Origin of the sequence: Phenylobacterium ferrooxidans, assembly GCF_042714595.1 — a bacterium.
GTDB classification, from domain to species: Bacteria; Pseudomonadota; Alphaproteobacteria; order Caulobacterales; family Caulobacteraceae; genus Phenylobacterium; species Phenylobacterium ferrooxidans.
Map to the genome: position 1 here is coordinate 1 of NZ_JAOTJD010000012.1, position 97,609 is coordinate 97,609.

At 68.9% G+C, this 97,609-nt stretch carries 105 protein-coding genes and 2 pseudogenes; 51 read left to right on the forward strand and 56 right to left on the reverse strand.

The window, feature by feature from the left end:
* Together OCL97_RS07935 and OCL97_RS07940 are read left to right on the forward strand one after the other, a co-directional pair.
* A pseudogene (locus OCL97_RS07935) lies at positions 1–499 on the forward strand (DNA polymerase III subunit gamma/tau); the annotation flags it as partial.
* Between the two features lie 27 nt (positions 500–526).
* Complete coding sequence (locus OCL97_RS07940) at positions 527–853, forward strand: YbaB/EbfC family nucleoid-associated protein (protein WP_377369140.1); 327 nt, start codon at positions 527–529, stop codon at positions 851–853.
* On the opposite strand, the gene OCL97_RS07945 is transcribed toward OCL97_RS07940, so the two are convergent.
* Positions 850–1,368, reverse strand: coding sequence for a GNAT family N-acetyltransferase (locus OCL97_RS07945; RefSeq protein ID WP_377369142.1), 519 nt, complete (start codon positions 1,366–1,368; stop codon positions 850–852). The genes OCL97_RS07940 and OCL97_RS07945 overlap by 4 nt on opposite strands.
* Positions 1,369–1,446: 78 nt before the next feature.
* On the opposite strand from OCL97_RS07945, the gene recR reads away from it, so the two are divergent.
* A complete protein-coding gene (gene recR / locus OCL97_RS07950; RefSeq protein ID WP_310538638.1) occupies positions 1,447–2,049 on the forward strand; it encodes a recombination mediator RecR in 603 nt (200 codons plus the stop codon).
* On the opposite strand, the gene OCL97_RS07955 is transcribed toward recR, so the two are convergent.
* Positions 2,046–2,924 (reverse strand): LysR substrate-binding domain-containing protein, encoded by an 879-nt coding sequence (locus tag OCL97_RS07955; RefSeq protein ID WP_377369145.1) that lies wholly within the window; start codon positions 2,922–2,924, stop codon positions 2,046–2,048. The genes recR and OCL97_RS07955 overlap by 4 nt on opposite strands.
* A 91-nt stretch (positions 2,925–3,015) precedes the next feature.
* Here OCL97_RS07955 and OCL97_RS07960 point away from each other — a divergent pair, with 91 nt between their 5' ends.
* A complete protein-coding gene (locus OCL97_RS07960) occupies positions 3,016–3,318 on the forward strand; it encodes a DUF6506 family protein (RefSeq protein ID WP_305702972.1) in 303 nt (100 codons plus the stop codon).
* Here OCL97_RS07960 and OCL97_RS07965 read toward each other — a convergent pair.
* Complete coding sequence (locus tag OCL97_RS07965) at positions 3,308–3,838, reverse strand: GNAT family N-acetyltransferase (protein WP_377369147.1); 531 nt, start codon at positions 3,836–3,838, stop codon at positions 3,308–3,310. The two genes, OCL97_RS07960 and OCL97_RS07965, sit on opposite strands and share 11 nt — an antisense overlap.
* A 59-nt stretch (positions 3,839–3,897) precedes the next feature.
* On the opposite strand from OCL97_RS07965, the gene mtnN reads away from it, so the two are divergent.
* From mtnN to OCL97_RS07985, 4 genes are all read left to right on the forward strand, one after another.
* Positions 3,898–4,632, forward strand: a complete 735-nt coding sequence (gene mtnN / locus OCL97_RS07970) for a 5'-methylthioadenosine/S-adenosylhomocysteine nucleosidase (RefSeq protein WP_377369148.1) — start codon at positions 3,898–3,900, stop codon at positions 4,630–4,632.
* Between the two features lie 10 nt (positions 4,633–4,642).
* The gene (locus OCL97_RS07975) at positions 4,643–5,908 is read left to right on the forward strand and encodes a DNA recombination protein RmuC (protein WP_305702969.1); all 1,266 of its coding nucleotides are present in this window, start codon (positions 4,643–4,645) and stop codon (positions 5,906–5,908) included.
* A 14-nt stretch (positions 5,909–5,922) separates the two neighbouring features.
* Positions 5,923–6,432 (forward strand): peptide deformylase, encoded by a 510-nt coding sequence (gene def / locus OCL97_RS07980; protein ID WP_304779617.1) that lies wholly within the window; start codon positions 5,923–5,925, stop codon positions 6,430–6,432.
* 253 nt (positions 6,433–6,685) lie between these two features.
* On the forward strand, positions 6,686–7,573 hold the full coding sequence (locus tag OCL97_RS07985) for a hypothetical protein (RefSeq protein WP_377369150.1): 888 nt from the start codon (positions 6,686–6,688) through the stop codon (positions 7,571–7,573).
* Between the two features lie 43 nt (positions 7,574–7,616).
* Here the strand turns inward: OCL97_RS07985 and OCL97_RS07990 are convergent, their stop codons facing one another.
* A complete protein-coding gene (locus OCL97_RS07990; RefSeq protein ID WP_377369152.1) occupies positions 7,617–7,949 on the reverse strand; it encodes a cell surface protein in 333 nt (110 codons plus the stop codon).
* A gap of 87 nt (positions 7,950–8,036) precedes the next feature.
* Between OCL97_RS07990 and fmt the strand changes: the two genes are divergently transcribed.
* The gene (gene fmt, locus OCL97_RS07995) at positions 8,037–8,963 is read left to right on the forward strand and encodes a methionyl-tRNA formyltransferase (RefSeq protein ID WP_377369154.1); all 927 of its coding nucleotides are present in this window, start codon (positions 8,037–8,039) and stop codon (positions 8,961–8,963) included.
* A complete protein-coding gene (gene truA / locus OCL97_RS08000; protein WP_377369156.1) occupies positions 8,963–9,700 on the forward strand; it encodes a tRNA pseudouridine(38-40) synthase TruA in 738 nt (245 codons plus the stop codon). The genes fmt and truA overlap by 1 nt, the downstream gene beginning before the upstream one ends.
* Here the strand turns inward: truA and dapE are convergent.
* The gene (dapE, locus tag OCL97_RS08005) at positions 9,697–10,857 is read right to left on the reverse strand and encodes a succinyl-diaminopimelate desuccinylase (RefSeq protein WP_377369158.1); all 1,161 of its coding nucleotides are present in this window, start codon (positions 10,855–10,857) and stop codon (positions 9,697–9,699) included. The two genes, truA and dapE, sit on opposite strands and share 4 nt — an antisense overlap.
* 48 nt (positions 10,858–10,905) lie before the next feature.
* On the opposite strand from dapE, the gene OCL97_RS08010 reads away from it, so the two are divergent.
* A complete protein-coding gene (locus tag OCL97_RS08010; RefSeq protein WP_377369160.1) occupies positions 10,906–11,367 on the forward strand; it encodes a cupin domain-containing protein in 462 nt (153 codons plus the stop codon).
* On the opposite strand, the gene dapD is transcribed toward OCL97_RS08010, so the two are convergent.
* The 10 genes from dapD to rpmH form a co-directional block, all read right to left on the reverse strand.
* Entirely contained in the window at positions 11,364–12,194 is an 831-nt protein-coding gene (dapD, locus tag OCL97_RS08015; protein WP_377369162.1) for a 2,3,4,5-tetrahydropyridine-2,6-dicarboxylate N-succinyltransferase, read from the reverse strand. The two genes, OCL97_RS08010 and dapD, sit on opposite strands and share 4 nt — an antisense overlap.
* A complete protein-coding gene (locus OCL97_RS08020) occupies positions 12,194–12,856 on the reverse strand; it encodes a pyrimidine 5'-nucleotidase (protein ID WP_377369164.1) in 663 nt (220 codons plus the stop codon). The genes dapD and OCL97_RS08020 overlap by 1 nt, the downstream gene beginning before the upstream one ends.
* Positions 12,853–13,767, reverse strand: a complete 915-nt coding sequence (gene argB / locus OCL97_RS08025) for an acetylglutamate kinase (protein WP_377369166.1) — start codon at positions 13,765–13,767, stop codon at positions 12,853–12,855. The genes OCL97_RS08020 and argB overlap by 4 nt, the downstream gene beginning before the upstream one ends.
* A gap of 62 nt (positions 13,768–13,829) precedes the next feature.
* Positions 13,830–14,768 carry a ribose-phosphate diphosphokinase gene (locus tag OCL97_RS08030; RefSeq protein ID WP_377369168.1) on the reverse strand — a complete coding sequence of 313 codons (939 nt, stop codon included), beginning with the start codon at positions 14,766–14,768 and terminating at the stop codon, positions 13,830–13,832.
* Between the two features lie 43 nt (positions 14,769–14,811).
* Positions 14,812–15,570, reverse strand: a complete 759-nt coding sequence (locus OCL97_RS08035) for a Crp/Fnr family transcriptional regulator (protein ID WP_377369170.1) — start codon at positions 15,568–15,570, stop codon at positions 14,812–14,814.
* Between the two features lie 86 nt (positions 15,571–15,656).
* Complete coding sequence (locus OCL97_RS08040) at positions 15,657–16,799, reverse strand: acyl-CoA dehydrogenase family protein (protein ID WP_377369172.1); 1,143 nt, start codon at positions 16,797–16,799, stop codon at positions 15,657–15,659.
* 62 nt (positions 16,800–16,861) lie between these two features.
* A complete protein-coding gene (gene yihA / locus OCL97_RS08045) occupies positions 16,862–17,539 on the reverse strand; it encodes a ribosome biogenesis GTP-binding protein YihA/YsxC (RefSeq protein WP_305339223.1) in 678 nt (225 codons plus the stop codon).
* Positions 17,536–19,332: a membrane protein insertase YidC gene (gene yidC, locus OCL97_RS08050; RefSeq protein WP_377369174.1), complete on the reverse strand. Its 1,797-nt coding sequence runs from the start codon at positions 19,330–19,332 to the stop codon at positions 17,536–17,538. Before yidC ends, yihA begins: the two co-directional genes overlap by 4 nt.
* Before the next feature lie 11 nt (positions 19,333–19,343).
* A complete protein-coding gene (gene rnpA / locus OCL97_RS08055; RefSeq protein ID WP_304701228.1) occupies positions 19,344–19,736 on the reverse strand; it encodes a ribonuclease P protein component in 393 nt (130 codons plus the stop codon).
* A gap of 23 nt (positions 19,737–19,759) precedes the next feature.
* Complete coding sequence (rpmH, locus tag OCL97_RS08060; RefSeq protein ID WP_215343146.1) at positions 19,760–19,894, reverse strand: 50S ribosomal protein L34; 135 nt, start codon at positions 19,892–19,894, stop codon at positions 19,760–19,762.
* A 96-nt stretch (positions 19,895–19,990) separates the two neighbouring features.
* Here rpmH and OCL97_RS08065 point away from each other — a divergent pair, with 96 nt between their 5' ends.
* Positions 19,991–20,668, forward strand: a complete 678-nt coding sequence (locus tag OCL97_RS08065) for a hypothetical protein (RefSeq protein ID WP_377369177.1) — start codon at positions 19,991–19,993, stop codon at positions 20,666–20,668.
* 27 nt (positions 20,669–20,695) lie between these two features.
* On the opposite strand, the gene map is transcribed toward OCL97_RS08065, so the two are convergent.
* Positions 20,696–21,442 carry a type I methionyl aminopeptidase gene (map, locus tag OCL97_RS08070; RefSeq protein ID WP_377369179.1) on the reverse strand — a complete coding sequence of 249 codons (747 nt, stop codon included), beginning with the start codon at positions 21,440–21,442 and terminating at the stop codon, positions 20,696–20,698.
* A gap of 117 nt (positions 21,443–21,559) precedes the next feature.
* Between map and OCL97_RS08075 the strand changes: the two genes are divergently transcribed.
* On the forward strand, positions 21,560–22,792 hold the full coding sequence (locus tag OCL97_RS08075) for a hypothetical protein (protein WP_377369181.1): 1,233 nt from the start codon (positions 21,560–21,562) through the stop codon (positions 22,790–22,792).
* Here the strand turns inward: OCL97_RS08075 and OCL97_RS08080 are convergent.
* From OCL97_RS08080 to OCL97_RS08110, 7 genes are all read right to left on the reverse strand, one after another.
* A complete protein-coding gene (locus tag OCL97_RS08080) occupies positions 22,789–23,772 on the reverse strand; it encodes an NADPH:quinone oxidoreductase family protein (RefSeq protein WP_377369183.1) in 984 nt (327 codons plus the stop codon). The genes OCL97_RS08075 and OCL97_RS08080 overlap by 4 nt on opposite strands.
* On the reverse strand, positions 23,772–24,818 hold the full coding sequence (locus tag OCL97_RS08085) for an alpha/beta hydrolase (protein ID WP_377369185.1): 1,047 nt from the start codon (positions 24,816–24,818) through the stop codon (positions 23,772–23,774). Before OCL97_RS08085 ends, OCL97_RS08080 begins: the two co-directional genes overlap by 1 nt.
* A 4-nt stretch (positions 24,819–24,822) precedes the next feature.
* Positions 24,823–25,446, reverse strand: a complete 624-nt coding sequence (locus tag OCL97_RS08090) for a TetR/AcrR family transcriptional regulator (RefSeq protein WP_304701237.1) — start codon at positions 25,444–25,446, stop codon at positions 24,823–24,825.
* A 79-nt stretch (positions 25,447–25,525) separates the two neighbouring features.
* Positions 25,526–25,939: a hypothetical protein gene (locus OCL97_RS08095; RefSeq protein ID WP_377369187.1), complete on the reverse strand. Its 414-nt coding sequence runs from the start codon at positions 25,937–25,939 to the stop codon at positions 25,526–25,528.
* A gap of 26 nt (positions 25,940–25,965) precedes the next feature.
* Positions 25,966–26,334: a hypothetical protein gene (locus OCL97_RS08100; RefSeq protein WP_377369189.1), complete on the reverse strand. Its 369-nt coding sequence runs from the start codon at positions 26,332–26,334 to the stop codon at positions 25,966–25,968.
* A 98-nt stretch (positions 26,335–26,432) separates the two neighbouring features.
* Positions 26,433–27,344, reverse strand: a complete 912-nt coding sequence (locus tag OCL97_RS08105) for an SDR family oxidoreductase (RefSeq protein WP_377369191.1) — start codon at positions 27,342–27,344, stop codon at positions 26,433–26,435.
* A 119-nt stretch (positions 27,345–27,463) separates the two neighbouring features.
* Complete coding sequence (locus OCL97_RS08110) at positions 27,464–29,416, reverse strand: methyl-accepting chemotaxis protein (protein ID WP_304701242.1); 1,953 nt, start codon at positions 29,414–29,416, stop codon at positions 27,464–27,466.
* 238 nt (positions 29,417–29,654) lie between these two features.
* Between OCL97_RS08110 and OCL97_RS08115 the strand changes: the two genes are divergently transcribed.
* Entirely contained in the window at positions 29,655–29,963 is a 309-nt protein-coding gene (locus tag OCL97_RS08115; RefSeq protein ID WP_304701244.1) for an energy transducer TonB family protein, read from the forward strand.
* 90 nt (positions 29,964–30,053) lie between these two features.
* Here the strand turns inward: OCL97_RS08115 and OCL97_RS08120 are convergent, their stop codons facing one another.
* Positions 30,054–30,857, reverse strand: a complete 804-nt coding sequence (locus OCL97_RS08120; protein WP_377369194.1) for a DUF72 domain-containing protein — start codon at positions 30,855–30,857, stop codon at positions 30,054–30,056.
* Positions 30,858–30,869: 12 nt separating this feature from the next.
* Positions 30,870–32,525, reverse strand: coding sequence for a M28 family metallopeptidase (locus OCL97_RS08125; protein ID WP_377369196.1), 1,656 nt, complete (start codon positions 32,523–32,525; stop codon positions 30,870–30,872).
* 291 nt (positions 32,526–32,816) lie between these two features.
* Between OCL97_RS08125 and OCL97_RS08130 the strand changes: the two genes are divergently transcribed.
* From OCL97_RS08130 to OCL97_RS08140, 3 genes are read left to right on the forward strand one after another with little or no spacing between them, the layout of a single operon-like run.
* Positions 32,817–34,247, forward strand: coding sequence for a TolC family protein (locus OCL97_RS08130; protein ID WP_377369198.1), 1,431 nt, complete (start codon positions 32,817–32,819; stop codon positions 34,245–34,247).
* A 2-nt stretch (positions 34,248–34,249) separates the two neighbouring features.
* The gene (locus OCL97_RS08135; protein ID WP_377369200.1) at positions 34,250–35,365 is read left to right on the forward strand and encodes an efflux RND transporter periplasmic adaptor subunit; all 1,116 of its coding nucleotides are present in this window, start codon (positions 34,250–34,252) and stop codon (positions 35,363–35,365) included.
* Entirely contained in the window at positions 35,362–38,502 is a 3,141-nt protein-coding gene (locus OCL97_RS08140; protein ID WP_304779866.1) for an efflux RND transporter permease subunit, read from the forward strand. Before OCL97_RS08135 ends, OCL97_RS08140 begins: the two co-directional genes overlap by 4 nt.
* 2 nt (positions 38,503–38,504) lie before the next feature.
* Here OCL97_RS08140 and OCL97_RS08145 read toward each other — a convergent pair whose 3' ends face one another.
* The 3 genes from OCL97_RS08145 to OCL97_RS08155 all read right to left on the reverse strand — a co-directional run bounded on the left by OCL97_RS08145 (position 38,505) and on the right by OCL97_RS08155 (position 42,046).
* Positions 38,505–40,517, reverse strand: a complete 2,013-nt coding sequence (locus tag OCL97_RS08145; protein ID WP_304701255.1) for an ATP-binding protein — start codon at positions 40,515–40,517, stop codon at positions 38,505–38,507.
* Between the two features lie 135 nt (positions 40,518–40,652).
* Positions 40,653–41,630 carry a threonine ammonia-lyase gene (locus tag OCL97_RS08150; RefSeq protein ID WP_377369203.1) on the reverse strand — a complete coding sequence of 326 codons (978 nt, stop codon included), beginning with the start codon at positions 41,628–41,630 and terminating at the stop codon, positions 40,653–40,655.
* Positions 41,627–42,046, reverse strand: coding sequence for a VOC family protein (locus tag OCL97_RS08155; protein ID WP_377369205.1), 420 nt, complete (start codon positions 42,044–42,046; stop codon positions 41,627–41,629). Before OCL97_RS08155 ends, OCL97_RS08150 begins: the two co-directional genes overlap by 4 nt.
* Positions 42,047–42,263: 217 nt before the next feature.
* Between OCL97_RS08155 and OCL97_RS08160 the strand changes: the two genes are divergently transcribed.
* Positions 42,264–43,550, forward strand: a complete 1,287-nt coding sequence (locus tag OCL97_RS08160) for an adenylosuccinate synthase (protein ID WP_377369207.1) — start codon at positions 42,264–42,266, stop codon at positions 43,548–43,550.
* 115 nt (positions 43,551–43,665) lie between these two features.
* Positions 43,666–44,499 (forward strand): response regulator, encoded by an 834-nt coding sequence (locus OCL97_RS08165; RefSeq protein WP_304701263.1) that lies wholly within the window; start codon positions 43,666–43,668, stop codon positions 44,497–44,499.
* 59 nt (positions 44,500–44,558) lie between these two features.
* Here OCL97_RS08165 and rpoH read toward each other — a convergent pair whose 3' ends face one another.
* Both rpoH and OCL97_RS08175 read right to left on the reverse strand, forming a co-directional pair.
* A complete protein-coding gene (rpoH, locus tag OCL97_RS08170) occupies positions 44,559–45,455 on the reverse strand; it encodes an RNA polymerase sigma factor RpoH (protein ID WP_377369303.1) in 897 nt (298 codons plus the stop codon).
* 195 nt (positions 45,456–45,650) lie between these two features.
* The gene (locus OCL97_RS08175; RefSeq protein ID WP_377369209.1) at positions 45,651–46,643 is read right to left on the reverse strand and encodes an RluA family pseudouridine synthase; all 993 of its coding nucleotides are present in this window, start codon (positions 46,641–46,643) and stop codon (positions 45,651–45,653) included.
* A 366-nt stretch (positions 46,644–47,009) separates the two neighbouring features.
* On the opposite strand from OCL97_RS08175, the gene OCL97_RS08180 reads away from it, so the two are divergent.
* A complete protein-coding gene (locus OCL97_RS08180; RefSeq protein ID WP_377369211.1) occupies positions 47,010–47,378 on the forward strand; it encodes a hypothetical protein in 369 nt (122 codons plus the stop codon).
* Between the two features lie 169 nt (positions 47,379–47,547).
* A complete protein-coding gene (locus OCL97_RS08185; RefSeq protein ID WP_377369213.1) occupies positions 47,548–48,234 on the forward strand; it encodes an ADYC domain-containing protein in 687 nt (228 codons plus the stop codon).
* Here OCL97_RS08185 and OCL97_RS08190 read toward each other — a convergent pair.
* Positions 48,231–48,548 (reverse strand): ferritin family protein, encoded by a 318-nt coding sequence (locus tag OCL97_RS08190; RefSeq protein ID WP_304776917.1) that lies wholly within the window; start codon positions 48,546–48,548, stop codon positions 48,231–48,233. The two genes, OCL97_RS08185 and OCL97_RS08190, sit on opposite strands and share 4 nt — an antisense overlap.
* A 69-nt stretch (positions 48,549–48,617) precedes the next feature.
* Between OCL97_RS08190 and OCL97_RS08195 the strand changes: the two genes are divergently transcribed.
* On the forward strand, positions 48,618–50,300 hold the full coding sequence (locus OCL97_RS08195; RefSeq protein WP_377369215.1) for an alkaline phosphatase D family protein: 1,683 nt from the start codon (positions 48,618–48,620) through the stop codon (positions 50,298–50,300).
* Here OCL97_RS08195 and OCL97_RS08200 read toward each other — a convergent pair.
* Positions 50,297–50,923, reverse strand: coding sequence for a LysE family translocator (locus OCL97_RS08200; protein ID WP_377369217.1), 627 nt, complete (start codon positions 50,921–50,923; stop codon positions 50,297–50,299). The genes OCL97_RS08195 and OCL97_RS08200 overlap by 4 nt on opposite strands.
* Positions 50,920–51,321, reverse strand: coding sequence for a phosphoribosyl-AMP cyclohydrolase (gene hisI / locus OCL97_RS08205; RefSeq protein ID WP_340646529.1), 402 nt, complete (start codon positions 51,319–51,321; stop codon positions 50,920–50,922). Before hisI ends, OCL97_RS08200 begins: the two co-directional genes overlap by 4 nt.
* 45 nt (positions 51,322–51,366) lie before the next feature.
* Here hisI and OCL97_RS08210 point away from each other — a divergent pair, with 45 nt between their 5' ends.
* The gene (locus tag OCL97_RS08210; protein WP_377369220.1) at positions 51,367–52,233 is read left to right on the forward strand and encodes a DUF817 domain-containing protein; all 867 of its coding nucleotides are present in this window, start codon (positions 51,367–51,369) and stop codon (positions 52,231–52,233) included.
* Here OCL97_RS08210 and folE read toward each other — a convergent pair.
* Positions 52,230–52,859, reverse strand: coding sequence for a GTP cyclohydrolase I FolE (gene folE / locus OCL97_RS08215; protein WP_293494753.1), 630 nt, complete (start codon positions 52,857–52,859; stop codon positions 52,230–52,232). The two genes, OCL97_RS08210 and folE, sit on opposite strands and share 4 nt — an antisense overlap.
* Before the next feature lie 177 nt (positions 52,860–53,036).
* Here folE and cysS point away from each other — a divergent pair, with 177 nt between their 5' ends.
* Genes cysS through OCL97_RS08245 form a run of 6 tightly spaced genes read left to right on the forward strand, consistent with a single transcriptional unit; the run spans position 53,037 to position 58,680 of the window.
* A complete protein-coding gene (gene cysS / locus OCL97_RS08220) occupies positions 53,037–54,437 on the forward strand; it encodes a cysteine--tRNA ligase (RefSeq protein ID WP_377369222.1) in 1,401 nt (466 codons plus the stop codon).
* Positions 54,437–54,988, forward strand: coding sequence for an SRPBCC family protein (locus OCL97_RS08225; protein ID WP_377369224.1), 552 nt, complete (start codon positions 54,437–54,439; stop codon positions 54,986–54,988). The genes cysS and OCL97_RS08225 overlap by 1 nt, the downstream gene beginning before the upstream one ends.
* Positions 54,985–55,434 (forward strand): iron-sulfur cluster assembly scaffold protein, encoded by a 450-nt coding sequence (locus OCL97_RS08230; protein WP_377369226.1) that lies wholly within the window; start codon positions 54,985–54,987, stop codon positions 55,432–55,434. Before OCL97_RS08225 ends, OCL97_RS08230 begins: the two co-directional genes overlap by 4 nt.
* A 59-nt stretch (positions 55,435–55,493) precedes the next feature.
* Positions 55,494–55,763, forward strand: a complete 270-nt coding sequence (gene yidD, locus OCL97_RS08235) for a membrane protein insertion efficiency factor YidD (protein WP_304776925.1) — start codon at positions 55,494–55,496, stop codon at positions 55,761–55,763.
* Positions 55,760–57,745, forward strand: coding sequence for a threonine--tRNA ligase (thrS, locus tag OCL97_RS08240; RefSeq protein ID WP_377369228.1), 1,986 nt, complete (start codon positions 55,760–55,762; stop codon positions 57,743–57,745). The genes yidD and thrS overlap by 4 nt, the downstream gene beginning before the upstream one ends.
* A complete protein-coding gene (locus OCL97_RS08245) occupies positions 57,742–58,680 on the forward strand; it encodes a glycosyltransferase family 2 protein (protein WP_377369230.1) in 939 nt (312 codons plus the stop codon). The genes thrS and OCL97_RS08245 overlap by 4 nt, the downstream gene beginning before the upstream one ends.
* Before the next feature lie 6 nt (positions 58,681–58,686).
* On the opposite strand, the gene OCL97_RS08250 is transcribed toward OCL97_RS08245, so the two are convergent.
* The gene (locus OCL97_RS08250) at positions 58,687–59,586 is read right to left on the reverse strand and encodes a hydroxymethylglutaryl-CoA lyase (protein ID WP_377369232.1); all 900 of its coding nucleotides are present in this window, start codon (positions 59,584–59,586) and stop codon (positions 58,687–58,689) included.
* Positions 59,583–61,262, reverse strand: coding sequence for an ArnT family glycosyltransferase (locus OCL97_RS08255; protein WP_304776929.1), 1,680 nt, complete (start codon positions 61,260–61,262; stop codon positions 59,583–59,585). Before OCL97_RS08255 ends, OCL97_RS08250 begins: the two co-directional genes overlap by 4 nt.
* A 56-nt stretch (positions 61,263–61,318) precedes the next feature.
* On the opposite strand from OCL97_RS08255, the gene OCL97_RS08260 reads away from it, so the two are divergent.
* From OCL97_RS08260 to OCL97_RS08270, 3 genes are all read left to right on the forward strand, one after another.
* On the forward strand, positions 61,319–62,056 hold the full coding sequence (locus OCL97_RS08260) for a glycosyltransferase family 2 protein (RefSeq protein ID WP_377369235.1): 738 nt from the start codon (positions 61,319–61,321) through the stop codon (positions 62,054–62,056).
* A gap of 91 nt (positions 62,057–62,147) precedes the next feature.
* Complete coding sequence (locus tag OCL97_RS08265; RefSeq protein WP_304776931.1) at positions 62,148–62,576, forward strand: hypothetical protein; 429 nt, start codon at positions 62,148–62,150, stop codon at positions 62,574–62,576.
* 138 nt (positions 62,577–62,714) lie between these two features.
* Positions 62,715–63,023, forward strand: a complete 309-nt coding sequence (locus OCL97_RS08270) for a helix-turn-helix domain-containing protein (protein ID WP_377369237.1) — start codon at positions 62,715–62,717, stop codon at positions 63,021–63,023.
* Here OCL97_RS08270 and OCL97_RS08275 read toward each other — a convergent pair.
* Positions 63,020–63,352 carry a hypothetical protein gene (locus tag OCL97_RS08275; RefSeq protein ID WP_377369239.1) on the reverse strand — a complete coding sequence of 111 codons (333 nt, stop codon included), beginning with the start codon at positions 63,350–63,352 and terminating at the stop codon, positions 63,020–63,022. The two genes, OCL97_RS08270 and OCL97_RS08275, sit on opposite strands and share 4 nt — an antisense overlap.
* A 43-nt stretch (positions 63,353–63,395) precedes the next feature.
* Complete coding sequence (phaR, locus tag OCL97_RS08280; protein ID WP_304776934.1) at positions 63,396–64,013, reverse strand: polyhydroxyalkanoate synthesis repressor PhaR; 618 nt, start codon at positions 64,011–64,013, stop codon at positions 63,396–63,398.
* 176 nt (positions 64,014–64,189) lie between these two features.
* On the opposite strand from phaR, the gene OCL97_RS08285 reads away from it, so the two are divergent.
* The 3 genes from OCL97_RS08285 to OCL97_RS08295 all read left to right on the forward strand — a co-directional run bounded on the left by OCL97_RS08285 (position 64,190) and on the right by OCL97_RS08295 (position 67,022).
* Positions 64,190–65,365 (forward strand): acetyl-CoA C-acetyltransferase, encoded by a 1,176-nt coding sequence (locus OCL97_RS08285; RefSeq protein ID WP_304776935.1) that lies wholly within the window; start codon positions 64,190–64,192, stop codon positions 65,363–65,365.
* Positions 65,366–65,430: 65 nt separating this feature from the next.
* On the forward strand, positions 65,431–66,156 hold the full coding sequence (phbB, locus tag OCL97_RS08290; RefSeq protein WP_304776936.1) for a beta-ketoacyl-ACP reductase: 726 nt from the start codon (positions 65,431–65,433) through the stop codon (positions 66,154–66,156).
* 101 nt (positions 66,157–66,257) lie between these two features.
* Entirely contained in the window at positions 66,258–67,022 is a 765-nt protein-coding gene (locus tag OCL97_RS08295) for a DUF4908 domain-containing protein (RefSeq protein WP_377369242.1), read from the forward strand.
* Positions 67,023–67,157: 135 nt separating this feature from the next.
* Here the strand turns inward: OCL97_RS08295 and gloB are convergent, their stop codons facing one another.
* Positions 67,158–67,904: a hydroxyacylglutathione hydrolase gene (gloB, locus tag OCL97_RS08300; RefSeq protein WP_377369244.1), complete on the reverse strand. Its 747-nt coding sequence runs from the start codon at positions 67,902–67,904 to the stop codon at positions 67,158–67,160.
* An 82-nt stretch (positions 67,905–67,986) separates the two neighbouring features.
* Here gloB and OCL97_RS08305 point away from each other — a divergent pair, with 82 nt between their 5' ends.
* Together OCL97_RS08305 and OCL97_RS08310 are read left to right on the forward strand one after the other, a co-directional pair.
* On the forward strand, positions 67,987–68,742 hold the full coding sequence (locus OCL97_RS08305; protein WP_377369246.1) for a class I SAM-dependent methyltransferase: 756 nt from the start codon (positions 67,987–67,989) through the stop codon (positions 68,740–68,742).
* Between the two features lie 145 nt (positions 68,743–68,887).
* Positions 68,888–69,232 carry a P-II family nitrogen regulator gene (locus tag OCL97_RS08310; protein WP_304776940.1) on the forward strand — a complete coding sequence of 115 codons (345 nt, stop codon included), beginning with the start codon at positions 68,888–68,890 and terminating at the stop codon, positions 69,230–69,232.
* A 9-nt stretch (positions 69,233–69,241) separates the two neighbouring features.
* Here OCL97_RS08310 and OCL97_RS08315 read toward each other — a convergent pair.
* The 3 genes and pseudogenes from OCL97_RS08315 to relB all read right to left on the reverse strand — a co-directional run.
* A pseudogene (locus OCL97_RS08315) lies at positions 69,242–69,346 on the reverse strand (hypothetical protein); the annotation flags it as partial.
* A gap of 174 nt (positions 69,347–69,520) precedes the next feature.
* The gene (locus tag OCL97_RS08320) at positions 69,521–69,808 is read right to left on the reverse strand and encodes a type II toxin-antitoxin system RelE/ParE family toxin (protein WP_377369249.1); all 288 of its coding nucleotides are present in this window, start codon (positions 69,806–69,808) and stop codon (positions 69,521–69,523) included.
* A complete protein-coding gene (gene relB, locus OCL97_RS08325; protein ID WP_377369251.1) occupies positions 69,789–70,094 on the reverse strand; it encodes a type II toxin-antitoxin system RelB family antitoxin in 306 nt (101 codons plus the stop codon). Before relB ends, OCL97_RS08320 begins: the two co-directional genes overlap by 20 nt.
* A 568-nt stretch (positions 70,095–70,662) precedes the next feature.
* On the opposite strand from relB, the gene OCL97_RS08330 reads away from it, so the two are divergent.
* Positions 70,663–71,310, forward strand: a complete 648-nt coding sequence (locus OCL97_RS08330; RefSeq protein WP_377369253.1) for a DUF4230 domain-containing protein — start codon at positions 70,663–70,665, stop codon at positions 71,308–71,310.
* An 80-nt stretch (positions 71,311–71,390) separates the two neighbouring features.
* Here the strand turns inward: OCL97_RS08330 and OCL97_RS08335 are convergent, their stop codons facing one another.
* Both OCL97_RS08335 and OCL97_RS08340 read right to left on the reverse strand, forming a co-directional pair.
* A complete protein-coding gene (locus OCL97_RS08335; protein WP_377369255.1) occupies positions 71,391–71,687 on the reverse strand; it encodes a hypothetical protein in 297 nt (98 codons plus the stop codon).
* Complete coding sequence (locus OCL97_RS08340) at positions 71,684–72,646, reverse strand: MerR family transcriptional regulator (protein WP_377369257.1); 963 nt, start codon at positions 72,644–72,646, stop codon at positions 71,684–71,686. Before OCL97_RS08340 ends, OCL97_RS08335 begins: the two co-directional genes overlap by 4 nt.
* A gap of 128 nt (positions 72,647–72,774) precedes the next feature.
* Between OCL97_RS08340 and OCL97_RS08345 the strand changes: the two genes are divergently transcribed.
* On the forward strand, positions 72,775–73,173 hold the full coding sequence (locus OCL97_RS08345) for a thiol-disulfide oxidoreductase DCC family protein (protein WP_377369259.1): 399 nt from the start codon (positions 72,775–72,777) through the stop codon (positions 73,171–73,173).
* 49 nt (positions 73,174–73,222) lie between these two features.
* Here OCL97_RS08345 and OCL97_RS08350 read toward each other — a convergent pair whose 3' ends face one another.
* The 4 genes from OCL97_RS08350 to OCL97_RS08365 are packed head-to-tail and all read right to left on the reverse strand — an operon-like array spanning position 73,223 to position 76,149.
* Positions 73,223–74,581 (reverse strand): sensor histidine kinase, encoded by a 1,359-nt coding sequence (locus tag OCL97_RS08350; RefSeq protein ID WP_377369261.1) that lies wholly within the window; start codon positions 74,579–74,581, stop codon positions 73,223–73,225.
* Complete coding sequence (locus OCL97_RS08355; protein WP_377369263.1) at positions 74,574–75,269, reverse strand: response regulator transcription factor; 696 nt, start codon at positions 75,267–75,269, stop codon at positions 74,574–74,576. Before OCL97_RS08355 ends, OCL97_RS08350 begins: the two co-directional genes overlap by 8 nt.
* A complete protein-coding gene (locus tag OCL97_RS08360) occupies positions 75,250–75,867 on the reverse strand; it encodes a cytochrome b/b6 domain-containing protein (protein WP_377369265.1) in 618 nt (205 codons plus the stop codon). Before OCL97_RS08360 ends, OCL97_RS08355 begins: the two co-directional genes overlap by 20 nt.
* Before the next feature lie 3 nt (positions 75,868–75,870).
* On the reverse strand, positions 75,871–76,149 hold the full coding sequence (locus OCL97_RS08365; RefSeq protein WP_377369267.1) for a PepSY domain-containing protein: 279 nt from the start codon (positions 76,147–76,149) through the stop codon (positions 75,871–75,873).
* A gap of 200 nt (positions 76,150–76,349) precedes the next feature.
* Between OCL97_RS08365 and OCL97_RS08370 the strand changes: the two genes are divergently transcribed.
* Both OCL97_RS08370 and OCL97_RS08375 read left to right on the forward strand, forming a co-directional pair.
* Positions 76,350–76,925 (forward strand): cytochrome b/b6 domain-containing protein, encoded by a 576-nt coding sequence (locus tag OCL97_RS08370; RefSeq protein ID WP_377369269.1) that lies wholly within the window; start codon positions 76,350–76,352, stop codon positions 76,923–76,925.
* A 160-nt stretch (positions 76,926–77,085) separates the two neighbouring features.
* Entirely contained in the window at positions 77,086–77,751 is a 666-nt protein-coding gene (locus OCL97_RS08375) for an extensin-like domain-containing protein (protein WP_377369305.1), read from the forward strand.
* Positions 77,752–77,777: 26 nt separating this feature from the next.
* On the opposite strand, the gene OCL97_RS08380 is transcribed toward OCL97_RS08375, so the two are convergent.
* Positions 77,778–78,422 (reverse strand): HWE histidine kinase domain-containing protein, encoded by a 645-nt coding sequence (locus OCL97_RS08380; protein ID WP_377369271.1) that lies wholly within the window; start codon positions 78,420–78,422, stop codon positions 77,778–77,780.
* A gap of 53 nt (positions 78,423–78,475) precedes the next feature.
* On the opposite strand from OCL97_RS08380, the gene OCL97_RS08385 reads away from it, so the two are divergent.
* A complete protein-coding gene (locus OCL97_RS08385) occupies positions 78,476–78,841 on the forward strand; it encodes a hypothetical protein (RefSeq protein ID WP_377369273.1) in 366 nt (121 codons plus the stop codon).
* Here the strand turns inward: OCL97_RS08385 and OCL97_RS08390 are convergent.
* Positions 78,809–79,285: a winged helix-turn-helix transcriptional regulator gene (locus tag OCL97_RS08390; protein ID WP_377369275.1), complete on the reverse strand. Its 477-nt coding sequence runs from the start codon at positions 79,283–79,285 to the stop codon at positions 78,809–78,811. The two genes, OCL97_RS08385 and OCL97_RS08390, sit on opposite strands and share 33 nt — an antisense overlap.
* A gap of 107 nt (positions 79,286–79,392) precedes the next feature.
* Here OCL97_RS08390 and OCL97_RS08395 point away from each other — a divergent pair, with 107 nt between their 5' ends.
* Positions 79,393–81,558, forward strand: a complete 2,166-nt coding sequence (locus tag OCL97_RS08395) for a TonB-dependent receptor plug domain-containing protein (RefSeq protein WP_377369277.1) — start codon at positions 79,393–79,395, stop codon at positions 81,556–81,558.
* A 79-nt stretch (positions 81,559–81,637) separates the two neighbouring features.
* Positions 81,638–82,312 carry a nitroreductase gene (locus OCL97_RS08400; protein WP_304776958.1) on the forward strand — a complete coding sequence of 225 codons (675 nt, stop codon included), beginning with the start codon at positions 81,638–81,640 and terminating at the stop codon, positions 82,310–82,312.
* On the opposite strand, the gene OCL97_RS08405 is transcribed toward OCL97_RS08400, so the two are convergent.
* Positions 82,309–83,061, reverse strand: a complete 753-nt coding sequence (locus OCL97_RS08405; RefSeq protein ID WP_377369279.1) for an ATP-binding protein — start codon at positions 83,059–83,061, stop codon at positions 82,309–82,311. The two genes, OCL97_RS08400 and OCL97_RS08405, sit on opposite strands and share 4 nt — an antisense overlap.
* Before the next feature lie 210 nt (positions 83,062–83,271).
* Between OCL97_RS08405 and OCL97_RS08410 the strand changes: the two genes are divergently transcribed.
* Positions 83,272–84,897, forward strand: coding sequence for an NAD(P)/FAD-dependent oxidoreductase (locus OCL97_RS08410; protein WP_377369281.1), 1,626 nt, complete (start codon positions 83,272–83,274; stop codon positions 84,895–84,897).
* A gap of 225 nt (positions 84,898–85,122) precedes the next feature.
* On the opposite strand, the gene OCL97_RS08415 is transcribed toward OCL97_RS08410, so the two are convergent.
* Together OCL97_RS08415 and OCL97_RS08420 are read right to left on the reverse strand one after the other, a co-directional pair.
* Positions 85,123–86,439, reverse strand: a complete 1,317-nt coding sequence (locus OCL97_RS08415; protein WP_377369283.1) for a hypothetical protein — start codon at positions 86,437–86,439, stop codon at positions 85,123–85,125.
* A gap of 17 nt (positions 86,440–86,456) precedes the next feature.
* Positions 86,457–86,798: a helix-turn-helix domain-containing protein gene (locus OCL97_RS08420; RefSeq protein WP_377369285.1), complete on the reverse strand. Its 342-nt coding sequence runs from the start codon at positions 86,796–86,798 to the stop codon at positions 86,457–86,459.
* Positions 86,799–86,946: 148 nt separating this feature from the next.
* On the opposite strand from OCL97_RS08420, the gene OCL97_RS08425 reads away from it, so the two are divergent.
* Entirely contained in the window at positions 86,947–90,003 is a 3,057-nt protein-coding gene (locus OCL97_RS08425) for an autotransporter family protein (RefSeq protein WP_377369287.1), read from the forward strand.
* 12 nt (positions 90,004–90,015) lie between these two features.
* Complete coding sequence (locus OCL97_RS08430; protein WP_377369289.1) at positions 90,016–90,294, forward strand: hypothetical protein; 279 nt, start codon at positions 90,016–90,018, stop codon at positions 90,292–90,294.
* A gap of 99 nt (positions 90,295–90,393) precedes the next feature.
* Here the strand turns inward: OCL97_RS08430 and metW are convergent, their stop codons facing one another.
* Together metW and metX are read right to left on the reverse strand one after the other, a co-directional pair.
* On the reverse strand, positions 90,394–91,053 hold the full coding sequence (metW, locus tag OCL97_RS08435) for a methionine biosynthesis protein MetW (protein WP_304780790.1): 660 nt from the start codon (positions 91,051–91,053) through the stop codon (positions 90,394–90,396).
* On the reverse strand, positions 91,050–92,207 hold the full coding sequence (gene metX, locus OCL97_RS08440) for a homoserine O-acetyltransferase MetX (protein ID WP_377369291.1): 1,158 nt from the start codon (positions 92,205–92,207) through the stop codon (positions 91,050–91,052). Before metX ends, metW begins: the two co-directional genes overlap by 4 nt.
* A gap of 109 nt (positions 92,208–92,316) precedes the next feature.
* On the opposite strand from metX, the gene OCL97_RS08445 reads away from it, so the two are divergent.
* From OCL97_RS08445 to OCL97_RS08460, 4 genes are all read left to right on the forward strand, one after another.
* Complete coding sequence (locus OCL97_RS08445; RefSeq protein ID WP_377369293.1) at positions 92,317–92,808, forward strand: SixA phosphatase family protein; 492 nt, start codon at positions 92,317–92,319, stop codon at positions 92,806–92,808.
* Between the two features lie 158 nt (positions 92,809–92,966).
* Positions 92,967–93,308 (forward strand): DUF952 domain-containing protein, encoded by a 342-nt coding sequence (locus tag OCL97_RS08450; protein ID WP_377369295.1) that lies wholly within the window; start codon positions 92,967–92,969, stop codon positions 93,306–93,308.
* Positions 93,305–94,345, forward strand: coding sequence for a quinone-dependent dihydroorotate dehydrogenase (locus OCL97_RS08455; protein ID WP_377369297.1), 1,041 nt, complete (start codon positions 93,305–93,307; stop codon positions 94,343–94,345). Before OCL97_RS08450 ends, OCL97_RS08455 begins: the two co-directional genes overlap by 4 nt.
* 66 nt (positions 94,346–94,411) lie before the next feature.
* Positions 94,412–95,896, forward strand: coding sequence for a sensor histidine kinase (locus OCL97_RS08460; protein ID WP_377369299.1), 1,485 nt, complete (start codon positions 94,412–94,414; stop codon positions 95,894–95,896).
* Positions 95,897–96,115: 219 nt separating this feature from the next.
* Here the strand turns inward: OCL97_RS08460 and OCL97_RS08465 are convergent.
* Positions 96,116–97,609 (reverse strand): gamma-glutamyltransferase family protein (locus tag OCL97_RS08465; RefSeq protein WP_377369301.1); only part of this gene is annotated, 1,494 nt, incomplete at its 5' end.

Sequence of the window (97,609 nt, forward strand, 5' to 3'; positions counted from 1 at the left end):
CGGTGGCGGTGCGAGCCAGGGGGGGGGCGGAAGCGTCACGGCCCAGGCCCGCGTCCTGGCGCCCGAACCCCAGGCGGCCGAGGCGCCGCCGGTGCTGCAGTCCTTCGCCGATGTCATCGCCCTGATCGAGAAGAAGCGCGATATCGCGCTGCGCCTCGACGTCGAACGCTATGTGCGGCCGGTCAGCTTCCGGCCCGGCGCCATCGAGTTCGAGCCGGCGCCCGGCGCGCCCTCGAACCTGGCCCAGCGCCTGATCGGGCGCCTGAGGGAATGGACCGGCCAGCCCTGGCTGATCGCCGCCCAGGGCGGCGGCGGGGCCGAGAGCCAGTGGGAACGCCAGAAGCGCGAGGAGCGCGAGGTCCGCTCCGAGATCGAGCAGGACCCCTTTGTCCTCTCGGTGATGAAGAGCTTCCCGGGCGCCGAGATCGTCAGCATCCGCACCCTGCCGACGCCGGAGGCCTCACCGGCCGACGCGCCGCCGGAAGACGACGAAGACTAGCCAGTTCATGACGCGAGTGAGGGTTCGATGAAGGATTTGGGCGGCCTGATGAAACAGGCCCAGGCCATGCAGCAGAAGCTGGCCGAGGCGCAGGAACGTCTGGCGCAACTGGTCATCGAGGGGACCTCGGGCGGCGGCATGGTCAAGCTCACCCTGAAGGGCACCGGCGAACTGGCCTCGGTCGAGATCGACGAGAGCCTGCTGGCGCCGGGCGAAGGCGAGGTGATCTCCGACCTGATCGTCGCCGCCCACGCCGACGCCAAGCGCAAGCTGGACGAACAGCAGGCTGAAATGATGCGCAACGCCGCCGGCCCGCTGGCGGGGATGGGCCTGCCTGGTATGCCGAAGTTCTAGGGCTTCAGCTCTAGCCGGGTCACGGTGTTGGTGCGGTCCATCAGCTCCTGAGTGGCGGTTCCGATCGGGACGAAACCGTGAGCGAGCCAGAAGCGTAGGGCCGCCGGGTTCTGGTCCTGGACGATCAGGCGGACGGCCCGGCCGTCCTGGCTGATGATCCAGGTCTTCACGGCCGCCAGGATCCGTTCGCCCAGCCTCTGGCCCCGGTCCTCGGGCGCGACGAGCAGCAGGCCCAGGTACCAGACATGGCGCTCGGGGAAGTCCCGCAGCAGCTCGACGGCGGCGGTCAGACCGTGGTCGGTCCAGGCTCCGATGACGAACTTGTCGCGCAGCGGATGATCGGGCGGGGCGTCGGTCAGCAGGGCCTGAGCGGCATAGGGGCCGGGCGGATGGCCGGTGACCAGGATCTCGAAGTCCTCGCAGCGCTCCAGCAGAACCTGAAGCTCCTCCACCGCCGACCCGGAGATGAGGGCCAGCTGGGCGCCCTCGACGAGGGGCAGATCGGGCGTGGTCATGGCGCGGGTCGCCCTCGACATCTACATAGGAACCACCCGACAATCCCCTGAATCGCCCCCGTATCGCCAGGAGCCAGATTGGCCGCCTCCGCCGGACCTGAAATCGAGCGCCTGATCGCCCTGCTGTCGAAGCTGCCGGGCCTGGGCCCACGCTCGGCGCGACGCGCGGCGCTCGCCCTGCTCAAGCGGCGGGAGCAACTGCTGCAGCCGCTCGCCGAGGCCCTGGCCGTAGCGTCGGAGCGGGTGAAGACCTGTTCCACCTGCGGGTCTCTGGACACCCAGGACCCCTGCGCCATCTGCGACGACCGCTCCCGCGACCCGACCCTCGTCTGTGTCGTGGAGGAGGTGGGCGCGCTGTGGGCCATGGAGCGGGCCAGCGCCTTCCGGGGCCGCTACCACGTGCTGGGGGGCCTGCTGTCGGCTCTCGACGGCGTGGGCCCCGAGGCGTTGCGGGTCAATTCGCTGGTGACGCGGGCCATGGAGGAGGGAGTCACCGAGGTGATCCTCGCCCTGCCGGCCACCGTGGACGGCCAGACCACGGCCCACTACCTGGCCGAACGCCTCTCCAACGCCCACGTCTCGGTGACCATGCTGGCCCGCGGCGTGCCGGTGGGGGGCGAGTTGGACTGGCTGGACGACGGCACCATCGCCCAGGCCATGCGGGCCAGGCGCCCGGCCTAGGTCCGGGTGAGCTCGAAATAGGCCCGGGCAGCCGCTGAAGCGCTCTCCGAAACCACGGCGAAAACCCGCATCCGCAGGGGGAAAGTGGGCAGCGGCCGCATCACCACCCCCGCGGGCGCAGCGCCGGCGAGGCTCTCCTGCACCATGGCCAGGCCGACGCCAGCCGCCACCAGGCCAAGGATGGTGGTCGGCTCGACGGCTTCGATGCGGACATCGGGGGCGAAGCCGCTCGCGCGGCAGGCGGCGATCCACTCCGCCCGGGCCTGGGGATTGCCCCGCTCGGGCAGGGCGATGAAGGCTTCGCCGTCGAGGCGCGCCTCCACCAGATGGGTGTCGGCGGCGAGCCGGTGATCGGCGGGGATGGCCAGGCGATAGGGCTCCTCGGCGACAAGGGCGATCCGCAGGCCCGCGGACTCAGCGGGCGGGGTGTAGACATGAGCGACGTCCAGGGCGCCCTCGCGCAGCGCCTGCACCTGATCGCCGGAGCGCATCGCGCGCAGCTCGATCCCAACGCCGGGCCGTTCATGACGGAAGCGCCGCAGGGCGCGTCCGAGGACGCCGGCGTGCACGGCGCCTTCCACAAAGCCCAGGGAAAGCCGCCCGCCCTCTCCGCGGCCCGCCGCCTTGGCCTGTTGCTCCACCCCGGCGGCATGGGCCAGCAGGGCCCGGGCCTGGTCGAGGAACCGCCAGCCTTCCGCCGTCAGCCGCAACCGCCTTCGCTCGCGGTGGAAGAGGGCCAGGCCCAGTCCCGCCTCCAGCTCGCGGATGCGCTGGCTGAGCGGCGACTGGGAGACGCCCAGCCGGGCGGCGGCCCGACCGACATTCTCCTCCTCCGCGACAGCCACGAAGTAGCTCAGACGCCACAGCTCAAGCATCGGATCATCCAGGTCTCAAACCGGTCCAGATCAGACTTGGACAGGCTTAGGTCGCGGATCGCAAGGTGAACCTCTTTGGAGGAGGGGGCTCATGGCGCTCAGCAAATTCGGTTTCATCGTGACGGGGGCGGGCTTTGAGCCGGCGGGGCAGCGTGTGGTTCTGTCGACAGATGTTTTCGAGATGATCGCCGTGGGCGTTCCGGCCGCAGCGGACGCCGTCGCCGTCGCTCGCCAACTGGCCTCGGAAGGCGTGCAACTGCTGGAACTCTGTGGCGGGTTCGGGCCGGTGTGGACGGCCAAGGTTATCGAGGCGGTGGGGCCCGGCCTTCCCGTGGGGGCGGTGGGCTACGGACCGGAGTCGATCGACGCCATGTACGCCCTGTTCAAGGCCTGAAGCCGCCCGGCCGCGCCACCCAGACCAGGCCCGACCAGCTCTGACCCTCGTGGGTCGAAGTGAAATCGAGGGTTTCCTCCCGCTGCAGTCCGAGCTTGCGCATCACCGCCTGGGACCGGTGGTTGTCGGGCGCGGTGTAGCTGAGCACCTCGTCGAGGCCGCAGCGGGTGAAGCCGTCGATGAGGCTGGCGCGGGCGGCCTCGGTGGCGATGCCGAAACCCCAGCTCCCGCGCGTCAGGCGCCAGCCGATCTCCACATTGGGCGAGCGGGGATGCCAGGTGTCGATGGGCATGATCCCGACATAGCCGAGGAAGGCGCCCGCATGGTCGGTGACCACCCAGCGGGTGTAGCCCAGGCGGTCATGGGCGGCGCGGTAGCGGGCCATCTTGGCCGCAGCGGCGTCACGGTCCACGGGCCCGCCGGCGTCGGCCTGGACCTCCGGGTCGGCCAGCATGGCGGCGAAGGGATCGAGGTCCTCGTCGCGCCAGGGCCGCAGGATCGTCCGTTCGGTGGTGATCATCAGGTCGCCCTCCTAAGGGAATCTGGTAGCACGGCGGCAGGCCGACGAACGAGGCGCCCATGTACGGAATCCTTTGCGCGACCCCGGAGGAGCTGGCGGCCCTGCAGGCGCGGTTGTCGGTGGCGACCCAGCCGGTGGCCTATGGGCCGACCCAGGTCTGGACCGGGACCTATCAGGGCGCGGAGTTCGCCCTGGCCCTGGCCGGCATGGGCAAGGTCAACGCGGCGGCGGCCGCCACCCTGCTGCTGTCGGTCTTCCATGCCGAGACCCTGATCTTCGCCGGCGTGGCGGGGGGGCTGAACCCGGCGCTCGGGGTGGGGTCGGTGCTGCTGGCGGAACGGCTGGACATCCACGACTATGGCCACGTCTTCGAGGGCGCCTTCACCCCGACGCGGTCGGGCCAAATGCCGATCGGGGCGGCCCGGCTGACGGCCCTGACACCGGTGGCGGGGCCCGTCGCCGCGAACCTCGCCAGGCTGCGCGACACGGTCGCCGGAGCGCTTGGCCACCCCATCGCCCTGGGAGGCGTGATCACCGCCGACTATTTCCTCAACTGCGCGGTGACCCGGGACCAGCTGCACGCCGCCTTCGGCGCCGACGCCATCGACATGGAGTCCGGCGCCGTGGACCAGGTGGCCCTGGCCTGGGGCCGGCCGCTCTATGTGATCCGCACCCTGTCGGACCTAGCCGGGGCGGAGGGCCACCTGAGCTATCTGGAGATGGCGCAGATGGCGGCGGATAACTCGGCCCTCTGCGTTCCGGCCCTGCTGGCGATTCTCACCGACTCCGCGTAAAGAACGGAGCATGAACTCTCTGCTGATCTTCCTGGTCATCGCCCTCGTGGCCGCCGCCATCGGCTTCACCTGGGCCCTGATGGAGCGCGGCCGCGCCAACCGGGCCGAGGCGCGGTCCTGGGCGCTGCAGGATTCGGCCTCGCGCCTGAAGCTCATCGAGGAGCAGGGCGGGCGCAACGCCGCCATCATCCAGGCCGAGGCGGCCAACGCCATCGCTGAACAGGTGCTCAAGCGGGCCGACGAGACCTTCCACAACCGCGAGCAGCTGGCCCAGGCGCGGCTGGAGGCCCAGCTGAAGCCGGTGGCCGAGAGCCTGGCCAAGTTCCAGGAGCAGGTCGTCGCCGTCGAGAAGACCCGCGCCGAGGAGACCGGCGGCCTGAAGGCCCAGATCAGCCAGCTGCTGCTGGCGTCGACCGCGACCCAGGAGGAAGCCCGCAAGCTGTCGGCCGCCCTGCGCCGCGGGGCGGGCGTCCAGGGCCGCTGGGGCGAGCAGACCCTGCGCAACGTCCTGGAGGCGGCCGGCCTGCACAACCGCTACGACTTCGACGAACAGACCTCCACCGACACCGAGGAGGGCCGTCGCCGCCCTGACGTCACCGTGCGCCTGCCGGGCGGGGCGGTGTTCGTCATCGACGCCAAGTGTTCGTTGAACGCCTTCCTCGACGCCCAGGACGCCACCGACGAGGTGATCCGCGAGGCCTGCTACGTCCGCCACGCCCAGAGTGTGCGGACCCACATGGTCGGTCTCTCGGGCAAGTCCTACTGGGACCAGTTCAACCAGGGCTCGCCGGACTTCGTGGCCATGTTCATCCCCGGCGACAGCTTCCTGGCCGCGGCCCTGGACCGGATGCCCGAACTGATGACCGAGGCCATGGACAAGCGGGTGCTGGTGGTGACGCCCACCACCCTGTTCGCCCTGTGCAAGGCCGTGGTCTATGGCTGGCGGGTGGAGGAGCAGGCGGCCAACGCCCAGGAGATCTCCAAGCTGGGGCGCGAGCTCTACAAGCGCCTGTCGGTGATGGGGGGCCACGCGGCCTCCGTCGGCAAGGCGCTGGAGGCCGCCGTCGGCCGCTACAACTCCTTCGTCGGCTCCCTCGAGACCCAGGTCATGACCCAGGCGCGGCGCTTCGAGGACCTGCAGGTGGACCACGAGGGCAAGGAATTGCCGGAACTGGGCCCTGTCGAGACCGGCATCCGGCCGCTGACCAAGCTCGCCATCGAGGCTCCGGACGACGACGCGCCGACGGCCGCCGTCTTGACGCTCAAAGGCGGCTGACCTACCTGAAAACCATGGCTCTCCGCGAAATCCTTGTTGTCCCCGACCCCGTGCTGAAACAAGTCTCCACCCCCGTCGAGGTGGTGGACGACGCGCTGCGCGCCCTGATGGACGACATGCTGGAGACGATGTACGCCGCGCCGGGCATCGGCCTGGCGGCGATCCAGGTCGGGGTGCCCAAGCAGGTGATCGTCATGGACCTGGCGGCCCCCGACACCCCGCCGGAGCCCCGCTATTTCGTGAACCCGGAAATCCTCTGGTCGTCGGAGGACACCGCCCCCTACGAAGAGGGCTGCCTGTCGGTCCCCGAGATCTATGACGAGGTCGAGCGCCCCGCCCGGGTGAAGCTGAAGTACCTGAACTATCAGGGCGAGGAAGTGATCGAGGACGCCGAGGGCCTGTACGCCGTCTGCATCCAGCACGAGATGGATCACCTGAAGGGCGTGCTCTTCATCGACTACCTCTCGCGCCTGAAGCGCGACCGGGCGGTCGCCAAGGTGAAGAAGCAGGTCCGGGCCGCCTAAAGACCTTCGTGAGGGGTCCGCCCGCGCGGGAGGGGACGACCGGTCATGGACGTGACCGACTGCCCCGACCAGATCCCCCCCGGGATCCGATCCCGACCTCACCCGATAATCCTTTTCAGGGCCGCGGTTCGATCGGTCGCCTACGCGGGCCGGTAAGCGCTCCGGACCTGGGCGCTCGATAGCAGCGGAGCCGACGGGCCGTGATGGCGTTTTCTGGTACGGTCACCAAGATGAGGATTTGTTCCCGGCGCCCATGACCGACACCCCGCCGCCGGGTCACAACCGGCCCTTCCCCTATAACCAGCTCGACGCCTTCCTCACCCGGCCCGGGTTGGACGAGGCCATGCGGAGCTCCGTGCGCGGGGCGGTGGCCTATTACGACGCCGCGCCGACCCTGCACCGCGACGTCAAGGATGTGAGCCGCTTCCTGCTGGGGGTGCTGGCCCTCTATCTGGACGCCAGCGGCGGCCTGACCCATCGACGCCTGCGGGAACTGTCGGGCAAGAGCGGCATCCTCAGCGCCGGGACCGCGACGGCGGTGCTGCTGCGGCTGCAGCTGATCGGCTACGTGACCCGCGCCGAGGCCGCCAATGGCCACAGCCGGCCCTACAAGCCGACGCCCGCCATGGAGGCCGCCTTCCGGGGACGGATGCGGATCGAATTCGAGGCCCTCACCCACCTCACCGACGAGGTCGACCTGATGCTGGCCCGGTTCGATGAGCCGGAGGTCTTCGCCATGCTGATGGCGATGATGGGCGATCAGTCGATGATGGCCGCGGGCTCGCCCAACCCCGACATCGCGGCGTTCAACGCGCTGGCCGTGCGCTCGGCGGGGCTGCTGATCCTGTTCGAGGTGATGTCCAAGGCCGACACGGGAGGGGCCTTCCCGCCGGTGGGCGAGGTGGAGCTGTCGGTGGCCGCCATCGCCCGGCACTACCAGGTCTCCCGCAGCCACGTTCTGTCGGTGCTGCGGGATATCGAGGCCGCGGGATGGATCGAGAAGGGCCCGAGGGACGGGGCATGGATCCTGACGCCCGCCCTGCGGGCCGACATCCGCATCTTCTACGGCATCACCTATCTGGGCCTGATCCGCGCCACCGAGATGGCGTTCGAACGGCTGGAGGCGAAGAAGGCGGGGTGAACTCTCATTCCTCCCCGGCAGCGCAGGGGAGGGAAGTGATCTTCTAGTTCTTCGCGTCGGCCGCGGCGGCGTCGATCTTGGCGTCGGCGGTGGCGGCGGCTTCGCTCGCCTTGTCGCCGGCCTTGTCGGCGCCTTCCTTCAGCTCGGCGCCGGCGGTGGCGAAGGCGTCCTTGGCCACGGCGCCGGCTTCGGCCGCGCCTTCCTTGATGTCGTTGCCCACCGCCTTCATCTCGGGGCTGGTGGCGACTTCCTTGGTGGCCTCGCCGATCTTGGCGGCGGCGGCCTTGGCGTTGTCCCCGGCGTCGGACTGTTCGGACTTGGAGCAGGCGGCCACCGACAGGGTGGCGACGGCGAGGGCGACAAGGGCGTAGCGCATGGAACAAATCTCCGGATGAAGCGTGGCAGTAACGGCCACGCTTGCTTGCGGTTCCCTATTTCCCCCCGCGCCGCTAAACGAAGCGCCATGCGCCTGGCCTTCCTTGGAACCCCCGACTTCGCCGTCGCCTGCCTGTCGGCCCTGGTGGAGGCGGGCCACGAGATCGCGGCGGTCTATTCTCAGCCGCCCGCCCCGCGCGGCCGGGGCCAGGAGCTGAAGCCGTCGCCGGCCCACGCCTTTGCGCTGGAACGCGGCATCCCGGTGCGGACACCGGTTTCCATGCGCGATCCCGAAGAGATCGCCGCCTTCGCCGCGCTCGATCTCGACGCCGCCGTGGTGGTGGCCTTCGGCCAGATCCTGCCGGGCGAGGTCCTGGAGGCGCCCAGGCTCGGGTCCTTCAACCTGCACGCCTCCCTGCTGCCGCGCTGGCGCGGGGCCGCGCCGATCCAGCGCGCGATCATGGCTGGCGACCGGGTGACCGGGGTCGAGGTCATGGCGATGACCGAGGGCCTGGACGAGGGGCCGGTCCTGGCCTCGGAGACCCTGCGCATCGACGCCCTGGAGACCGCCGGGACCCTGCATGATCGGCTCGCGGCGGTGGGCGCGGACCTGCTGGTGCGCACCATGGCCGCGGTGGCCAAGGGTGAGGCGATCGCCACGCCGCAGGCCGAGGACGGCCTGACCTACGCCAAGAAGATCCGTCCCAAGGAGGCGCGGCTGCGCTGGACCAAGCCCGCCACGGAGATCGACCGCAAGATCCGTGGCCTGTCGCCCTTCCCGGGCGCCTGGTTCGAACTGCCCACCGAGAAGGGGCCGGTGCGGGTGAAGGCCCTGCTGTCCCAGGTGGAGGAGGGTTCTGGAGTCCCCGGACAAGTCCTCGATGAAAGGCTGCTGATCGCCTGTGGCGATGGGGCGGTGCGCCTGCTGCGGGTGCAGCGGGAGGGTCGGGGGCCCCAGGAGGCCGAGGTCTTCCTGCGCGGCCTGCCGGTGGCGGCGGGGACGGTCGTTCTCTGATGCCCCGCTACCGCATGACCATCGAGTATGATGGCCGGCCCTATAAGGGCTTCCAGGCCCAGGCCGACCTGCCCACCGTACAGGGCTCCCTGGAGCGGGCCGCCCACGCCTTCTGCGGCGAGGACGTGCGGGTCAATGCGGCGGGACGCACCGACACCGGTGTCCATGCGCTGGGGCAGGTGATCCACATCGACATCGAGAAGGACTGGCGGCCGCAGGTGGTGCGCAACGCCATCAACGCCCACCTGGTCCCCGAGCCGATCGCGGTGCTGGACTGCGAGATCGCCACGGGCGACTGGCACGCCCGGTTCTCGGCGACGGAGCGACGCTACCTCTATCGCATCCTCAACCGCGAGAGCCCGCCGGCCCTGGACCGGGGCCGGGTCTGGCATGTGAGGAAGCCGCTGGACGCCGAGGCCATGCATGCGGCGGCCCAGACCCTGATCGGCCACCACGACTTCACCACCTTCCGCGACCTCGCCTGCCAGGCCAAGTCGCCGATGAAGACCATGGATTTTGCGCGCGTTCGCCGCGAGGGTGACGAGGTGGTGCTGGAGTTCGCCTCCCGCTCCTTCCTGCACCGGCAGGTCCGCTCGATGACCGGCACCATCGCCGAGGTGGGCGTCGGCCGCTGGGAGGTCGAGGATGTGCGGACGGCGCTCGAGGCGCGGGACCGCACGGCCTGCGGGCCGGTGGCGCCGGCTGACGGGCTGTATCTGACGGCGGTGAGGTACTAGGCCTTGAAGGCCTGGAAGTAGCGTTCGATCAGGCGCTCATAGACCGCCTGCAGCTGTCGTATTTCTTCAACTGGCGCGCGTTCGTCGACGGCGTGCATGGTCTTGCCCACCAGGCCCAGCTCCACGACCGGGCACAGGGCCCGGATGAAGCGGGCGTCCGACGTGCCGCCGGTGGTGGAGAGTTCGGGGCCCTTGCCGGTGATGTCCGCCACGGCGGCGGCCACGACGTCGGTGAAGGGGCCGGGCTCGGTGAGGAAGGCCTCGCCGCTGATGGAGGGCGTCACCACGATATTGCCCTGGAAGCCGGCCAGGGCCTCACGGGCCTCACCCTCGATCCAGTCGGCCAGGCTCTGACCGGTGTGGTTGGGGTTGAAGCGGATGTTCAGCCGGGCCTTGGCGGCGGCCGGGATGAGGTTGGTGGTGGCGTTGCCCACATCCACCGTGGTGACCTCCAGGTTCGAGGGCTGGAAGCCCAGGAAGCCGGTGTCCAGCTCGGTCTCCGCCAGGCGGTGCAGCAGGGCGATCAGCACGGGAACCGGATTGGCGGCCCGGTGCGGATAGGCCACGTGGCCCTGGACCCCCTCCACCACGATCTCGACATTGATCGAGCCGCGACGGCCGATCTTGATCATGTCCCCGAAGGTCTCGGCGCTGGAGGGCTCGCCCACCACGCAGTGGTCGATGACTTCGCCTTCCGCCTTCAGCGCCTGGACCACCATCTTGGTGCCGTGGGTGGCGATCCCCTCCTCGTCCCCGGTGATCAGGAAGGACAGGGAGCCCGCGACCTGGCCCGCCGCGATGGTCTTGGCGCAGGCGGCGGCGAAGGCGGCTACGCCGCTCTTCATGTCCACCGAGCCCCGGCCAATCAGCACCCCGTCGATGATCTCGGCGGCGAAGGCCTCGGAACTCCAGGCGGCCGCGTCCCCCACCGGCACCACGTCGGTATGGCCGGCGAAGCAGAGGTTGGGGCTGGCGGTCCCGTAGCGGGCGTAGAGGTTCTCGATCTCACCGAACTTCATGCGCCGGCAGGCGAACCCCAGGCCCTGAAGGGTCTGCTGGACGATATCCATGGCGCCGGCGTCGGCCGGGGTCACCGACGGACGGCGGATCAGGTCCTGGGTCAGGGCGACGGGATCAATCTGGGTGGCGATGCTCATGGCCCGGCTTTACGCTTGCGGCCTCGCCTCACGCAAATGGAACGTGACATGCCGAAGATCGATATTGGCGCGGCGCTGACCCGCACCGGCAGCGGCTATCCCGCCCCCTATGACGAGCCCTGCAAGGCGCGGCGGCGCCAGAAGCTGGGCGACGCGGCGGGCCTGACCCAGTTCGGCGTCAACCTCCTGACCCTGGCGCCAGGCGTCTGGTCATCCCAGCGCCACTGGCATTCCAAGGAGGACGAGTTCGTCTGGGTGGTCGAGGGCGAAGTGATCCTGATCGACGATGAGGGCGAACATGTGCTGCGCGCCGGAGACTGCGCGGGGTTCCGATCCGGCGATCCCAACGGCCACCACCTGGTCAACCGCTCCGACCGTGACGCCAAGGTGCTGGAGGTCGGCACGCGCCTGCCCGACGGCTCGGAGTTCGTGGACTATCCCGACGTCGACATGGTGCTGCTGGAGGGCTCCGATCGCACCCACCATCGGGACGGCACGCCCTATGACTAGTCGCGCAGCAGTTCGTTGATCGAGGTCTTGGAGCGGGTGCGTTCGTCCACCGTCTTGACGATGACCGCGCAGTTGATGGACGGCAGGGCCGGGTCTACCGGATTGGGCATGGAGCCGGGCATGATCACCGAATAGGCCGGCACTTCGCCCTGGAAGACCTCGCCGGTCTTGCGGTCGACGATGCGGGTGGTCGACGTGATGAAGGTGCCCATGGAGAGCACGCTGCCCTTGCGCACGATCACGCCCTCGGCGACCTCGGAGCGGGCGCCGATGAAGCAGTCGTCCTCGATGATGGTGGGGTTGGCCTGCAGGGGCTCCAGGACGCCGCCGATGCCGGCGCCGCCCGAGAGGTGGACGTTCTTGCCGATCTGGGCGCAGGAGCCGACCGTGGCCCAGGTGTCCACCATGGTGCCCTCGTCGACATAGGCGCCGATGTTCACGAAGGACGGGGTCATGATGACGTTGCGGGCGATATAGGCGCCGCGTCGCACGATGCAGCCGGGCACCGCGCGGAAGCCGGCGGCCTCGAAGCGGGCGGCGTCCCAGCCGGTGAACTTGAGTGGGATCTTGTCCCAGTAAGGGTGCGGCGCGCCCGCGTCGATCAGCTGGTTGGCGCTGAGCCGGAAGGACAGCAGGATCGCCTGCTTGGCCCACTGATGGGTGGTCCAGACGCCGTCATCGCCGCGGCTGGCGACCCGCAGGGTCCCGGCGTCGAGCTGGTTCAGGGTCTCCTCGACGGCCTCGCGAACCTCGCCGGAGGTGCCGGTGTTGACGCCGTCGCGGGCTTCCCAGGCGGCTTCGATCACGGACTTCAGGTCTAGGGACATCAGACGGCTTCCTTCAGACGCGCGCCCGTGAGGAACGGCGTGAGCGTGGTGGTGCGGTGGTTTACGAAAGGTGCGGTGGAGTGCTGCGCCTGGGGTCCCACGAGCACCGTGGTCATGCCCAGGTCGTAGGCGGGCTGCAGGTTGCGCTCGGAGTCCTCGAAGAAGCTCGTCGCGCGGGGATCCAGGCCGTGGGCGTCGAGCATGCGCTGGAACCCCACGGGGTCCGGCTTGGGCGTGAAGCCGAAGGAGTGGATGTGGAAGACATCGTCGAACAGGTCGGCGAGGCCGAGATGGGCCAGGACCCGCTCGGCGTGCTTGTCGTCGGCGTTGGTGAAGATGAAGCGGCGGCCAGGCAGCTGGGACAGCGCGCTCACCAGGTCGGGGTCCTGGGCCAGCAGTTCCAGGGACAGGTCGTGGAACAGGGCGTGGAAGTCGGCGGGGTCGACGCCGTGGTTCAGCATCAGGCCGCGCAGGGTCAGGCCGTGCTCGGCCAGGTACTTCTTCTGCAGGGTGTAGGCCTGGTCGCGCGGCAGGTCGGTGACCCTGGCCACGAAGTCGGTCATCCGACCCTCGACCTGGCCCATGAAGCCCGACTCCTCCGGATAGAGGGTGTTGTCGAGATCAAACAGCCAGGTGTCGATATGGGTCAGGTCGGCGGTCATCGGGTGATGAGGGTGCCGGCCCCGTGCTCGGTGAACAGCTCCACCAGCATGGCGTGGGGACGGCGGCCGTCCAGGATGACCACGGCCTCGACGCCGGACTCCACCGCGGCGATGGCGGTCTCAAGCTTGGGGATCATGCCGCCGGAGGCGACGCCGGTGGCGATCGCACTCCTGGCCTGCGTGATGCTCATCTCGCGGATCAGTTCGCCGTCGGCGCCCAGGACGCCGGTGACGTCGGTGAGCAGCAGCATGCGCTTGGCCTTGAGCGCTCCGGCCAGGGCGCCGGCCACGGTGTCGGCGTTGATGTTGAAGGTCTGGCCTTCCTCGGAGACGCCGATGGGGGCGATCACCGGGATGTAGTCATGATCGGCCGAGATCAGGCCCTGAATCAGCTGCGGATCGATGCGGGTGGGTTCCCCCACAAAGCCCAGGTCGACGGCCTTTTCGATATTGCTGTCGGGATCGATCTTGCTGCGCTCGACCTTGCGGACGGTGATGAGGCGGGCGTCCTTGCCCGACAGGCCCACGCCGCGCACATCGGCCTCGGCGCCGGCGAGCGTGATCCAGTTGGCGATTTCCTTGTTGATGGCGCCCGACAGCACCATCTCGGCGACCTCCATGGTGGCCTCGTCGGTCACCCGCAGGCCGTCGATGAAGGTCGACTTCACCCCGGCCTTGTTGAGCATGCGGGAAATCTGCGGGCCGCCGCCGTGCACGACGACAGGGTGCAGGCCCAGCAACTTCAGCAGCACGGCGTCGGCGGCGAACAGGCGGGCGACGGACTCCTCGCCCATGGCGTGGCCGCCGTACTTGATCACCACGGTCTCGCGGTCGTAACGCTGGATGTAGGGCAGGGCCTCGGCCAGGGTCTTCGCGGTGGCCCAGCCTTGCTCTTCGGAGGTCTCGGTCACGGCGCGCGGCGCTCCATCAACTTGGAGGGGGTCGATTAGCCGACGAGAGCCCCCCTGTCACGTCAGGCGAAGAGGGCGCTCACCGACTCGCCGTTGTGGATCCGGCGGATCGCCTCGGCCAGGGCCGGCGCCACCGACAGCACCTTCAGGCCCGAGGCGCGGTCCTTCTCCGAGATCGGGGCGGTGTTGGTGGTGATCAGTTCCTCCACGCCGGGCTCCGCCAGGATGCGTCGGGCCGCGTCATTGGCGAACAGGCCGTGGGTGCAGGCGACCCGGATCGACCGGACGTTCTCGCGGCGCAGGTGCGCGATGAGTTCGATGACGGTGGTGCCCTTGGCGATCTCGTCGTCCAGGACGATGACGTCGCGGCCGCTGACCTCCCCGATGATGGCGCTGATCTCCACCCGGTCGCCGGAGAAGCGCTGCTTGGCGGCGGCGGCGACGCCGGCTCCCAGCAGGCGGGCGAAGGCCGCGGCCTCCTTGGCGTTGCCGAGATCGGGCGAGACCACGACGGTGTTGGAGTGATCCTCGGCGGCGAAGTGGCGCGCCAGTTCCTGCAGGGCGTGCAGGTGGTCGACGGGCATGGAGAAGAAGCCGTGCACCTGGGGCGAGTGCAGGGTCATGGTCAGCACACGCTGGGCGCCCGCGGTGGCCAGCAGGTCGGCCACCAGCTTGCCGCCGATGGAGATGCGCGGCGCGTCCTTCTTGTCGGAGCGGGCATAGGCGTAGTGCGGCAGGACCGCGGTGATGCGGGCCGCCGAGGCGCCGCGGGCGGCGTCCAGCATCAGCAGCAGCTCCATCAGGTGCTCCTGCACGGGCGCGACGATGGGCTGGATCAGGAAGACGTCGCGCTCGCGGCAGTTGGCCTCGAGCTGAACCTCCAGGCAGTCATTGGCGAAGCGGGTCAGGCGGGAGGGCGAGAGCGGGACTTCGAGATGCCGGCAGATCTCTCGCGCCAGGTCCGGGTGCGCGCTGCCGCTGAAGATGGCGATATCACCCACGACTCATCTCCCGCTGCTGCGGGGGTCCTATAGCCGAGGGGGCCTAGATGTCCACCTCGGGCAGGACGCGGGCGAAGTGGCCCTCGACGGCCTCGTAGCATTCGCACGCGACCCGCTCGAGGCCCTTGCGGTCAAGGATCTGCACGCGGCCGCGCAAGGTCTTGAGGAGCCCCCGCGTCGCCAGCGATGAGGTGACGGCCGACACCGTGGTGCGCTGGACTCCCAGCATCTCGGCCAGGGACTCCTGGGTCAGCTGGATGATGTGATCGCCGGCCCGGTCATGGGTGGCCAGCAGCCAGCGGGCGCAGCGTTCCTCCACCGAGTGCAGGGCGTTGCAGGCCACCCCCTGCATCATCTGGGCGAGCAGGGCGTCGGCATAGCGGGAGAACAGGTCGCCGAAGCGGGTGGAGCCGAGCTTGGCCGCTTCCAGGTGGCTGGTGGAGATGGCGAAGGCCGAACCCGGGACCTGGACCACCGCGCGGCCGAAGGCCGGCTTGTGCCCGTCGCTGACGATGCCGCCCACCGCGCCTTCGCGGCCGATGGTGGCGGCTTCGACCTCGCGGCCGTCACGGGTGACGATCAGCAGCGAGACCATGGTCTTGCGGCAGGGAAAATAGGTGGTGTGGACGTCGTCGCCGGGCTCGAACAGCACCTTGCCGCGCGGCAGGGCCACCAGCTCCAGATGCGGTTCCAGAATCGCGTAGTCCCGGCTGCCGAGAGCGCCCAGCAGGCGGTTGGCCACCCTGGGATGCGGCTCGCTCATCTCCGGCTTGGGTTCCAGCGCGCTGATGACCTTGTTCATTCGACAACTCCCCGAGCTTCGACCCCTGAACAACGCGGGTCAGGTCAGATGGCTCCGCTTGCTGGTTGTCCGACGGGCCGATCCGATCAGATGGACCGCGCCACGACCTCCTTCATGATCTCCGAGGTGCCGCCGTAGATCCGCTGCACCCGGGCGTCCCGCCACAGCCGGGCGATGGGGTAGTCGTTCATGTAGCCGGCCCCGCCGTGCAGTTGCAGAGCGGCGTCGCAGACCTCCCACTGCAGTTCGGTATGGAAGAGCTTGGCGGCGGACGCCTCGGCGGCGGTGAGCTCACCCTTCAGGTGCCGGGCCATGCACCAGTCCAGGTGCGCCCAGCCGGCCTGCAGCTTGGCCTTCAGGGCGCCCAGGGTGAAGCGGGTGTTCTGGAAGTCGAAGATGGCCTGCTTGAAGGCCTTGCGCTCCTTGGTGAACTTCACGGCCTCGTCGAAGGCGCGCTGGGCCCCGGCCTGGCCGGCGATGGCGATCTGCAGTCGCTCCTGAGGCAGCTGGTTCATCAGATAGGCGAAGCCGCGGCCCTCCTCGCCCAGGCAGTTGGTGATGGGGATGCGGACCTCCTCGAAGAACAGCTCGGAGGTGTCGGCGGAGTTCTGGCCGATCTTGTCGAGGTTGCGGCCGCGCTTGAAGCCGGCGCGGTCGGTCTCCACCAGGACAAGCGAGATGCCCTTGGACCCGGCCGCCGGGTCGGTCTTGGCCACCACGAAGACCAGGTCGGCGTTCTGGCCGTTGGTGATATAGGTCTTGGATCCGGAGACGACGTAGTGGTTGCCGTCACGGATCGCGGTGGTGCGGATGCCCTGCAGGTCGGAGCCCGCGCCGGGCTCGGTCATGGCGATGGCTGTGATCACGTGTCCCGAGACCATGCCGGGCAGCCACTTGCGCTTCTGCTCCTCCGATCCGTAGTTGATCAGGTAATCGACCACGATGTCGGACTGCAGGGTGATGCCGGCGGTGGAGCCGGCATAGGAAAGCTCCTCGCCGATGACGGCGTTGTAGCGGTAGTCGAGGCCGAGGCCGCCGTACTCGGCGGGAACCTGCGGACAGAGGACGCCCGCCTCGCCGCAGGCCAGCCAGAAGGCGCGGTCGACCAGGCCCTCCTCTTCCCAACGGTCGAGGTGGGGCGTCAGGTGGACGGCGTAGAACTTGCGGACCTGGTCGCGGAACAGCCCGAGGTCTTCGTCATAAATGGCGCGGGTGGCGGTCTGCAGCATGTCCTGGGCTCCTCTTGGCGGGGGTCCCAGCGATCTAACGCCCTCACGCGGCGTCAGGCCAGCTACTCGGCTTGGTCGTCCGATTCGATGCGGGGAACGATCTCGCAGGTCGCCGCGATCTCGGCGCGAAGCTCGGGGATGCCGAACCCTTTCTCCGAGGAGGTCGACAGCACGCGGGGGAAGGCCGCCGGGCGCTTGATGATGGCGGCCTGGGTCTTGGCCACCAGGGCCTCGACCTCGGCGGGCTTCATCTTGTCGGCCTTGGTGAGGATGATCTGGTAGGAGACCGCGGCCTTGTCGAAGGCGTCCATCGGCTCCTTGTCCACGTCCTTCAGGCCGTGCCGGGCGTCGATCAGCAGGTAGGCGCGCTTCAGATTGACCCGCCCGCGCAGATAGTCGCGACCGAGGTTCTGGAACTTCTTCGTCGTCACCTTCGAGGCCCGCGCCCAGCCGTAGCCGGGAAGGTCCACCAGACGAATGACGTCATCGAGGACGAAGAAGTTCACCTCGCGGGTGCGGCCGGGCTCGTTGGAGGCCCGCGCCAGCTTCTTGTGACCCACCAGGGCGTTGATCAGCGAGGACTTGCCGACGTTGGAGCGGCCGGCGAAGGCCACCTCGGGCATGTCGGCGGGCGGCAGGCCGTCCACGGACACGGCCCCCATGAGGAAGGTGGCCTGGCGCGCGAAGAGGATGCGCGCGGCCTCGATCTCGGCCTCGTCGAAGGTCCCGTCGGTCTTCACTCTTGCGCCTTGGGCTTGCCCGAGAACCGGGCGATCAGGTCGTCGATGGGGTTATCGACCTTGAAGCGCCGCATGATGATGTACTGCTGGCCGATCGTCAGCACGTTCGACCAGGTCCAGTAGATCAGCAGGCCCACGGCGAAGGGGGCCATGATGAAGGTGAAGATGATCGGCATGAACTGGAAGATCTTCTGCTGGATGGGGTCTCCCACCGGCGGGTTCATCGCCGTGGTCAGCCACATGGTCACGCCGTAGGCCAGGGCCAGGATGCCGATGTGCAGGGAGCCGTCCAGCAGGCCGCCGATCATCGGCGTGGTGGCTGGGTTCCAGGGGATCAGGCCAAACAGGTTCCAGATGGTGGACGGGTCGCGGGCCGAGAGGTCCTGAATCCAGCCGAAGAAGTGCGCGTGCCGCATCTCGATGGTGACCGTCAGCACCTTGTACAGGGCGTAGAAGACCGGGATCTGCAGCAGCATGGGAAGACAGCCGGTGATCGGGTTGATCTTCTCCTTCTGATAGAGCGCCATCAGCTCGGTCTGCTGCTTGGTGGGATCGTCCTTGTATTTCGTGCGCAGCGCCTCGATCTCGGGCTGCACCTTCTTCATCTTGGTGATCGACTCGTAGCTCTTGTTGGCCAGCGGGAAGAACACGACCTTCACCGCCACGGTGAGCAGCAGGATGGCGATGCCGAAGTTGCCGACGTGGCTGTTGATGAATTCCAGGAACTGGAACAGCGGTCGGGTGAAGAACCAGAACATGCCCCAGTCCACGGCCTGGTCGAAGCGGGGGACGCCGAGGGTGGTCTCATAGGCCTTCAGGACCGGCACCGTTTTGGCGCCGCCGAAGAAGCGCTGGGTCTCGGTGATCTGGCGACCCGGATTGATCGTGCGGGCCGAGCCAACATAGTTGGCCTCGAAGATGTCGACGCCGCCGGCCTTGGTGACGCGGAACTGGCTCTGGACGGCCTCGTTCTGCGCCGGGATCAGCGCGGCCAGCCAGTACTTGTCGGTGATGCCGGCCCAGCCGCCGGTGGTGGCGATGGTGGAGCCGCCGTCCTTCGCCCACTTCTTGAACTTGATCAGCCGCAGCTCCTCGCCCAGCCAGCCGACCGCGCCCTCGTGGACGATGGAGTTCGTGCCGATGTCGCTGGGCACGCCCTGGCGCTGCACCGAGCCGTAGGGGGCCAGGGTCACGGCGCCCGCCCCGGTGTTGGCCACGGTGTCGGAGATGGTGAACATGAAGCGGTCGTCCACCGAGATCTGCCGGGTGAAGGTCAGGCCCGCGCCGTTGGTGGTCTGCAGGGTGACGGGCGCGCCGGGCGCCAGGGTCGAGCCCGCCGTCTGGGTCCAGATGGTGGCGGCGGTGGGCAGGCCAGGCACATTGGCGCCGGCCCAGCCGAACTCGGCGAACTGGGCGTGCTTGGCCCCCTCAGGCCGCAGCAGCTCCACCGGGGGCGCGTTCTTGGCCACGGTCTCGCGGTACTGCTTGAGATAGAGATCGTCGAGACGGGCGCCGCGCAGGGAAACCGAACCCGACAGGGCCGGCGTCTCGATTCTCACCCGAGGGCTGGCGGCGGCGGCGGTCTGGCGGGAAACCAGGGTCTCGGCGGCGGTGGGCGGCGCCTTGGTGAGGTTCTGCGCCTGGACCTGGGCGCTGGCGGCCGGCGGGTTGCGGGCCAGTTCCGCCTCGCGGGCCTTGGTGCGCGGACCCATGACCAGGAACTGGTAGGCCAGCAGCAGCGCCATCGCCGAGACCACGAAGATAATCGTGTTGCGGTTCGAGTTGTCTTGCATGGGGCGCGCGCTCAGACGGAAGGGGGAGAAGCGCGATCGGGCGCGCGGGTGTCGCTATCGGCGCCGAGGCTTATCAGCGCGCTTTTCACATCGTCAAGCAAACGCGCCCAGGGGCGGGTCGGCGCGCCGCCGCGAGCGATGAAGACATAGTCGAAACCAGGCTTGCCCAGGGTCGGAACCAGGGCGCGAGCGGCCTCGCGCAGCCGGCGCTTGGCGCGGTTGCGCACCACGGCCCCACCGATCTTGCGGGTCGCGGTGAATCCCACCCGGACAAGGGGGCGATCATCGGCGCGATGGCGGGCCTGGAGCACCACGGCGCCACGGGCGCACGAAGGCGCCTTGGCCGCGGCCAGGAAATCGGGCCGGATCTTAAGATGTTCGATGGGAAAGACGGGGTCCGTCATGCGGACACCCCAGGACCCTGGTATTAGGCGGTCAGGCGCTTACGGCCCTTGGCGCGCCGACGGGCGATCACCTTCTGGCCGTTCTTGGTGGCCATACGCGAACGCCAGCCGTGCCGGCGTGCGCGCACGAGACGGGAGGGCTGAAAAGTGCGTTTCACGGGACTGGCTCCGGGTCGAAATCGAGCGGCGGGGAATAAGGGGTAGGGCTGGGGATGTCAACCGTTAGCGGTCAAAGGTTTAGAGTCGATCACGTGGTGATCCGTACGCCCGGGCGCGACGCCCTGGTGGAGACGGTCTCGCGGCTGTCGGCGCGGCCGGTGCTGGACGGCTATCGGCCGGGCGGCGAGGTGGTCTCCAGGGGCGTGCGCTTCGCCAATGGCCCGTTCCTCGACGTCTTCGCCCAGGAGGCCGGTGCGCCCGCCCTGATCCTTCAGGGCTCGATCACGACCCTGGAAGGCGTGGCGGCCGAGCGCGACTGGGGGTTCCGCAGCTATCGCCGGGAGGCGATCACCGATCCCGCGCAGGACCAGCCGTGGTCGATGCTGATGTTCCGGCGCGGCCAGGGCCTGCTGACCCAGATCTCGGCCATCGAATACGCCACTGACCCGGCCCCCTGGGCCCTGCCCGCCTTCTCGGGCCCGCTCTATCCGCCAGACACCCCGCCCGACCCGGGCGTGCGCCTGCGTCGGGTATGGTTGGGGGCGCAGGACGTCAATCGCGCCGCCGCCGCCCTTATGGCCCTGGGCTTCGTGGTGGCCGGGCCGGTGGCCTCGGACTTCGCGCCGCACGCCGGGACCCTGTTCCGGGGCTCGCGGGCGGACCTGGTGCTGTTCCCGGGGCCGGACGGGGTGGCGCGTATCGATATCGACGGGCGCGAGCCTCAGCGGGTCGACTTGACCGCTGACCTGGCCCTGGTCTGCGGCGAGGCCTGACGGCGGGTCAGCAATTCAGACTAGTGCTCAGGCCAGGGTCAGGATCACCGGCCCGCGAGAAGTGGCCACCAGGGTGTGCTCATACTGCACCGTGGGCTGGCGGCCGGGCGGGCGCAGGGTCCAGCCGTCGTCCAGCTCCTCGACCCAGTCGGCGCCGAGGGAGAGGAAGGGCTCGATGGTGAAGACCAGGCCCTCGGTGATGCGGCGCTGATCCTGCGGTTCGAACCAGGTGGGGATGTCGCCCGGTTCGTCGTGCAGCGAGCGGCCGACCCCGTGGGAGGCCAGGTTGCGCACCAGGCTGTAGCCGTTCTTCTTGGCGAAGCCCTCGATGGAGCGGCCGATCTCGTTGAGCTTGGCGCCGGGCTTCACCGAGCGGATGCCGGTCCACATGGCGCGGCGGCCGTCGCGGCACAGGCGCTCGATCTTCGGCGCGGTGGGGGGCACGGCGAAGCTGGCGCCGGTGTCGCCGAAGAAGCCGTCGATCTCGGCGGAGACGTCGATGTTCACCAGGTCGCCGGCCTTGATGACCGTGTCGCCGGGGATGCCGTGGGCGCAGTCGGGGCCTACCGAGATGCAGGTGGCGCCCGGAAAGTCGTAGGTGACCTCCGGGGCCGAACGGGCGCCCTCGTGCTCCAGCATGGCCCGGCCCAGCTGGTCCAGCTCCCGGGTGGTGATGCCAGGCTCCAGGGCCGCGCCCATGGCCGCCAGCGTGCGCGCCACCAAGGCGCCCGCTACGCGGAGTTTCTCGAGTTCGTCTTCGCTGCCGATGGTCATGGGCTGAAGATGGCGCCGAACGCGCGCCGGCCCAAGGGCCTGCGACATTGCCGCGTTTTAAGTTGTGACCCCTGTGACGCCGCTCCTAGGGTCGTGGTGTTCTGAGGGGGAACACCGATGCGAACTCTGCTCCTGGCCCTGGCGGGCCTGACCCTGTGCACCAGCGCGGTGGCCCAGACGCCCGCGCCGGTGGACACCAGGGCGCTGCTGGCGGCCAACACTCGGCCCTTCACCTATGCGGACGGCAAGCTGGCCGGGCCGGGGGCGGACGCCCTGTTCGGGCAGCTGAAGGACAGCCAATTCCTCTTCCTCGGCGAGAGCCACCACGACCACGAGACCCCGATCTTCGCCGGCGCTCTATACAGCCGCCTGCGGGCTGACCTCGGCTATCGCTACCTGGCGGTGGAGCAGGACCCGCTGGCGATCGAAGCGGTGAACAGCTATCGCGGCGACCTCAGTCAGATCGCCGCGCTGGCCAAGCGCTATCCCACCCACATCGGCTTCGCCTCGGACCAGGACCTCGGCTTCCTGGCCCAGGCGTCCAGGAGCGCCAGGCCGAGGGATCCTACCGTCTGGGGTCTGGAGCAGGCGCAAGGGGTCGCGCCCTATCTGGAAGAGCTGCTGGCGCTGGCCCCCAATGCGGCGGCCAAGGCGACCACCCAGGCCCTGCTGGACGAGGCCCGTCTCAAGGAGACCCGCGCCAACCAGGGCGCCTTCATCCACGATGACGCCACCACCCTGGGCCGCCTGGAGGCACTGAAGGCGGCCTATGGCGACAAGCCGGGCTCGCGGGCCGAGGTGTTGCTCACCGGCCTGGTCACCTCGGCGCGAATCTATTCCTACAACCGCCGCGCCAACGCCGGAGAACGGGTGGGGCTCTACAACAACACCGAGCGGGAGGCGCTCTTCAAGCGGGCCTTCATGGGCCACTACCGCCAGGTGGCGAGCGCCAAGACCCCGCCCAAGGTGATGTTTAAGTTCGGCAGCTGGCACGGCTATCGCGGCCGCAGCCCTGGCGGCGCCTTCACCATCGCCAACTTCGCCCATGAGTTCGCGATCGCCAACGGGCGCGAGGCCTATGGGATCGTCGTGGTCCCCACCGGCGGCTATCAGGCCGACGTCACCGAGGAAGGGCCGTGGATGAAGGCGCTGTTCCCCGATGGCCCGCCCAAGCAGCCGGTGATCCTCGACCTGCGGGCTATCCAGCCCTGGTCGCGGGTGTTCGCCAACCAGGTCCCCGCGGAGCAGCAGGCGGCGCTGCGCGACTACATCCTGGCCCACGACGCCGTGGTGGTGCTGCCAAACAGCGCCAAGGCCACCTGGGACCTGACGGGGTTCCCGGTTCCCTAGAGGTCCGGCCGGACGATCGTCTTGCCCACCACCTTGCGGTTGGCGAGGCTTTCGAAGGCGGCGCGCCATTCCGAGAGCGGATACTCGTGGTCCACACGAGGATGGACCTTGCCCTCATTGGCCAGGGCCCAGATGGCGGCGGAATTCTCGCGGCCCTTCTCGGGGAACTGGCGGCCGTATTCGCCGGCCCGTACGCCCATCACCGAGAAGCCCTTGATCAGCGCCATGTTGACCGGCAGCACCGGCAGGCGGCCCGAGGTGAAGCCGATGGAGAGGATGCGGCCGTTGAAGGCGACGCAGCGGACGCTCTCATCGAAGACGTCGCCGCCCACCGGGTCATAGATGACGTCGGCGCCGCGGCCGCCGGTGATCTCCTTGACCCGCTCGCGGAAGCCGCCGGTGACGTTCACCGTGGCGTCCGGCGCGTATTCCTTCTCGATGATCGCCAGCTTCTCGTCCGACGCCGAGGCCGCGATCACCTTGCAGCCGAGGTGTTTGGCCAGGTCCACGGCGGCCAGGCCGACGCCTCCGGCCGCACCGTGCACCAGCACCCACTCGCCGGCCTCCACCTGGGCGCGGCGCACCAGGGAGACATAGGCGGTGAGATAGGCCGTGGCGTAGCCGGCGGCCTGGCTGAAGGAGAGGTTGGCGGGCTTGGGCCGCAGGATCGCGGCCGGCGTCACGGCATATTCTGAGAAGCCGCCGATGCGGGCGCCGCCCACCACGGCGTCGCCGATCTGGAACTGGGTGACGCCCTCGCCCAGGGCCTCGACCTCGCCGGCGATCTCCATGCCCGGAATGAAGGGCAGGGCGGGCTTGTGCTGATACTCACCCCGGGTCTGCAGCAGGTCGGGGAAGTTGACGGCGGCGGCGCGGACCTTGATCCGCACCTCGCCCGGGCGGGGCTCCGGGGTCTCGATCTCCTTCAGGACACAGCCGGCATAGTCGGCGGCCAGTTCCTCGACGACCAGGGCGCGCATCAGTGAATTCGTCCTTCCAGGCCTTCACGGACCAGGCCCGCGATCTCGCGGCAGGCGACGTCGGCGCAGGGCACGGCGCCGGTGAAGGCGGTGAACCCGTGGGCCAGGCTGTCATAGCAGCGGTAGGCGATGGGCACGCCCGCGTCCTTGAGGCGCTTGGCGTAGGCCTCCCCCTGGTCCACCAAAGGATCGAAGCCGGCGGTGATCACCACTGCAGGGGCCAGGCCTGAAAGGTCCGGCGCGCGCACCGGCGACAGGCGCGGGTCGGCGGGGTCGGCCTCGGGGCCCATATAGTGACCCATGAACCAGTCCATGGTGGCGCGGCTGAGGGGGAAGCTGTCGGCGTAGGTGGTCATGGAGGCGGTTTCGCTGGCCACGTCTGTGCAGGGATAGATCAGCAGCTGCAGGTCGGGCTGGGCCTCGCCGCTGCGCTTCAGCTCCTGGGCCACGACGGCGGCGAAGTTGCCCCCCATGGAGTCGCCGCCGATGGCCGCGCGACCGGCCGGCGCGCCGAAGCGCGCGGCGTTGTCGCGGCCCCAGCGGTAGGCGGCCAGCACGTCCTCCAGGCCCGCCGGGAAGCGGTGCTCGGGCGCCAGGCGGTAGGCCACCGACAGCACCGGGCAGCGGGCGATCCGGGCCAGGATCCCGCAGAAGGCGTCGCAGGTCTCCAGGTCGCCGATCACCCCGCCGCCGAAGTGGGCGAAGATCATCAGCGGCGCGGCCGGGTCCTGCCCCTCGGGACGGTAGAGGCGCGCGGGAATCTCGTCGGCGCCGGTCGGGATGCTCACAGGCTCGGTGCTGACGCCGGGCTCGGGGGAGCCGCCCAGGGCCGCCAGTCCCTGGGCGCTAGCCCGCCGGGCCTCCTCCGGGCTGAGGGTGGTCATGGCCGGCCCCCGCGCCGCGCCGGCGGCCAGGAACTGCAGTCGGGGATCGAGGGTGCGTCCGCCGCGATAGATCACCCCGCCGCCCGAAAGCAGCCGCAGCAGTGACGATGGCAGGGACAGCAGGGCGCGGACGATGACACGCTGGGTGGAGATACTGGGCATCGGCCTAGGCCCCGGTCTTGGGCAACCCCTTCACGCCCCCCTGGATCAGGGCGACCACGAAGTCCGCCGCGCCCTTGGTGTCGACGGGACGCCGCTGCAGCATCTTCTCGCCCACCTCGCGGGCGATGGCGATGCAGGCGGCCGCCAGGTAGTCGGGATCAGCGCCGGGCGCTCCGCCGCGGGCGATCTCGTCGACGATGGCCTGACGCACCTCGTTGAACACCGCGGTCATTTCCGGGGTCTCACCGTGCACATGCGGGAAGGGCTCGTCCGGCGGACGGCGCGCGAGCCAGCTCTGGTGCTCGTCGGCCAGGAAGCTGAAATAGGCCTCGATGGCGGCGCGGACGAAGCTCTCCCAGTCGGCCGACTGGGCCCTCTGAGCCTTCAGCAGAGGGGTGAAGCGCCGGGCGCCCTCGTCGGAGAGGGCGACATAGACCTCGTCCTTGGAGCGGTAGTAGTTGTAGAAGGTGCCCGCCGCGAGGCCGGTGCGGCGGATGATGTCGCGCACGGTGCAGGCCTCGTAGCCCAACTCCCCGAACACTTCGCGGGCGGCGTCCAGAATGGCCTGGCGGTTCTGGACCTTGGTCTGCTCGCGCTTGCCGACCGGGAGATAAGCGACCTGGGACATCTCTTCCTGATTCAAAACCTGACGGGCGTCATACTAGACACTCGAAAGCCGCAGCGCCAACCTCGACGGCTTGGGGCGATCAGGAGGGCTTGGCCGCGCCCCAGGTGAGGATGGCGGTGGCGCCGCCGTCAGCCTCGGGCAAGGCCTGGATACGCATCGTGCGGTCACCGTCCATGGCCGAGAACACCTTGGAACCGCCTTGGTCGAGGTCCATGCCGGTCTTCAGGCCGGCGGCGGCGGCGATGTCTCTGTAGCGCGCCATGACGGCGTCCGGCGCATCGCGGCTGGTGAAGCCCACGGCGCCGCCGATCTTGCCTGGCGTGGAGTCGCCCTGGGTGCAGAGGGTGATCTTGGCTCCCGGATAGACCGGCGCGTAGTCGGGCAGGCCCGCGCAGGGGATCGGCGCGGCGGCGGCCGTTTTGGTCTCGGCGGCGGGCTTGGGGCCGCAGGCGGCGAGGGCCAGCAGGGCGGCGGCGGCGATCAGGGTTTTCATGGGGCTCTCCGTAGGCGCCCAGGATGTCAGCCCCCGGCGAGACCCGCAACGCCGGGCGCGTCACAGGCGGCCCGACACTGGCCCCAGGTGGCCGGGCAGTCGTCCCCGCCGTCGCCGGACAGGCAGAAGTAATAGGACTGGGCGCAGGACAGCCGGCACTGCCCGGCCGCGCCCGCCACCGGCGTGTCGGAGAGGGTGCGGAGCGGGATGAAGCTCTGGGCCAGGGCCGCGGCTGCCGTCGCGGCCACGGGGCTTGTGGCGTCTGGCGCGTCGGCCGTGTCGGCCGAGAGCAATCCTCGCAGGACCGGCGCGGCGGTCGGGCCGGGGGCCTGCTGCGCGCCGGCTGGACTGGCCAGGGCGAGTGTCAAGGCGAGGAGGGCGAGGAGGCGGCGCATGAGCCATCCTCGCCCATCCTCCTTAAGACCTGGTTAACCATAAGGGGGCGAGAGCGGCTGGCAGTTCCTCCCCCGGAGAGGAAGGAACTGCGAGCAGTTCACACCGTCCGCGCGGCGCGGTCCTTGGCGTTGGTCGCCTGGATGGACTCCCTGGCTTCAGTCCACTGGTCGTCGGTCCAGGCGCGCAGGCTCGAGAAGTTGCCGCCCGAGGCCTGCCAGGCGGCGCCGTCGATGGCGATGGTCTGGCCGTTCACATAGGCTGACAGCGGATGCAGCAGATAGACCGCCAGGTTGGCCAGTTCGCGCATCTCGCCGACCCGGCCCATGGGGTTGCCGGTGCGGCTGGCCTCGCCGTCGTTGAGCTGCTGGCCTGGGTTGAGCCGGGCGCTCATCCCCTCGGTGGGGAAGGGGCCCGGCGCGATGTTGTTGAAGCGGATGCCATAGGGTCCCCACTCGACGGCCAGGGACTGGCTCATGGTGGCTAGGCCGGCCTTGGACATGGCCGAGGGCACGGTGAAGGGGCCGCCGTTCCAGATCCAGGTGGTGAGGATGGAGACCACCGAGGCCTTCCTGCCTTCCTCGATCCAGCGCTTGCCGGCGTCGAGGGTGACGAAGAACGAGCCCCGGAACACGATATTAGCGATGGCGTCGAAGCCGCGGGGTGAGAGGTCCTGGGTCCGGCTGATGAAGTTGCCCGCGGCGTTGTTGACCAGGCCGGTCAGCGCGCCGCCGTCGGACCAGATGGTGTCCATCATCTCGGTGATGGCCTCGGGGACGCGGATGTCGCAGGCGATGCCGACCACCTTGCCGCCGTGGGCGTCCATCAAGTCCTTGGCGGTGGCCTTCACGACGCCGCCGCGGCGGCCGCAGATATAGACCTCCGCGCCGAGGATCAGGCAGGCCTCCGCCATCACCTTGCCCAGCCCCGTCCCGCCGCCGGTGATCAGGATGCGTTCGCCCTTCATCAGGCCGGGCCGGAACATCAGGTCATCTTGGGTCAGTTCGGCCATGGCGGCGCGCCTCCTTATCGTTGGAGCAAGTGCGCGCCGCTGACGCCGGGTCGGTCAAATGAAAAGGGGGACCGCCTCGCAGCGGTCCCCCTTCAGACGCCCCTTTGGAACTTAGAAGCTTAGAACTCTTCCCAGGTGTCGTCGTCGGCCTGGGGTTGGTGGGCCAGGGCGGTGTTTCCGCGGCTGACCGGAGCGTGGTGTTGCGTGACCTGAGGCCGGTGGGCCGGGGCGTGGCGCGCCGGAGCGGCCTGGACGCGAGCGGCCTGAGGCGCGCCGCTGACCCGGAAGCGGCCCACCAGGCGGGCCAGTTCCTCGGCCTCGTCGGCGAGGACGCGGCTGGCGGCGGTGGACTCTTCCACCATGGCCGCGTTCTGCTGGGTCACCTGGTCCATCTGGTTGACGGCGGTGTTCACCTGGCCGAGGCCAAGCGCCTCTTCCTTGGCGGAGGCGGCGATCTCGCCCACCACGTTGGAGATCTCGCCGACCTGGCGAACGATGCGTTCCAGCGCCTTGCCGGTCTCGTCGACCAGGCCCACGCCCTCGGCGACCTGTTGGGTCGAGGCCGAGATGAGCGCCTTGATCTCCTTGGCGGCTTCCGCGGAGCGCTGGGCCAGGGCCCGAACCTCGGAGGCGACCACGGCGAAGCCCTTGCCGGACTCCCCGGCGCGGGCGGCTTCAACGCCCGCGTTCAGGGCCAGCAGGTTGGTCTGGAAGGCGATCTCGTCGACCACGCCGATGATCTGGCTGATCTTGTTGGAGCCTTCCTGGATGTTGTTCATGGCCAGGACGGCCTTGCGCACGATCTCGCCGGACTGTTCGGCGTCGGTCTTGGCCGAGGCGGTGGCCTCGCGGCCGTGAGTGGCGCCTTCGGAGGTTTTGTTGACGGTGGCGGTGATCTCGTCGAGGGCCGCGGCAGTCTCTTCCAGGGTCGCGGCCTGGTGCTCGGTGCGGCGCGACAGGTCGTCGGCCGAGTGGCTGATCTCGCCGGCGCCGGACTGGATGGAGGCCGTCGCGCTGGCGATGGCGGTCATGGCCTCTTCCAGCTTGGCCACGGCGGCGTTGAAGTCGTCGCGCAGCTTGCGGTAGTCGCCTGGGAACTCAGTGTCGACGCGATAGGTCAGGTCGCCGGAGGCGAGCGCATCCAGGGCGCGGGCAAGGTTGGTGACCACGTTGGCCTGTTCCTCGGCGATGGCCGCGGCGGCCTCGGCGTTCTGGCGGCGGGCGCTTTCCGAGGAGGCCTCGGCCACCTCGTGCTCCTGGCGCAGCTTCTCGAGATGCAGCTGGTTGTCGCGGAAGACCGTCAGGGAGGAGACGATGGCGCCCAGCTCGTCCTTACGGGCCAGGGCGTCCAGGTTGATGGCGTTGTCACCGCGCGAGAGGGCCTCAGTGGCGCCGGCGATCTTCTTGACGTCGCGGCGCAGGGTCAAGGTCAGGCTCATGGCCAGGGCGCCGGCGATCAGCAGGGTGGCGAGCGCGCCCACCAGGGTGGCGGTCTGAGCGGTCTTGGCCCGCGCGGCGCTGGCGGCCGCGTTGGTGTCGGTGACCTTTTGCCCGGCCTCCACGATCTTGTGGAGGGTGGCGCTCATCTTGGCGTATTCCTCCTCGAAGGGCGCCGCGAAGCCGGCCGCGGTGCCGAAGTCGGCTCCGATCATGGCGCAGATCACGTCGAGCGCGTCGCGGGTGTTCTTCAAGGCCTTGATCAGGTCATCATAAGACTTCTTCTGATCGGCGGGGGCCGTCTTGCGGGCGGTCTCAACCTCCTTGGTGATGGAGTCGACCTCGGCGAGCATGGCCTGGGACTCGCCCTCGATCTTCTCGACCTCGATGGAGGCGGCTTGGTGGGTCAGCAGGAAGTAGAGCTGGCCGTGAACAGCGGTGATCCGTTCCGAGACCTTCTGCATTCGCAGGCTGTTGGGCATGTCCACCTGCACCACCTGCCGCAGCTCGGCCGATTGGGCGCGTTGCAGGATGATGGCTCCGGTGGCCAGGCAGGCCAGCATGACCAGTGCGAAAGCGGGCGCGAAGCCGATCTTGATGATCAGCGGCGTATCCACGAGCCTGAAGCGCTTCACTGTATATTCCCCCCGTAAAACACGGTTAGCGACTCGGTCACCATGCCTTCAGGTTGCTAACCAAACGTCACCGAAGTGGGGACAAATGCGATTTCTGGCGATCTCCAAACTATAGAGACTCCAAAATCGCCCCTTAGGTATTCATCATTTCTTAACCATGAATATGACGCGCCGCATCAGACTCTCTTAACCCGACTGGTTCATCCTCAAACTGTCCAAATCTAGAAAGGAGTGGGGCATGAAAAATATCTTCAAGATCTTGGGCGGTTGCGCCCTGGCTCTCGCCGTCGCCGGTTCGGCGTCTGCTGGGAGCTTCGAGGACAGCATGGGCCGTTGCCTGACGAAGAACGCTAACACGCGGGACGCGGCGATTGTCATGCTGGAATGCACCGCTGACGCCGGCAAGCTCTCGGGCTGCAAGGTGCTCGAGGACAGCAAGCCGAACAAGGGCTTCGACAAGGCCGCGCTCTGCGTCGCCGAAGCGCTGCCGATGGGTTCGAAGACCGGCACCGTCAAGGTTCCGATGCGCTTCCCGGGCGGCGGCTAAACCCGCAGCCCCAAGAATTCTTATTCTTGCAAATTCACGCCCTCGGCCTTCCGGCCGGGGGCGTTTTGTATTGCGGAGCCAGGCTGCTTCTTACCTGTTCACCCGCGAGATCAACTCCATCGCGGCGGCCGGCGCGCGCACCTTGCCCTCGTGGATGAAGTAGCTGAACACGTCGACCGGTTGTTCGGCAGGCGCGGTGCGGTCGATGGGGGTCAGATCGTCGGGGCAGCGACCTTGCGCGTACTGCGTGAACCGCCGGGCCCACTTGTCCAGGCCCTCGGGGTCGTAGCCGGTGGGGATGTCGTCGGAGCCGTCGATCAGGCGCGCATAGACGAAGTCCGCCGTCACGTCGGGGATCATCGGATATCGGTCGTTCTCCGAAACGCAGATGGCCACGTTGCGGTGGCGGCACATCTTCACGAAGGCCAGGTCCACGAAGCTGGAATTGCGGACCTCCACCGCGTGCCGAAGCTTTAGGCCATCATAGGTCTTGGGCAGCAGGTCGAGGAAGGCCTCGAAATCGGCGGCATCGAACTTCTTGGTGGGCATGAACTGCCACAGGATCGGCCCCAGCCGATCGCCCAGCTCGACGATGCCCTGACCCAGGAACTTGGCGATGGACTCGCCTGCCTGGGCCAGGATCTTGCGGTTGGTGCAGAACCGCGAGGCCTTCAGGGAAAAGACGAAGCCCTCGGGCGTCGCGGCCTTCCACTTGGCGAAGGTCGCGGGTTTCTGGGACGAATAGTAGGTGGAGTTGATCTCGATGGAGGTCAGGTGGCGGCTGGCATAGGCGAGCTCATCGGCCTGCTTGAGGCCTTCGGGATAGAAGACCCCGCGCCAGGGCTCGAAGGTGAAACCCCCGATGCCGGCCCGGATGTAGCCCGCCTGCGCCATGCGCCCTGTCCCCTACTTGCGCGCTGCGGCGGTCTTGTCCCGCTCGGCCTTGAACTCAGACCCGGCCTTCCATTCCGGCCACTTGCGGGAATTGGCGATCTGGGTCCCCAGCACCAGCAGCATGTCGGCGTTGCGGGCCGCGCCGGAGAGGTCCCAGTCAGGGGAGTATTCGTCCGCCGGCTGATGGTACTTTTCGGTGGTGTAGGCCTTTTGCAGCGCCTCGCCACGGGCCTTGCCGCCGGTCACCAGGTCCTGGCCGCCGCCAAAGGAGATGGCCGGAACGCCGCGCTTGGCGAAGGAGAAGTGGTCGGAACGGAAGAAGCTGCCCGCGCCGGGACGCGGGTCCGGGCTGTAGGTCATGTTGTAGCCCTTGGCGACCTCGATCAGATCGTCCTGCAGGGTCAGGGGCGCGTCCCCCGAAGTGCCAAAGTCCTTTGACGGACCGTAGATTGAGGCGCCGTCCATATTGATGTTGGCCACCGTCGTGCCCAGAGGATAGAGCGGATTGGCTGCGTAGTACTCCGATCCCAGCAGACCCTTTTCCTCCGCGGTGACCGCCAGGAACAGCATGGAGCGCTCAGTGCGCGGCTGGGCCGCGGCGGCGCGGCCGATCTCGATCAGCATCGCCGTCCCCGAAGCGTTGTCCAGGGCGCCGTTGTAGATTCGGTCGCCCTTGGCGTCGGCCAGGCCGACCCCGAGGTGATCCCAGTGGGCGGTGTAGACCACCTTGTCCTCGGGATGCTTGGTCCCGGGCAGCAGGCCCACGACGTTCTTGGAGACGATCTTCTTGGCGTCCACCGAAATGTCGGTGGAGAAGGTCACGCCGGTCAGGGCGACCGGCTTGAAGTCGCGGGTCTGGGCGAGCTTCTTCAGGGCTTCGAAATCAAGGCCGGCCGACTTGAAGAGGGCGACGGTGGGGTCGCGCTGAATCCAGGCCTCGATGGGGGCGTGATCCTTGGTCGGATCCTGGCGGATGATGTCGAAGACGGTGTTGGTGTTGGAGTTCTTGACCGTGTTCCAGCCATAGGAGGCCGGCGCGGTCTCGTGGATGACGATGAAGCCCACGGCGCCCTGGCGCGCGGCCTCCTCATACTTGTAGGTCCAACGACCGTAATAGGTCATGGCCTTGCCGCCGAAATCGCCCTCGCCGGTCTCGAAGTCGGGATCGTTGACCAGGACGAGCGCGATCTTGCCTTTCAGGTCGTAGCCCTTGAAGTCGTCCCAATTGCGCTCGGGCGCCTTGACGCCGTAGCCGACGAAGACGACGGGCGCGTCCTTGACCGAGACCTGGGCGACGCCGGTCTGCGGCGCGCGGATGGCGACCTGATCACCCTGGGTCCAGGTCTGGACCTGGCCGCCGACCGTAACGCTGACCTTGATGGGATCCTTGTTGTCGAACTGGGCCAGCGGCACGTCCTGGGTCCAGGCCCGCTTGCCGTCCTTCTGGAGATCACCGCCCGGTTGCAGGCCGACGGCCTGGAACTGCTCGGTCAGGTACTTGACGGTCTTGACCTCGCCGGCGGTTGCGGGACCCCGACCCTCGAAATCGTCGGAGGCCATGATCTGGATGTGGTCGGCGAGCTTCGCGGCGCTGACGCCGGCCGTGGCGGGAAGGCCAAGGGCCAAAACAGCCCACGCGGACGCGCCGGCCAGGAGGAATTGTTTCATGAATGCACTCGGGCAAGGACCAATTTGCCCGGGACCCTAGCGAGGCCGGTGCGCAGACGCTAGAGCGACGCGCCCAAAACCGCTTGGGCGACGAGGTCGTTCGACCTTGAACGATTATTCGAAAATAAGTGTGGCAGATGCGTCCCATTCACCATGTGGGCGGCTGTTTGTAACGCCACTGCAATTTTGGCGACCGGTTGCTATGATCAAGGGAGTTTCAGCTAACCGCGTCGCGCCTCCCCAAAGCCGATACACTCGGCGGCGATTCGCGGTCTGACAACGACAGAGATCATGCGCCCCGCCACATTCGTAGCCGGACTGGCCTGTCTGACGCTCGCCGCGTGCGCGTCCGCACGCAAGGCCGATATCGCCCTGCCGACCGCTTTCGAGGCGCCGCAGGCCGGGTCGTCGGCGCTCGACGCCGCGGCGCTCGACCAGTGGTGGGTCCAGTTCAACGACCCGGTGCTGACCACCTTGATCGAGGACGCCTTGGCCCGGGCGCCGGACGCGCGGACAGCCGCGGCCCGCCTGCGGGAAGCCCGCGCCACCGCGTCCAGCGGCCTGCTGGGCTTCCTGCCCCAGGGCAATGCGTCGGCCACGACCCGAGAGACGAACACCACCCAGACCGCGGGCACGGCGGTCAATATTCCGGGCTTCTCCAGCGAGGGCGAAAGCACCGCTTCCAGCGCCACCTTCAATGTGAGCTGGGAGGTCGATCTGTTCGGCCGGATCTTCGCGGTGGCCAAGGCGGCGCGCGGGGACACCAGCCAGGCCCAGGCGAGCTACGAGGGTGCGCGGGCCAGCCTCGCGGCCAATATCGCCGACACCTATTTCCTGGCCCGCGGCCAGGCCATCCAGCTGGAGGATGCGCGCGAGACGGCCCGTATCCAGCGGGGCCTGCAGCAGGTCGCCAATGTCCGGGCCGAACGGGGCCTGGGCTCTTCGTCCGAGGCGGACCGCGTGGCCGGCGACCTGGCCCAGGCCGAGGGCGCCGCCGCCAGTCTTGAAGCCGAGTTGAAGGCCACGCGGCGCACCCTGCTGGTGCTGGTCGGCCGCGGCGTCGATCCCCTGGCCAGCATCCCGACCCCCGCCAGCGTCGGCCAGATCCCGCCCGTTCCGGCCGCCGTCCCCGGCCAGCTGCTGGCCCGGCGTCCCGATGTGCGCCAGGCCGAGGCCGCCGTGCGCTCGGCCGCCGGCCGGCTGACCTACGCCAAGCTCGCCTTCTTCCCCACCTTCACCCTGACCCCTGGCATCGGCCTCTCGCGCAGCGAACAGCCGGGCTTTGAGTCCAGCACCCGCAACTGGTCGATCGGAGCCGGGGTCACCCAGCCCATCCTGTCCATCCCCCGGCTGCTGCAGGAGCTGAAGGCCCAGGACGCCCGGACCGAGCAGGCGGTCATCGCCTATGAGAAGGCGGTGCAGACCGCCTATGGCGAGGCCGACAGCGCGCTCACTCGCCTGGACGCCGATCGCCGCCGCGTCGGCCTGCTGGCCGACGGCGAGGTCCGAGCGGCGCGAGCCTATGAGGCCAGCCGCGTCCGTTACGCGGCCGGCATTGACGACCTGACCGCCGCGCTTGGGGCTGAACAGTCCTGGCGCAGCACCCGATCGGCGCTGACCAGCGCGCAGGTTCAAGCCCTGCGCCGCGCCGTCCAGACCTACAAGGCGCTCGGAGGCGGCTGGCCCGCCACCCCCGTGCTCGCCCAGCAAGAGGCACGCTAGACGTGACGAGATCCGCCACCGCCCTCACCCTCGCCCTGGTCGCGACCTTCGCCCTTGCCGGTTGCGGCAAGAAGCCCGCGGTCAAGGAAAGCGACACCCAACGCGCGCGCGCCGTCCGCGTGGTGAAGGTCGAGCCGCGCCAGATCATCGGCTCGCTCACCGCCTCGGGGGTCCTGACGCCGCGCGAGGAAGCCGCCGTCCTGCCCGAGATCACCGGCTACCGGGTGGCCAGGGTTCTGGTGGACGCCGGGCAGTACGTCCGCGCCGGCCAGACCCTGGTTCAACTCGACGGCGCCCTGATCGCGTCCCAGGTGGAACAGCAGGGGGCGCTGGCCGCCCAGAGCGCCATCCAGGCCGAGCAGGCCGAGGCCCAGGCCGCGCGCGTGAAGGGCCTCGACGGCCAGGGCGTGCTCTCTCAGGAACAGCTTGACCAGCGGCGCTTCCAGGCCCGCGCCACCCGCGCCACCGCCAACGCCCAGGCCGCCGCCTACAAGGACGCCCGCACCCGCGCCGGCAAGCTCGCGGTCACCGCCCCGGTCTCCGGCCTGGTGCTGGAGCGGAACGTCCGTCCGGGCGAACTCTCGGCCGGGGGCGCGACCCCGTGGTTCCGGATCGCCCAGGGCGGCGAGATCGAACTGCTGGCCGAACTTTCCGAAGAAGATCTGTCCCGCGTGCGTCCCGGACAGCGCGCCAGCGTCGTGCTCTCCACCGGGACCAGCGCCGAGGGTGTGGTGCGTCTGGTCTCGCCGCAGGTGAACGCCCAGTCCAAGCTCGGCACGGTGCGTATCCGCCTGCCGGTTCGCTCTGACATCCGGTCGGGCGGCTACGGTCGGGCCTTGTTCGCCGACGCCGTGGGCCAGAGCCTGGCTGTGCCGGAGACCGCCGTGCGCTACGACGCCGACGGCGCCAGCGTGATGGTGGTGGGCGCGGACAACCGCGTGAAGCGCGTCACGGTGCAGACCGGGTCGCGAGGCTCGGGCCTGGTCTCCCTGGTCAAGGGGCCGCCGGCCGGCTCCCGCGTGGTGCTGAACGCCGCCGCCTTCCTGCTGGACGGTGACATGGTCCGACCGACCGAAGGTCCCGCGCCCATGCCCAAGCCCGCGAGCGCCAAGAAATGACCCCGTCGCCGCAAGTTCACGACGACGGAGGCAACTTCCAGATCTCGTCCTGGGCGATCCGCAACCCCGTGCCGGTGGTGGTGCTGTTCATCGCCCTGATCCTGGCGGGGATGATTTCCTACGGCGGGCTGCCGGTGAAGCAGTTCCCCAACGTCCAGTTCCCGATGGTCAACATCACCGTGACCCAGTCGGGCGCGGCGCCGGGCGAGATCGAGACCCAGATCACCAGGCCGGTGGAGGACGCCATCGCCGGCATCTCCAACGTCAAGAACATCTATTCCACGGTGACGCTGGGGGTCTCCACCACCAATGTGGAGTTCGAGCTTGGCGAGGACCTGCAGAAGAAGACCGACGAGGTCCGCTCGCGCATGGACCAGACCCGCGCGGTCCTGCCGCGCGAGATCGATGAGCCGACGGTCACGCGGGTGGAGTTGGATAGCCAGCCGATCCTGACCTACGCCGTGGCCGCCCCGGCCATGTCGGACGCCGAGCTGTCCTGGTTCATCGACGACACCATCGCCCGCGAGCTGCAGACCGAGAAGGGGGTCTCCCAGATCTCCCGCGTCGGCGGCGTGAACCGGGAGATCAACATCCTCATCGACCCCGACCGCATGGCGGCCCGGGGCCTGACCGCGCCGCAGATCAACAACGCCCTGCGCGCCTTCGACATCGACGCCCCCGGCGGCCGGGTCGCTGTGGGCGGTCGCGAGCAGACCCTGCGGGTGCTCGGCGCGGTCAACACCCTCGACGCCCTGCGCGCCATGACCATCCCGACCGGCGGAGGGCGCTATGTGAGGCTCACCGACGTGGCCCAGATCGGCGACGGCTCCAGCGAGGTGCGCGGCTTTGCGCGGCTGAACGGCGCGCCGGTGGTGGGCTTCCAGGTGATGAAGACCCGGGACTCCAGCGACGTCGGCGTCGACGACGCCGTCATCAAGGCGATCGCCAAGCTGGAGCAGACTCACGAGGGGGTGACCTTCACCCGCATCTTCTCGTCGGTGGACGAGACTCGCGCCAGCTTCCGCGCCACCCAGCACGTGCTGCTGGAGGGCATGCTGCTGGCGGCCATCGTGGTGTTCGTGTTCCTGCGCGACTGGCGCTCGACCATGATCACCGCCTTCGCCATGCCGGTCTCGCTGATCCCCACCTTCTTCTTCATGAACCTGTTCGGGTTCTCCCTGAACGTCGTCACCCTGCTGGCCCTGACCCTGGTGGTGGGGATTCTCGTCGATGACGCCATCGTCGAGATCGAGAACATCGAGAAACGGGTGGCCCAGGGCATGCGGCCCTTCCAGGCCGCCCTGCAGGGCGCCGACGCCATCGGCCTGGCGGTGGTGGCCACCACAATGGCCATCGTCGTGGTGTTCATGCCGGTCAGCTTCATGAAGGGCATGGCCGGCCAGTTCTTCCGGGAGTTCGGGCTCACGGTCTGCGTGGCGGTGCTGTTCTCCCTGGTGGTGGCCCGCCTGCTGACGCCGCTGATGGCGGCCTACCTGCTGAAGCCAACCAGCCACCCGGTGGAGCGCAAGCCCTTCGAGGGTTTCTACCGCAACGCCCTGGAATGGTCCCTAGACCACCGGATCGTCGCCTGCATCCTGGGGGGCGTGGTGTTCGTGGGCTCGCTGTTCCTGGTTCCCATGCTGCCGCAGGGCTTCCAGCCGGCGGGCGACCCCGACTACATCTATGTCGACCTGCAGGGTCCGCCCGGCGCCACCGTCGAGGCCATGGAGGATGTCGCCCTGCGCGTCAGCCGGGTGTTCGAAGGCCGCCCCGGCGTCCGCGCCGTCTTCGCCCAGGTGGGCTCCACCGCCAGCGGCGGGGGCCCCGGCTTCGGCGGATCGGGCGGCGGCAGCGACCTGCGCAACGGCACCGTCACCGTCCTGCTGGATGAGCAGCGGAGCATCAGCGGCGACGAGCTGAAGGCCCAGACCCGCCAAGCCCTGCGCGAGGTGCCCGACGCCCGCATCACCTTCATGGACTTCCAGGGATCGGCGGGCCTGCAGGCGATCCTCGCCTCCAACGATCCGGCCGCCCTGACCGCGGCTTCCGCAGAGCTTGAAAAGCAGATGCGGACCATCGACATCATCGCCGACCCGCACGCCTCGGCGCCGCCGGTCGGGCCCGAGCTGATCGTGCGCCCGCGGGGTGACGAGGCCGCGCGCCTCGGCGTTTCGGTGGACACTATCGCCCAGGTGGCCCGCGTGGCCACGGTCGGCGACATCGACGCCAATGTCGCCAAGCTGACCGCCGGCGAACGCCGCATCCCCATCCGCATCCGCATGCCCGCCGATGCGCGGGCCGACCTGGAGCGGATCAAGGCCCTGCGTGTGCCCACCGTCTCGGGCGGCACCACGACCCTGGACGCCGTGGCCGATGTCAGCTTCCAGGCCGGTCCCGCCAAGATCGACCGCCTGAACCGCAAGCGCCAGCTGACCATCCAGGCCGAGCTGAACGGGGCGGAGCTGGGGGACGCCTACAAGCGTGTCCAGGCCCTGCCGATCATGAAGAACCTGCCCGCGGGCGTGACCCCGGCCGAGACCGGGCAGCTGGAGGCGCAGCAGGAGCTGTTCGGCTCCTTCGGCCTGGCCCTCTTCGCTGGGGTGGCGATGATCTACGGCGTGCTGGTGCTGCTGTTCCGCAGCTTCTTCAAGCCGGCGGTGATCCTCACGGCCCTGCCGCTGTCCTTCGCTGGCGCCTTCCTCGGCCTGTTGATCTTCAACCTCTCGCTCTCGATCCCCTCGCTGATCGGTTTCCTGATGCTGATGGGCCTGGCGGCGAAGAACTCCATCCTGCTGGTGGAGTACGCCATCGAGCGGGAGCGCGAGGGCATGCCCCAGCGCGACGCCATCCTTGAGGCCTGCCGCGAGCGGGCCCGGCCCATCGTCATGACCACCATGGCCATGGCGGCCGGCATGCTGCCCACCGCCTTCGCCCTGGAGAAGGGCGCGGAGTTCCGTCAGCCCATGGCCGTAGCGGTGATCGGCGGCCTGATCACCTCGACCCTGCTGTCCCTGGTGCTGGTGCCGGTGGTTTACGAACTGGTGGACGACTTCGAGATGTGGCTGCGCCCGCGCCTGGCCAGGTTCATCACGCCGCGCGAGGCGCCGGCGGTCGCCGCGCCTGAGGATCGGCTCTAGGTCTAGGCGGCCAGGACGCCCTGCAGCGCGGTGACCAGGACCCGGGTTTCGACGGGCTTGGGCACGCAGTCGTCCATGCCTGCTGAGAGGTATCCGCGGGTCTGCTCGGGCTGCACGCTGGCGGTGACCGCGATGATCGGGGTCTTGTCACGCCCCAGCTCGACCTCGCGCCTGCGGATGCTCGCGGTGGCGGTCACCCCGTCCATCTCGGGCATGTGGATGTCCATCAGTATGGCGTCCCAGGCCTTGGCTTCCCAGGCGGCCACGGCCTCGACCCCATTGACGACGCACTCGGCCGCCAGGCCCAGCTGTTCCAGCAGGGCGCAGAGCACCAGCCGGTTGGTGGCGTTGTCGTCCACCACGAGGATGCGCAGCTTGTCGTCCATCGGCGCGGCGGCCTGCGGCTCGGCCGGTGCGGCGCAGGCGGGCATGGGGACCTGAAGGGTGAATGTGGAGCCAACGCCCAGCTCGGTGATGAACCCTATGGTTCCACCCATCAGCTCCGACAGCTCCCTGCAGATCGCCAGGCCCAGGCCCGCGCCGCCGAAGCGCCGGGTCGAGGAGCCGTCGGCCTGGACGAAGCGGTCGAACATGGCCGCCTGCTGGTGCGGGGCGACGCCGATCCCCGTGTCTGTGACCTGCAGGATGATATCCTGGCCGTGAAGGGCGAAGGAAACACGCACCTCGCCGGCCACGGTGAACTTCAGCGCGTTGGAGAGCAGATTGCCGGCGATCTGGCGCAGGCGCGCGGCGTCCCCGAACCGCCATCCCCGGGCGGCGGGATCCAGGGTCAGGGTGAAGGCCAGGCCCTTGTCGGCGGCCAGCGCTCCATAGATCGCCGCCAAGTCGTCGGTCAGGCGATCCATGTCGAAGGGTTCGGGCAGGATCTCAAGACTGCCAGCCTCGATCCGGGAAATATCGAGCACGTCGTTGACGACGCTGACCAGGGCCCGGCCCGAGGCGCCAATGGTGGCCAGGTGTTCCCTCTGCGCTGAGGTGAGCTTGGTCCGGCCCATGATGTCCACGAGCCCAAGCACGCCGTTCAGCGGTGTGCGGAGTTCGTGGGCCATGGTCGCCAGGAATTCGGACTTGGCGTGACTGGCGGCCTGGGCCTGCAGGGCCAGGGCCTGAGTCTCCTCCCGACGCACCTCGGCCTCGGCCTCCAGGATCTCCTTCTGCAAGGCGGCGTCCCGGAAGGTGACGACGGCCTTGGCCATCAGACCGACCTCGTCGCGGCGTTCTATGGCGGGAATTGCGACCGAATGATCGCCCCCCGCCAGGCGGTTCATCACCGAGGTCAGCCGCACGATGGGATTGGCCATGCTGCGGCGAAGCGCCAGCCCCATCACCGCCGCGCTCAAGGCGGCGAACAGCACGCCCAGCGCCAGGGCCGAGCCCATCGCCCGCATGGCTTCGGCCTTGCGGGCAGCGCTTGCCTCGACCGCCCTCCGGCTCTGCGCCTGGATGGCTTCCAGGGCCTGCTCGGCGGGCGCGATGAGGTCATCGGCCGGGCTTTCCGGACCCACCATCCGGGCGGCGATGGCCCTGGTGGCCGGCACGTGGGCCAGCGCCATCGCGCGATCGACCGCTCGGTCGGTCCAGAGGTCGTGGGCCGACTGCGCCTCGTCTATCCACGCCTCCAGCGCAGGGTCCCCAGCGGCCAGCCGGTCCAGGTCAGCCATTCGGGCTTGGAAGTGCGGTCGGTGCACTTCGGCGATCCGCCGGGCGTAGAAGGGGTCGCCGGAAATGATGTAGCCGCGAAGCGAGGCTTCCTGGCGGGCCAGGGCGAAACGCGCGCTGCTGGCTATGACCGCCACCCGGTGCGCATGATTGTCGGCGGCGTCCGCCTGCTGGACCACGCGGAGGTTGATCCCCAGAACCACCCCCATGGTGGCGATGGCCGACAGGACCACGGCGAAGGCTAAGGTGAGTTTCCACGTGGCCGGGAGGTCGTTCAGGCGGCTGGCCAGGGACCATCCCGCTCCGCCCGAGCCTCTTGAATCGCGTTCGGCCACGAAGGTCCCCGTCCGGGCGCATGTGATGTGCGCGCTGAACGGCGACCTTCGCCATGGGCTCTCAACGCCGGGTTAAGGCGCAGCTTTACGCTGCGAGGCAAACCGCCGCATCGTCTTGGGGGCAGGCCCGGAGGTTCAGCCGTCGGCCAGGATGTCGGCGAACAGCGCCGGGTCCACATTGCCTCCCGACAGCACCAGGCCGGTGATTCCGTCGCCCCAGGCCTTGATCTTGCCGCTCAGCAGGGCGGCCAGGCCCACCGCGCCGCCGGGCTCCACCACCAGCTTCAGGCTGGAGAAGGCGTAGCGCATGGCTGCGGCGACCTCGGCGTCGCTGACCACGGCGATGTCGGCGACATTCTGCTGCAGGATCGGAAAGGTCAGCTCTCCGGGCGCCGGAGACTCCAGGGCGTCGCAGAGCGAGCGGGTGGTGGGCCTCAGGGTCTGTCGCGCGCCCGCCTGCAGGGAGCGCAGGGTGTCATCGAAGCCCTTCGGCTCCACGCCCACCAGGGCCGTGCTAGGCGAAAGCGCCTTCACCGCCGTGGAGACCCCCGCCATCAGGCCGCCGCCACCCACCGGCGACACCACCACGTCGAAGCCGACCCCGAGGGCCTTGGCCTGGTTCACCAGCTCCAGCCCGATCGTGCCCTGGCCTGCGATGATGTCCAGATCATCGAAGGCCGGAACGACCAAGGCGCCGCGCTGCGTGGCGATCTCGGCGGCGATCGCCACGCGGTCCTCGGTCAGCCGGTCATAGAGGCGGACTTCGGCGCCATAGCCGCGCGTGGCCTCGACCTTCACCGACGGTGCGTCGGCGGGCATCACGATCAGGGCGGGAACGCCCAGAAGCCTGGCCGCCAGAGCCACCCCCTGGGCGTGGTTGCCCGAGGAGAAGGCGACAACCCCGGCCTTCCGTTGCGCGGCGTCCAGCTGGGCCAGCCTGTTGTAGGCCCCCCGGAACTTGAAGGCGCCGACCCGCTGCAGGGTCTCGGGCTTTATCAGCACCCGGCGGCCCAGGCGGTCGTTCAACGCCGGGCTTTCGATCAGCGGCGTCTCCACCGCGTGGCCGTGGATACGCGCGGCGGCGGCCTGGATGTCGGCCAGGGTCACGGTCATTTGGCGAACACCATGGCGTCGTCGGCGAAGGCCTTGAACTCCAGCGCATTTCCGGAGGGATCGAGGAAGAACAGGGTCGCCTGTTCGCCGGCCTGGCCCTTGAAGCGGATCTGCGGCTCGATGACGAAACGGGTGTCGGCGGCCTTCAGTTTGGCGGCCATCTCCTCCCACTGGGGCAAGGTGAGGATGGCGCCGAAGTGGCGCACGGGAACGTCCTCGCCGTCCACGGCGCTGGTGGACTTGTGACCCACCTCGCCCGGCGAAAGGTGAGCGACGATCTGGTGGCCGTAGAAGTCGAAGTCGATCCAGTCGGGGCTGGAGCGGCCTTCCGGACAGCCGAGCAGGCCGCCGTAAAAAGCGCGGGCCTCTTCGAGATCGCGGACGGGGAAGGCGAGGTGGAAGCGGGGCAGGGTCATGTTCGCCTCATAGACCCAAGGGAGCGGCCTGGCGAAGCGCCGATTTCCGCAGGCGCGCCTTGACGGCGGGGGCGCCTGGATGCTCTACACCCGACGAACACGACCCTGGCGCCCCAGAGGCCCGGTCGCGGTTCCTAAAATCGGTCAAGTCCACCCGCCGAGTTGCCTGTCGAAGGGCGTGGTTGGATCCCCTCGGCGGGCTGGGAGATCGTATTCCATGGGCAATGTGACAGTTATCGGGGCTCAGTGGGGCGACGAGGGCAAGGGCAAGCTGGTGGACTGGCTGTCCAATCGCGCCGACGTCGTCGTGCGTTTCCAGGGGGGCCACAACGCCGGCCACACCCTGGTGGTGGGCAATCAGGTCTACAAGCTCTCTCTGCTGCCCTCGGGCGTGGTGCAGGGCAAGCTGTCGGTGATCGGCAATGGCGTGGTGGTGGACCCCTGGCACCTGCTGGAGGAGATCGCCAAGCTCGGCGGCCAGGGTGTCCAGATCACCCCGGACCTGCTGGTCCTGGCCGACAACGCCTCCCTGATCCTGCCCCTGCACCGCGATCTGGACCAGGCCCGGGAGGCCGCGGCCGTCAACAAGATCGGCACCACGGGCCGAGGCATTGGCCCGGCCTATGAAGACAAGGTCGGCCGCCGCGCCATCCGCGTTGGTGACCTGGCCGACCGCGACGCCCTTGAGGCCAAGATCGACCGCCTCCTGGCGCACCATACGCCCCTGCGCCGGGGCCTTGGCCTGCCGGAATATGACGGCGCGGAACTGCTCGCGGCCCTGGAGAAGATCGCCCCGAAGATCCTTCCCTTCGCTCAGCCGGCCTGGCGGTTGCTGGACCAGATCGTGAAGTCGGGTAAGCGGGTGCTGTTCGAGGGCGCCCAGGGCGCGCTCCTCGATGTCGATCACGGCACCTATCCCTATGTCACCTCCTCCAACACCGTCGCCGGCCAGGCCGCCGCGGGATCGGGTCTCGGGCCCAAGGGGCCCGGCTATGTCCTGGGGATCGTGAAGGCCTATACGACCCGGGTCGGGGAAGGGCCGTTCCCCACCGAACTGTTCGACGAGATCGGCCAGCACCTGGGCACGGTTGGCAAGGAGTTCGGCGTCGTCACGGGCCGTCCCCGCCGCTGCGGCTGGTTCGACGCCGTCCTGGTGCGCCAGTCGGTGGCTTTGAACGGCATCGACGGCATCGCGCTCACCAAGCTCGACATCCTCGACGGCCTGCCGACCTTGAAGATCTGTGTCGGCTACAGGCTGGGCGACAAGACCTTCGATTACCTGCCGGCTGGTCTGAAGGCCCAGTCGGCCCTGGAGCCGATCTACGAGGAGATGGAGGGCTGGACCCAGAGCACTGCCGGGGCCACCTCCTGGAAGGATCTCCCCGCCAACGCGGTGAAGTATGTGCGCCGGGTCGAGGAGCTGATTGGAGCCCCGGCCGCCATGGTCTCCACCAGCCCGCAGCGGGACGACACCATCATGGTGCGCGACCCTTTCCAGGATTGAGGAGAGCCAAGGCTCGCCGCGGCGGATCGTCGCGGCGAGCTACACTTGCCGTCAAGGCGATCTTTACGGACGGGCCCCATATTGGGCGGAGCGTTCCCAGGAGCCCCCGCACCCCGTGTTCAACGAAGAAGGCAAGCTCATTCAGCGCATGGTCCCCATGCTGCAGAGGGTGCTGATCGTTGATCCGGCGCCGGCCAGCGCGCGCCTGCTGGCTGACCTCATGCGCAATATCTCGGCCGGCCAGCTCTGGAACGCCCCGAATAACCGCAAGGGTCTGGAGGCTGCGGAGCTGGTCAATCCGCAGCTGATCTTCGTGGAGCTCTCCGGCGACAAGGTCGATGGCGTCGATTTCGCCCGCCGTGTCCGGCACAGCGAATTCAACTGCCGCCAGGCGCCCATCATCATGGTGACCGCCACCGCCACCGCAGCCGCCATCCTGGGGGCCCGCGACGCCGGGGTGCACGAATTCCTCCGCAAGCCTTACACCGCCAAGGACCTGCTGCGCCGCCTGGAGGCTGTGACCCTGCGGCCGCGAGACTGGGTGGAGGCGGTCGACTATATCGGTCCCGACCGGCGGCGGTTTAATTCCGGCGACTATACCGGCAAGCTCAAGCGCCGCTCCGACATCAAGACCACCCCGGACGCCGCGCGGATCACCCAGGCGCTGAAGATCCTGAAGTCCGCGGTCTCCGCCGTGGCCACCGACCCCAAGCAGGCCCTGCGCTCCATGCAGGCTCAAGGGGTGGATCTGCAGAAGGCCGCGGTGGCGGTGGGCGACCTGAAGCTCGTCACCACCGTGGCCGACTTCCAGCGCTACCTGGCCGGCGCTGCCGACCGTGGCGTGCTGATCCCGGAAGAGGTGGTCCGCAACGCCGCCCCCCTGCTGGCCCTGCTGCCGGCCGACGAGCTCAGCCGCAAGCCCTCCGACCGCGCCGTGGTGTCGGTCTAGGCGCAGCAAAAAGCCCTCCCCGTTTCCGGGAAGGGCTTGCTTGGTTCAGTCGGGCCGGATCAGGCGTTGACCAGGTTCCGTTCCTCGGCGGCGGTTCGCATCGACTTCTGCAGCTTCTCGAAGGCGCGGACCTCGATCTGCCGCACGCGCTCGCGGCTGACGCCGTACTCGGCGGCCAGTTCCTCCAGGGTCGACGGATCGTCCTTCAGCCGGCGCTCGGTCAGGATATGGCGCTCGCGGTCGGTGAGCTCGGTCATCGCTTCCTGTAGCAGGCCCATGCGCTGGGTCCGCTCCTGGTTCTCGGCGACCTGGGTCTCCTGGCTGACGGAGGTCTCGTCCTCCAGCCAGTCCTGCCACTCGCTCTCGCCGTCCACGCGCAGGGGCGCGTTCAGCGAGGCGTCGGGGCCCGACAACCGGCGGTTCATCGAGATGACTTCCTCGTTCAGCACCCCCAGCTTGGTGGCGATCTGGGCCACCTGGTCTGGGTGCAGGTCGCCGTCCTGGAAGGCGCTGATCTGGCTCTTGGCCTTGCGCAGGTTGAAGAACAGCTTCTTCTGCGCCGCCGTGGTGCCCATCTTCACGAGGCTCCAGGATCGCAGGATGTACTCCTGGATCGAGGCGCGAATCCACCACATGGCGTAGGTCGCCAGGCGGAAACCCTTGTCGGGCTCGAACTTCTTGACCGCCTGCATCAGGCCGACATTGCCCTCGGAGATCACTTCCCCGATCGGCAGGCCGTAGCCGCGATAGCCCATGGCGATCTTGGCCACCAGGCGCAGGTGGGAGGTCACCATGCGATGGGCGGCCTCCGGGTCTTCATGTTCCTTCCAGCGCTTGGCCAGCATGAATTCCTCATCCTTGGCCAGCATCGGAAACTTCCGGATCTCGGTGAGATACCGGCTTAGGCCGCCATCGGGCGACATCACGGACAGCGCGTTCGTGGCCATGGATAAAATCCCCTATTTCCCGGACATCTGGGTCGCCGCGCTTGGTCTGCGCGCGTCCGTCCGCCCCCTCAACCAACCAGATAGGTATCGGGTTTCAACTGCGGAAGGGCGTTGGGAGGAACGACCTATAAGTCCGACTGCTCAACTCAGGTATTTCTATTCCCGCGCCGTGGCGTCATCAAGGCGCCTGGTCCGCAAGCTTTCTCACAGGGCTGAGAGCAAAGCTTCCAGCTTGGCCATATCCGGCGGCAGGGGGCTCTCGAAGCGCAGGGCCTCGCCGGTCACTGGGTGGACGAAGCCCAGCACCGCGGCGTGCAGGGCCTGGCGGCTCAGACCGGCCTGCGCCATCGCCTCGCGCACGGCAGGCGTGGGCGGTCCCGAGCCATAGACCGGGTCACCCAGGCAGGGACATCCCTTTGAGGCCAGGTGCACGCGGATCTGATGGGTGCGACCGGTCTCGAGCGTACATTCCAGCCGCGCGGCCTGGGGCTTCTTCTGCTGGCCGAACACCGTGCGGGTCGAATAGTGGGTGATGGCCTCGCGGCCACCGGATTTCAGCACCGCCATCTTCTTGCGGTCGGTGGAGGAGCGGCCGATCTGCGTGACGATGGTGGCCTTGGCCGGCGACGGCGCGCCGCGCACCAGGGCCACATAGACCCGGTCGATGTCGTGAGCGGCGAACAGGGCCGAGAGTCCCTTGTGGGCGGCGTCGCTCTTGGCCACCACCACGATGCCGGAGGTCTCCTTGTCGATCCGATGGACGATGCCAGGCCGCGCCACACCGCCGATCCCCGACAGCGAGCTGCCGCAATGGTGGAGCAGGGCGTTGACCAGGGTGCCACTGGGGGTCCCCGGCGCGGGGTGCACCGCCATGCCGGGGGGCTTTTCCACCACGATCAGGTGAGGGTCCTCAAAGAGCACCGTCAGGGGGATGGCTTCGGCTTGCGGTTCCGCGGCCTCCGGCGGCGGGATCAGCAGTTCATAGTCGCCGGCCTGAGCCTTGGCGGAGGTGTCGGTAAGCACCTTTCCCTCCCGGGTCACCATGCCGGCCGCCATCAGCGCCTGGATGCGGGCTCGCGACAGATCCGGCAGGTGCTCGGCCAGGGTCTTGTCCAGCCTTCCGCCTGCGTGTTCGGTGGCCAGGGTCAGGCTGACTGTTTCGCCGGGCGGGGCGTCCTCGTCATCAACGAAACTCATGTTTGGCCGATCCCGCCCCGCGCAGGGGCGGTCGTGGGGCGCTGGGCGGCCAGCCGATCTCCACTGAGCGAAAGCGGCTTGAGCCCAAGGCCCGGTTTTTGCGAAAAGGGCGTGACGGCATGGGCCACAGTCCCACAGGGCCGGGCGACCGCGCAACCGTGAGGTCGCCGGCGACGGTGCGCAGGCCGCCGCGCGCCGGTATTTGCTGGGTCCACACTAGGCGCGCCCTCACATCGAAATGCATCGATGGTTGCATTTCGATGCGTACGCCGCCGTCCGCCGGTGCACCTGAGCGCAGCGCGCGACGGTGGCTAGAAGCCCTCCAACAACGCGGCGGGACTGTCCCGCCCCTTAGGAGGAACCGCCATGAAGAAGACCCTGCTCTCCCTCGCCGCCGTCGCCGCCCTGTCGATGACGCTCGCCGCCCCCGCCCAAGCTGCCACTCAGGCCAACGGATTGACGCTGAATGGCCTCACCCTGAATGGCATCAGCCTCAACGGGATCAAGCTGAACGGCCTTACCCTCAACGGCTTCAAAATCAACGGCCTGACGCTCAACACGGTGAGGTTCAACGGCCTCACCCTGAACGGCCTCACCCTCAACGGGATCAAGTGGAATGGCCAGGCCCCGACCGGCGTCGCGGTCGATGTCTGCGAGCCCACCGCCGCCCACACCTGCACCGCTGGCCTGCGCGCCATCGTGCTGCCGAACGGCGAACGCGTCGCCCTGCGCTAGGGTCGCCCAGCCAGACCGGATCGGGCGGGCCTTCGGGGCCGCCTCTTTCGTTTGAGAAGGATGTTTCGATGATGCGCCTCACCGCCCTGTTCGCCCTCGGTCTGGCCCTGGTCGCGCCCCCGCCCTGGCGGCCCCGACAGGCGGGCTGGCGGTCGAAGGCACATCCTTTGTGGTCACCACCGCCGCCGCTCGGCTGGCCTCGCCTGACCTCGTGGGCGCTGTGTTCGAGATCGACGACGGCAAGGGCGGGCTGACTCAGGTCCGCATCGACGCGGTGACGCCGGCCAAGGAGAACGCAGCGATCCTGCTGCACACCCTCTCCAGCCGAGATCCCAAGTCCGGTGAATGGCTGAGCATGTGCGACCCCGACGCCTTTGGACGCCGCGCCGGCTTCCCCCTGCGAGGCCGCTGGGACGGCTACAGATTCGTGGAGGATCCCAATACCTGGTTCCTGGCCTGCACCGCCGGTTCACAGGGCAAGTGCGTACTCTGGGGCTACGACCCTTGGGGCCAAACGCCGGACGGGCGGCCGCTGGCCGACTACTACCGCACCTGCCAGCAGACCGTGCGGGCCGACTACCTGGGCGATGGAGCGCCCCACACCAAGAACGGCACGGAGATCGACGTCGCCGATATCGCCGGCGTCCAGCGCCACGACACCGTGGGCGACCCGGACTACATCTTCGAGGCGGGCTGGGGCCCCACCGGCGCGGTCTGCGTGGCCGCCACTCGCTGGTCGGACCTGCTGACCGAAGAGGCCCTGCTCAAGGCCTCTCCGAACCTCGGCGGGACCTGCGACGAGGCCGCCGCCCGGGCCAGAGGCGCCCTGATCTTCACCCGGGTCAAGCGGCGCTAGAGGCCGCTCTTCTCGCTCGAGTCTTCCTCATGGTGGGTGATCGACCCCTCGGTGAAGAGGAACTCCTTGAGCTGCTCGGCGAACTGATCGTCGTTGCGTCGGATCCACTCGAGCGCCATGGCGGCGTGCTCGATCTCCTCGTGCGCATTGTGCAGCAGGATGGCCTTCAGCTCGGGGTCATCGCAGTCGTCGGCGCGCTGCCGGTACCAGTCCACCGCCTCCAGCTCCTCAATGAGCGAGGAGATGGCGTAGTGCATGTTCAGGGTCTTCTTGGACAGCTTCTCGCGCGGGACGTGAAGGCCTTCGCTGGACATCTCATGCTCCTGTCGTAACTCCCTGCTCTATGGCATGCGGAATCGAGATCACGCGAGCAGGGAAACACCATGACCATCAATAGGCGTTCGGCCCTGGCGTTCCTTGGCGCGGGCCTGGCCACACCGGCTTTCGCGCAGGCGCCGTCGCGCTACGCAGGTGCTATCGCCTTCAAGCACGGCGTCGCCTCGGGCGATCCCCTGGCCGACCGGGTGATCCTCTGGACCCGCATCACCCCGGCGCAGGCCACCACCGGCGAAATCGCCTACCGCTGGCGGATCACCCCGACCGGCAAGCCGAGCTTCTTCCGGCGGGTGAAGACCCTGACCGGCGAGGGCGTCACCAGCGCCGCCCGCGACTTCACGGTGAAGGTCGATGTCGGCGGCCTGAAGCCAGGCGTGCAGTACAGCTATGAGTTCGAGGCCAACGGGGTGGTCTCGCCGCCCGGTTGGACCCGCACCCTTCCGGTGGGCAAGACCGCCGATGTGGTGCTGGCCGTCGCCTCCTGTTCGCTGTTCCCGAACGGCTATTTCCACGCCTACAGCGCCATCTCCGCCCTGGCCCGCGTCGACGCCGTGATCCACCTGGGAGACTACATCTACGAGTACGGCGGCCCGGGCTCGTACGGCATGGACAGCAAGGTCGCCTGGCAGCGGCCCCATGAGCCCAACCATGAGATCGTCAGCCTCGCCGACTACCGGACCCGGCATGCCCAGTACAAGTCCGACCGCCAGCTGCAGGCCGCCCATGCCCGGGCCGCCTGGATCGTGGTGTGGGACGACCACGAGACCGCCAACGACAGCTTCGCCACCGGCGCCCAGAACCACACCCCGATCGATGAGGGCCCCTGGAACGAGCGCAAGGCGACCGCCATCAAGGCCTATTATGAGTGGATGCCGATCCGCGAGCCGGCGGACGGCGGCTTCTCCATCAACCGGACCTTCCATTTCGGCGACCTGGCCAGCCTGGTGATGCTGGAGACGCGGCTGACCGCCCGGGACCGCCAGCTCAGCTATGACCGGGACCTCAACGGACTGGACGGCAAGCCCGACCTTCCGGGCTTCCGCAAGAAGCTGGCCGACCCCTATCGTCGGATGATGGGCGAGCAGCAGGAAGCTTGGCTCGCGTCGGAGCTGAAAGCCTCGGTGGCCGCGGGGCGCACCTGGCAGGTGCTCGGCAATGAGGTGCTGATGGCCCGCATCGGCATCCCCAGCGCCCGCAAGGAGATGGGGGAGGCGGCCTATGCCAAGGCCCTCGCCGCGTCCTCGGACTCCGCTCGCAAGCGGATCGCCCGGCTCGGGGACTTCGCGAAGATGGACCTGCCCTACGGTCTGGACATGTGGGACGGCTATCCCGTGGATCGTGAGCGGGTCTATGCCGCAGTGAAGGCCGCTCAGGCCCGGGCCATCGTGCTCGCGGGCGACAGCCACGCCTTCTGGGTCAATGAACTTTTCGACGACGCCGGAGCCCGGGCAGGGGTTGAGTTCGGAACCACTGGGATCACCAGCCCGGGGGGCGGCGACAGCCTGCCCACGTTCCCGATCGGCGAGGTGTTCGCGCAGGCCAACAGGGAAGTGTTGTTCTGTGATCAGAACGCCAAGGGCTTCCTGCTGCTGACCCTCACCCCCAACGAGGCCAAGGCGGACCTCATGGCGGTCTCCAACATCACCGAGCCTACCTATGACACCCGCGTGGTGAAGACCTATCGGGTGACGCCGGAAGCGGGCGGCCTGTCGGCGCCGACCGAGGTCTAGCGGCGCTCCAAAGCGAGGCGCAGGCCGAAGGCCACGAACACCCCGCCGGTGGCCCGGTCAAGCCAGCGCACGACCGCGCCGCGCTTCAGGACCCTGGCGATCGGCTGGGTGGCGGCGATCAGCAGGGAGAGCCACGCCACGCCCAGCAGGACATGGATGGTGGTCAGCAGCAGCATGAACGGGGCGGCCGGAACCCCTGCCGGCAGGAACTGCGGCAGGAAGGAAACGTAGAAGACCCCCATCTTTGGGTTCAGCACGTTGGAGAGGAAGCCGCGCCGCATCCAGGCCGTGTCGCCGCCCTTCATCGCCGGCGCATTGGCGACCTCGAAACTGTGGCGTGGCCGCAGGATAAGCCCGATCCCCAGCCAGACCAGGTAGGCCGCGCCCGCCCATTTCAGGATGTTGAAGGCCAGGGCCGAGGCCTGCAGCACCGCGCCCAGGCCCACGGCCACCAGCCCGCCCCAGACAAAGCAGCCGGCGAGTATCCCGACCATGGCCAGGACAGCACGCCTGGGACCTTCCACCGCGGCGGTCCGCAGGATCAGCGCGGTGTCCAGGCCGGGCGTCAGGGTCAGGAGTCCAGCCGCCACTGTGAAAGCCAGCAGCGCCTGGACGATGGTCACGGCAGACGTTCCTTCAGCTTGCCGTTCTCCACCACCCGGTAGAAGCAGGTGCGGAAGCCCGTGTGGCAGGCGCCGCCGTCGCCCTCCGGCGTCACCTTCAGCAGGATGGCGTCCTGGTCGCAGTCGATGCGGACCTCCTCAACCAGCTGAATCTGGCCGCTGGTGGCGCCCTTGTGCCAGAGCTCATTGCGGGAGCGGCTGAAGTAGTAGACCTCGCCCGTCGCGAGCGTCCGCTCCAGGGCCTCGGCGTTCATATAGCCCAGCATCAGCACCTCGCCGGTCTCCGCATGGGTGGCGATGGCCGGGATCAGGCCGGCGGAATCGAACCGCGGGGCGAGCAGGTCGCCGCGTTCGAGGATTTCCTTGGAGGTCGCGGTGGGGAAGGTGGGCTTGGCCATGGCGGCATATGGCGCCGTTCACAGCCTTCGCGCTAGCCTCGCAGAATGAGTCTCAAGGACTGGATCAAGGGCCGGGTGGCGACGATGGACCTGGTCGCCCGTCCCTGGGCGGCGCGATCGAGGTTCAACGCCTTCGCCTATGAGTTCCTGCTGTTCGGGCTGAAACAGGCCTGGGCGTGCCTCTATGGCGGGGCGATGGTGGCCCTGCTGATCGCCAGCCATTTCTGGTGGCCGGCCGATGCGGCCCTGGCCCGCTACGACTTCCTGCTGATCGCCGCGCTCACCCTCCAGGTCCTGTTGCTGGCCACCAGGCTGGAGCGATGGGACGAAGCCCTGGTGATCGCGGTCTTCCACGTGGTTGGCACGGTGATGGAGATCTTCAAGACCAGCCACGGCTCCTGGATCTATCCGGAGGCCTCGGTCCTGAGGATCGGCGAGGTGCCGCTGTTCTCGGGCTTCATGTACGCCGCCATCGGCAGCTATATCGCCCGCGCCTGGCGGCTGTTCGAGATCCGGTTCAGCAACTACCCGCCGCTTTGGGGGCCCTGGCTGCTGGCGGTGCTGAGCTACATCAATTTCTTCAGCCACCACTACATCGTCGACATCCGCTGGGGCCTGTTTCTCCTGTCGGTGTTGCTGTTCGGCCGGGCCAGCTTCCAGTTCACGCCGGACCGCAAGGCCCGGACCATGCCCATGCTGCTGGGCTTCCTGCTGGTGGCGGTGTTCATCTGGTTCGCCGAGAACATCGGCACCTTCACCGCGACCTGGACCTATCCGCAACAGGCCGCGGAATGGCGCCCCGTCAGCCTGGCGAAGCTGGGGTCGTGGTATCTACTGATGACGCTGAGTTTCGTGCTGGTGAGCCTGGTCCACCGGCCGGAACCGGTGGACCCGAATGCTCGCGAGACCTAGCGGTTGACGAAGTCCAGGAACCGCTGACGCAGGGTGGGGTCGGTCTTGAAGACGCCCGTGAACTGGGTGGTGATGGTGGTGACGTGCCGATGGTGCACGCCCCGGGTGGTCATGCACTGGTGGGCGGCGTCGATCAGGACGGCGACGCCGGCCGGCCGAAGGCTGTCGGTGATGGCGTCGGCGATCTGCTGGGTCATGGTCTCCTGGGTCTGGAGACGGCGGGCGAAGATCTCGACGACCTTGGCCAGCTTTGAAATGCCCACCACCCGGTTGGTGGGCATGTAGGCGACGTAGGCCTTCCCCAGGAACGGCGCCATGTGGTGCTCGCAGTGGCTCTCCACCTCGATCTCGCGCAGCATGACGATGTCGTCATAGCCCTGCACGTCTTCGAAGGTGCGCGAGAGTTCCTTGGCGGGATCGAGGCTGTAGCCTTCGAACCATTCGCCGTAGGCGTCCACCACCCGCTTTGGGGTGTCGATCACGCCTTCGCGCCTGGGGTCGTCGCCGGCCCAGGCGATGAGGGTGCGGACAGCCTCCATCGCCTCTTCGCGCGTCGGGCGCTTCACGGCTTCAAGATCAACGCCGGACGTTCCGACGAGGGTTCGGTCGCGAGTACCAGCGTCCATGTGAGATCGGTTCTTTCCAGGGCTGAGTTGCGCCGGGACGAAGGTCCCGGAAAGACGCGTGGCCACCCTTATACGTAAGGCGAAGCTTTCCGGTTGCGAGACCGTGGCTTCCCTGACGCCCCATCTGTATATGGGGCGCAAGCCTTTCCCGGCAACTGTTACGCAGCGTCAGACCCTATGACTTTGAATCTCTACGACACCATGGCCCGCGCCAAGCGGCCCTTCGCCCCCCGCGATCCGAAGCGGGTGACGATGTATGTCTGCGGTCCGACGGTCTATAATTACGCCCATATCGGCAACGCCCGGCCCGTCGTGGCCTTCGACGTCCTGTTCCGTCTGCTGCGCCATACCTATGGCGCGGACGCGGTGATCTACGCCGCCAACGTCACCGACGTGGACGACAAGATCAACAAGAAGGCCGCTGAAGAAGGCGTCGACATCTCGGTCATCACCGACCGCTATCTCGATATCTACAACGCCGACATGTCGGTGCTGGGCGCCCTTCGTCCCACCCACCAGCCCCGCGCCACCCAGACCATGGACGCCATCATCGCCATGATCGGCCGGCTGGTCCGCAACAACGCCGCCTACGCCGCCGAGGGCCACGTCCTCTTCAACACCCAGGCCTATTCTGACTACGGCAAGCTGTCGGGTCACCCCATGGAGGACATGATCGCCGGCGCCCGCGTCGACGTGGCCCCCTACAAGCAGCACCCCGCGGACTTCGTGCTGTGGAAGCCGTCGAAGGACAACGAGCCGGTCTGGGAAAGCCCCTGGGGTCCGGGCCGGCCCGGCTGGCACATCGAGTGCTCGGCCATGATCGAGCAGGCCCTGGGCCTGCCCATCGACATCCACGGGGGTGGTATCGACCTGCTGTTCCCACACCATGAGAACGAGATGGCCCAGGGCCTGTGCGCTGGCCACGAGCATGGCCAGGGCGCGGAGGCCGAATACGCTCGTTATTGGATGCACAACGGCTTCCTGAACATGGGCGCCGAGAAGATGTCCAAGAGCGTCGGCAATGTCGCTCTCGTTCACCAGCTGATCCAACAGGCGCCGGGGGAGGCCCTGCGCTGGGCGCTTCTGGTGGGCCAGTACCGCGCGCCATTGGACTGGACCGAGGAGCTGATCGAGCAGTCCAAGAAGGCCCTCGACCGCCTCTACGGCGCCCTGCGCCGCTCCAGCGAGGTGAAGGCGGAGGCCACCGGGCCGTCCGTCGCCTTCCTGGAAGCCCTGGAGGACGACCTCAACACGCCCGCCGCCATGGCTGAGCTGTTCGCCATGGCCACGGCCCTGGAGACCGCTCGCGGCGACGACCGCGCCTACGCCAAGGGCGAGCTGCTGGCCTCGGCGAACCTGATGGGCTTCCTGTTCGCCGATCCGGAGTACTGGTTCCAGGCCGGGGTCTCCGACGAGTTGCGCGACAAGGTGGACGGCCTGATCGCGGACCGTGTGGCGGCGCGGGCCGCCAAGGACTGGGCCGCCGCCGACCGCATCCGCGGCGAGCTCACCGCGTTGAACATCGAGGTCATGGACAATCCGACCGGCGCGACCTGGCGGATCAAGGAACAGAGCTGATGCCGGCGATCAATGCCCCCAAGGTCTTCACCCCCGGCGCGGGCCTGACCTTCAAGAAGTCCGGCGGCGGTGGCGGACCAGGTGGTGAGAAGATCGAGCACCGCATCGGGGTCCAGGCCCCGGCGCGGGTGATCTGGGAGGTGCTGGCCGACCTGGACGCCTGGTCGGAATGGAACCCGCTCTACACCCAGGCCGTGGGCAGGATCGCTATCGGCGACACCCTGACCCTGACCCTGAACCTGCCCGGCGAGTCGCCCGAGACCATCCGGCCGGTGATCACCGACTGGACCCCGGCCAATCTGCTGCACTGGAAACTGAGCCTGGCCGGCGGCCTGGTGCGCAGTGTCCGCTATCTTGAGATCGACGAGCTGGCTGAGGCGAGCTGCATCTTCGCCAATGGTGAGATCATGGGCGGCCTGCTGGGCCGCTACGTCGCCAAGCGGATGGGCCGCAAGATGTACCGCGGCTTCGCGGCCATGGGGGAGGCGCTGAAGGTTCGCGCCGAGGCCCAATGGCGGGCGGAGAGTGGAAACCCCACATCGGCCTCATGATCGACGAGCTCTATTCCACCAAGCTGCTGAAGCTAGCGGCGAACCTGCCGCACAGTGGTCGCCTGCCCGCGCCGCAGGGGTCGTCGGAAAAGGTGTCCAAGCTGTGCGGCAGCCGGGTGACCATCGACGTGATCATGGACGGCGACCGCGTCGGCCAGTTCGCCCAGGACGTGAAGGCCTGCGCGCTTGGCCAGGCGTCCGCGGCCGTGCTCGGCGCCCACGTGCTGGGGGCGACGCTCGCGGAGATCGAGATGGCCCGCGATCAGTTCCGTGCTATGTTGAAGGACGGCGCAGCTGCGCCTGTTGGACGTTTTTCGGACCTAGAGATGCTCGCGCCCGTGAAGGATTACCCGGCCCGCCACACCTCGACGCTACTGGCGTTCGAGGCCGCGACCGATGCTGTCCGGCAGGCGAGCATCCGAACTAGCCGCGCCGGCATAGCTTGATCGCCACCAACCGTCGGCGTAATCGCTGCGGTTGATTTGCAAGGCGTCTGCGTCCCGGCATGACCTTTTATGAAACCTGCGTCAGAGGTGGGCTCCGCGCTTACAAGCTGACGCTTTCGCCCTGGATCGGGCGCCAATGCCGGTTTCTTCCGACTTGTTCGGAATATGCGGCGGAGGCCCTGATCGGGCACGGCCCCTGGCGCGGCTCCTGGCTCGCGGTCCGGCGGCTGTGCCGCTGTCATCCTCTGGGCGGTTCGGGCTATGACCCGCCGCCCCCGCCGCGCGGGAAGCCCAAGGGCTCCGCCCGGAAATGGACGTGTGAAACATGATCGACCTGATTTTCCCCGACGGCTCCCAGCGCCAGTACGAAGACGGCGCCACGGGCCGGTCCGTCGCCGCCTCCATCGCCAAGTCCCTGGAAAAGCGCGCCGTCCTCATCAAGCTGGACGGCGAGCTCTATGACCTGGATCGCCCCCTGCCTTCAGGCGGGGTGTTCGAGATCCTGACGCGGGACGCGCCCGAGGCCCTCGACACCATCCGCCATGACGCCAGCCACGTGATGGCCGAAGCGGTGCAGGAGCTGTTTCCCGGCACCCAGGTGACCATTGGCCCGGCCATCGAGGATGGCTTCTATTACGACTTCGCCCGGGCCACGCCCTTCAGCCTGGACGACCTGGCCAAGATCGAACAGCGCATGAAGGAGATCGTCGATCGCGACGAGCCGATCACGCGCGAGGTCTGGAACCGCGAGGAGGCCATCGCCCACTTCACGGAGATCGGCGAGGCCTACAAGGCCGAGATCATCTCCGACCTCCCCGGGACCGACGAGATCACCGTCTACCGTCAGGGCCAGTGGAAGGACCTGTGCCGGGGGCCGCACCTGCCCTCCACCAAGCATGTGGGCAAGGCCTTCAAGCTGACGAAGCTGGCCGGCGCCTACTGGCGCGGGGACCACCGCAACGCCCAGCTGCAGCGCATCTACGGCACGGCGTGGGCCAGCGAGGCCGACCTCGAAGCCTATCTGACGCGCATCGAGGAAGCCGAGAAGCGCGACCACCGCAAGATCGGCCGGGCCATGGACCTCTTCCACCTGCAGGAAGAGGCCAAGGGCATGATCTTCTGGCACCCCAAGGGCTGGACCCTGTTCCGCACGGTTCAAGACTATATCCGTCGCCGTCTGGACGCGGGCGGCTACCAGGAGGTCAAGACGCCCCAGATCATGGACCGCGGCCTTTGGGACCGTTCCGGGCACTGGGAAAAATTCGGCGCCAACATGTTCGTCTGCGAAACGACGGAAGGCGAAGAGCTGGCCGTTAAACCGATGAACTGTCCGGGACACATCCAGATCTTCAACGTGGGGCAAAAGAGTTATCGGGACCTGCCGCTGCGGCTCGCCGAGTTCGGGGCCTGCCATCGCTATGAGCCGTCGGGCGCCCTGCACGGGATCATGCGCCTGCGCGCCTTCACCCAGGACGACGCCCACATCTTCTGCCGCGAGGATCAGATCGAGGAGGAGACGACCAGGTTCGTGCGCCTGCTCAACTCGGTCTATTCCGACTTCGGCGTGCACCTGGACAGCGTCAAGCTGGCCCTGCGCCCCGATCTGCGGGCCGGCACCGATGAGGTCTGGGACATCGCCGAGGACAAGCTCGAACGGGCCGCCCGCCAGGCGGTGAACGTTGGGATCGAGCGGATGCCGGGCGAGGGCGCCTTCTATGGTCCCAAGCTCGAGTTCCACCTGCGCGACGCCATCGGCCGGACGTGGCAGTGCGGCACCCTGCAGCTCGACTTCGTCCTGCCCGAGCGACTGGACGCCGAGTATACCGCCGAGGACGGCTCCAAGCAGCGGCCAGTGGTCCTGCACCGGGCGGTGTTCGGGGCCGTGGAACGCTTCCTGGGTATCCTGATCGAGAATCACGCCGGGGCTTTCCCGCTCTGGCTGGCCCCCACGCAGGTGGTGGTCGCCACAATTACGTCCGATGCCGATGACTATGCCTTGGCCGTCGCTCAAGAATTGCGCGCGGCGGGCCTGCGGGTCGAGACCGATCTTCGCAACGAGAAGATCAACTACAAGATTCGTGAGCACAGTCTCGCCAAGGCCCCGGTGATCGCCGTGGTCGGGCGGCGGGAAGCCGAGGAGGGCAAGGTGGCGTTGCGGCGGTTTGGATCGGATGGGCAGGAAATCCTTTCGCTCGCCCAAGCCGCGAAGACCCTTGCCTTGGAGGCCTTAGCGCCCGATGTTGCCCGTTCCACCACGGCGGCGGCTTCGGCTTCGCCCCGTGAACCGGTCGGGGCCAGGGAGGCTGGATGAACGGCATCGCCGCACCGATCGTCGCCTTCGAACCCGCGCCAACGCCTGATTTCGTAAGGGCGCGCCGCAAGGTGTCGGTGGTCATGGTCGTGTACATGACCGGTGCGGCCCTCGAGGAAAGTGTCGCCTGCGTGCTGGCCGATCCCGCGGTCGATGAGTTCGTCATCGTCGACAACGGTTCGACCCGCGTGGAGGCGGCGCGCCTCAGCGACCTCGCCGAGCGGGACCGCCGCGTGGTTCTGATCAGCGGCCAGGGCAATGTGGGCTTCGCGCGCGGCGCAAACCTGGGGGCCCGGGCCGCCAGCGGCGAGGTGATCGTCTTCCTCAATCCCGACGCCTTCCTGCAGCCGGGCTGCGTCACCGAACTGGTGCGCGCCATCGAGGGTCGTCCGGTCCCCTGCATCGTCGGCGGCCGAGTGCTGAACACCGATCGCACGGAGCAGCGCGGCGCCCGCCGGGGTGACATCACCCCGATCAGCGCCCTGATGAGCCTTAGCCACCTCTCCAAGCGCGTTCCGGCCTGGAGCCGGTACGAAGTGCACTGGGAAAACGAAGCGGCCCCCGACTCGGTGGCCGCCATCCCCACAATCTCCGGCGCGTGCTTCGCCATGCGCCGCGAGGACTTCGACGCCGTCCAGGGCTTCGACGAGGGCTATTTCCTGCACGTCGAGGACGTGGACCTGTGCTGGCGCGTGCGCCGCGCCGGCGGCATCGTGCTGTTCCAACCGAAGGCCGAGGTGGTCCACCTGGGCCACACCAGCCACGCCAGCCCGATCAAGGTGGAATTCCACAAGGGTGTCGGCCTGGCGCGCTACTTCCGCAAGCGGGCGGAGAACATCTCCGAGACCCTGCTGGCCTGGATGCTCTCCCCGATCATCGTCTGCACCGCTGTCGCGCGTCCCGTCATGTGGCGCGTCCGGGGTCGCGCCACTTAGGGCTCCTCAGGCGGGGAACAGCCCCGCCCGCGCCACCGACGAGGTCGGCGGTTTTCCCAGCAGATCCGACACCCATCTGGCCGTGCTGATGAGGCCCGGCAGGTCGTAGCCGGTGGAAAACCCCGCCCGCTCCAGCATGTAGACCAGGTCCTCGGTGCCGATATTCCCGGTCGCCTCCGGGGCGAAGGGACAGCCCCCCAGACCGCCGCAACTGGCGTCCAGGATATCGACGCCCGCCTCGACGCCGGCATAGGCGTTGGCAAGGCCCGTATTGCGGGTGTCGTGGAAGTGCAGGCGCAGCTTCTTGCCTCTGATCACGGCCTTCACGGCCTCGACCCGGGCCCGCACGGTCCAGGGGTCGGCCACGCCGATGGTGTCGGCCAGGGCGATCTCGGCGATGTTCAGGTTCGCGGCCTCGCGGGCCAGCGCCACCACCTGGTCCTGGCTGACCTCCCCGTCGAAGGGGCAACCGAAGGCGACGGAGAAGGTGACGCTGATCGGCGGCCCGCCCTCGGCCTCCCGGCGCGCGGCGATGGCGGCAAGGGCCGCCATCTGCTCTGCGGCGCTTGCGCCCTGGTTGCGGATACCGAAGCCGTCGGTGGCGCAGACCACCACATTGGCCTCGTCGCAATTGGCGGCCACCGCCCGCTCCCAGCCCTTCATGTTCAGCACCAGGCCGATGCGGGACCGTCCGGCGGTGGTGGGCAGGCCCTCCATCACCTCCTCGGCGCCGGCCATCTGGGGCACGCGCTTTGGATTGACGAAGGACACGGTCTCCATCCGCCTGGCGCCGGCGGCCTCCAGCCGGGCGATGAAGGCCAGCTTCTGGTCGACATCCAGCAGGGCCTTCTCGTTCTGCAGGCCGTCGCGCGGGCCGACCTCGACGATCTCGATGAAGCGGCTCATGGCGCGGCCTCCGGGGGCGTGGGCGGCGGGGCGTAGATGCGCAGGGTGGTCTCGTCGCCGTTGGAATAGTCCAGGCCGCTGACTTCGCCGATCTGGCGCGGTTTCAGCCCGCGCGCCTTGATGGCTGCGTCGAAGGCCTTCTGCTCGCGGCTCTCCACCACGGCGGGGCGGTTGTCGGCCAGGGCCTCGGCGGCCTGGTCGGGGCCGCCCAGGTCGGTGGGGGTGCCCAGGGCGAAGACCAGGCTGGGCTCGGCATAGCCGGCCACCGCGACCGGCGCGGGCGCGATCCCCTGGCGGGGCAGCAGGCGGGCCGCAGCCAGGGCATGCTCGGTGCGTTGCGAGATCCACAGCGGCTCCAGCCGGGGCGCGAAGGCGGCCGCCAGGGCGGTGTGGCCCAGGATGCCCAGGCCGCAGGCGGTGACCAGGGCGGTGGCCGCCTGGCCGCGCATCAGCAGGTAGGCGCCGGCCAGCCCCGCCGCCGCCAGCAGGGCGCCGGTGACCAGGGCCGCGGGGAGGTCGGAGGCGTCGCCGTACTCGGCCATCAGATAGCCCACGCCGACCGCCAGGAGCAGGCCCACCAGGGCCGACAGGCCGGCGCCGGCCCAGCGCACGCGGCCGCCCAGGGTCTCGCGCAAGGCGGCCGCAGCCAGCCAGGCCAGGGCGCCATAGGTGGGCAAGGTGTAGTGGACCAGCTTGGTGGGGGTCAGCTCGAAGACCAGGAAGGCCGGAACCAGCCAGGCCAGTGCGAATCGCACCCCCGGCTCGGCGCGGTTGCGCCAGCCGAACACCAGGGCCGCGGGCAGCAGCAGGGCGGCCGGGAAGAACAGCAGCGGGGTCGCCAGGGTGTGATAGCCGGGGGGCGCGCCGTGGCTCTCCTGGCCGCCCGCCAGCTTGGGCGCCAGATCGCCCACCACCGCAGCGCTCCAGAATCCGCCGTCGGTGGCGACCGTCACCGCCCAGGCCCACGGTCCGATGACCGCGGCGAACAGGATCAAGCCCCAGCTCCAGCCCAGGCGCTTCAGCCAGGGCGCCTTACGGTCCCAGATCCAGAGGGTCGCGGCGGTGAGGGCCACCACCATCAGTCCGACCGGGCCCTTCACCAGCACGGCCACCGAGAGGCCCAGCCAGAACAGCAGCCGCGTCAGCCGTCCGGCCGGCGCGCCGTTGAGGCTGCCGGCATAGATCCGCCCCAGGGCGGCCAAGGCCAGGGTGGTGGTTCCCGCCAGCACCGCGTCTGTCTTGGCGATGAAGGCTTCGGAGGACAACAGCAGGGTTGAGGCGAAGAGGCCCCCCGCCAGCAGGCCGGTGGGCCCGCCGAAGAACACCGCGGCGCCCCAGGCGCAGGCCGCGGCCGCCAGCATCGCTCCGAGGAGCGAGGGAATCCGGTAGGCCCAGATGTCCCGCGCCTCGGATTGAGACAGCAGGGCCACCGATCCAGCCTGCATCCAGTAGATTCCCACAGGCTTCTTGAACCGGGGCTCATCCTGGAAGCGGATGACCACGAAGTCGCCGGTCTCCAGCATCTGGGCTGTCGCCTGGGCGAAGCGTGATTCGTCGCGATCCAGCGGCGGCACGGCGAAGACGCCGGGCAGGCCTGCCAGGAAGGCGATCAGGGCGGCCAGGGCCGGCCCACGCCAACCCCGGCTCCAACGTTCGATGAAGCCGTCCAGAGTCATGAGCGCTTGAATAGCACGATCCTTCCAGGCGCCGACTTTTCCGGTAAGGAGAGGACATGGCCATATCCGCAGCCTCAGCGCCCGACATCTCCGTGGTGGTTCCCGTCTTTGACGAGGAGGGGGCCGCGCCCGGCCTGGCGCGGGAGATCGCGGCGGCCTTCGCAGGCCGGAACTACGAGATGGTCTTTGTCGATGACCGCTCCCGGGACGGCACGGTGGCCGCGCTCACGGCCCTGAAGACCGAGCTGCCCCAACTCCGCGTCCTCAGCCACCGCTCTAATTCCGGTCAGAGCCGCGCCATCCGCACCGGCGTCCTGGCGGCGCGCGGGGCCATCATCGTCACCCTGGACGGCGATGGGCAGAATGATCCCGCCGACGGGCCCAAGCTGGTGGACGCCCTGCTCGCCGGTCCGGCCGACCTCGCCCTGGTGGGCGGCGAACGGGTCAAGCGCCAGGACAGCCAGGCCAAGAAGATCGCCTCGAAGTTCGGCAACGGCGTCCGCAAGCGTCTGCTGAAGGACACCGCCAACGACACCGGTTGCGGGCTGAAGGCCTTTCGCCGCGAAGCCTTCCTGCGGCTGCCCTATTTCGATCACATCCACCGCTACATCCCGGCCCTGATGATCCGCGAGGGTTACCAGGTGGATTTCCGGCCGGTGAACCACCGCCACCGCCAGACCGGCGCGTCGAAATACACCAACGTCGGCCGGTTGATGGCCTCGGTCTCCGACCTGTTGGGGGTGATGTGGCTGCAGACCCGGTCGCGCAATCCGGGCGGGGCCGACGAGGTCTAGCCACCCCAGCCAGGTGAACCATCTTTGCGGTCGCCGCCAAGTCGGCTAACCCTGGTGTATCGCCGGGGGGCCGGCCAAGGGGGTTTCCGCGATGTTCGCCGCGTTTCCGCTGCTGCTGCTGCCGGTGCTGGTCTACAATCTGATTGCGCTCACCTTGACCGGAGGGTTCTCGGCCTTCGACGCCTCGACGCGGATGAACGAGGAACTCTTCGTCATCCAGATGACCTCGCGGGCCGCCTGGCCGGTGAGTCTGGGCGACCTCTTGCTGGCCGCGGCCCTGGTGGTGCTGTTCATCGAGCTGCTGAAATCGACCACCAGCCGGCGGATCGCCATCGTCAATCACTCGCTGTCGATGATCCTGTTCATCGTCTGTCTCGTGGAATTCCTGCTGGCGCCGGCCTTTGCGACCTCCACCTTCTTCCTGTTGACGATCATGGTGCTGCTGGACGTGCTCGCCGGCTTCATCGTCACCATCGTCTCGGCACGCCGGGACGTGGACTTCAACCCCGACGCCATCTGATCAGACCTAGGTGAGGGCCGTGAAGATCAGGGCCACCACGGCGACGTCGAACATGCGGATAATTGCGAACATGGGGCGCCCCGTTGGGATGGTTACCCAATCGTTCAAGCAAGACCGGCGCCAGAGCCGGGGGGGCTGATGGCCCTCTTCTTCGACGCGGCCTGGTTCGACGCGCAGCTGGCCGAACGCGGCCTCTCAAGGCGCGTGATGGCCGTCGCCGCGGGGATGAGCGAGGCCGATCTCACCCTGGTGTTCAAGGATCAGCGGGAGCTGTCGGCGGGCGAGGTGGCGGCCTTCGCCGAACTGCTGGGCCTCGCTGCGGCTGAGATCGCCCGGCAGGCGGGGGTGTCCACGCCGGTCCCCGGCGGCGGGCCAGAGGCGCGGATCACGGCGCTGGAACGGCGGGTGGCGGCGCTCGAAGCCGAGTTGGCCCGGCTTAGACGCTAGATTTCGGTCTTGCCGATGGAGCCCTTGCGGGTGCGGCGGTCAGCCTTGCCGGACCATTCGGTGGCCCCATAGACATTTCTTGCCGCGCCGAGCGTCTCGGGTCCGCCCCGCAGACCGCGGCGTTGGCCGTCCTGGCCCATGAGTTGGGCGCTGAACACGCTGGCGCCCTCGGCCGAGCGGTCGGGAATCGGACGCACCGGCTCGCCCGCGACGATCGCCGGGACGCTGCGGTCCTCGTTGTCGTGGATATCCTCGGAGTCTTCCGTCCGCGCCCGTTGGGCCCGGCGGGCCTGGGCGGCTCTGCGAATGGGGTCGATCGGCGAGGTCATGACGACCTGATCCTGACCCCGCCTTCGTTAAAAAACTGGAGCGTCAGGTTTTCGAGATCAGTTTCTCGATCTGGGCCTGCATCTCCTCCATGCGCCGCTTCATCTCGTCCAGGGCCGCGTCGGCCGCCGGAGCGGGGGCGGGTTCGGGCGGCCGCTGGGCCGCCGTGGGTTCGTCGGTGCGGGTGTAGGCGAAGGGCGAGAACATCTTCATCGCCCGGTCGAACAGGGCCAGGTTCTGGCGGATCTGGTCGTCATAGACCCCGATGCCGGCGCCTTGGCCGAGGGTCGAGAACTGGGTGCGCATCCGCTCCTGCTGCTCGGCGAAGGTCGAGAGCGACAGTTCCAGATAGGACGGCAGGAAGGCCTGCATGGAGTTGCCGTAGAAGCCGATCAGCTGGCGCAGAAACTGGATGGGCAGCAGATTCTGCCCCTCGCGCCCTTCCTCTTCCACGATAATCTGGGTGAGCACCGAGCGGGTGATGTCCTCGTTGGACTTGGCGTCATAGACCACGAAGTGGACGCCCTGCTTTACCATGTCGGCCAGGTGCTCGAGCGTCACATAGGAGCTCGACGCGGTGTTGTAGAGCCGCCGGTTGGCGTACTTCTTGATGACCACGCGGTCTTCGTTGGACTTGCCGCTGTTACCCTGAGCGTCCGCCATCCCAAATCCTTCTTTGAACCCGCCCCCCGCGGCGCGCCCCTATCTTGCGGCGCAGTATCGCGGATGCGAGCGCGTTCGCAAAGCGCGCTGCGGTGGAACGCGAACGATTTCACCCCCTTGCTCATTCGGGAGCGGTTCTCGATAGATAGAGCTTCAAGCGCTTGAAGGAGCCCGCCATGTCCGACGTCGTCATCGTCTCGGCCGCCCGCACCCCGGTCGGATCGTTTAATGGGGCGCTCGCCGCTCTTCCGGCGCATGAACTGGGCAAGATCGCCATCCAGGCCGCCATCGAGCGCGCCGGCATCACCGCCGCCGATGTCGAGGAGGTGATCATGGGCCAGGTGCTGCAGGCCGGCGCCGGCCAGGGCCCCGCCCGCCAGGCCTCCATCAACGCCGGCATCCCGCAGGAAAGCCCCGCCTGGAGCCTCAACCAGCTCTGCGGCTCGGGCCTGCGCGCCGTCGCTCTGGGCGCCCAGCAGATCGCCGACGGCTCAGCCGGCATCGTCATCGCCGGCGGCCAGGAGAGCATGAGCCAGTCGCCGCACGCCTCGCAGCTGCGCACCGGCACGAAGATGGGGGACACCACCTTCGTCGACACCATGATCAAGGATGGTTTGCTGGACGCCTTCCACGGCTACCACATGGGCCAGACGGCCGAGAACATCGCCTCGCGCTGGCAGATCACCCGGGCCGAGCAGGATGAGTTCGCCGTCGCCAGCCAGAACAAGGCCGAGGCCGCCCAGAAGGCCGGCCGGTTCGCTGGCGAGATCGCGCCGGTCACCATCAAGGGCCGCAAGGGCGACACCATCGTCGACCAGGACGAATACATCCGCCACGGCGCCACCCTCGACAGCGTCTCGGGCCTGCGTCCGGCCTTCAACAAGGAAGGTTCGGTCACCGCGGCCAACGCCTCGGGCCTCAATGACGGCGCCGCGGCCCTGGTGCTGATGAGCGCCGAGGAAGCCAAGAAGCGCGGCCTGAAGCCCCTGGCCCGAATCGCCTCCTGGGCGTCGGCCGGCGTCGATCCCGAGATCATGGGCACGGGCCCGATCCCCGCCAGCCGCAAGGCCCTGGAAAAGGCCGGCTGGTCGGTGGGCGACCTTGACCTCATCGAGTCCAACGAGGCCTTCGCCGCCCAGTCGATCTGCGTGGTCCGCGACCTGGGTCTCGATCCGGCCAAGGTGAACGTCAACGGCGGCGCCATCGCCATCGGCCACCCCATCGGCGCCTCGGGCGCCCGCATCCTGACCACCCTGCTGCACGAGATGAAGCGGTCGGGGGCCAAGAAGGGCCTGGCGACGCTGTGCGTCGGCGGCGGGATGGGCGTGGCCATGTGCGTCGAGCAAGTCTAGCCGTTCACGCAATACCCAACGCCGGAGCAACCGGTGCGGGCTTGAAGTTTTAGGGAGAAACGGGAATGGCGAGAGTTGCATTTGTCACGGGCGGAACCCGGGGCATCGGCCGGGCGATCTGTGAGCGCTTGAAGGCCGACGGCATGAGTGTCGCCGCTGGCTACTCCGGAAACGAGGAGGCCGCCGCCGCCTGCGCCAAGGAACTGGGCGTCATGGTGGTGAAGGGCAATGTCGGAAGCTTCGAGGACTGCGAGCGGGCGGTGAACCTGGTGACGGCCGAGCTGGGCCCCATCGACGTGCTGGTCAACAACGCCGGCATCACCCGCGACGGCGTCTTCCACAAGATGAAGCCCGAGCAGTGGTCCGAGGTCATCCGGGTCAATATGGATAGCGTCTTCAACATGACCCGCCACGTGATCGAGGGCATGCGTGAGCGCGAGTGGGGCCGGATCATCAACATCTCGTCGATCAACGGCCAGAAGGGCCAGATGGGCCAGACCAACTACTCCGCCGCCAAGGCCGGGGTCATCGGCTTCACCAAGGCTCTGGCCCTGGAGAACGCCCGCAAGGGGGTGACGGTCAACGCCATCGCGCCGGGCTATATCGACACCGAGATGGTGCAGGCGGTGCCGGAGAACGTGCTGGCCTCGATCATCAGCCAGATCCCGGTGGGCCGGCTGGGCAAGGGCGAGGAGATCGCCGACATGGTGGCCTTCCTGGCGGGCGAGCATGCCGGCTACGTCACCGGCTCGACCCTCTCGCTCAACGGCGGTCAGTACATGGCGGGGTAGGGCGCCCGCGCCACACCCCGGGGATCAAGGCATGTGAAGCTTGAGCCTAGGCCTATTGGCGTCCAAAAAGCGCCCCAGTCGTCGAGCATCACACCCCCCTGATGAGAAGCGAAACCCCGGCGCCTGCGTGCAAGCTTGCCTTCGTCACGGCCCTGGCCGTGGCGGGGCTGGCTGGTCCGGCCTGGGCCGGGCCCGCCGACAATCTGCGCGAGAGCCTGTTCGGCCAGCACCCGGCGGCGGGTCGCAACCAGTCGCCGCCGGTCGCCCGCTATGTCAGCCAGGAGGGCGACGTCTTCGTCCTCGACCGCAGCCAGAATCGGCCGCTGCTGAAGTTCCAGGACAGCCCCGAGGTCTGGGCGCTCAAGCCCCAGCCCGCGCCGCGCGGCGACATCATCTACAAGAACGACCTGGGCGAGCCGGTGCTGCGCGCCACCCGCCTGGGGGGCCTGACCCTGTTCACCGAGGACCGGCCCGGCGGGACGGCGGCGGCCCTGGCCGGGGGCGGTCCGGCCCTGCGGCTGCCGGCGCTCGGGCCCCAGCAGCTGCTGGAGCGCCTGGCCCAGGCCAGCGCCCGGGCAACCCGGGCAGCGCGCCGGCTGATCCCCTTCGAGGCCGACGCCTCGCCCGCCTCCTCGGCCCTGGTGGCCGACGCGGCCCTGGTGACCTCCGAGGCGGTGATCCGGATGTCCAAGCGGCCCGGCGGCCCGGCCCTGATCGCCCGCTTCACCAAGGTCAAGCTGGTGGAGGGGCACAGGCCCAGCGCCACGGTGCAGCAGGGGGTCATGCGCATCACCATCACCCCCCATGACGGCCTGGCCGGGCGTCCCTCCTCCGACCGGATCATGGCGGCGGCCGGCAGTCGCTGACCTGGTGACGGCCGCGGAGGGAAGAGAACGCCCTTCCGCGGCCCCGACGCGCCAACCGATCCTTATCCCGTAAGGGCCCGGGCCCGCCGACATAGGCCAACAGGTGACCGTCGAGGTCCCGCCAAGTGCGCGCGCCTAGCCCTTGAAGGCGTCCTTGGCCGCGCGCACCGCGCCGAACGCCTCGTGCGGCGCCATGCCGGGCCTCAGCAAGGGGGCGCGGAGGAAGGGGTTGGTGGCCTTCTCCAGGCCGATGGTGGTGGGCACGGTCCACTCGCCGCGCTCGCGGGCCGCGAAGATCGCCTCGGCCCGCGCCTTCAGCTCGGGGCTCGTGTCCACCGACAGGGCGAAGCGGGCATTGGACGCCGTGTACTCGTGGGCGCAATAGACAGCGGTGTCATCGGGCAGGGCGGCCAGGCGCGCCAGGCTGTCCCACATCTGCGCCGGCGTCCCCTCGAACAGCCGCCCGCAGCCCAGCGTGAACAGGGTGTCGCCGACGAAGGCCACCTTGTCGGCCGCGTCGTGGAAGGCGATGTGGCCCAGGGTGTGGCCGCCGGACTCGATCACCTCAAAGCGGGTCTCCCCCAACTGCACGGTGTCGCCGCCCGCCACCTGGCGGTCGACGGGGGTCAGGCGCTCCACCTCGGCGGGACCGACGACGGTGGCGCCGGTGGCCGCCTTGATCGCCGCGTTGCCGCCGGCGTGGTCGGGGTGCCAGTGGGTGTTGAGGATCAGATCCAGCTTCCAGCCCAGCTTGGCCAGCTGCGCTAGGATGGCCGGCGCGTCGGGGGTGTCGATGCAGGCGGCCAGGCCGGTGGCGTCGTCGCGCACCAGGAAGCCGTAATTGTCCGACAGGCAGGGGAACTGGTGGATGGTGACCGACATGGCGACTTCTCCCGGCGTCTCTTGTCCCTCGGACTTAGGTTGGGGGTCGCGATAAGTCGAGGGCCACCCTAAGTTCCCCCTCATGCGCCGCGACGTCCTCGAGCTCCGCCAGTTCTACGCCTCCAAGCTGGGGCGGGCGGCGCGCGAGATGACGGCGCGCAAGGTGCTGGAGACCTGGGGCGACGGCCATGCCCTGGACATCCTCGGCCTCGGCTACGCCACCCCGTTCCTGGGCGCCCTGCGGCCCACGGCCCGCCGGGTGGTGGCGGCCATGCCGGCCCAGCAGGGGGTGGAGGTGTGGCCGGTCGGCGACCGCAACCTGGCGACGCTCACCGCCGAAGACGCCCTGCCGTTCCAGAACGCGCTGTTTGACCGCATCCTGGCGGTCCACGCCATCGAGGAGAGCCCCGATCCGGTGGGCCTGCTGCGGGAGGTCTGGCGGGTGCTGTCGCCCTCGGGCCGGGTGATCCTGGTGGTGGCGGCGCGCAACGGCCTGTGGGCCAACGCCGAGGCCACCCCCTTCGGCCACGGCCGCCCCTATACGCGGGGCCAGCTGGCCGAACTGCTGCGGGAGGCCGAGCTGGAGCCCTCGGGCTGGACGCGGGCCCTGTACCTGCCGCCGGTCCCCTGGATGGCCGGCTGGGCCGAGGGCTTCGAACAGGCCGGCTCGCGCCTGTGGCCGGGGTTCGCGGGCCTGGTGCTGATGGAGGCGGTGAAACAGACCTTCGCCGTCAAGCCCCGCGCCCACCGCGCCCGGGTCCGGGTGGCGGTCCCGGCCCTCAATCCCCTGCCGGCCGGCCGGGCGCCTGTTTCCCGGGCGCCGCGCCCATCCGACTAGGCCCCCCCTTGGAGTGGGGCCCGGTTCGCCCTAGCTTGAAGGTTCACACGGCCGCCCAGGCGACCAGGAGCGTGACAGCCTGAAGTGGGTACCGGTTCAGGCGCCCGTCACGCTCCCAACATTGGCTCTAGCCGGAGTAACGCCCATGAAAATGATCGTCGCGATCATCAAGCCCAGCCGCCTCGACGCGGTGCTGGACGCCGTCACCGAGGCCGGCGCCTCGGGCCTGACGGTCACCGAGGTGCGCGGCTACGGCCGCCAGCGCGGCAAGACCGAGGTCTATCGGGGCGCCGAGTACGAGGTGAAGCTGCTGCCCAAGGTGAAGCTGGAGATCGCCGTCCCCGACGACATCGCCACCGCCGTCATCGAGGCGGTGTCGCGCACCGCCAACACCGGCAAGATCGGCGACGGCAAGGTCTTCGTGCTGGACCTGGAACAGGCGCTGCGGATCCGCACGGGCGATAGGGACGCGGCGGCGATCGCGGGGTAGGGGGCGCTCTCAAGCAACACCGTCATCCCGGGCGACCCGCAGGGGAGACCCGGGACCCAGGGGGATTGACTGGGCCCCTGGGTCCCGGCTCTCCGCTTCGCTACGGCCGGGATGACGACGTAGGGAGGTGTGGGCTGCGTTCGTGTGGTTCGTGGACAATCCTGTTCCGCCTCGCGGGCGTCGCGGCCGGAAGACTTGGAACCACGAACCACACGAACCACACGAACGGTGGGGCAGCCCCGAGGCCTCGCCTATTTCAAACAGAGTCACCGTAGCCCGTGTCGCGCCTCAGCCGGGCGGCCATTGCCGAGCGGAATGAAGCACGCGCAGGATCACCACGGCGCGGTCGTCCTCCGCATAGACAACGATGTAGTTGGGTCGGATGACCATTTCCCGGGTCCCGGGGACGCGTCCCGGCCGATAGAGCCTCGGTCGCTCCGGCAGTTTGGACACCTTCTCGTCGATCTCGTCTTTCAACCGCTGGGCGGCGTCGGGATTGTCGTCGGATATGTAATCCACGATAGCGAGCAAGTCGGCCCGCGCCGCCTCGCGCCATTCAAGCGCCGGCGCGGTCACGGCGCTTCGCGTCGATGCGCGCTTGGGCCTCGTCCATCACCTGCTCATGGGGCGTCGTGGGGCCTGTGTCGGCAAGGGCCTCCTGCACCTTGGCGCGGAACCAGGCGTCATGGGCTTGCGGATCGGCGGTAAGTCCGGCGGGCATGCCGCCCTCCTTGGCGACACGAGTCAGCAGGATGCGAACGGCATCGGAGAGGGTGAGACCGACACGCGCGAGTTTCTCCGAAGCGTCCGCCTTGAGCTGATCGTCCACGCGCACGTGGAGCATCGAGGTTTGAGCGGTCATGGTGGTCCTCCTGGCCGAACGTTCATGGTGTATCTCAAATGAGATACAATCAAGGGCGTTGGGCGGCGGGGTGATTTGGGCGCCAGTGCGGAAATTTCTATCGAGGCGCTGCCACCGAAATCTGGAACCCGACTGGCGATGACCAGCCGTGCGGGATGAATCTGGGGTCCCGGCCTTGGCTGCTTCGCGCCGCCGTTCGGGTCGCCGGGATGAGCGGGGCGGGGGCGGCGCCGTTCGGCCAGACCGTTCGTGGGGTTCGTGTGGTTCGTGGACAGTCCTGAACAGCCTGGGGGCGCCGCGGTCGAAGCCGGAAGGGGTTGACGGTGGTGTCACGGACGTCCCCGAACGCCCGTCACGGATGTCTCCGGTCCGAACACCCGCAGGCGGGAGAGGAGAGTTCAGCGGCAGGCTTCCAGTGGTCCCTCCGCTCCCCCTTTGCGGGGGAGAGGGTAGGGGGCGGTTGCAGGGTGGTCCTGTCCCCGTAGGAGCCTTGCGGCACGGTAGAACTCATGGGGCGATCCGCGCCTGGCCGGGTAACATGGTCTGATCACCCCTTGTGAGGCGCGGCATGGCTGGGAAGACTATGACCTGGATCGCCGGCGCAGGTGTCGCGGCCGCCCTGGTCACGGGGGGCTATTATGCGGGCTATGACGCCGCGCAGCGGGAGTCCTCCGACACGCAGGTCAGGAGCCTCGGCGTTTTCAGCCAGCAGACGGAACGTGTCCTGGCGGCGACGGTCACCAACCTCCAGGCTGAGAACCGGCTGGTGGTCTACCAGTATACCGGCGACGTCCGCGTGGCGGCGGAGAAGTCCGACCTGGGAGGCTTGCTGAAGACCAGCCAGGAACTCACCGTTCCGGCCACGGTCAGCTACTTCGTGGACATGTCGCGACTGCGGCCGGAGCACGTTTCCTTCGACAAGGCGACGCAGACGGTTCGCGTGAAGCTGCCGCCGCTGATGATCGGTGATCCCGCCTTCCAACCGGAGCGCGCGCGGGCGGCGAACGGCGGGTTGCTGACCCTGAACGCCGATGTCGTTCAGGACCTCAACCGGGTGAACTACAGGTCCGCGCGCAAGGCCTTCGTCCGCCAAGCGCAACAGCGACAGTTCGTGGACCTGGCCCGGGATCAGGCGCGGAAGAATGTCGAAGCCTATTTCGAGATTCCACTTCGGGTGGTCGGATCGCCGAACATCAAGGTCACGTCGTCGTTCTAGTTGAGCGTCGGCCTGAGGCTCTCGGCGGCTCACCGTGAAAGCGCGATTGCGTGCGCCCTCACCGTGAGCCCCCCGGAGACCTATTCGTGCTCGCCGTCCGCACGTCGCGCCGAGGCGGGTGCGAAGAGAGACGGCTTCTTTTCCGCCGCCGTGTAGGTGGCCACGGTGATGGCCGCCGCCGCGATCAAGGCGATATGGCCGATCAGGCTGGCGGCGAGGAAGGTATAGCTGCCGATGGCGATCGCAAAAGACGCGGCCCACATCCAGCCCAGAACCTGGAGGATCATGTGCCGCGTCGGGATGTCCTGAACATGGCGAAGGGGATTTACGTTGTGGTTGAACACATAGTTCCAGGCAAATACGACGAGTCTTCTCATGACTGTTCCCCTTGATTTATTGATGCAAATTGATCGGTTTTTCCGGGCGAGGGACCATCAGACCCTTCTGTGAGGGTCGCGCGGGCCCGCCAGGCTTCAATGGCCGGTCCGATGGACGCCAGCTCCCGCAGCACGTAGACGCCTGGCTTGGGACGCAGGCCGGAGCAAGCGCCGCCAGCCCATATCTCGGTGGTCGCGGGCACAAGGCCCCGGAGTTCGGCGAGCCCGGCTGACGCCTGGGCCGCGGGAATTATGGCTGAGAATGACAGGGCCAGGATGTCGGCCTTGTGCGCCCTCGCGGCCGCGGCGATTTCAGGAATCGGCGTCTGAACCCCAAGAGAAATGCCAAGGCAGCCCTGCAGCGTGAACATCGCTTCGGCCATCATCAGGCCCAGGGCATGGGGTTCCTGCGGGAAGGTGCCGAACAGGACGCGCGGGCGAGCGCGCGGGAAACCAGATCCCTGGCTGGCGTTGATGGCGCTACGCAGCACCGTCGTGAACTGTTCGGTGAAGACGTGTTCCTGATGGATCTCAAGCCCCCCCCGCGACCAGGCCAGACCTATCGCTTCCACCAGCCGCGGACCGGTGACGGACGCGAACGCCCCCAGCCCGGCTCGCAGCACCATCGCGTTCAGATGATTTCGCAAGCCGATGGCGTCATGGGCCCTCAGGAGATCGAGCACCTGTTCCGCCTCGTAGGCGGTCGGCTGTTCATCGGGGCCGCCGACCTGTTCCAGAAGTTTCCGCAACTGGTCATCCGGGAGCCCGACGACTTTCCCGGGGCGATGGCCCGCGATCACCAGACGGCGCAGCAGACGAAGGGTCGCGACCTGATCGGCCGGGTAGAGCCGTTCGTCCTGCTTGTCCCTCAGGGGGTTCGGGAACCCGTAGCGACGCTCCCAAACCCGCAAGGTATCCTTCGGCAGGCCGCAATCCCGTTCAACCGAGGCGATGTTCATGGGCGCCGCCGGTTCGATGGGTGTCATATTTGTCGTGGACAATGCGGAGTTCATGCCTAGACATTCTCCCATGAAGGCGTATTTGTCCAGGACAAAATGGAGATACGCCGATGGAGAGGATGTCGACCATGTCCAGATCGGACCCGAGGCCAGGCGAGCTCACCGTCTGGTACGACGGCGACTGCCCAATCTGCACAGCTGAAATCGGACTGATGCGGAGGCTCGACAGCAGCTCGGCGATCGCCTTCGTCGACCTGAGCCTGGCCGGGGGGTGTCCGACGGATCGCGCAGCCCGCCTTGCCCGTCTGCACGCCCAGCCGCGCGGCGGGGCCATGGTTTCCGGCGCGGCGGCCTTCGTGGCCATGTGGCGCGTGCTTCCAGGCCTTCGCCCCCTCGCGGCGCTGGCCTCGCCACCGCCTGTCCAGTGGCTTCTGGAGCGCGCCTACCTGGTCTTTCTAAAGGTTCGCCCGAGCCTGCAGGCGATCGCGCGATGGCTCCTCGCCCGCCGGCAAGCGGGCCGTCCCTGAGGCCTGCGGCCGGACCGCGTTCCCACCGGATCCCGAACGTGGCTCCAGGCTAGGCGGGCCCGGCGGGCGGAAATTCGCAGAGGAAGAGGGCGCCGCCGCCGGGCGCGTTCTGGGCGGTGACGACGCCGCCGTGCGCCTCGACGATCGCCCGGACGATCCCCAGGCCGAGGCCCGCGCCGGTGTCGCCCGACCGCGACCGGCGCCAGAAGCGGTCGAACATCTTCTCGGCCTCCTCGGGAGACAGGCCGTCGCCATGGTCGCGGACCGACAGTCGAGGTCCCGGCCCGACGATCACCTCGATGGGCCTGCCGGGCGGCGTGTGGCGGATCGCGTTCTCCACCAGATTGCGCAGGGCGCGGCCCAGGGCCTCGCCGTGGCCGCGGATGGGGCTGCCCCCCTGGTCGACCAGCTGGATGTCGTGACCGCAGGCAAAGGCGTGGGGGGCGATCTGGGTCACGGTCGCCGCCGCAAGGTCGTGCAGCGAGATCTCCTCCGGCAATTCCGTGGGCAGGACGTCGGCCTGGGCCTGATCCAGCATCTGATTGACCAGGCGGGTCATGGCCTGGATATCTTCGCCGAGGCGGGCCTTGCCCGGGCTGTCGGGAAGGGCGTCGATCCGTAGACGGAGGACCGACAGGGGCGTGCGCAGCTCGTGCGCCGCGTCGGCCGTGAAGCTCTTCAGCAGCAGCATGGCGTGTCGCCACCGATCCAGGGCCCGGTTCACCGCGCTGACCAGGATCCCCACCTCGTGAGAGCCCTGCAGCGCCGAGAGGCGGGCGTCCATCCGGCTGGGATCGAGCCCGTCGACCTCGCGGGCCGCGGCTTCCAGGGGCGCCAGCATGCGCCGCACCACCTGCAGGCTGAAGACCAGCAGCAGCAGGGTGAGCGGCACCAGGGGCAGGGCCACATGCTCCAGCAGTTCCTGGCCGATCACCGGCCCGTAGGCGGCGCCGCCGGAGACATTGGCCTCGATCAGGATCCAGTAGGGGCCGGCCTGGCCGCTGAACCGGCGCGCGCCGGTGACCTGGGTTCCCGAGCTGGCGATGTTGCGCCGGGTCCAGTCGAGGGTGGAGGCGTCGGGCCACAAGGAGAGGGTCTGCGGCGACGGGTTCTGTCGCTGCAGCACCGGCCGCAACTGGCCGTCGACGACGATGACGTTCCAGGTCGAGACCCCGATCGGATCGGGCAGGTCGGTCACCGATTGCGGGGACACAGCCAGGGCCCGGTCCACGCGGTGGGCCTGCTGCTCGATGAAGTCCTCGGCCAGGGCCTGCCGGTCGAAGGCGTACATCGAGACCACGATGGCCACGTCGAGCAGGGCGAAGATCGCCATCAGGGCGGTGAGCCGGACCGCGATCTGGCGCAGCAGGCTGGGCGCGCGCGGGGGCGCCTTGGTCGGCTCAGTCATGTGCGCCCGCCGGGGCCTGGCCGGCCATCAGGGCGTAGCCCACGCCATGGGCGGTCCTCAGGGTGAGATCGGCCTTCGCCGCCGCCAGCCGTTTGCGCAGCCGCGATACGGCGACCTCCAGGGCGTTGGGGGAGACCTCGGCGTCCAGGGCGTAGAGCTGGTCCTCAAGCAGGGTCTTGGCCACCACCTGGCCGGCCCGGCGCAACAGGTGCTCCAGCAGCGCCAGCTCCCGGGGCGGCATCGCCACCGGCGCGCCGGCCACCTGCAGGCTGCGATTTGTGGTGTCGAGGGCGACATTTCCGGCCTGCAGCACGACCCCCAGGCAGGCGCCGGGGCGACGCAGGAGGGCGCGGCAGCGGGCGGCCAGCTCGGCGATGTCGAAGGGCTTGACCAGATAGTCGTCGGCCCCGACGTCGAGGCCGGCGATCCGCTCCCCCAGGCCGCCGCGCGCCGTCAGGATCAGGATCGGCACGCTGTCGCGGTTGCGGCGCAGGCGTCGGACCAGGTCCAGGCCGTCGCCGTCGGGCAGGCCAAGGTCCAGCAGGATCAGATCATAGGCCGCCAGTCCGCGGGCCTCGAGGCCGTCCTCCAGGGTCTCGCACCAGTCGACGACAAAGCCGTCCTGGCGGAGGCCATCAACCACCAGGGCGCCCAGACGCGCGTTATCCTCAATCAACAGCAGGCGCATGACAGACGTCGTTTCCCCTGGGTGCGCGCTTCAGGCCGGTCATCATAGCCAGAACAAGGTTCTCACGGTGGCGCCAGCTTTCAATGAGCGCGGCCAGGACATGGAGGATCGCCATGACCAGGATGGTGTTGGCCAGGGCCTCATGCAGGGTCTCCACCCAGCGCAGGCCCCAGAAGGCGTCGAGCCCCATCATCCAGCCGGTGACGCCGCAGGCGCTCACCAGGCCGATCAGGGCGAGCATCATCAGGGCGCCGGCCGGATTGTGGCCGACATAGCGCGGCTCGCGGCCGCGGGCCAAGGCCAGCAGGTAGCCGCCCAACCGCCGGGGCGTGGGGGTGAAGTCGGAGAACCTGGCGTGCTGCGTGCCGACGAATCCCCAGACCAGCCGCACCGCGACGGCCGCCAGGATGGCGTATCCGACATAGCGATGCACCGACTTCAGCTCCCGCAGGACCGTGAGGTTGGCGATGCAGCCCAGGGCCAGGGTCCAGTGGAACAGCCGCACGACCGGGTCCCACACCTTGACGCGCGCCGGGGGGGATGGCGGCGTCAAGGTGTCCGGCCTTGGGGGGTTCAAGCCCAGGACGGTGCGGGCCATCGGCTAGTCCTCGTTGTTCTGGACGACCGCGCCGGTGACGGGGTTGAAGTAGACCTCGGCCTTCTTGCCGGCCTTGTTGAAGGCGTAGATTTCGTAACAGCTGCCGCTGACCTGGAAGACCTTGATCTTGGTGTAGCCGAGGGCGGCGATCTTGGTCTTCATCTGGGCCTCGCTCAGCCATTTGGCCTTGGGGGCGGTGGTGCAGGCCGGCGACGCGGCGGCGCTGGCCGCGGTGGCCAGGACGGCGACGGCGGCGGCGGCGGGGATCAGGAACTTTCGCATGGGGGGCTCCGGTTGCGGGCTATGAAGCGGCTGCTCCATGACCCGGATCCTGGGAGCTCGACCTGACGAAGACCTGACGGCCCTGGCCCGGCGAGGCTTGGCCGCCGTCAGGTTTTCGTCAGGCGAAGGGGGCAGATTGCCGCTCAGCACGCCCCGCCAAGCCCAGCCACCCCCTTCCCCTGTCACTGGAGAAAACGGCCATGCCCGCCATGTCGCGCCTTCGGGCCTATCACGCGCTGCTCGCTGTCCTCGTGGTCGCGGCCTATTTCAGCACCGAATGGGGGTCGGCCCACGCCTGGCTTGGATACGGTGTCGCCGCGGTGATCGCCTTGCGCCTGGTGATGGCGCTGACCGGCTCCCGCCAGCTGGGGCTGATGCGGTTCTATCCGCATTTCCAGGGCCTGAAGGTCGACAACGCCTTCACCCATCCCGCCATCAGCCGGGTGCTGCTGGTGGGCATCGCCGTGTGCCTGATTGGCGTCACGGCGACGGGCATCGCCATGGACGGAGGGCGCAGCTTGGGTGTGAACCCGCCGGTCGCGTCATCCACCGATCCGATCCGAGCCGCCGGCGACGCCCATGATGAGGCGGAAGAGGACGACGAGGGCGAGGAGGGCGAGGAGGGCGGGCCGCTCGGCGAGGTCCATGAGCTGTTCGGCAATGGGCTGATGCTGCTGGTGGTGTTGCATGTGAGCTACCTGTTCCTCTTCAAGCGGCCCCTCGCGCGGTTCATGCTCTTCGCCGCGGCGAAGACGAAGTCACAACCCTTGCCCTGAACTCGCCTGCCCGGCGCCACGGGAAGAGCGCCCCTCTTCCCGTATCACCGCAATTACGCCGCCCTCCCGGTGGAGGGAGTGGGGCGTGATGACGTTCGCGTTTCCCGTTCTGAAGCCGCCCTCCGCGCAGGCCCGGGCCCTCGCAGGCTTCGGCTCGCTGCTGCTCGATGCGGCGCTGGCGGGCCTGCTCCTGTTCATGGTGATCGATCGGACGGCCCCGCCGCAGGACCTGCCCTGGAAGCCCTTCTCCCTCAACCAGCCGATCGGCCTGGCGACCTCGGGCAAGCTGGCGCGGATCGCCGCCGACCCGGCCCGGTGCAAGGCGGCCCTGGCGGCGGGTGAGGTCGCCTTCACCGCGACGCCGGCAAGGCGCGACGGCTTCTGCTCGAAACTTGACGCCGGCCAGGTGGGGGGCGGGGGCCTGTCGCCCGCGGGGCCGGTGATGACCTGCAGGGAGGCCCTGGCCTTCACGCTCTGGAACCGCCAGGTGCTGCGCCCCGCCGCGCGGGAGATCCTGGGCGCCGAGGTCGCGGCCATCGACCACTATGGGACCTATGCCTGCCGCCGGGTCTACGGCCAGGACTCAGGCCGGGTCAGCGAGCATGCCCACGCCAACGCCTTCGATTTCGCCGGCGTGCGGCTAAGCGACGGCCGCCGGGTGACCGTCGCCGCCCACTTCGACGATGAGGGCGCCCGCGGCCGGTTCCTGCGCGCGGCGCGCGACGGGGCCTGCAAGGTGTTCCGGGTGACGCTGAGCCCGGACTACAACGCCGCCCACCACGATCACCTGCACCTGGACATGGGTCGGTTCCGCACCTGCCGGTGACGCAAGGAACCGGCGCGCGTTGAGCCTCAGGTTCCGAGGCGTTCAGGATCGACCTTCAAGGTGACCACCAGGCCGGCCTCGAGCCAATCGTACTCGATCACGCCGCGCAGATGGCCGCTGACGCTGCGCTCGATCAGCTTGCTGCAGTAGCCCTTGGGTTCCTCGGGCGCCTTGACCAGGGGGCCGCCCGTCTCGGTCCAGACGATGGTCACCGCTTCGTCGTGTGCGGAGCAGGAGACGTCGAGCATGCCCGTATCGACCGACAGGGCGCCGTACTTCAAGGAGTTGGTCGCCAGCTCGTGGACGATCAGGGCGACGATCGTGGTCGCCGACTCGCCGACGCTCATGCGCGGCGCCGAGACCCGAATGCGGCCGCTGAAGGCGCCGAGGTCATCGTAGGGGGCGAGCAGGACGGTCAGCAGGTCGCCAAGCAGGGCGGAGGGGGCCTCGCTCTGGCCGGCCACCGGACGCACCAGGTCGTGCGCGCGGCTGAGCGCCGTCAGCCGCAGCGTCAACTCACGCGCCATGTCCTCGACGGTCTTGGTGGAGCGCGACGTGATGGCCGTCAGTCCAGAGGCGATGGCCGGCGCCGCCCATGGCCAGACGGCCGCCGCGACGGCCGGCGACCCTGACCCTAAGCTTTGTGAATGCCTGAAGGCGGTGATGGCCAAGGCTCCACAGGGGGCCTGGCCGCCGGCCGTCTATCCTGCGCTCTTCTGGGCTGATGGCGACGCCGTGCCTGCCGATCATGACGGGCGGCGCCCTGCGCTCGGAGTTCGCGGCGCGGCAGATGGCGCCCGCCAACTTCTGCACCCATGTGGCCCCACCGAGCCCGGCGTCGGCAAGAGCCACCAGCGCCATCCTGGCCTATACCCAGACCCGTCTGGTTCCGACCCTGCAGTCCTGCTTCGCCGGGACTCAGCCGACGCGTCATGCGAAACAGGAAGAGAACCTGGTCGAGGGCGGTGTCCAGTTCGCCCCCAAGGGACAACCCGCCGTCCGGGCCATCGAAACCAATGAGCGTATCGTCCTGGCCGGGAGCCGGCGCCTGTCGAATTCAATCGCCATCGAGATCGATGCGCGAAGATAGGGCCGGGCTGCCCGGATAGTCGACGCCGCCCGGCTCCAGGGGGGCCAGGCACTCCGAGCAGACCAGGGTGGGCTTAAAGCTGTGGCCGCAGGCCCTGTGGCGGCGTTCAAGGGGTCGCGACGTGGGGGTCGGCAGCCAGGCCTCGCCCCACTGGGCCATCATCATCAGCACATGGCCCAGGGCGCGCGCCTTGTCGGTGGGCAGGTAGTCGAAGCGTTCGGGATGGGCCTGGTAGGCCTTTCGCTCCAGGACGCCAGCCTCCACCAGGTTGGCCAGCCGCCGCGAGACCATTTCCCGGCTGCAGCCGAGGCGGGCCTGGAAGCCGTCGAAGCGGGTCACGCCGCGCAGGGCGTCGCGCAGGATCAGCGCGCTCCAGCGGTCGCCGATCACCGAAAGGGTCCTGGCGATCGGGCAGTCATCGCCGGCCAGTTCGTCCCACCGCATGGGCGTTCCTCCGTTTCCGAGGCGCGGACCAAGAGGGGCGTTGACCCCGCCGGAAACGCCTCCCATTGTCAGTCTAAAAAATAGACTCGTAAATGGGGAGCGGAATTATGACGCGCCAGAGACCGATCAGCCTGCGGTGGCTTTCGACTGCCTCGCTGCTGGCGCTTGCCTGCGCCGCCCCGGCCCTGGCCCAGGCGCCCGCCCCGCCCCCATCCGGCGAGACCGTCCCGGACGCCGGCGCGAGCTTTCCGGCGGTCTTCTTCGCCCAGTACAATCCGGTGACGGCGGCCGACATGGTGGCCCGGGTGCCGGGGTTTGATCTGCGGGACGGCGACGACCGGCGGGGCTTCGCCGCGACCGCCGGCAACCTGCTGGTCAACGGCGAGCGGCCCAGCTCCAAGGCCGCGCCGTCGGATCTCCTCAAGCGCATCCCGGCCGCCAGCGTGCTGCGGATCGAACTGCTGTCGGGCAGCAACTCGGCCATCGACATCCGCGGCCAGTCCCAGGTGGTCAATGTGGTGGTGAACCGCGCGACCCGGGCCGATTCCGCCACCACCTTCGTCGCCGGCCTGCGGCACATCCAGTATTCCAACCGAATCGGCTGGGCCCTGCAGCTTTCGCGCACCCTGTCCCTGACCCCCACCACCGAGCTGGCCCTGGACATCCAGGCGCCCAACACCCTGGGACGCGGGGTGGTTGGCGAGCGCCTGACCAGCGGCGCCGGGGTGTTCACCGGGACGCGCTATCAGGTGAGCAAGCCCAATAACCGCAGCATCCAGGGCTCGGCCAGCCTGCGCTGGCGGCCATCGCCGGCCGACGCGGTGAACCTCAACCTGCAATATGTTCCGGTTTGGAACGGATCGGAATCGGTCCAGCTGGAGACCGTGGCCAGCGGCGTCCTGCGCAGTTCGCTGGACGGGGACAACGCCTACAAGAACAACTATTCGGCCGAGTTCGGCGGGGATTGGGAGCACCGGTTCGGCGCGGACCTGACGGTCAAGCTGATCGGCCTGGTGTCGCATACCAGCGTCGATCAGCTCGACAGCTTCGACATCTTCACCGCGCCGGCCGCCCGGACGCTGCGGACCCAGGACCGCACGACCCGCAGCGGCGAGCGGATCGGGCGGATGCAGGTGAAGTGGGACGCCACCCCCGCCCACACCCTGGAATTCGGCGGCGAGGGGGCGTTCAATTTCCGCGACACCACCCTGGACATCATCAACCAGCCGCAGGGCGGCCCGGCGGTGCGCGTGCCCCTGGCGGTGGCCAACGCCCGGGTCGAGGAACTGCGCGGCGAGGTCTACGCCAACGACATCTGGACGGTCGGCCCCCGGCTGTCGGTGGAGACCGGGGTCAATTTCGAGGTGTCGCGGATCACCCAGACCGGCGACCAGAACAAGGAGCGAAGCTTCAACTATGTGAAGCCGCATCTGACAGCGACCTACGCCTTCGATCCCCGCACCACAGTGCGGCTGGTCCTGCAGCGCGACGTGGCCCAGCTCGACTTCGCCGAGTTCAGCAGCGCGGTGGACTTCCTGAACACCTCCACCATCCAGGGCAATCCGGACCTGGTTCCGGAACGGGCGTGGAAGTCGCGGCTGGAGCTGGAGCGCCGTTTCGACCAGAAGGCGGCGATCACGCTGGCGGCCTTCGCCGACCGCGTCGAGGATGTTCACGACCTGGTGGTGGTCGGGGGATTGGACGCCTACGGCAATATCGGCAATGGGACCCGGGCGGGGGTCGAGGCCCGGGCGACGATCCCCCTGCGCCGGGTCGGCCTGCCCAACGCCGAACTGCGGCTCAGCGGCCTCTATCAGCAGACCCGAGTGACCGACCCGATCACGGGCGAAGAGCGGTCGTTCTCCATCCCTCTGGAACGCCAGGGCACCGCGGCCGGGTCGACGACGCTCAACACCGCCAACAAGGACTGGGCCTATCTGGTGAACTTCCGCCAGAATCTGCCCGACATCTCCGCGGCCTGGGGGGCGACGCTCCTCCAGTGGGCCGGCCGCGAGGAGTATCGTCGAGCCGAGATCTTCGAATATGTCCGACCCAAACCCAGGCTCGACCTGTTCTTCGAGACCACGGCGATCAAACCGGTGACCCTGCGGCTGTACGTCAACAACATCCTGGTCTCGTCGGAGGAGCGCACGCGGACCTTCTTCCAGACCGATCGCAGCTCAGGGGTGGTCCAGCGGGTGGAAGACCGGATTTCGCTAGGCGGAGCTGATGGCTCCCGGTTGGTGGGCTTCGTGATTTCGGGCCGGTTCTGATCGCCGATATTGGCTTTCGCCGCGGAAAGCTGGCAGTCCTCTAACCCTTGAAACAGCGCCAACCTCTGAGAGTTCTTCCATGAAGTTTGACGACGTCATCCTCGGTCGCCGCAGCATCCGCGGCTACAAGCCCGATCCCGTGCCCAAGGCGCTGATCGAGGAGATCATCGCCCTGGCCATGCGGGCGCCTTCGTCGATGAACACCCAGCCGTGGAACTTCTACGTCATCACCGGGGAGCCCCTGGACAGGATCCGCGCCGGCAATACCGAGCGGATGGTGGCCGGTGTGCCGCAGTCGCGGGAGTTCCGGCAGGGCCAGGCCTTCGCGGGGCAGCATCGCGACCGGCAGGTCGGGGTCGCCAAGCAGCTGTTCGCCGCCATGGGCATCGCCCGCGACGACAAGGAGATGCGCCAGGACTGGGTGCTGCGCGGCTTCCGCCAGTTCGACGCGCCCGTCTGCATCATCGTCACCTATGACAAGGTGCTGGACGGCAGCGACGACACCCCCTTCGACTGCGGCGCGGTGACCACCGCCCTGGTCAACGCCGCCTGGTCGCGGGGCCTGGGGGCGGTGATCAACAGCCAGGGGATCATGCAGTCGCCGGTGGTGCGCGAGCACGCCGGGATCGCCGAGGATCAGGTGATCATGAAGTCCGTGGCGCTGGGCTGGCCCGATGAGGACTTCCCCGCCAATGCGGTGGTGTCTGAGCGCAAGGCCGTCGAAGAGGCCACAGTGTTCGTGGGGTTCGACTAGGGGCGGCTCAGCGCCCAGGCCGGCGGGCCGTCCTGGGCGAGCCGGCCCTCCAGCTGCTCGTGGAACCGGCTAAGCGAGGGCAGGACGAACTGAACCGTGAGGCCCGGAGACCCGGCCACGAAGTCCAGGCCAATATCCTCTTGGCGGGCTAGCCCGCGCATGAGGCGGACGCCGAAGCTCTTGGCGGAGGTGGACAGCGAGGCGGGCAGTCCGCCCACGCCCCGGTCGATCACCTCGACGAGAAGCGCTCCGGACGGGCCGGCCGTGGACCGGACGGTGATCTCGCCCGGCTGATCCACCGGGTAGGCGTACTTCAAGGCGTTCATCACCGCCTCGGTGACCATCTGGCCGACCGCCACATTCACGCTGTTGGTGACGAGGTGGGGGCCGGCGATTTCGTCCACGACGCTGTGGATCGTGTCGCCGCTGGTTCCGAAGGTCGCGCAGACCTCATGCAGCATCGCCGAAACGTCGATCGGTTCGGACGAGGTCGGCCGCTCGGTCAGCCGCCTGTTCAGGTTGGACAGGGCGCGGGCGCGGGCCTCGACGGCGGCGAAGGCCAGTTGAAGGTCGCGGATTTCGCCGGGGTGCCGGCGGAATTCCTCGAGCGACAGATGGATATAGCTGGTCAGCAGCGCGAACTGATTGGCGGTGCGGTGATTGACCTCGGCCAGCAGGGGGCAGTGGGCGGCGCACAGCGGAAACTGTGTGCTCGCTTGGCCGGGCGCGGACAGGTTCTGCAAGGACATGGGTCATTCCGGAGAGGGGGATGCTCGCGGACGCTGTACTGAGTGGAGGGGGCCGCCGCGGACGTGGGGGCGGGCCATCTCCTATTTCTAACCAAGGCCAAGCTATCCGGGCATTGATCTCGATCAAAACCGCAAGGTGTGACGGCCCCAGTTTGGGGATCGGTCGTGGGGGCAGGTGCGCGGGCCGTCCGGAGCAGGTAGAGAACGCCCATGTTGCGGATTTCGGAACTCAAGCTGCCTCTCGATCACGCGCCCGAGGCCTTGCCGGCGGCGATCGCCGCGCGGCTCGGGGTGGCCGAGGGCGAGATTCTGCGCTGGTCGGTGTGGAAGCGGGCCCACGACGCGCGCAAGAAGGCGGCGATCCTCAAGGTCTATATCGTTGACGTCGAGTTGAGGGACGAGGCCGCCGTGGCGGCGCGGCTGGCGGGCGATCCGCACCTGCGGCCGACCCCGGATACATCCTACAGGCCGGTGGCGAAGGCGCCGCAGGGCGCGGCGCGCCCGGTGGTGATCGGCGCGGGGCCGTGCGGCCTGTTCGCCGGGCTGATCCTCGCGGAGATGGGCTTCTGTCCGATCATCCTGGATCGCGGCAAGGCCGTCCGTGAGCGGACGAAAGACACCTGGGGCCTGTGGCGCCGCGGCGAGCTCGATCCCGAATCCAACGTCCAGTTCGGCGAGGGCGGCGCCGGGACCTTCTCCGACGGCAAGCTCTACAGCCAGGTCAAGGACCCGCGCTTCCTGGGCCGCAAGGTGCTGACCGAGTTCGTGGCGGCGGGCGCCCCGACCGAGATCCTGACCGAGGCGCACCCGCACATCGGCACCTTCCGACTGGTGACCATGGTGGAGACCATGCGCGCCAAGATCGAGGCCCTGGGCGGGGAGTACCGGTTCGGCCATCACGTCACCGATGTGGAGATCGAGCCGGGGCCTGGCGGCGCGCGGCGCCTGCGGGGGCTGCATCTGAAGGGCGGGGCGTTCGTGGCGGCCGAGCATGTGGTGCTGGCCGTGGGCCATTCGTCCCGCGACACCTTCACCATGCTGCACGACCGCGGCGTCCACATCGAGGCCAAGCCGTTCTCCATCGGCTTCCGCATCGAGCATCCGCAGTCCTGGATCGACCGGGCCTTGTTCGGGCCCTGCGCCGGGCATCCGGACCTGGGGGCGGCGGCCTATTCCCTGTCGCATCACTGCAAGAACGGCCGGACGGTCTACAGCTTCTGCATGTGCCCGGGCGGGACGGTGGTGGCGGCGACCTCCGAGCCCGGCCGCGTGGTCACCAACGGCATGAGCCAGTATTCGCGCAACGAGCGGAACGCCAATTCCGGCTTTGTGGTGGGGATCTCGCCGGAGGACTACGGGAGCGACCATCCCCTGGCCGGCATCGCCCTGCAAGGCGCGTTGGAAAGCGCGGCCTTCACGGCCGGCGGCGGCGGCTATCACGCCCCGGGGCAGACGGTGGGCGACTTCCTGGCGGGGCGGGCCTCGAGCGCCCTGGGGAGCGTGGTTCCCTCCTACAAGCCTGGCGTGCGGCCCACGGATCTGGCGACCCTGATGCCGGACTATGTGGTGGAGGCGATGCGCGAGGCCCTGCCGGTCTTCGGCCGCAAGATCCCGCGCTATGACGATCCTGAGGCGGTGCTGACCGGCGTGGAGACGCGCACCTCCTCGCCGATCCGCATCACCCGGGGCGCGGACTTCCAGAGCCTGAACCTGGCGGGACTGTTCCCGGCCGGCGAGGGGGCGGGCTACGCCGGCGGCATCCTCTCGGCGGCCATCGACGGCATCAAGGTGGCCGAGGCGGTGGCGCGGGCGATGGTGGGGGAGGCGGTGGCCTAGCCACGCCCCGCTCATCCCGGCCAAGGCCGGGTCCCAGCTTCATCCAGAGTTGTCAGCGGTGATCCACGTTCGTGTGGTTCGTGGACAATCTGATCGGTCTTGGCGGTGTCACGGCTGGAAGGCTTGGAACCACGAACCACACGAACCACACGAACGGCGGGTCTTAACCGGAGGCCAGAGGTGGATCTGGGTCCCGGCCTTCGCCCGGGAGGAGCGGGTTTGGAACTAACCCAGCAGGAAATCGCCTTGCGGCACGGCCACGGGGCTCATCGCCACCACCACGTCCGTCTGTTCCGCCGGCGCCGGAGGGCGCGGGCCGGCGCTGGGCAGGTGGCCCACCAGGCCCGCCACGCCCGTGCCAGCCACCATCAGGAAGCCGTCGCCCTGGTTGTCGCCGTCGAGGTCGACCTCGACGCGGAAGCCGGGGAGGGGCGGCGGCATGTGGCCGGGGAAGCTGAAGCCGCGCAGGCCGCTCAGCACGTCGTCCTGGACCGTGGCGTTGATGACGCTGACCAGGTGGCCGTTGGCGCCGGCCAGCCGGTCGCCGGCCGTGAAGTCGAGGATGACGCCGAGATCGTGCTGCTGCGGCGGCGTCTCGGGCGCCTGGGCGACCTCGAGAACGAAGGTGTCGTCCCCCGCGCCGCCGATGGCCGCCACCTGGGCGCCCAGGTGAATCTGGTCGTTTCCGTCGCCGCCTTCCAGCAGGTCGGCTTGGCCCGGGCCCGCGCCGCCGCCCGATAGGGTGTCGTCCCCCGCGCCGCCCACCAGGTGGTCAGACCCGCCGCCGCCGCTCAGGCTGTCGTCGCCGGCGCCGCCCACGAGCACCTTGATCCCGTCACCGCCCTGAGGGGCGTTCGCCTGGGCCTGGGCCACCAGGACCGGGGGCCCGGCCGCCGGGCCGTCCGCCTCGGTAAGGGCCGGCTTGATCTCGTCTGCGGGCGCCTCGGCCTTGGGGGCTTCCTCGGCGAGGGTGGGCGTCGCGCTGTCGCCAGGGGTGGTGTCGTCGGCGGGGGCGGCCAGGCGTTCGAAGCGCTGGTGTTCCTCTGCCGCGGCTGGCGCGGCCAGGACAGCGGCGGTGGCGAAGGCGGCCAGAACCGCGGCGCCGGTGTCATGGGCCGTGGGCGCGGGCGTCTCGTGAGCCTGGGCGGTCATGTCGAAGAAGGCGGCGGCCACCACCAGGGCGATGAGGCTCTGGGCCTGGCGGGCGGCCATGGGCACCACCACCTCGCCCTGGCCGTCGCGCCAATCGGCGCCCAGCAGGCGATCGACGGCGGTCCAGAGGGTGTCGTCCTCCTCCACCACGTCGGCGGCGGCGTCATGGATGACGAACTGGCCGTTGATGCGGGCGACGTGGACCAGGACCTCGTCGAATTCGTCAGTGATCACGCACCAGGGGTCGCCGGCGTCGGTGGCCCCATAGACCACGCGCACGTGGATGCCGTCCGCCGCCAGCCGGTCGGCCAGCTCCGACAGCCGCGCGCGCTCACCGGCGGACCAGCCGCCGGTTTCGACGCGAGGCGTGAACGGGACGACGTTGCTCATCGGGGCGGGGCTGTCCTTCAGGTCCCGAAGGCGCGCTGGGCGTCGGGCAAGATCTGGGCGGCGTCCCCGAACAGCAGCCGGTTCAGCTCAGGCTCGTAATAGGCGAGCAGGGTGCGGGCGAAATGGGCGGGATCAAGGCCGACCGCAAGGGCCCAGGCCCCCTGCATCTCGATGGGAACCCGGCCAAGGCCGCTCTCCACCTGCGAGACGAAGGTGTAGTAGCGCATGCCCACGCGCTCGGCGAGTTCGGCCTGGGTCAGGCCCGCGGCTTCGCGCCCGGCCTTCAGCCAGCGTCCCGCCGCCTGCCGCAGGCTCTTGGTGGCCGCCGCGCGGATGGGATCAACCGCAGCTCTGGGCATTGAAATTCAACTCCTGGACTACGCCATCTTGCGGCCACAATCGGACCGACATACAGTTCTTAAGAAACACATTCTTACACGATGCATAATGCCTCGTCGCTGACCATAGACATCGACCGCCCCTTCGTCCTCATCTTTCGGATATCCCATGTCGCTTCGTCACCTCCTGCTCGCCGCGGCCTCTCCCCTGTGCCTGGTCGCCGCGCCCGCCTGGGCCGAGACCGCGATCTCCACGGCGGTGACCACGCCGGTGGCCACGGCCACCGCGGCCAGCGGTGCGCGGGACGACGTGAAGGTCACCTCGGCGGGGTCCATCAAGGTCACCAACGGCGCGGCCCTGACCCTGAACAGCAACAACAACGTCACCCACGAGGGGACCATTTCGATCTCGGACGCCAGCAACACCACCGGCCTGGCGATCGTCGGCGGCAATACCGGAGAGGTGAAGCTGTCGGGCTCGATCAGCGTCGACGACACCACCGAGATCAAGGACACCGACAGCGACGGCGACAATGACGGGCCGTTCGCCGTCGGCTTCAACCGGGTCGGCGTGCGGGTCACCGGGCCCGCCACCTTCCATGGCTCCATCACCCAGACCGCGGGCTCGATCACCGTGGAGGGCAACGATTCAGCCGGCGTCGCGCTGGAGAGCGCCATCGATGGATCCCTGCAGACCGCGGGGATCATCTCGATGATTGGCGACCGTTCCTATGGGCTGCACGCCCTGGGCACGGTCGGTGGCGACGTGGTGGTGACCGGGAGCGTCACCGCCCAAGGCAAGGACTCCGTGGGCGTGGCCCTGGACGAGAATGTCGGCGGCAAGCTCTCCATCAATTCCGCCATCGGCGCCTCGGGCTTCCGCTCCACCACGCGAGGAACCGACGCGGTGGTGGCCAAGCTGGACGTCGACGACCTGCTGATCGGCGGGCCGGCGGTGCGGGTGCGCGGCGACCTGTTCGGCGGGATGCTGATCGGGTCCTCCGGCTCGGCCAGCGCCTATGGCTCATCGCCCGGCGTGCTGATCGGCTCGGACGCCCGCAATGTTCGGCTGGGCGTGCTGGGGACCGGCGCGGACGCCTTCGGTTTCATGAACAAGGGCACGGTCCAGGGCGCGGGGGTCTATGACGGCGTGTCGGCCGTGGGCCTGAAGTTCGAAGGCCTGGGCCGCACGGTGACCATCGACGGCGGGGTCTGGAATTCAGGTTCGATCCTGGCCACCGGGGTGAAGGCCAGCGCCACGGCCTTCTGGATGGGGGCCGGCGCCCAGAGCGCCAACCTGACCAACGCCGGGGTGATCAAGGCCACCACTGTCGCCACCGACGCCAACGATATCGCGGCGATCCGCATCGACGCCGGGGCTTGGCTGCCCTACCTGGCCAACAGCGGCTCCATCAGCGCCCTGGTCAGCGGCTCCAAGGCCTCGGCCACCGCCGTGCTGGACGCCTCGGGATCGCTGCGCACCATCGAGAATATCAATTCCGTGGTCGCCACGGTGACCGCCACCGACACCACCCTGCCGGTGACCGGCCGCGCCATCGCCTTCGACCTGCGGGCCAACACCGCCGGCGTGGTGCTGCGCCAGTACGCCAACAGCGACACCGCCATCACCCCCACCATCACCGGCGATGTGCTGTTCGGGTCGGGCGCGGGGCGGCTGGAGTTGCTGGCGGGCGTGCTGAACGGGGCGGTGGCCTTCGGTTCGGGCGCCGACAGCCTGGTGATCAATGGCGGCGCCTGGCTGACCGGGGCGCTCACCGACGCCGGCGGCGGCCTCACCATCGACATCGTCAAGGGCCGGCTGACCGACACCAGCACGGCGACGGTCAACCTCACCAGCCTGAACCTGGGCGCGGCCGGCGAGCTGGTGTTCACCGCCGACCCCAAGGCCGCCAAGTCCACCCTGTTCAACGTCTCCGGCGCAGCGACGCTCGCCACCGGCTCCAAGATCGGCCTGTCCTTCGCCTCCAAGCTGGAGGCGCCGGCCAGCTTCACCCTGCTCAAGGCCGGCTCGCTGACCGCCGGCGCCCTGGACCAGAGCCTGCTGGGGGACACCCCCTTCCTCTACAAGGCCACCCTGCGGGTAGACGCCCCCACCACCAGCCTGGTGGCTGAGGTGCGCCGCCGCAGCGCCGCCGAGGCGGGCATGACCGCCTCGGAAAGCGCGGCCTATGACGCGGTGTTCGCAGCCTTCGACAAGGACGCCGCCGTCCGCGACGCCCTGCTCTCCAAGACCACGCAGGCCGGCTTCCAGACGCTGTACGACCAGTTCCTGCCCGACCACTCGGGGGGGCTCTTCCACACCCTGGCGGCGGCCTCCGACGCCGCGGGCCGCGGGCCTGATGCCGACGCCTCCATGAGCGACGCGGGCGGGGGCTTGAGGGCCTGGACTCAGGAGATCGCGGTGATGATCAAGCGCGACGTGGACCGCTCCACCGCCTACGACGCCGGCGGCTTCGGGATCGCCGCCGGGATCGAGGCCTCCGACACCGCCTTGGGCGCCCTTGGCTTGCAGACCAGCTTCCTCAATGTCGACGTGGACGAGGCCGGCGCCGTGGGCTCGGAATCGCTCTCCGGCACGGTGCTGTCGGCGGGCGTCTACTGGCGCGAGAGCCTCGGCGACCTGACGCTGGGGGCCGGGGTCACCGGCGGCTACGCCTCGATGAAAAGCCAGCGGGTGCTCAGCGAATCCGGCTTCACCCGCACCGCGGAGTCCGACTGGAAGGGCGCCACGGTCGCCGCCCACGCCCACGTGAACTGGAACCTGGAGGGCGAGACCTTCTACGCCCGGCCCCATGCCACCCTGGACTATTTCCTGCTGAAGGAGGACGACCGCACCGAGACCGGTGGCGGCGACGCCATGAACCTGGCCATCGACGAGCGCTCGTCCAGCCAGATCGCCGCCTTCGCCGGGGTCAGCGTCGGCGCCAGGTTCGGCATGAAGGGCGATTTCCGCTGGGGTCCGGAACTCACCGCCGGCTGGCGCCAGGTCTCCGGCGACGGGGCGGACGCCACCACGGCCCGCTTCGTCAGCGGCGGATCGGCCTTCACCATCGCGTCCCCGGAACTCTCAGGCGGCGGTGCGGTTGTACGCTTGGCCCTTCGCGGCCAGAGCGACTACGTCGACTTCGCCCTGGAAGGCGGCGGAGAGGTTCGCGACGACTACGAGGCCTACGACGCCCGCATCGTCGCCCGTATGGTGTTTTAAGGCGCGCTTACCATGACCCACCTGGCCGGAGGACTGCTGGCGCTCGCCGCCGTCCTCGTCTGCATTGCTCGGCATACCGCAGGAAAGCCCCCGCTGTGGCGTTCCAAGGTGGCCTTCGTGGGCTCGGTGTCATGCCTGATCGCCGGCGGCGTCCTGGTGGCCCTGGACCCTAGCGCCCTGGGCGAGACCCCGGTGGTGATCGTCGCGGCCCTGTGCCTGTTCGAGGGCGGCATGGCGCTGATCAGCCTGATGGCGGCGGCCGGCGCACGCCAGCCAAGGTGGCTCGCCTGAGCCACCTGCAAGTTCCCCCCGGACCCTCATCCCACACCGTGGGACCCGGACGCCCCCTAGCGTCCCGGGGCCTGGCTTTCGCCAGGGTGAGCGGGGGCGCTATTTCGCAAACAGCTCGCCGTTGCGCACCGAGGGGTTGGCCTCGGCCTCTCCCTTGCGGCTGAGCAGGAAGAGCGCGGTCTCGGAGCGCCAGTTCTCCAGGGCGCGGGTCGGGTCGATGGACCGCGCGGGCTTGCCGGCGTTCAGCGCCGAACAGGCCTCGATCCGCAGGTCCAGGTCGTCGCAGAGCGCGGTGAAGTCGTGCAGGGTGCAGAGGTGGATGTTGGGGGTCGACCACCAGGGCTCGGGCAGGGCCTTGGTCTCCGGCATGCGCCCATTGACCATCAGTGACCAGCGCACGCGCCACTGGCCGAAATTGGGCAGGGACACCACCGCCCGGTCGGCGATGCGCAGCAACTCGTTCAGCACGTGCCGCGGCTCGCGCATCTGCTGCAGGGTCTTGGACAGGATGGCGTAGTCGAAGGCCTGGGTGGGGAAGTGATCGAGATCGCGGTCGCCGTCCCCCTGCACCACGGCCAGGCCGCGCGCCAGGCAGGCCGAGACGCCCTGGCTGGAGATCTCCAACCCCTGGCCGTCCACCCCCTTTTCCCGGGTCAGCAGCTCCAGCAGCTCGCCTTCGCCGCAGCCGACGTCCAGGACCCGCGATCCGGGGCGCACCAGGCGCAGGATTTCCTTGAAGTCCTCGCGGGTCGTCCTCACGCCAGGCCTCGCTTCTCGGCGGCCGAGGCCAGGAATCCGCGCAGGGCTGAGTCCAGGGCCGGCTCCTCCAGGAAGATGGCGTCGTGGCCTTTGTCGGTGGTGATCTCGGCGAAGCTGGCGCGGCAGCCCGCGGCGTTCAGGGCGCGCACGATGTCTCGGCTCTCGGCCGTGGCGTAGAGCCAGTCCGAGGAGAAGGACAGCACGCAGAAGCGCACGTTGCGGGCTCGCAGGAAGGCGTTGGCCAGCACCCCATCGTGGCTGGCGGCCAGGTCGAAATAGTCCAGCGCCCGGGTGATGTAGAGATAGGAGTTGGCGTCGAAGCGGTCGACGAAGCTGGCCCCCTGGTGGCGCAGGTAGCTCTCCACCTGGAAGTCGGCGTCGAAGCCCCAGGACAGGCCGTCCCGCTGCAGTTCGCGGCCGAACTTCCGCTGCAGGGCGGTCTCCGAGAGGTAGGTGATGTGGGCGGCCATGCGCGCCACGGCCAGGCCCTTCTCGGGGCGCACGCCCTCAAGTTCGTAGGCGCCGCCGCGCCAGTCGGGGTCGGCCATGATCGCCTGGCGGCCCACCTCGTGGAAGGCGATGTTCTGGGCCGAGTGGCGGGCGGCGGCGGCCACGACGATGGCCGAGAACAGCCGCTCCGGATAGTCTGCCGCCCATTGCAGGACCTGCATGCCGCCCATGGATGTGCCCACGACGCAGAACAGGGTCTCGATCCCGAAGGACTCCACCAGCATGGCCTGGGCGCGGACCATGTCGGCGATGGTGATCATCGGGAAGGCCAGGCCGTAGGGCTTGCCGGTCCTGGGATCGAGCGAGGCGGGCCCCGTGGAGCCCATGCAGCCGCCGATGACATTGGGGCAGATGATGAAGTGGCGCTCAGGGTCCAGGGGCAGGCCGGGGCCCACCACGGTCGTCCACCAGCCCGGCTTGCCGGTCACCGGATGGGTGGAGGCCACATGCTGGTCGCCGGTCAGGGCATGGCAGATCAGCACGGCGTTGGACTTGTCGGCGTTCAGAGTCCCGTAGGTGCGGTAGGCCATCTCCAGGGGGGCCAGAACCGCGCCGGAATCCAGGCGCAACGGACGGTCGGCCGGCGACCTCCAGGTCCCGCCGTCGGTGGGGGTGGCGAGGGTAGCGTGGCCGACGTCGCTCATGGCCCGCTTGGACCGCCAACCACTTTCGCTGTCAACCGCTTCGCGTCGGCGGCGAGGCCCGCTATGAACCGAGGTGACTCCCACGCATGGGTGGGGCGACGGAGAGACCATGGACCGGCTGATCCTCCTGCGGCACGGCGAGGCCGAGCGCGACGCCCCCAGCGGCGACGATTTCGACCGGCGGCTGGTGGCCCGCGGGATCGCGGCGTCCACCGCCATGGGCGCGACCCTGGCCGACCTGGGCTTCTGCCCCGACGTGGCGCTGGTCTCGGCCGCAGCCCGGACGCGGGACACCTGGGAGGCGGTCTGCAAGGCCTTCCCCAAGGCGCAGGTGCGTTTCGAAGACAGCCTCTACCTGGCCGAGCCGGACCGCGTCCGGTCGCTCGCCAAGGCGGCCGGCGCGGCCTGCGGCACGGTGATGGTGGTGGGGCACAATCCGGGCCTGCAGGACCTCACCGTCCAGATGCTGAGGGACGGCGGCGCGCCCCCGGCCCTGATCGCCAAGGCGCAGAACGGTTTCCCCACCGCTGCGGCGGCGGTCTTCCTCTTCGACCACGCCGGACGCCCGTCCTATGACGGCCTGTTCTTCCCGGGGCGGTGAGCGATGAGAACGATGTCGCGAGCATGCTCCTCCTCTCCCCCCGCCTCTTCGGGGGGAGAGGGTAGGGTGAGGGGGGCTTGTCGGCCTGGCGCTGCGCCGATGGAGAGGCCGCAGACCCCTCACCCTACCCTCTCCCCTGAACAGGGGAGAGGAGGGGTATGACCCGCATCTATAAGATCCTCTCCCGCGCCGAGTGGACCGCCGCCGAAGCCTCCGGGAGCTTCCTGGGCTCCGCCGTCGATCTGGCCGACGGCTTCATCCACTTCTCCACGGCCGCCCAGGCGGGCGAGACCGCGCGGCGCTATTTCAAGGACCTGACCGGCCTGGTGGTGCTGGAGGTGGAGGGCGACGACCTGGGCGCCGCCCTGCGGTGGGAGCCGTCGCGGGGCGGGGACCTGTTTCCGCACCTCTATGACGTCCTGACACCGGTCCAGGTGCGCGGCGTCACCGAGGCCCCCCTGGGGGCCGACGGCGTGCCGATCCTGGGAGATCTCGCGTGATCCACGACCTGGCCGCCCGCGCCCTGCACGTGCTCGATCCCGAGGACGCCCATGGCGTCACGATCAAGGGCCTGGCCATGGGCCTGGGTCCCCGCGCAGGCCGCGACGATCCGATCCTGGCGACGACAGTGGCGGGGCTGTCCCTGCCCAACTGCGTCGGCCTGGCGCCCGGCTTCGACAAGAACGCCCAGGTGTTTGGCCCCATGCTGGCGGCGGGCTTCGGCTTCGTGGAGTGCGGCACGGTCACGCCGCTGCCCCAGGCGGGCAATCCGCGCCCGCGCCTGTTCCGGCTGACGGAGGACCAGGCGGTGATCAACCGCATGGGCTTCAACAACGAGGGCCTGGAGCCCTTCGCGGCCCGGCTGGCGCAGCGGGGCCCCGGGGTGATTGGGGCCAATATCGGCGCCAACAAGGACGCAGCCGATCGCATCGGCGACTATGTCACCGGCCTGACCCGTCTGTGGGGCCTGGCCTCCTATTTCACCATCAACATCTCCTCGCCCAATACGCCGGGCCTGCGCGCCCTGCAGACCAAGGCGGCGCTGGAGGAGCTGCTGGGGCGGCTGGCCGAGACCCGTGACCGGCTGCCCGCCGAGGGCCTCGTCCCCATGTTCCTGAAGGTCGCGCCGGACCTGGAGGCCGGCGAGGTGGAGGCGATCGTCGATACGGTGATCGCCAATGGGCTGGCGGGCGTCATCGTCTCCAACACCACCATCGGGCGCCCGGACCTGCGCTCGCCGCATGCCGGTGAGACCGGCGGCCTGTCGGGCGCCCCGTTGAAGGCCCTGGCCCAGCAGATGATGGGCGAGTTCCACGCCGCCGCCGCCGGCCGCCTGGCCCTGATCGGCGCCGGCGGCGTCGCCTCGGGCGCCGACGCCTATGCCCGCATCCGGGCCGGCGCCAGCGCGGTGCAGCTCTATTCGGCCATGGTGTTCGGCGGGCCGGGCCTGGTTCAGCGGATCAAGCGCGACCTGGCCCAGCGCCTGAAGGCCGACGGCTTCGCCAGCGTGGCCGCCGCGGTGGGCGCAGACGGCTAGATTCGCGCATGAGGCGAACAGACGTCGCGTTGCCGAAAGCCCCACGGTGAAGTAGGGGGAAGGCTCATGGCGGACGCCCTTCAGCCTCAGGCGCCCCCGAGGCGAACCAGACGGCGGTTCTTCTGGCCGGGCGGCCTCTCCGCGCGTCTGCTGATTCTCACCATCCTGTTCGTCGTCTCGGCCGGGGCCCTGGCCCTGCCGCCGGCCCTGGCGGCCTTCGAGGAACAGTGGCTGCTGGACCGGGTCCGCGCCGCCGAACTGGCCACCATCGCCCCCGACGTCGCCCCCGACCGGGTGGTGAGCGAGGCCCTGGCCGCCCAGCTGCTGGAGGGCGCCGGGGTGCAGCGGGTGGCGATCCAGACCGAGGGCATGCGCCGCCTGGTGCTGCAGGGCCCCAAGCTGGAGCGGGCGCCCTATCTCGTGGACCTGCGTGACCAGGCCCCGATCTCCTGGCTGGCGGCGCCGTTTCAGACCCTGCTGGGGGGCGGGGAGGGCCGCATGGTCCGGGTGATCGCCGAGCCCCGCATCCGCAAGGCTGATTTCATCGAGATCGTCGCCCCCGACGCCGTGCTGAAGCGCGAGCTGACCCGCTATCTCTGGCAGCTGCTGCTGATCATGGCCTTCGTGGCCACGGTGGCCGGCATCCTGGTCTATCTGTCCCTGGCCTTCTTCCTGGTGCGCCCGATGCAGCGCATCACCAATGCGATGGAGCGGTTCCGCGCGGACCCGGACGATCCGGCCTCGCACCTTGATCCCTCCGGGCGCCGCGACGAGATCGGCCGCGCCGAGGTGGAGCTGGACCTGATGCAGGCCGACCTGCGGGTGGCGCTCAATTCCCGCGCCCGGCTGGCGGCGCTCGGGGAGGCGGTGGCCAAGATCAACCACGACCTGCGCAACATGCTCACCAGCGCCCAGATCGCCTCGGAGCGGCTGGCGGCGTCCCGCGATCCCAAGGTGGCCCAGGCCCTGCCGCGCCTGGAGCGCGCCCTGGACCGCGCCGTGAAGCTGGCCACCGACGTCCTGGTCTATGGCAAGACCCAGGAGGCGGCGCCCGACATCAGCGCCATGCCCTTCGCCCCGGCCCTGGAGATGGCGGCGGAGGAGGCGCGGCTCTCCGACGACAGCGTGCGGCTGGAAACCCTTATCGATCCCGCCGACCAGGTCATCGCCGATCCCGACCAGCTGCACCGCATCGTCGCCAACCTGCTGCGCAACGCCCGGGAGGCGATCGAGGCGCAGGAGGGCCGCACCGCGCCCGGCGTGGTCACGGTCTCCCTGAGCCAGGCCGAGGGCGCGACCCTGATCCGCTTCTCCGACAATGGTCCAGGGGTGTCCAAGCGCGCCCAGGAAAAGATCTTCCAGCCCTTCGCCGGATCAAGCCGGCCCGGTGGGGCGGGGCTGGGCCTGGCCATCGCCCGCGAGCTGGCCCAGGGGCACGGCGGCGACCTGACCCTCGCCGAGACCGGCGAACAAGGCTCGGTGTTCGAGCTGCGCCTGCCGGGCGCGCCTCCACAGCTGAAGACCAAGCGGGCGCGGGCGAAGGGGGCCTGATCCGCTCCTCCCGGCGACGGCCGGGACCCAGATTCACTTCCAGCCAACGAGCTCGATCACCGTTCGTGTGGTTCGTGGACAATCTTGATCAGCCTCGCGGCGTCGCGGTCCGACGAATTGGAACCACGAACCACACGAACAGGGGTCCTGATCGACGCTCCAGGATGATCTGCGTCCCGGCCTTCGCCGGGAGAAGAGTTGGTGAGCTGCGAGCGCTGACTACGGCGCCTTGGCCACGCCCTCGCGCCTCGGGTCGGCCGCGCCCATCAGACCCGTCGGCGTCATGACGATGGCGTGCAGGCCGGAATCCTCGCCGCCGCCGGGCTTCAGGGTGACGCCCTTGGCGGCCAGGGCCTCCACCACGCCGGCCGGGAACTTGGCCGGTTCGGCGGCATAGGTGTCGCCGCGCGCGATCAGGTTGGGCAGGGCGATGGCCTGGTCGATGGGCAGCTTCCAGTCGAGGAAGGCCACCAGGGCTTTCAGGTTATAGGCCAGGATCGCCGAGCCGCCGGGAGACCCCACGGCGGCGACGAACCGGCGGTCCTTGTCCAGGACCACGGCCGGGGCCATCGACGAGCGGGGACGCTTGCCGCCCGCCACCGCGTTGGCCGCCGGGACCCCGTTCTTATCCTTCGGAGCGAAGGAGAAGTCGGTCAGCTGGTTGTTGAGGAAGAAGCCGTTCACCATCCGGCCGTTGCCGAAGATGCTCTCCACCGTGGTGGTCATGGAGACGGCGTTGCCCGCCGCGTCGACGATCACCAGGTGCGAGGTGCCGCCGGGCTCGACCGTGGCGTCCGGCGCGCGGACGCCGGCGCCCCTGGGCGTGCCGGGGCCGGGCGCGGGGCCCGCGGTGTCCGGCGCGATCATGGCCGCGCGCGTCGCCGCATAGGCGGGGTCGAGCAGGCCCGCCGTGGGCACGTCCACGAAGTCCGGATCGCCCATATAGCGGTCGCGGTCGGCGTACATCAGCCGGCTGGCCTGGGAGAACAGGTACCAGCCCTGGGCGTCGTTGGGATGGGCGGCGATGTCGGTGTGTTCCAGGATGGCCAGGCCCTCCAGCACCGCGGGGCCGCCGGAGGGGGCCGGGGGGGTGCAGACCACATAGACGCGGAACGGTCGGCAGGTGGCGTCGGTGACCTTGGGCTTGTAGCTCTTGAGGTCGGCCAGGGTCATGGCGCCGGGCCGGTCGCCCTGTTGCAGGCGCGTGACGATGGCCTCGGCCACGGGACCCTCGAGGATCGCCTTTGGGCCCTCGGCGGCGATCTTGCGGACCGTGGCGGCGTAGGCGGGGTTTTTCAGGGTGTCTCCCGCCTTCATGCGGGTCCCGTCGGGATTGGTGAAATAGGCCACCACGTCCGGGGCGCTGGCCTGGGGGAAGCGGCCGACGATCATGCCGGCCAGGCGCGGGCTGACGGTGAAGCCCTGGTCGCCCAGCTTCTCGGCGTCGGCGAACAGGGTGTTCCAGGGCAGCTTGCCGTGCTGGGACTGGGCCAGGGACAGCATGGCGACGGCTCCGGGCACGCCGGACGACCGGCCGCTCAGCAGGGCGGCGCCGAAGGGGAGGGGCTTGCCGGTCTCGTCCAGGAACAGGGCGTCGGTGGCGGCGGCCGGCGCGGTCTCGCGGCCGTTATAGGCGGTCACCTTGCGGGTCTTGGCGTCGTAATAGGTCAGGAAGGCGCCGCCGCCGAGCCCCGAGCTCTGCGGCTCCACCAG

Excerpts from the sequence above, each read along its gene's own strand:
- OCL97_RS07940 (WP_377369140.1), top strand. The coding sequence starts at position 527 with ATGAAGGATTTGGGCGGCCTGATGAAACAGGCCCAGGCCATGCAGCAG.
- OCL97_RS07945 (WP_377369142.1), bottom strand. The coding sequence starts at position 1,368 with ATGACCACGCCCGATCTGCCCCTCGTCGAGGGCGCCCAGCTGGCCCTC.
- OCL97_RS07955 (WP_377369145.1), bottom strand. The coding sequence starts at position 2,924 with ATGCTTGAGCTGTGGCGTCTGAGCTACTTCGTGGCTGTCGCGGAGGAG.
- OCL97_RS07960 (WP_305702972.1), top strand. The coding sequence starts at position 3,016 with ATGGCGCTCAGCAAATTCGGTTTCATCGTGACGGGGGCGGGCTTTGAG.
- OCL97_RS07965 (WP_377369147.1), bottom strand. The coding sequence starts at position 3,838 with ATGATCACCACCGAACGGACGATCCTGCGGCCCTGGCGCGACGAGGAC.
- mtnN (WP_377369148.1), top strand. The coding sequence starts at position 3,898 with ATGTACGGAATCCTTTGCGCGACCCCGGAGGAGCTGGCGGCCCTGCAG.
- OCL97_RS07975 (WP_305702969.1), top strand. The coding sequence starts at position 4,643 with ATGAACTCTCTGCTGATCTTCCTGGTCATCGCCCTCGTGGCCGCCGCC.
- def (WP_304779617.1), top strand. The coding sequence starts at position 5,923 with ATGGCTCTCCGCGAAATCCTTGTTGTCCCCGACCCCGTGCTGAAACAA.
- OCL97_RS07985 (WP_377369150.1), top strand. The coding sequence starts at position 6,686 with ATGACCGACACCCCGCCGCCGGGTCACAACCGGCCCTTCCCCTATAAC.
- OCL97_RS07990 (WP_377369152.1), bottom strand. The coding sequence starts at position 7,949 with ATGCGCTACGCCCTTGTCGCCCTCGCCGTCGCCACCCTGTCGGTGGCC.
- fmt (WP_377369154.1), top strand. The coding sequence starts at position 8,037 with ATGCGCCTGGCCTTCCTTGGAACCCCCGACTTCGCCGTCGCCTGCCTG.
- truA (WP_377369156.1), top strand. The coding sequence starts at position 8,963 with ATGCCCCGCTACCGCATGACCATCGAGTATGATGGCCGGCCCTATAAG.
- dapE (WP_377369158.1), bottom strand. The coding sequence starts at position 10,857 with ATGAGCATCGCCACCCAGATTGATCCCGTCGCCCTGACCCAGGACCTG.
- OCL97_RS08010 (WP_377369160.1), top strand. The coding sequence starts at position 10,906 with ATGCCGAAGATCGATATTGGCGCGGCGCTGACCCGCACCGGCAGCGGC.
- dapD (WP_377369162.1), bottom strand. The coding sequence starts at position 12,194 with ATGTCCCTAGACCTGAAGTCCGTGATCGAAGCCGCCTGGGAAGCCCGC.
- OCL97_RS08020 (WP_377369164.1), bottom strand. The coding sequence starts at position 12,856 with ATGACCGCCGACCTGACCCATATCGACACCTGGCTGTTTGATCTCGAC.
- OCL97_RS08035 (WP_377369170.1), bottom strand. The coding sequence starts at position 15,570 with ATGAACAAGGTCATCAGCGCGCTGGAACCCAAGCCGGAGATGAGCGAG.
- OCL97_RS08040 (WP_377369172.1), bottom strand. The coding sequence starts at position 16,799 with ATGCTGCAGACCGCCACCCGCGCCATTTATGACGAAGACCTCGGGCTG.
- yidC (WP_377369174.1), bottom strand. The coding sequence starts at position 19,332 with ATGCAAGACAACTCGAACCGCAACACGATTATCTTCGTGGTCTCGGCG.
- rnpA (WP_304701228.1), bottom strand. The coding sequence starts at position 19,736 with ATGACGGACCCCGTCTTTCCCATCGAACATCTTAAGATCCGGCCCGAT.
- map (WP_377369179.1), bottom strand. The coding sequence starts at position 21,442 with ATGACCATCGGCAGCGAAGACGAACTCGAGAAACTCCGCGTAGCGGGC.
- OCL97_RS08075 (WP_377369181.1), top strand. The coding sequence starts at position 21,560 with ATGCGAACTCTGCTCCTGGCCCTGGCGGGCCTGACCCTGTGCACCAGC.
- OCL97_RS08080 (WP_377369183.1), bottom strand. The coding sequence starts at position 23,772 with ATGCGCGCCCTGGTCGTCGAGGAACTGGCCGCCGACTATGCCGGCTGT.
- OCL97_RS08085 (WP_377369185.1), bottom strand. The coding sequence starts at position 24,818 with ATGCCCAGTATCTCCACCCAGCGTGTCATCGTCCGCGCCCTGCTGTCC.
- OCL97_RS08090 (WP_304701237.1), bottom strand. The coding sequence starts at position 25,446 with ATGTCCCAGGTCGCTTATCTCCCGGTCGGCAAGCGCGAGCAGACCAAG.
- OCL97_RS08095 (WP_377369187.1), bottom strand. The coding sequence starts at position 25,939 with ATGAAAACCCTGATCGCCGCCGCCGCCCTGCTGGCCCTCGCCGCCTGC.
- OCL97_RS08100 (WP_377369189.1), bottom strand. The coding sequence starts at position 26,334 with ATGCGCCGCCTCCTCGCCCTCCTCGCCTTGACACTCGCCCTGGCCAGT.
- OCL97_RS08105 (WP_377369191.1), bottom strand. The coding sequence starts at position 27,344 with ATGGCCGAACTGACCCAAGATGACCTGATGTTCCGGCCCGGCCTGATG.
- OCL97_RS08115 (WP_304701244.1), top strand. The coding sequence starts at position 29,655 with ATGAAAAATATCTTCAAGATCTTGGGCGGTTGCGCCCTGGCTCTCGCC.
- OCL97_RS08120 (WP_377369194.1), bottom strand. The coding sequence starts at position 30,857 with ATGGCGCAGGCGGGCTACATCCGGGCCGGCATCGGGGGTTTCACCTTC.
- OCL97_RS08125 (WP_377369196.1), bottom strand. The coding sequence starts at position 32,525 with ATGAAACAATTCCTCCTGGCCGGCGCGTCCGCGTGGGCTGTTTTGGCC.
- OCL97_RS08130 (WP_377369198.1), top strand. The coding sequence starts at position 32,817 with ATGCGCCCCGCCACATTCGTAGCCGGACTGGCCTGTCTGACGCTCGCC.
- OCL97_RS08140 (WP_304779866.1), top strand. The coding sequence starts at position 35,362 with ATGACCCCGTCGCCGCAAGTTCACGACGACGGAGGCAACTTCCAGATC.
- OCL97_RS08150 (WP_377369203.1), bottom strand. The coding sequence starts at position 41,630 with ATGACCGTGACCCTGGCCGACATCCAGGCCGCCGCCGCGCGTATCCAC.
- OCL97_RS08155 (WP_377369205.1), bottom strand. The coding sequence starts at position 42,046 with ATGACCCTGCCCCGCTTCCACCTCGCCTTCCCCGTCCGCGATCTCGAA.
- OCL97_RS08160 (WP_377369207.1), top strand. The coding sequence starts at position 42,264 with ATGGGCAATGTGACAGTTATCGGGGCTCAGTGGGGCGACGAGGGCAAG.
- OCL97_RS08175 (WP_377369209.1), bottom strand. The coding sequence starts at position 46,643 with ATGAGTTTCGTTGATGACGAGGACGCCCCGCCCGGCGAAACAGTCAGC.
- OCL97_RS08180 (WP_377369211.1), top strand. The coding sequence starts at position 47,010 with ATGAAGAAGACCCTGCTCTCCCTCGCCGCCGTCGCCGCCCTGTCGATG.
- OCL97_RS08190 (WP_304776917.1), bottom strand. The coding sequence starts at position 48,548 with ATGTCCAGCGAAGGCCTTCACGTCCCGCGCGAGAAGCTGTCCAAGAAG.
- OCL97_RS08195 (WP_377369215.1), top strand. The coding sequence starts at position 48,618 with ATGACCATCAATAGGCGTTCGGCCCTGGCGTTCCTTGGCGCGGGCCTG.
- hisI (WP_340646529.1), bottom strand. The coding sequence starts at position 51,321 with ATGGCCAAGCCCACCTTCCCCACCGCGACCTCCAAGGAAATCCTCGAA.
- OCL97_RS08210 (WP_377369220.1), top strand. The coding sequence starts at position 51,367 with ATGAGTCTCAAGGACTGGATCAAGGGCCGGGTGGCGACGATGGACCTG.
- folE (WP_293494753.1), bottom strand. The coding sequence starts at position 52,859 with ATGGACGCTGGTACTCGCGACCGAACCCTCGTCGGAACGTCCGGCGTT.
- cysS (WP_377369222.1), top strand. The coding sequence starts at position 53,037 with ATGACTTTGAATCTCTACGACACCATGGCCCGCGCCAAGCGGCCCTTC.
- OCL97_RS08225 (WP_377369224.1), top strand. The coding sequence starts at position 54,437 with ATGCCGGCGATCAATGCCCCCAAGGTCTTCACCCCCGGCGCGGGCCTG.
- OCL97_RS08230 (WP_377369226.1), top strand. The coding sequence starts at position 54,985 with ATGATCGACGAGCTCTATTCCACCAAGCTGCTGAAGCTAGCGGCGAAC.
- yidD (WP_304776925.1), top strand. The coding sequence starts at position 55,494 with ATGACCTTTTATGAAACCTGCGTCAGAGGTGGGCTCCGCGCTTACAAG.
- thrS (WP_377369228.1), top strand. The coding sequence starts at position 55,760 with ATGATCGACCTGATTTTCCCCGACGGCTCCCAGCGCCAGTACGAAGAC.
- OCL97_RS08245 (WP_377369230.1), top strand. The coding sequence starts at position 57,742 with ATGAACGGCATCGCCGCACCGATCGTCGCCTTCGAACCCGCGCCAACG.
- OCL97_RS08250 (WP_377369232.1), bottom strand. The coding sequence starts at position 59,586 with ATGAGCCGCTTCATCGAGATCGTCGAGGTCGGCCCGCGCGACGGCCTG.
- OCL97_RS08255 (WP_304776929.1), bottom strand. The coding sequence starts at position 61,262 with ATGACTCTGGACGGCTTCATCGAACGTTGGAGCCGGGGTTGGCGTGGG.
- OCL97_RS08260 (WP_377369235.1), top strand. The coding sequence starts at position 61,319 with ATGGCCATATCCGCAGCCTCAGCGCCCGACATCTCCGTGGTGGTTCCC.
- OCL97_RS08265 (WP_304776931.1), top strand. The coding sequence starts at position 62,148 with ATGTTCGCCGCGTTTCCGCTGCTGCTGCTGCCGGTGCTGGTCTACAAT.
- OCL97_RS08270 (WP_377369237.1), top strand. The coding sequence starts at position 62,715 with ATGGCCCTCTTCTTCGACGCGGCCTGGTTCGACGCGCAGCTGGCCGAA.
- OCL97_RS08275 (WP_377369239.1), bottom strand. The coding sequence starts at position 63,352 with ATGACCTCGCCGATCGACCCCATTCGCAGAGCCGCCCAGGCCCGCCGG.
- phaR (WP_304776934.1), bottom strand. The coding sequence starts at position 64,013 with ATGGCGGACGCTCAGGGTAACAGCGGCAAGTCCAACGAAGACCGCGTG.
- OCL97_RS08285 (WP_304776935.1), top strand. The coding sequence starts at position 64,190 with ATGTCCGACGTCGTCATCGTCTCGGCCGCCCGCACCCCGGTCGGATCG.
- phbB (WP_304776936.1), top strand. The coding sequence starts at position 65,431 with ATGGCGAGAGTTGCATTTGTCACGGGCGGAACCCGGGGCATCGGCCGG.
- OCL97_RS08295 (WP_377369242.1), top strand. The coding sequence starts at position 66,258 with ATGAGAAGCGAAACCCCGGCGCCTGCGTGCAAGCTTGCCTTCGTCACG.
- gloB (WP_377369244.1), bottom strand. The coding sequence starts at position 67,904 with ATGTCGGTCACCATCCACCAGTTCCCCTGCCTGTCGGACAATTACGGC.
- OCL97_RS08305 (WP_377369246.1), top strand. The coding sequence starts at position 67,987 with ATGCGCCGCGACGTCCTCGAGCTCCGCCAGTTCTACGCCTCCAAGCTG.
- OCL97_RS08310 (WP_304776940.1), top strand. The coding sequence starts at position 68,888 with ATGAAAATGATCGTCGCGATCATCAAGCCCAGCCGCCTCGACGCGGTG.
- relB (WP_377369251.1), bottom strand. The coding sequence starts at position 70,094 with ATGACCGCTCAAACCTCGATGCTCCACGTGCGCGTGGACGATCAGCTC.
- OCL97_RS08330 (WP_377369253.1), top strand. The coding sequence starts at position 70,663 with ATGGCTGGGAAGACTATGACCTGGATCGCCGGCGCAGGTGTCGCGGCC.
- OCL97_RS08335 (WP_377369255.1), bottom strand. The coding sequence starts at position 71,687 with ATGAGAAGACTCGTCGTATTTGCCTGGAACTATGTGTTCAACCACAAC.
- OCL97_RS08340 (WP_377369257.1), bottom strand. The coding sequence starts at position 72,646 with ATGAACATCGCCTCGGTTGAACGGGATTGCGGCCTGCCGAAGGATACC.
- OCL97_RS08345 (WP_377369259.1), top strand. The coding sequence starts at position 72,775 with ATGTCCAGATCGGACCCGAGGCCAGGCGAGCTCACCGTCTGGTACGAC.
- OCL97_RS08350 (WP_377369261.1), bottom strand. The coding sequence starts at position 74,581 with ATGACTGAGCCGACCAAGGCGCCCCCGCGCGCGCCCAGCCTGCTGCGC.
- OCL97_RS08355 (WP_377369263.1), bottom strand. The coding sequence starts at position 75,269 with ATGCGCCTGCTGTTGATTGAGGATAACGCGCGTCTGGGCGCCCTGGTG.
- OCL97_RS08360 (WP_377369265.1), bottom strand. The coding sequence starts at position 75,867 with ATGGCCCGCACCGTCCTGGGCTTGAACCCCCCAAGGCCGGACACCTTG.
- OCL97_RS08365 (WP_377369267.1), bottom strand. The coding sequence starts at position 76,149 with ATGCGAAAGTTCCTGATCCCCGCCGCCGCCGCCGTCGCCGTCCTGGCC.
- OCL97_RS08370 (WP_377369269.1), top strand. The coding sequence starts at position 76,350 with ATGCCCGCCATGTCGCGCCTTCGGGCCTATCACGCGCTGCTCGCTGTC.
- OCL97_RS08385 (WP_377369273.1), top strand. The coding sequence starts at position 78,476 with ATGGCGACGCCGTGCCTGCCGATCATGACGGGCGGCGCCCTGCGCTCG.
- OCL97_RS08390 (WP_377369275.1), bottom strand. The coding sequence starts at position 79,285 with ATGCGGTGGGACGAACTGGCCGGCGATGACTGCCCGATCGCCAGGACC.
- OCL97_RS08395 (WP_377369277.1), top strand. The coding sequence starts at position 79,393 with ATGACGCGCCAGAGACCGATCAGCCTGCGGTGGCTTTCGACTGCCTCG.
- OCL97_RS08400 (WP_304776958.1), top strand. The coding sequence starts at position 81,638 with ATGAAGTTTGACGACGTCATCCTCGGTCGCCGCAGCATCCGCGGCTAC.
- OCL97_RS08405 (WP_377369279.1), bottom strand. The coding sequence starts at position 83,061 with ATGTCCTTGCAGAACCTGTCCGCGCCCGGCCAAGCGAGCACACAGTTT.
- OCL97_RS08410 (WP_377369281.1), top strand. The coding sequence starts at position 83,272 with ATGTTGCGGATTTCGGAACTCAAGCTGCCTCTCGATCACGCGCCCGAG.
- OCL97_RS08415 (WP_377369283.1), bottom strand. The coding sequence starts at position 86,439 with ATGAGCAACGTCGTCCCGTTCACGCCTCGCGTCGAAACCGGCGGCTGG.
- OCL97_RS08420 (WP_377369285.1), bottom strand. The coding sequence starts at position 86,798 with ATGCCCAGAGCTGCGGTTGATCCCATCCGCGCGGCGGCCACCAAGAGC.
- OCL97_RS08425 (WP_377369287.1), top strand. The coding sequence starts at position 86,947 with ATGTCGCTTCGTCACCTCCTGCTCGCCGCGGCCTCTCCCCTGTGCCTG.
- OCL97_RS08430 (WP_377369289.1), top strand. The coding sequence starts at position 90,016 with ATGACCCACCTGGCCGGAGGACTGCTGGCGCTCGCCGCCGTCCTCGTC.
- metX (WP_377369291.1), bottom strand. The coding sequence starts at position 92,207 with ATGAGCGACGTCGGCCACGCTACCCTCGCCACCCCCACCGACGGCGGG.
- OCL97_RS08445 (WP_377369293.1), top strand. The coding sequence starts at position 92,317 with ATGGACCGGCTGATCCTCCTGCGGCACGGCGAGGCCGAGCGCGACGCC.
- OCL97_RS08450 (WP_377369295.1), top strand. The coding sequence starts at position 92,967 with ATGACCCGCATCTATAAGATCCTCTCCCGCGCCGAGTGGACCGCCGCC.
- OCL97_RS08460 (WP_377369299.1), top strand. The coding sequence starts at position 94,412 with ATGGCGGACGCCCTTCAGCCTCAGGCGCCCCCGAGGCGAACCAGACGG.